The sequence below is a fragment of the Streptomyces sp. NPDC002935 genome, assembly GCF_040611295.1.
GTDB lineage: Bacteria > Actinomycetota > Actinomycetes > Streptomycetales > Streptomycetaceae > Streptomyces.
On the sequence record NZ_JBEXNW010000007.1, the window covers coordinates 236,125 to 342,415 of the forward strand.

At 71.8% G+C, this 106,291-nt stretch carries 80 protein-coding genes (1 of these 80 cut by a window edge); 54 read left to right on the top strand and 26 right to left on the bottom strand.

The genetic code is table 11. The features are described 5' to 3' along the window. On the bottom strand, nucleotides 1-11 hold the beginning of the coding sequence (locus ABZX90_RS12225; RefSeq protein ID WP_351119932.1) for a LuxR C-terminal-related transcriptional regulator. 997 nt of this gene lie to the left of the window's left edge; 11 of the gene's 1,008 nt are visible here — the first part of the coding sequence; its start codon is at nucleotides 9-11; its stop codon lies off the left edge, out of view. Nucleotides 12-260: 249 nt separating this feature from the next. On the opposite strand from ABZX90_RS12225, the gene ABZX90_RS12230 reads away from it, so the two are divergent. Genes ABZX90_RS12230 through ABZX90_RS12240 form a run of 3 tightly spaced genes read left to right on the top strand, consistent with a single transcriptional unit; the run spans nucleotide 261 to nucleotide 2,445 of the window. Then, entirely contained in the window at nucleotides 261-704 is a 444-nt protein-coding gene (locus tag ABZX90_RS12230; RefSeq protein WP_351119934.1) for a helix-turn-helix domain-containing protein, read from the top strand. Next, nucleotides 701-1,258: a regulator component gene (locus ABZX90_RS12235; RefSeq protein ID WP_351119936.1), complete on the top strand. Its 558-nt coding sequence runs from the start codon at nucleotides 701-703 to the stop codon at nucleotides 1,256-1,258. The genes ABZX90_RS12230 and ABZX90_RS12235 overlap by 4 nt, the downstream gene beginning before the upstream one ends. Next, nucleotides 1,255-2,445: an MAB_1171c family putative transporter gene (locus ABZX90_RS12240; RefSeq protein WP_355203999.1), complete on the top strand. Its 1,191-nt coding sequence runs from the start codon at nucleotides 1,255-1,257 to the stop codon at nucleotides 2,443-2,445. Before ABZX90_RS12235 ends, ABZX90_RS12240 begins: the two co-directional genes overlap by 4 nt. Before the next feature lie 17 nt (nucleotides 2,446-2,462). Here ABZX90_RS12240 and ABZX90_RS12245 read toward each other — a convergent pair whose 3' ends face one another. Beyond that, on the bottom strand, nucleotides 2,463-3,404 hold the full coding sequence (locus tag ABZX90_RS12245) for a TauD/TfdA family dioxygenase (protein ID WP_351119940.1): 942 nt from the start codon (nucleotides 3,402-3,404) through the stop codon (nucleotides 2,463-2,465). A gap of 182 nt (nucleotides 3,405-3,586) precedes the next feature. Between ABZX90_RS12245 and ABZX90_RS12250 the strand changes: the two genes are divergently transcribed. Genes ABZX90_RS12250 through ABZX90_RS12260 form a run of 3 tightly spaced genes read left to right on the top strand, consistent with a single transcriptional unit; the run spans nucleotide 3,587 to nucleotide 5,525 of the window. Beyond that, entirely contained in the window at nucleotides 3,587-3,805 is a 219-nt protein-coding gene (locus ABZX90_RS12250) for an MbtH family NRPS accessory protein (RefSeq protein WP_355204003.1), read from the top strand. Then, nucleotides 3,802-4,917, top strand: coding sequence for a hypothetical protein (locus tag ABZX90_RS12255; protein ID WP_355204006.1), 1,116 nt, complete (start codon nucleotides 3,802-3,804; stop codon nucleotides 4,915-4,917). The genes ABZX90_RS12250 and ABZX90_RS12255 overlap by 4 nt, the downstream gene beginning before the upstream one ends. Before the next feature lie 2 nt (nucleotides 4,918-4,919). Then, nucleotides 4,920-5,525 carry a hypothetical protein gene (locus ABZX90_RS12260; RefSeq protein WP_355204009.1) on the top strand — a complete coding sequence of 202 codons (606 nt, stop codon included), beginning with the start codon at nucleotides 4,920-4,922 and terminating at the stop codon, nucleotides 5,523-5,525. A 64-nt stretch (nucleotides 5,526-5,589) separates the two neighbouring features. Here the strand turns inward: ABZX90_RS12260 and ABZX90_RS12265 are convergent, their stop codons facing one another. Genes ABZX90_RS12265 through ABZX90_RS12285 form a run of 5 tightly spaced genes read right to left on the bottom strand, consistent with a single transcriptional unit; the run spans nucleotide 5,590 to nucleotide 26,195 of the window. Then, nucleotides 5,590-6,741, bottom strand: coding sequence for a sensor histidine kinase (locus ABZX90_RS12265; protein ID WP_351119949.1), 1,152 nt, complete (start codon nucleotides 6,739-6,741; stop codon nucleotides 5,590-5,592). Between the two features lie 39 nt (nucleotides 6,742-6,780). Next, the gene (locus ABZX90_RS12270; protein WP_355204012.1) at nucleotides 6,781-8,079 is read right to left on the bottom strand and encodes an MFS transporter; all 1,299 of its coding nucleotides are present in this window, start codon (nucleotides 8,077-8,079) and stop codon (nucleotides 6,781-6,783) included. After that, on the bottom strand, nucleotides 8,076-19,283 hold the full coding sequence (locus tag ABZX90_RS12275; protein WP_355204015.1) for an amino acid adenylation domain-containing protein: 11,208 nt from the start codon (nucleotides 19,281-19,283) through the stop codon (nucleotides 8,076-8,078). Before ABZX90_RS12275 ends, ABZX90_RS12270 begins: the two co-directional genes overlap by 4 nt. Then, nucleotides 19,280-21,586: an amino acid adenylation domain-containing protein gene (locus ABZX90_RS12280; RefSeq protein WP_355204018.1), complete on the bottom strand. Its 2,307-nt coding sequence runs from the start codon at nucleotides 21,584-21,586 to the stop codon at nucleotides 19,280-19,282. Before ABZX90_RS12280 ends, ABZX90_RS12275 begins: the two co-directional genes overlap by 4 nt. Continuing rightward, nucleotides 21,579-26,195 (bottom strand): amino acid adenylation domain-containing protein, encoded by a 4,617-nt coding sequence (locus tag ABZX90_RS12285; RefSeq protein WP_355204021.1) that lies wholly within the window; start codon nucleotides 26,193-26,195, stop codon nucleotides 21,579-21,581. Before ABZX90_RS12285 ends, ABZX90_RS12280 begins: the two co-directional genes overlap by 8 nt. 243 nt (nucleotides 26,196-26,438) lie before the next feature. On the opposite strand from ABZX90_RS12285, the gene ABZX90_RS12290 reads away from it, so the two are divergent. The 9 genes from ABZX90_RS12290 to ABZX90_RS12330 all read left to right on the top strand — a co-directional run bounded on the left by ABZX90_RS12290 (nucleotide 26,439) and on the right by ABZX90_RS12330 (nucleotide 36,807). Further along, nucleotides 26,439-27,836 carry a hypothetical protein gene (locus ABZX90_RS12290; RefSeq protein ID WP_355204024.1) on the top strand — a complete coding sequence of 466 codons (1,398 nt, stop codon included), beginning with the start codon at nucleotides 26,439-26,441 and terminating at the stop codon, nucleotides 27,834-27,836. A gap of 1 nt (nucleotide 27,837) precedes the next feature. Continuing rightward, nucleotides 27,838-28,266: a hypothetical protein gene (locus ABZX90_RS12295; RefSeq protein ID WP_355204027.1), complete on the top strand. Its 429-nt coding sequence runs from the start codon at nucleotides 27,838-27,840 to the stop codon at nucleotides 28,264-28,266. A 173-nt stretch (nucleotides 28,267-28,439) separates the two neighbouring features. Further along, a complete protein-coding gene (locus ABZX90_RS12300; RefSeq protein ID WP_351119961.1) occupies nucleotides 28,440-28,622 on the top strand; it encodes a hypothetical protein in 183 nt (60 codons plus the stop codon). A 206-nt stretch (nucleotides 28,623-28,828) separates the two neighbouring features. Continuing rightward, nucleotides 28,829-29,617: a thioesterase domain-containing protein gene (locus tag ABZX90_RS12305; protein ID WP_355204030.1), complete on the top strand. Its 789-nt coding sequence runs from the start codon at nucleotides 28,829-28,831 to the stop codon at nucleotides 29,615-29,617. Beyond that, the gene (locus tag ABZX90_RS12310) at nucleotides 29,610-31,019 is read left to right on the top strand and encodes a condensation domain-containing protein (RefSeq protein WP_355204033.1); all 1,410 of its coding nucleotides are present in this window, start codon (nucleotides 29,610-29,612) and stop codon (nucleotides 31,017-31,019) included. The genes ABZX90_RS12305 and ABZX90_RS12310 overlap by 8 nt, the downstream gene beginning before the upstream one ends. An 11-nt stretch (nucleotides 31,020-31,030) precedes the next feature. Then, the gene (locus ABZX90_RS12315) at nucleotides 31,031-32,794 is read left to right on the top strand and encodes a fatty acyl-AMP ligase (RefSeq protein WP_355204036.1); all 1,764 of its coding nucleotides are present in this window, start codon (nucleotides 31,031-31,033) and stop codon (nucleotides 32,792-32,794) included. 86 nt (nucleotides 32,795-32,880) lie between these two features. Further along, nucleotides 32,881-34,743 (top strand): acyl-CoA dehydrogenase family protein, encoded by a 1,863-nt coding sequence (locus ABZX90_RS12320; protein WP_355204039.1) that lies wholly within the window; start codon nucleotides 32,881-32,883, stop codon nucleotides 34,741-34,743. Next, nucleotides 34,740-36,455 (top strand): acyl-CoA dehydrogenase, encoded by a 1,716-nt coding sequence (locus ABZX90_RS12325; RefSeq protein ID WP_355204041.1) that lies wholly within the window; start codon nucleotides 34,740-34,742, stop codon nucleotides 36,453-36,455. Before ABZX90_RS12320 ends, ABZX90_RS12325 begins: the two co-directional genes overlap by 4 nt. 70 nt (nucleotides 36,456-36,525) lie before the next feature. Continuing rightward, nucleotides 36,526-36,807, top strand: coding sequence for an acyl carrier protein (locus tag ABZX90_RS12330; protein WP_355204044.1), 282 nt, complete (start codon nucleotides 36,526-36,528; stop codon nucleotides 36,805-36,807). Nucleotides 36,808-36,866: 59 nt separating this feature from the next. Here ABZX90_RS12330 and ABZX90_RS12335 read toward each other — a convergent pair whose 3' ends face one another. Together ABZX90_RS12335 and ABZX90_RS12340 are read right to left on the bottom strand one after the other, a co-directional pair. Further along, the gene (locus ABZX90_RS12335; RefSeq protein WP_355204047.1) at nucleotides 36,867-37,640 is read right to left on the bottom strand and encodes an AfsR/SARP family transcriptional regulator; all 774 of its coding nucleotides are present in this window, start codon (nucleotides 37,638-37,640) and stop codon (nucleotides 36,867-36,869) included. 118 nt (nucleotides 37,641-37,758) lie between these two features. Next, entirely contained in the window at nucleotides 37,759-38,205 is a 447-nt protein-coding gene (locus ABZX90_RS12340) for a hypothetical protein (RefSeq protein WP_351119977.1), read from the bottom strand. 219 nt (nucleotides 38,206-38,424) lie between these two features. On the opposite strand from ABZX90_RS12340, the gene ABZX90_RS12345 reads away from it, so the two are divergent. Further along, a complete protein-coding gene (locus tag ABZX90_RS12345) occupies nucleotides 38,425-39,408 on the top strand; it encodes a TauD/TfdA family dioxygenase (protein WP_351119979.1) in 984 nt (327 codons plus the stop codon). Between the two features lie 60 nt (nucleotides 39,409-39,468). Here the strand turns inward: ABZX90_RS12345 and ABZX90_RS12350 are convergent, their stop codons facing one another. Next, on the bottom strand, nucleotides 39,469-40,116 hold the full coding sequence (locus ABZX90_RS12350) for a response regulator transcription factor (protein WP_351119981.1): 648 nt from the start codon (nucleotides 40,114-40,116) through the stop codon (nucleotides 39,469-39,471). 224 nt (nucleotides 40,117-40,340) lie between these two features. On the opposite strand from ABZX90_RS12350, the gene ABZX90_RS12355 reads away from it, so the two are divergent. The 4 genes from ABZX90_RS12355 to ABZX90_RS12370 all read left to right on the top strand — a co-directional run bounded on the left by ABZX90_RS12355 (nucleotide 40,341) and on the right by ABZX90_RS12370 (nucleotide 42,549). Then, nucleotides 40,341-40,769, top strand: a complete 429-nt coding sequence (locus ABZX90_RS12355) for a hypothetical protein (RefSeq protein WP_351119983.1) — start codon at nucleotides 40,341-40,343, stop codon at nucleotides 40,767-40,769. Between the two features lie 291 nt (nucleotides 40,770-41,060). After that, on the top strand, nucleotides 41,061-41,480 hold the full coding sequence (panD, locus tag ABZX90_RS12360) for an aspartate 1-decarboxylase (protein ID WP_351119985.1): 420 nt from the start codon (nucleotides 41,061-41,063) through the stop codon (nucleotides 41,478-41,480). Nucleotides 41,481-41,530: 50 nt separating this feature from the next. Then, a complete protein-coding gene (locus ABZX90_RS12365) occupies nucleotides 41,531-41,875 on the top strand; it encodes a GNAT family N-acetyltransferase (RefSeq protein ID WP_351119987.1) in 345 nt (114 codons plus the stop codon). Next, nucleotides 41,875-42,549: an aspartate/glutamate racemase family protein gene (locus ABZX90_RS12370; protein ID WP_355204052.1), complete on the top strand. Its 675-nt coding sequence runs from the start codon at nucleotides 41,875-41,877 to the stop codon at nucleotides 42,547-42,549. Before ABZX90_RS12365 ends, ABZX90_RS12370 begins: the two co-directional genes overlap by 1 nt. Nucleotides 42,550-43,440: 891 nt before the next feature. On the opposite strand, the gene gndA is transcribed toward ABZX90_RS12370, so the two are convergent. Continuing rightward, nucleotides 43,441-44,880, bottom strand: coding sequence for an NADP-dependent phosphogluconate dehydrogenase (gene gndA / locus ABZX90_RS12375; protein WP_355204055.1), 1,440 nt, complete (start codon nucleotides 44,878-44,880; stop codon nucleotides 43,441-43,443). Nucleotides 44,881-45,384: 504 nt separating this feature from the next. On the opposite strand from gndA, the gene ABZX90_RS12380 reads away from it, so the two are divergent. Then, nucleotides 45,385-46,575 carry a transglycosylase family protein gene (locus ABZX90_RS12380; protein ID WP_355204058.1) on the top strand — a complete coding sequence of 397 codons (1,191 nt, stop codon included), beginning with the start codon at nucleotides 45,385-45,387 and terminating at the stop codon, nucleotides 46,573-46,575. Here the strand turns inward: ABZX90_RS12380 and ABZX90_RS12385 are convergent. Then, on the bottom strand, nucleotides 46,565-47,923 hold the full coding sequence (locus tag ABZX90_RS12385) for a DMT family transporter (protein WP_355204061.1): 1,359 nt from the start codon (nucleotides 47,921-47,923) through the stop codon (nucleotides 46,565-46,567). The genes ABZX90_RS12380 and ABZX90_RS12385 overlap by 11 nt on opposite strands. Before the next feature lie 210 nt (nucleotides 47,924-48,133). On the opposite strand from ABZX90_RS12385, the gene ABZX90_RS12390 reads away from it, so the two are divergent. The 6 genes from ABZX90_RS12390 to ABZX90_RS12415 all read left to right on the top strand — a co-directional run bounded on the left by ABZX90_RS12390 (nucleotide 48,134) and on the right by ABZX90_RS12415 (nucleotide 57,467). Further along, nucleotides 48,134-48,883: a (2Fe-2S)-binding protein gene (locus tag ABZX90_RS12390; RefSeq protein WP_355204064.1), complete on the top strand. Its 750-nt coding sequence runs from the start codon at nucleotides 48,134-48,136 to the stop codon at nucleotides 48,881-48,883. A gap of 86 nt (nucleotides 48,884-48,969) precedes the next feature. Next, on the top strand, nucleotides 48,970-50,121 hold the full coding sequence (gene glgA, locus ABZX90_RS12395; RefSeq protein WP_351119995.1) for a glycogen synthase: 1,152 nt from the start codon (nucleotides 48,970-48,972) through the stop codon (nucleotides 50,119-50,121). A gap of 81 nt (nucleotides 50,122-50,202) precedes the next feature. Continuing rightward, nucleotides 50,203-51,423 (top strand): glucose-1-phosphate adenylyltransferase, encoded by a 1,221-nt coding sequence (gene glgC / locus ABZX90_RS12400; RefSeq protein ID WP_351119997.1) that lies wholly within the window; start codon nucleotides 50,203-50,205, stop codon nucleotides 51,421-51,423. A 602-nt stretch (nucleotides 51,424-52,025) separates the two neighbouring features. Continuing rightward, nucleotides 52,026-54,368, top strand: coding sequence for a GH92 family glycosyl hydrolase (locus ABZX90_RS12405; protein WP_355204068.1), 2,343 nt, complete (start codon nucleotides 52,026-52,028; stop codon nucleotides 54,366-54,368). Nucleotides 54,369-54,523: 155 nt separating this feature from the next. Next, nucleotides 54,524-55,852, top strand: a complete 1,329-nt coding sequence (locus ABZX90_RS12410) for a wax ester/triacylglycerol synthase family O-acyltransferase (protein WP_355204071.1) — start codon at nucleotides 54,524-54,526, stop codon at nucleotides 55,850-55,852. Between the two features lie 100 nt (nucleotides 55,853-55,952). Continuing rightward, nucleotides 55,953-57,467 (top strand): SDR family NAD(P)-dependent oxidoreductase, encoded by a 1,515-nt coding sequence (locus ABZX90_RS12415; RefSeq protein WP_351120003.1) that lies wholly within the window; start codon nucleotides 55,953-55,955, stop codon nucleotides 57,465-57,467. A 26-nt stretch (nucleotides 57,468-57,493) separates the two neighbouring features. On the opposite strand, the gene ABZX90_RS12420 is transcribed toward ABZX90_RS12415, so the two are convergent. Both ABZX90_RS12420 and ABZX90_RS12425 read right to left on the bottom strand, forming a co-directional pair. Beyond that, entirely contained in the window at nucleotides 57,494-58,300 is an 807-nt protein-coding gene (locus tag ABZX90_RS12420) for an SDR family oxidoreductase (RefSeq protein ID WP_355204074.1), read from the bottom strand. Nucleotides 58,301-58,482: 182 nt separating this feature from the next. Continuing rightward, entirely contained in the window at nucleotides 58,483-59,043 is a 561-nt protein-coding gene (locus ABZX90_RS12425; protein ID WP_355204077.1) for an inositol oxygenase family protein, read from the bottom strand. A 526-nt stretch (nucleotides 59,044-59,569) separates the two neighbouring features. Here ABZX90_RS12425 and ABZX90_RS12430 point away from each other — a divergent pair. Both ABZX90_RS12430 and ABZX90_RS12435 read left to right on the top strand, forming a co-directional pair. Continuing rightward, a complete protein-coding gene (locus ABZX90_RS12430; RefSeq protein WP_351120008.1) occupies nucleotides 59,570-59,746 on the top strand; it encodes a hypothetical protein in 177 nt (58 codons plus the stop codon). Nucleotides 59,747-59,802: 56 nt separating this feature from the next. Further along, nucleotides 59,803-59,967 (top strand): hypothetical protein, encoded by a 165-nt coding sequence (locus ABZX90_RS12435; protein ID WP_355204080.1) that lies wholly within the window; start codon nucleotides 59,803-59,805, stop codon nucleotides 59,965-59,967. A gap of 90 nt (nucleotides 59,968-60,057) precedes the next feature. On the opposite strand, the gene ABZX90_RS12440 is transcribed toward ABZX90_RS12435, so the two are convergent. Further along, nucleotides 60,058-61,398, bottom strand: a complete 1,341-nt coding sequence (locus ABZX90_RS12440; protein ID WP_351120010.1) for an amidase — start codon at nucleotides 61,396-61,398, stop codon at nucleotides 60,058-60,060. 261 nt (nucleotides 61,399-61,659) lie between these two features. Further along, complete coding sequence (locus tag ABZX90_RS12445; protein ID WP_355204083.1) at nucleotides 61,660-62,703, bottom strand: LacI family DNA-binding transcriptional regulator; 1,044 nt, start codon at nucleotides 62,701-62,703, stop codon at nucleotides 61,660-61,662. A gap of 224 nt (nucleotides 62,704-62,927) precedes the next feature. Here ABZX90_RS12445 and ABZX90_RS12450 point away from each other — a divergent pair, with 224 nt between their 5' ends. From ABZX90_RS12450 to ABZX90_RS12495, 10 genes are all read left to right on the top strand, one after another. Beyond that, the gene (locus tag ABZX90_RS12450) at nucleotides 62,928-64,217 is read left to right on the top strand and encodes a sugar ABC transporter substrate-binding protein (protein ID WP_355204086.1); all 1,290 of its coding nucleotides are present in this window, start codon (nucleotides 62,928-62,930) and stop codon (nucleotides 64,215-64,217) included. A gap of 6 nt (nucleotides 64,218-64,223) precedes the next feature. Beyond that, a complete protein-coding gene (locus ABZX90_RS12455) occupies nucleotides 64,224-65,204 on the top strand; it encodes a sugar ABC transporter permease (protein WP_355204089.1) in 981 nt (326 codons plus the stop codon). Continuing rightward, complete coding sequence (locus ABZX90_RS12460; RefSeq protein ID WP_355204092.1) at nucleotides 65,201-66,115, top strand: carbohydrate ABC transporter permease; 915 nt, start codon at nucleotides 65,201-65,203, stop codon at nucleotides 66,113-66,115. The genes ABZX90_RS12455 and ABZX90_RS12460 overlap by 4 nt, the downstream gene beginning before the upstream one ends. Nucleotides 66,116-66,250: 135 nt before the next feature. Further along, the gene (locus tag ABZX90_RS12465) at nucleotides 66,251-67,483 is read left to right on the top strand and encodes a glycosyl hydrolase (protein WP_355204095.1); all 1,233 of its coding nucleotides are present in this window, start codon (nucleotides 66,251-66,253) and stop codon (nucleotides 67,481-67,483) included. Nucleotides 67,484-67,525: 42 nt separating this feature from the next. Further along, nucleotides 67,526-69,550, top strand: a complete 2,025-nt coding sequence (locus tag ABZX90_RS12470; protein WP_355204098.1) for an endo-beta-N-acetylglucosaminidase — start codon at nucleotides 67,526-67,528, stop codon at nucleotides 69,548-69,550. Nucleotides 69,551-69,580: 30 nt separating this feature from the next. Further along, nucleotides 69,581-72,598 (top strand): glycoside hydrolase family 38 C-terminal domain-containing protein, encoded by a 3,018-nt coding sequence (locus ABZX90_RS12475; RefSeq protein ID WP_355204101.1) that lies wholly within the window; start codon nucleotides 69,581-69,583, stop codon nucleotides 72,596-72,598. Nucleotides 72,599-72,855: 257 nt separating this feature from the next. Then, a complete protein-coding gene (locus tag ABZX90_RS12480; RefSeq protein WP_355204104.1) occupies nucleotides 72,856-74,220 on the top strand; it encodes an enolase C-terminal domain-like protein in 1,365 nt (454 codons plus the stop codon). Next, entirely contained in the window at nucleotides 74,217-74,981 is a 765-nt protein-coding gene (locus ABZX90_RS12485; RefSeq protein ID WP_351120027.1) for an SDR family oxidoreductase, read from the top strand. The genes ABZX90_RS12480 and ABZX90_RS12485 overlap by 4 nt, the downstream gene beginning before the upstream one ends. Then, complete coding sequence (locus tag ABZX90_RS12490; RefSeq protein ID WP_355204108.1) at nucleotides 74,978-75,964, top strand: aldo/keto reductase; 987 nt, start codon at nucleotides 74,978-74,980, stop codon at nucleotides 75,962-75,964. The genes ABZX90_RS12485 and ABZX90_RS12490 overlap by 4 nt, the downstream gene beginning before the upstream one ends. Then, complete coding sequence (locus ABZX90_RS12495; protein WP_355204110.1) at nucleotides 75,961-76,800, top strand: amidohydrolase family protein; 840 nt, start codon at nucleotides 75,961-75,963, stop codon at nucleotides 76,798-76,800. Before ABZX90_RS12490 ends, ABZX90_RS12495 begins: the two co-directional genes overlap by 4 nt. A 90-nt stretch (nucleotides 76,801-76,890) precedes the next feature. Here the strand turns inward: ABZX90_RS12495 and ABZX90_RS12500 are convergent, their stop codons facing one another. Beyond that, nucleotides 76,891-78,321 carry a lipase maturation factor family protein gene (locus ABZX90_RS12500; RefSeq protein WP_351120033.1) on the bottom strand — a complete coding sequence of 477 codons (1,431 nt, stop codon included), beginning with the start codon at nucleotides 78,319-78,321 and terminating at the stop codon, nucleotides 76,891-76,893. Between the two features lie 79 nt (nucleotides 78,322-78,400). On the opposite strand from ABZX90_RS12500, the gene ABZX90_RS12505 reads away from it, so the two are divergent. From ABZX90_RS12505 to ABZX90_RS12515, 3 genes are all read left to right on the top strand, one after another. After that, on the top strand, nucleotides 78,401-79,807 hold the full coding sequence (locus tag ABZX90_RS12505; RefSeq protein ID WP_355204113.1) for a DUF6777 domain-containing protein: 1,407 nt from the start codon (nucleotides 78,401-78,403) through the stop codon (nucleotides 79,805-79,807). A 78-nt stretch (nucleotides 79,808-79,885) separates the two neighbouring features. Next, a complete protein-coding gene (locus ABZX90_RS12510; protein WP_351120037.1) occupies nucleotides 79,886-81,952 on the top strand; it encodes a SpoIIE family protein phosphatase in 2,067 nt (688 codons plus the stop codon). A 38-nt stretch (nucleotides 81,953-81,990) separates the two neighbouring features. Then, the gene (locus ABZX90_RS12515; protein WP_355204116.1) at nucleotides 81,991-82,851 is read left to right on the top strand and encodes a DNA-formamidopyrimidine glycosylase family protein; all 861 of its coding nucleotides are present in this window, start codon (nucleotides 81,991-81,993) and stop codon (nucleotides 82,849-82,851) included. Between the two features lie 84 nt (nucleotides 82,852-82,935). Here the strand turns inward: ABZX90_RS12515 and ABZX90_RS12520 are convergent, their stop codons facing one another. From ABZX90_RS12520 to ABZX90_RS12530, 3 genes are all read right to left on the bottom strand, one after another. Continuing rightward, on the bottom strand, nucleotides 82,936-83,616 hold the full coding sequence (locus ABZX90_RS12520; RefSeq protein ID WP_351120041.1) for a zf-HC2 domain-containing protein: 681 nt from the start codon (nucleotides 83,614-83,616) through the stop codon (nucleotides 82,936-82,938). Nucleotides 83,617-83,803: 187 nt separating this feature from the next. Continuing rightward, entirely contained in the window at nucleotides 83,804-84,319 is a 516-nt protein-coding gene (locus ABZX90_RS12525) for a hypothetical protein (RefSeq protein WP_351120042.1), read from the bottom strand. 135 nt (nucleotides 84,320-84,454) lie between these two features. Beyond that, the gene (locus ABZX90_RS12530) at nucleotides 84,455-85,003 is read right to left on the bottom strand and encodes a sigma-70 family RNA polymerase sigma factor (protein WP_351120044.1); all 549 of its coding nucleotides are present in this window, start codon (nucleotides 85,001-85,003) and stop codon (nucleotides 84,455-84,457) included. 276 nt (nucleotides 85,004-85,279) lie between these two features. On the opposite strand from ABZX90_RS12530, the gene ABZX90_RS12535 reads away from it, so the two are divergent. Then, complete coding sequence (locus ABZX90_RS12535; protein ID WP_355204121.1) at nucleotides 85,280-86,434, top strand: CapA family protein; 1,155 nt, start codon at nucleotides 85,280-85,282, stop codon at nucleotides 86,432-86,434. A 29-nt stretch (nucleotides 86,435-86,463) separates the two neighbouring features. Here ABZX90_RS12535 and ABZX90_RS12540 read toward each other — a convergent pair whose 3' ends face one another. Next, nucleotides 86,464-86,928: a universal stress protein gene (locus ABZX90_RS12540; protein WP_355204124.1), complete on the bottom strand. Its 465-nt coding sequence runs from the start codon at nucleotides 86,926-86,928 to the stop codon at nucleotides 86,464-86,466. A 101-nt stretch (nucleotides 86,929-87,029) separates the two neighbouring features. Here ABZX90_RS12540 and lysX point away from each other — a divergent pair, with 101 nt between their 5' ends. Both lysX and ABZX90_RS12550 read left to right on the top strand, forming a co-directional pair. Further along, nucleotides 87,030-90,308 carry a bifunctional lysylphosphatidylglycerol synthetase/lysine--tRNA ligase LysX gene (gene lysX, locus ABZX90_RS12545; protein WP_355204127.1) on the top strand — a complete coding sequence of 1,093 codons (3,279 nt, stop codon included), beginning with the start codon at nucleotides 87,030-87,032 and terminating at the stop codon, nucleotides 90,306-90,308. An 81-nt stretch (nucleotides 90,309-90,389) separates the two neighbouring features. Next, nucleotides 90,390-91,232, top strand: coding sequence for a polysaccharide deacetylase family protein (locus ABZX90_RS12550; RefSeq protein WP_355204130.1), 843 nt, complete (start codon nucleotides 90,390-90,392; stop codon nucleotides 91,230-91,232). Between the two features lie 112 nt (nucleotides 91,233-91,344). Here ABZX90_RS12550 and ABZX90_RS12555 read toward each other — a convergent pair whose 3' ends face one another. Beyond that, the gene (locus ABZX90_RS12555) at nucleotides 91,345-92,007 is read right to left on the bottom strand and encodes a class F sortase (protein WP_355204133.1); all 663 of its coding nucleotides are present in this window, start codon (nucleotides 92,005-92,007) and stop codon (nucleotides 91,345-91,347) included. Between the two features lie 331 nt (nucleotides 92,008-92,338). Here ABZX90_RS12555 and ABZX90_RS12560 point away from each other — a divergent pair, with 331 nt between their 5' ends. After that, nucleotides 92,339-92,830 (top strand): LPXTG cell wall anchor domain-containing protein, encoded by a 492-nt coding sequence (locus tag ABZX90_RS12560; RefSeq protein ID WP_351120055.1) that lies wholly within the window; start codon nucleotides 92,339-92,341, stop codon nucleotides 92,828-92,830. Between the two features lie 139 nt (nucleotides 92,831-92,969). Here the strand turns inward: ABZX90_RS12560 and ABZX90_RS12565 are convergent, their stop codons facing one another. The 3 genes from ABZX90_RS12565 to ABZX90_RS12575 all read right to left on the bottom strand — a co-directional run bounded on the left by ABZX90_RS12565 (nucleotide 92,970) and on the right by ABZX90_RS12575 (nucleotide 95,131). Next, on the bottom strand, nucleotides 92,970-93,500 hold the full coding sequence (locus ABZX90_RS12565; RefSeq protein WP_351120057.1) for a hypothetical protein: 531 nt from the start codon (nucleotides 93,498-93,500) through the stop codon (nucleotides 92,970-92,972). A 223-nt stretch (nucleotides 93,501-93,723) separates the two neighbouring features. Next, nucleotides 93,724-94,488, bottom strand: a complete 765-nt coding sequence (locus ABZX90_RS12570; protein WP_351120059.1) for a hypothetical protein — start codon at nucleotides 94,486-94,488, stop codon at nucleotides 93,724-93,726. Between the two features lie 16 nt (nucleotides 94,489-94,504). Beyond that, a complete protein-coding gene (locus tag ABZX90_RS12575) occupies nucleotides 94,505-95,131 on the bottom strand; it encodes a hypothetical protein (protein ID WP_355204138.1) in 627 nt (208 codons plus the stop codon). 271 nt (nucleotides 95,132-95,402) lie between these two features. Between ABZX90_RS12575 and ABZX90_RS12580 the strand changes: the two genes are divergently transcribed. The 4 genes from ABZX90_RS12580 to ABZX90_RS12595 all read left to right on the top strand — a co-directional run bounded on the left by ABZX90_RS12580 (nucleotide 95,403) and on the right by ABZX90_RS12595 (nucleotide 100,684). Next, the gene (locus tag ABZX90_RS12580) at nucleotides 95,403-96,347 is read left to right on the top strand and encodes an SCO0930 family lipoprotein (RefSeq protein WP_351120063.1); all 945 of its coding nucleotides are present in this window, start codon (nucleotides 95,403-95,405) and stop codon (nucleotides 96,345-96,347) included. Nucleotides 96,348-96,740: 393 nt separating this feature from the next. Then, nucleotides 96,741-97,553 (top strand): SAM-dependent methyltransferase, encoded by an 813-nt coding sequence (locus tag ABZX90_RS12585; protein WP_351120065.1) that lies wholly within the window; start codon nucleotides 96,741-96,743, stop codon nucleotides 97,551-97,553. Beyond that, the gene (locus tag ABZX90_RS12590; RefSeq protein ID WP_351120067.1) at nucleotides 97,550-99,685 is read left to right on the top strand and encodes an EAL domain-containing protein; all 2,136 of its coding nucleotides are present in this window, start codon (nucleotides 97,550-97,552) and stop codon (nucleotides 99,683-99,685) included. The genes ABZX90_RS12585 and ABZX90_RS12590 overlap by 4 nt, the downstream gene beginning before the upstream one ends. Nucleotides 99,686-99,904: 219 nt before the next feature. Then, complete coding sequence (locus tag ABZX90_RS12595) at nucleotides 99,905-100,684, top strand: oxidoreductase (protein WP_355204174.1); 780 nt, start codon at nucleotides 99,905-99,907, stop codon at nucleotides 100,682-100,684. A 49-nt stretch (nucleotides 100,685-100,733) separates the two neighbouring features. Here ABZX90_RS12595 and ABZX90_RS12600 read toward each other — a convergent pair whose 3' ends face one another. After that, nucleotides 100,734-101,624, bottom strand: coding sequence for a LysR substrate-binding domain-containing protein (locus ABZX90_RS12600; RefSeq protein ID WP_351120071.1), 891 nt, complete (start codon nucleotides 101,622-101,624; stop codon nucleotides 100,734-100,736). Nucleotides 101,625-101,744: 120 nt separating this feature from the next. On the opposite strand from ABZX90_RS12600, the gene ABZX90_RS12605 reads away from it, so the two are divergent. The 4 genes from ABZX90_RS12605 (at nucleotide 101,745) to ABZX90_RS12620 (ending at nucleotide 106,153) form a co-directional block, all read left to right on the top strand. Beyond that, entirely contained in the window at nucleotides 101,745-102,416 is a 672-nt protein-coding gene (locus ABZX90_RS12605) for a succinate dehydrogenase (protein WP_351120073.1), read from the top strand. Nucleotides 102,417-102,418: 2 nt separating this feature from the next. Further along, entirely contained in the window at nucleotides 102,419-104,371 is a 1,953-nt protein-coding gene (locus ABZX90_RS12610; RefSeq protein WP_355204151.1) for a fumarate reductase/succinate dehydrogenase flavoprotein subunit, read from the top strand. Continuing rightward, nucleotides 104,368-105,117, top strand: a complete 750-nt coding sequence (locus tag ABZX90_RS12615; RefSeq protein WP_351120076.1) for a succinate dehydrogenase/fumarate reductase iron-sulfur subunit — start codon at nucleotides 104,368-104,370, stop codon at nucleotides 105,115-105,117. The genes ABZX90_RS12610 and ABZX90_RS12615 overlap by 4 nt, the downstream gene beginning before the upstream one ends. A gap of 265 nt (nucleotides 105,118-105,382) precedes the next feature. Continuing rightward, complete coding sequence (locus ABZX90_RS12620) at nucleotides 105,383-106,153, top strand: GNAT family N-acyltransferase (protein WP_351120078.1); 771 nt, start codon at nucleotides 105,383-105,385, stop codon at nucleotides 106,151-106,153. The last annotated feature ends 138 nt before the right edge of the window (nucleotides 106,154-106,291 follow it).

Consider the following 106,291-nt stretch of genomic DNA (forward strand, 5'->3'; position numbering starts at 1 on the left):
AAGTCGAACACTGCGCCCTCCCCAGAAGCACATGGCGACCGCATGTCCCACCGCACGATCACCCCCGCAGGGACGACATCAGTCCTGGTCTCGACTGAGGAATGTCATCCCGATACCGCACCTGCTACATGAGTTGTGGACTCTACCCAAGGAATCGACCGGCGGCGGAGTGAGAAGATCAACGCGGGGCAAAGACTTGATCTTCCCGCCGGGAGCGATCACCCGACGTAGAATCCGACCACCAGTTTGGAGGTGTCCACGTGGACGAACCTGGCGCGACGGTCGGACTGCGTCTCGCCGACAAGCTCAACCACCTGTTCCACACTGTGACTCCAGGAGGCCGGCGCCCGTACAGCACGGAGGAGGTCGCCCGGAGCATCACCCTCAGCGGGGTGCCCATCTCGGCGAGCTACATCTGGCTGCTGCGCAAGGGGCACCGGGACAACCCGACGCTGCGTCACGTCGAGGCACTCGCCCAGTTCTTCGGTGTTCCGCCGACCTACTTCTTCGACAACGGCGCCGATGACAAGGTGGCGGGGGACCTGCGGCTCATGGCCGCGCTCAAGGACGCCGGGGTGCAGGCCATCGCCCTGCGCGCCTCCGGCCTGTCCGCGAAGAGCCTGGACTCCATCACCGAAGTGATCCAGCGGGTACGGGAGTTGGAAGGGCTGTCGGAATGCCCGGACGAGCCGTGCGAGGGATGACGACGCGCAGGCGGCGGGCACGCTGCGCGGCTCTTGTCCGCGGACTCGGCCTGCCGTCCTCCTACGGCATCCCCGATGTGTGCCGACGGGTCACGCAGCGGACGGGACGGGCCATCCATCTGGAGGCGATGCCCTTCCCCGCCGACGGCCACTGCGGGGTGTGGGTCCGTACGTCCCAGGCCGACTACATCTTCTACGAGCAGCTGACCAGCCCGGTCCACCAGCAGCACATCATCGGACACGAGCTGGGGCACCTGCTGTGCCATGACGAGGAACGGCCGCGGGAGCCGACCGTGAGCGAGGACATGGCGCGGCTGCTGCTGCCCGGTCTCGACCCGCGGACGATCACCGACATGCGGCGGCGGACCGCCTATACGCAGGACGAGGAGCAGGAGGCCGAGCTGATCGGCACGCTGCTCCTCCAGGGCGCCAACCACCGGCCCCTGGACCCGGTCTGGGCGCCCATGGCCGAGAGCGCCGTGCTCGTCGACAGGCTGGAACGCACGCTGCTGCCCCAGCACCCGGACATCCCTGGGCCGGCCGGTCCCACGTGACGACTCTGCTGCACCCGTTGTGTGCCCTGGTCGCGGTGGCGGCTCTGCTCTACAAGATCGGTCCGCTGCGGCGTGCCCCGCGCGACCCCGCGCTGTGGGCCCTGTGCGCCGTGCACGGCTTCTCGGCGCTCAGCTTCACCCTGTCCACCCCAGTGGTCTGGATCGCTGTCGACAGGCTCACGGGGATTGCCAACAGCGCGGCACTGCTGGCCCAGAGTTGTGTGATGGGCCTGATCGTGGCGCAGTGCGCCCTGTTCGACCGGATGCTCCTCCCGCCCGGACGGGCCCGGCGGAACATGCTTCGCCATCTCCTCGTCCTCTGCGGGGTGGTGGCCGCGCTGGCCGTGCTCTTCGTCCGGCTGAGCTCCTCGGGCGAACATCCCCGGGACTTCACCGTCCACTACGCGGGTGACGCCGACTACCGGCGCTATCTGCTGCTGTACAGCGCCGTGTTCATGGTCGGTGAGGTGCTGGTATCGGTCCTGTGCCTGCGTTGCGCGCGGCGGGTGAACCGGTTGTGGCTGCGTCGCGGACTGCGTGTCACGGCGGTGGGATCCGCGCTCTCGCTCGGGTACGGGGCGGTCCGCTTCGCCAACGGGGTGTGCGGGTGCGTCGCGCAGAACCCCTCCTGGGTGGAGCGTGCCGCGTGGCTCTGCGGCGGCATCGGGGGACTGCTCGCCCAGACGGGGTGGACGCTGCCGGGCTGGGGGCCGCTGCTGACCCAGGCCCGCCGTGCGGCGCGCGGCTACATGCAGTACCAGCGGCTCCATCCGCTGTGGCTGGCGCTGGTACGGAGCAGGCCGGACATCGCCCTGGAGGAGGGGCGGTTCTCCCGGCTCTGGTCCCTGCTGACCATACGGAAGATAGAGTTCCGGTTGTACCGCAGGGCCATCGAGATCCGGGACGGACAACTGGCCCTGCGGGAGAGTCTCGACGCGGAGGTCGCCGAGCGGGCCGCCCGGCTCGGCAAAGCCACCGGTCTCGTCGGCGAGGAACTGGCGGCCAGCGTCACGGCCACCCAGCTCAAGGCCGCCCTGCACGCCCAGCGGCTGGGTCTGCGGCCGGCGGTGCCCGACACGCTGCGGGCCGCAGACGGGCCGTCGGCGGCTGATCTGAGCGCGGAGATCACTTGGCTGGTCCGGGTCGCGCGTGCCTACCGGGCGTGCCCCCTGCTCACCTCCGGATGAGACCGGGGGTGGCGCGGTCAGTTGGACATGGCCACCAGCACACGGCGCGCTCCGGAGTACGCCCGGCGGCCGTGGCCGACCAGGACGTTGTCGATGAGCAGCAGGTCGCCCTGGCGCCAGTCGACGTCGACGGCCGCCGCGAGCCCACGGTCACGGATCTGGTGGACGTGAGCGGCCGGGATCGGGCTGCCGTCGATGTAACTGACGGATTGCGGCAGTTCGTCGGCCGGCAGGACCTTGGCCAGCTCGGCGGCGGTCTCGTCGCCCAGTCCCGCGGGGTGCCACTGGTCGGCCTGGTTGAACCAGACCTCCTCGCCGGTGAGCGGATGCCGCAGGGTCGAAGCCCGGTCCTGGGTCACCCGGAGCGCGTCACCGCGCAGCCACTGCCAGCTCGCCCGCGTACCGGCGAGGAACTCCTCGACCTCGTCCTTGCTGCCGGTCTCGAAGGTGTCCTGCCAGCTCTTGCCGAGTCCGCGGCCGCCGTGCAGGTTCTGGGTGTACCGGACACCGCCCGCGAAGGCCTCGCGGACGTCGTCGTCGAGGGAGTCCAGCCACAGCCGGCCGTCGACCACGGGAGTGGCGCCACCGGTCGCCGGGGCGACGGCGCAGTAGAAGAGCAGCCGGGCCGGCCACTGGTGGGCATAGGACATTTCGTTGTGCATGGAGATCACATACTCGGCCGGGTACTCGGTCGAGGTGTATATGTTCTTGCCGACCTTCGTGCGCGGGGAGTTGCCGTGCACGTACGCGAGCCGGTTGGGCAGCAGTCGGTCCATGACGGCGTCGAGCGCGCCCTCGGGCACCTGGAAGCCCCGGAAAACCAGTGCCTTCTCCTTGGCGAGAAGCTGCTCCAGATCGGTGAGCGAATCCAGATGGGCGACGAGGCCGTCGGCGTCCGCGGTGACCCCCGCGTCGGCCGGTCCGATCTCCAGCGGTTTCCATCCCTGACGGTGCTGCATTGAGACCGTGACCTCCCGGTGTGGCGGATCGTGCGCTCCTGTCCCGGTCATCCTGCGGAGGGCAGCTATATTCCGGCCATACTCGCCGGTTCCCGGCATCAGCCCCTTGGTATAGAGGCGGTATAGGACAGCGGCTGAGCATTCCCCGGAATCCCTTTCCGGAAAATGCCGAGGAGCATGTCATGGCCGAAGAATTCTCCGACGACGCCCTCTACCGCGTCGTCCTCAACGACGAGGAGCAGTACTCCATCTGGTGGCTGGATCGTGAACTGCCGGACGGCTGGAGTGCCGAGGGCACCGAGGGCACGCGCGAGCAGTGCCTGTCCCGCATCGAGGAGGTGTGGACGGACATGCGGCCGTTGAGTCTGCGCCTGAGCATGGAGCAGTCCGCCCTCGCATGAGCACTTCCACGACATCGGGCCGCCCCGACCGCGCCGAACTGGTCGGGTGCTGGCTGCTGTCGGTCGCCCTGCTCGCGACCAGTTTCGGCGTGGTCTGGGACGTGCAGTGGCACGACGACGTCGGCCCGGACACCTTCTTCACCGCCCCCCACATGCTCATCTACGCCGCACCCACCCTGGCCGGCCTGACCGGCGTGGTGATGGTGCTGATGCGCACCGGCGTCTGGCGCGCCGACCCGGACAGCGTGGCCGCCACCGGCCGCTCGGTCACCGTGCTGCGCGTCTTCCGGGCCCCGATCGGATTCTTCGTCGCCGGCGTCGGCGCGGCGGTCGAGCTGATCTACGGAATGATCGATCTGTGGTGGCACACCGTGTACGGATTCGATGTCACCCTCAATTCACCGCCCCATGTGGGCCTTTCTCTCGGCGGACTGACCATCTGCGTCGGCACGGTGCTGGCGTTCACCGCGCTCGGGGACCGGGCGGTCAGCCGCTGGGGGGTCGCCCTGTCCGTGGCCACCTCCCTTACCTCGATGATGTTCGCGCTCTTCTGGGCGCAGCCCTTCGAGGTGTCGATGACCGCGGTCGCGCTGTTCGCCCTGTTGATGGTGGCCGGCGTGACGCGTGCCACCGGCTGGGTCACGTTCACCGGACTGGTCTTCGGGGCGCTCCATGCGATCGACTGGTTCTTCGCCCCCTGGATCACCCGGGTCTACGCCGAGAGCCTGGGCATGTCGCTGCGGGACAACATCTCGGGCGAGCCCACCCTGGCGTCGCTCTACCCCATGGTGCTGCCGCTGATCGCGGTCCTGGTGGAAGTGGCCCTGGTGATCCTGCGGCGCCGTGGACTGACCCCGAGGACCGCCGTTCCCGCGGTCAGCGCGGTCGCCGCCCTGGCGATGGTGCTGCTCTACACCCCACAGCTGGGCAACGGCTTCTCGCCGCTCGCGATCGTGCTGGCGACGGTCCTGGGCACGGCCGCCGGCCCGCTGGGTTGGTCCGCGGCGATCGCCCTGCGCAGGCTGGGTCCGGGTGCGGGCGTCTCGTCCCCGGCTTCGGCGGCGCCGGCTCCGGCGCCCGAATCAGGGCTGCGGCCCGCGATGGAGGTGTGAGCATGCGAGGACACACCGCGCGGCCGGGCGGCCGTGCGCGGAACCTGCGGCGCTCGCTCGCGGCGGTCCTTCTCGCGGTCCTGGCGGGAGCCCTCGCGGCTCCGGTCGCTTCGGCCGCCGACGCCGGTGCGCCTGCGGTGGTGCACTCCGAGCTGCTGCGGGCGGGCCCGTACGACATCGAGGTGTCCTTCACCGACTGGCCGCTGTACGCCGGCCGTTCCCTGGACATGACGTTCCAGGCCGAGCGGGGCATCAAGGGACGCACCGCGCGGCTGCACCTCATCGGGCCGTCGGGCGAGGACTACGGCAAGCGGGGCGCAGGCCTCGGGCGGGCGCTGCCCCGGTACACCCGCTCCCACGACCGCTGGGGGCTGGACGGCACGTTGCTGCCGGACGAGGGCACCTGGCGGTTCGAGCTGGCGGTCGAGGGGCCCGAGGGCGCGGGGCGGGGCAGCCTGAGCGTCCCGGTGGGACCGCGGCCGGGACCGCCCATCGAGGCCAGCTGGGCCGTGGGACTGCTGCCGGCCATCGCCGCGGTCCCGATCTGCCTCGCCCTGTGGTGGCGTGGTCGTGGCAGGCGTACGGCCGCGGTCTGGACGTGGGACTGAGCCGGCCGACGGGCCGAGAGCCGGCCCGGGTGGATCGAAGATCCCCCGGGCCGGCTCTTCGCCGTCACGAGCCGCAGGGCAGCGTCACCGTCAGTACGGTCGGCCCGTCGGCCGGGCTGCTGAGGCCGAACGTACCGTCGGCGGACGCGACCCGCTTGGCGAGGCCGCTGAGCCCGGTCCCGCCGGCGGAATCCGCGCCGCCGACCCCGTCGTCCGAGACCAGGACCAGCAAGGTGTCGCCGACCCGGCCGACCGTGACGTCGACGCGGGACGCCTCGGCGTGCTTGATCACATTGGTGAGGGCCTCGGAGACGACGAAATAGGCGACCGCCTCGACGGTCGGCGAGGGCCGTTCGGCCAGCTCGACGTTGAGCCGCACGGGCAGCGGAACGCGCTCGGCGATGCCGGACAGCGCCGCGTCGAGCCCCCGGTCCTCCAGCACGGCCGGATGCAGACCGCGTACCAGATCGCCCAGTTCGGAAATGGCTTCCTTCGCCTCGCGGTGCGCGTCCTCGATCACCTTGCGGGCGTCCTCCGGGAGTTCGCCGAGCGTGGCCTTGGCCAGGCCGAGGTGCACGGCCATGGCGACCAGCCGCTGCTGAGCGCCGTCGTGCAGGTCCCGCTCGATGCGGCGGCGCTCGGCGTCGGCGGCCTCCACCATGCCCGCCCGACTCTCGGTGAGGTTCTCCACCCGCCGCTCCAGGAGCTCGGCCCGGGTGGGGCCGAGCAGCCCGGTGGCGGCGAAGACGTCCAGCCGGGCCAGGCCGTGGCACACCCAGGTGGCGAGGGCGAGTACGGCAAGGCCGGCGGCCATGACATAGGCAGCCGTGACCGAGTAGCCGTGATGCGCCAGACGCCACTCCAGCGGGAGCTGCCACACCCAGATGTACACCGTGGCGGCCACGAACCCCAGGACCCACAGGGCCAGACCGATCAATGCTCCCAGCGCCACCGCAGGCCCGGCCAGAAGGTGGTATTTCGCCTGGCGCCGGCTCGTTCTCGGGTCGTCGGCCGAGGCGCGCGCGATCTCCACGCCGAGCATGGCCTGAAAGCGATATTGCTGCACCAGCGTCATGGCCGGTCTCATGACGGGAACCAGCGCGCAGAAAAGGGCGACGAGTTGAAGCGGAACACCGACGGTCAGGAAAGTGAGTGTCTGCCATATCTTCCATAAGGGGTGACGCAGCCACTGGATCAGTCGGTGGAGGGATTGCATGAACAAAAGCATAGCCTCAGCTGGAAGTTCGGCCGGAAATCACGAAAGGTCCGCCGCGGGTTCGGCCAGAGTCCGACGCCCGGACACCACCACGGTCGTCACCAGCAGCAGCACACCGCAGACGACGAGCCCGGTCGGTGCGGCGCCGGCCCTGTCCAGCAGATAGCCGCCGCACAGCGCGCCCAGGGAGTTCGCTCCGGAGGCCAGGAAGCGCGCCGTGCCGTTCACCCGGCCCTGGAGCTCGTCGGGGGTGTGCTGGACCTGGAATACCCAGGCGGTGACGCTCAGTACGCCGACGATCGACGTCGTGGCGGTCAGCAGGACGGCCAGCCCCGCGGGGTGGCGGACCCACGCGACCAGCGGCGTGATCAGGACCCACAGCACACAACCGGCGAGAAAGACGGCACGCAGACTGAAACGCCGACGCAGCCGGGGCGCGGCCAGCGCCCCGGCGAGACCGCCGAGGCCGCCGCAGCCGGTGACCAGGGCGACGAACACGGGGGAACGGCCGCTCTGCTGAATGATCACCATGACGGTGAGCATCAGGATCTGGAAGGCGAAGTTGCAGCCCGCGAAGAGCGAGACCAGCAGGCGGGCGACCCGGTGCCGCCACAGCCAGAGCACGCCCTCCTTGATGTCGGTGTGCAGCGGCTGCGCGCGGGCGGCGGTATGGACGCCCCGGCTTTTGCGCATCAGCGCGACGCACACTGCGGCCACTGAACTCGCCAGTGCCGTCGCGGCGAAGGGCAGCCAGCCCGCGACGGCGAGCAGACCGCCGCTGCCGGGCTGGCCGAGCAGGCCCATGGCCTGCCCTCGTGCCTCGTTCTGGGCGAGCGCGGCAGGGAGCTGGCCGGGGGCGACCACCTGCCGCACACTCGCCCGCTCGCCCAGATCGACGACGATGCCGCGGGCGCCTTCGAGGAACGCGGCCGCCATCAGGTGGGGCAACCAGATCTGTCCCAGGAACACGGCGACGGCCACGGCCGCGATCGAGAAGGCGCCGATGATGTCGCACCAGAGCATCAGCCGACGCCGGTCCCAGCGGTCGACCAGGGCGCCGGCGGGCAGTTGGACGACGAAGTTCGGCAGGGAGGCGGCGAACCCGACCAGACCGGCGTCCACCGCCGAACCCGTGTGATACAGCGTCAGCAACGGGAAGGCCGTCATGCCGACCCGGGTACCGAACTGCGAGACGCCGGCCCCGGCCCACAAGCGGATGAACTCGGTGTTCCTGCGCAGCGGGACCGGTGGACGGCCGGACGCGCCGGCCGTCCCGAGGGCGCCCCCGGACTCCGGGGAGCCTGCGGAGTCCGAGGGACTTCGGGTGTCCTCGCTCATCGCGGCTGCACGGCCGTCTCCGCCGCCGCGCTCTGCCAGAAGCCGGTCAGACGGCCCTTGTCCGACCAGCCCGTCGACATCAGATGGGTGACCAGCTCCCTTCCGGAGGCGGCGTTGGTGAGCACCACGGCACCCGACCCGGCATGGGCGCGCATACCGAACATCGCCTGGTATCCGGCCGCCTGACCCCCGTGACCGAATTCGAGATCGACGCCGCTGTGGTCGACGATCGTGCCCCAGCCGTACGGACGGTCGGACTGCGGCGTGAGCATCTCCCGTACCGCCTCCTGCGGCACCAGCGCGCCCGGCCGGCCCAACCGGCTGTCCCTGACGCCCAGGACGAGCCTGGCCAGATCTCCGGCGGTCGTCCACAGACCGCGCGCCGCCGACTCCGGATAGACCTCGTGGCCGCCGGGCAGAGGCACGCCCTCCAGGTCGTGACCGCGCGCCACCGGGAGGCCCGAGGTCTCCGGGAAGGCCGGGTCGAAGCCGCTGTGCTCCATGCCCAGCGGTTCGAGCACGAGCCGCCGCATCAGCTCCGGGAACGGTTCGCCGGAGAGATCGGTCATCGCCTGCTGGAGTACGCAGTAGTGGGCGTTGTTGAGCCGGAAGACCTCGCCGGGAGCGAACTCCCGCCCGACCGGAACCGGTTCGGCGGGCGACCGTCCGTGCAGGAGGTCGAGGACGGAGGGAACCGGTTCGCCGATCCGGTAGCCCGCGCGGCGCGGCGGCTCGGCGAGTCCCGCCAGATTCGCCACCAGGTGCCGCAGAGTGACGGGCGGAGCGTCCCCGGCGTCGGGGGCCGGCAGTTGCCAGGAGCTGAGGCAGCGGTTGACGTCGAGGTCGAGGTCGAGGCCCTGCTCCTGGGCCAGTCGCAGCAGGCCGAAGGTCGTCACGTGCTTGCTGATGGACGCGGCGGCGAAGAGCGTGTTCTCGCCGACCGGTTCCTCGCCGTCCGCACCGAGATGGCCATGGGTCTCCACCGAGGCCAGTTCGCCGCCCTCGATCAGTGCGATCGCCGCTCCCGGGATGTGGTGGCGGGCCATCACCTCGGGCACCGAACGGGTCGCGACCCGGTGGGTGGCGCGGGTCGTCCGGGTGGCCCTGGCACCGGCATCGGACGTGCCGCCCGTGCCGCCCTCGTCGGCCGGCGAGGGCGTCGTGGCGAGGGCGGTCAGCGCGTTCAGTTCGACGAGGTGCTCATCGGCCAGCCGCTGTACCGTCGCGGCGTCGTACAGCCGGGAGCCGTACGTCCAGCGCAGATACAGCTGCCCCTCGTCGAACACGGCCGCGACATCGAGGAGATGGTCCCGTTCGGCGCCGGGGTTCGTCTGCGCGGAGGGCGCGGCGAGCAGGGCGAAGCCCAGTCGCGGACGTTCGGCGGAGCGGAGCTCCGCCGCCAGCTCCGGGTCGGGCGCCAGGTCGCGCAGCACTCCGTACACATGGCGCGGCACGGGCAGCTCGGCGAGCTGCCGGCCGACGGAGCGCAGCAGGGCGGGCAGTTCGCGTGTCCGGGGCAGCCACAGAGTGAGCGGGACGCTGTCGGCGAGCGGCCCCACCGTCCGCGAGAGATCGGTCCCCGCGGCGGAGCCGTCGCGGGGGTCGGTACGCAGATCGAGGGCGAGCCGGTCGCGGCCCGTCCAGCGGGTCACGACCCTGCCCAGGGTCGTCAGCAGCGCCTGCTCCGGCTCGTACCCGGCGAGCAGGGCACGGGTCCGCTCCGGTGAGAGCACCGTGGTGACCGTCCGGGCCGAGCCATGGGAGTTGTCACCGCCCGGGTGGTCCACCGGCAGCCCGCCCGCGCGTTCCTGGCCGATCCACTGGTGGGCCTGGTCCGCGGTCTCGGGCCGCGCGGCCAGCTCGGCGGTCCTGCTCGCCCACTGCCGCAGGGGTGTGGGCACGGACGGCAACCGCACCGGGGAGCCCTGTGCGCACATGCGGTAGGCGGTCTCGACGTCCTCGGCCACGAGGGCGAGGGAGGCCGCGTCGGCGGCCAGCTCGTGCACGGTGATCCACATCTCGGAGGCGACGTCGGAGGCCAGCAGCCGTTCCTCGCCGACATCGCACAGCGTGGCCTGGAGGACCGGCCCCGACGCGGGGTCGAGCCGGTCGCGGGCCGCGTCGAGCGCACGCGCGACGGCGTCGGCCCGGTCGGCCACGGCCGTCCCGCGCAGGTCGACGACCTCGAGCAGCCGAGCGGACTCCGCCGGGGCGATGAGCCCTTCGGCGCTACCGGGCGTGAGCCGCAGGCGCAGGGCCTCGTGATGGGCGACCACGGCGGCCAGCGCCTGCTCCAGGAGCGCCGGGTCGGGACGGCGCAGGGTGAGGCCGACCGAGCGATGGGCACCGGTGCCGGCGTCGGCCCGTGCTTGGGCGGGCAGGCGGGGCACCCGGGTGCCGTCGCTCCCCGCTCCGGCCCCGGCGCCGCCGACGGCGCCGTCCGGCCCTTGCTCCGCGTCCACGAGTTCGGCGAGTTCGGCGAGCGTACCGGCCTGGTAGATCATCCATACGGCGAGCGGCAGCCCGGCCTCGCGTCCCGTGGCGAGCATCCGCACGGCGAGGATGGAGTGTCCGCCGAGATCGAAGAAGCTGTCGTCCGCACCTACCCTCTCCAGACCCAGGACCTCGCGCCAGACGGCGGCGATCGCCTGCTCGGTGGGGGTGGTTGGGGCCACGTACGGCCGGCTGTCCTGATCGGGCGCGGGCAGCGCCCGGCGGTCCAGTTTGCCGTTGGGCGTGAGCGGAATGCTCTCCACCGGCGTGAACACGACCGGGACCATGTAGTCGGGCAGTGTCGCCGCGAGATGCGCGCGCAGCGCGGTCCGGTCGGGCGCGAGCCCGTCGGAGGCCACCACGTACGCGGCGAGCTCCGGACCCCGGTCCGCGGTCTGATGGACCACGACCGCGGCGTCCTTCACACCCGGGTACTCGGTGAGCCGGTGCTGCACCTCGCCCAGTTCGACGCGGTAGCCGCGGATCTTGACCTGGTTGTCGATCCGGCCGAGGAAGTCCAGGGTGCCGTCCGGCAGATGGCGGGCGAGATCCCCGGTCCGGTAGAGCCGCGACCCGGGCGGACCGTACGGGTCGGGCACGAAGCGCTCGGCCGTGAGCCCGGGGCAGTTGCGATAGCCGCGAGCCAGGCCCTCGCCGCCGATGTGGAGCTCGCCGGGCACCCCGACCGGGACCGGGCGCAGCCGCGCGTCGAGAACGTACGCGGTCGTGTTGGGCAGCGGACCGCCGAGCGGGACGGCGCTGTTCTGCGCGCCGGTGACCGGGTGGGCGGTGGCGCCGATGGAGGTCTCGGTGGGTCCGTACTCGTTGACCAGCCGGCCGGGCCCGACCAGACCGAGCCAATGGTTGGCCAGCCGGGGCGGCAGGGCCTCCCCGGCGACGAGCACGGTCCCCGCCAGCCGCGCCAGCTCGCCGGGCGGCAACTGGTGGGTGAGGACTTCGAGATGGCCGGGCGTCAGCTTGATGAAGCCGTACGGTGCCCCGCCCGCCAGCGCCTCGCCGAGCGAGGCGGTGTCCAGGTCGGCCGGAAGGATGTGCACGGAACGGCCGGTGATCAGGGGGACGTACAGATTGGTGGCCGGCAGATCGAAGGCGACGGAGGAGAACAGTGGCGCGCCGCCCTCGTCGCCCGTGAGGTCCCGGGCGGCCCAGCGCAGGTGATTGGCCAGACCGCGCTGCGTGATCATCACCCCCTTGGGGGTGCCGGTGGATCCCGAGGTGTAGATGACGTACGCGAGCAGTCCGGGATCGCTCTCGCGCGCCGGAGGCGTCGCGGGCGCCGCCGCCAGGACGGCGCGGTCGGCGTCGAGGTCGAGGCGCGGACCCCGGTGGCCCTCGGTGGCGTGGGCCGACGCGCTGTCGGTCACGAGGACGGCGGCCTCACTGTCGGTGAGGACATGGGCCAGGCGCTCGGCGGGGTTGGAGGGGTCGAGCGGCACGTACGCGGCGCCAGCCTTCCACACTCCCAGCAGGGCGGCGACCAGCTCGGGGCCGCGGTTCAGGCAGACGCCCACGAGCGTGTCAGGACCGGCGCCGAGCGAGCGCAGCTGGTGGGCGATGCGGTTGGCCCGCTCGTCGAGCTCCCGGTAGGAGAGCCTGCGCTCGCCCGCGACGACGGCCACCGCCTCGGGGACGCGGGCCGCGGTCTCCTCGAACAGGTCCAGGACGGAGCCGGCGGGCCACTCCACGTCCGTGGCGTTCCACTCGCCGAACAGCAGGTGCCGCTCCTGGGCGGGCAGCAGGGCGATGGCGGCGTCGCCGTCCGGGTTCTCCGCCATCGCGGTGAGCACCTGCCGGTACATGTCCGCCAGCCGCTCGGCGTTGTCCCGGCTCATGACATCGGTGAAGGAACCGAGGCTCAGATGGCCGCGGGCGGCGATCACGTCCAGGGCGAACTCGTTGCCGCCCACCCCGAATCCCGCCTCGACGTCCACCGCGTCCGTGTCGACCTGATGGAAGTCGAGGTAGCTGAACAGGACGGTGATCAGCCGGTCGGCGCTGTCGGCGGCGCGCTGGATCGCGGGCAGCGGATAGCGCCGGTGCCCCCAGATCCGGGTCTCCTGCGTGAAGGTGCGGCGCACCAGCTCACGCCAGGTGGTGCCGCCCACCGCCGGGAAGGGCACGGTGTTGAGGTGCATGCCCAGGACCCGGTCGCCGCCGGGTGCCTCCAGACGGCCGTGGGCCACCAGACCGCTGTGGAAGGCGCGTTCGGGCGTCAGCCGGGAGAGCACCGTCAGGTGCGCGGCGAGCAGCACGCTCTTGAGCGACCCGCCGGCCGCGGCGGCCAGCCGCCGCAGGCCCTCCTCCAGATCGTGGAAGGGGACGAGCCGGTGATAGGGCTCGCTGGGACCCTCCTGCCCCCAGCCCTCGGGCAGAGTGAACGGCGCGCTCGTGTCCACGACCGCCTGCCAGAAGGCCCGCTGCTCCTCGCTGGCCAGCGCCTCGGTCTCGGCCGCGATGAAGTCGGCGTAGCGCACCGACGGGGTCTCGTAAGCCGGCAGGGGCTGTCCGTCGCGCACCGCGCGGTACGCGGCCAGCAGCTCCATCAGCAGGGTGTGGTAGCTCCATCCCTCGGTGATGGCGTGGCTCTGGGTGAACGTCAGCCGCCAGGCCTCGTCGGACTCCAGGTGCACACTCACCCGGAACAGCGGCGCCACGTGCAGATCGAAGAGGTTCGCCTTTTCCTCGGCGATGAAGGCGAGCGCCGCCGCGCGCTGCCGCTCCTCGCCGAGGCCGCGCAGGTCGTGCACGGCGAGGGCGATGTCGGCGTGGGAGTGGACCAGCTGAAGCGGTTGGGAGTAGCCCTCCAGCGCCATCGACGTCCGCAGGATGTCGTGCCGCGCCGTGACCACGGCCAGCGCCTCGCGCAGCGCGAGCAGGGAGAACGGCTCGCGGTCCCTGATACGGAAGTTGTTGACGTGGTGGTAGGTGTTGCGGTCGCGGTGCGTGAGCATCTCGACGAGCATGCCGGTCTGGATCTGCGAGAGCGGATAGGCGTCGACGACGCCCTCCGGCAGCCGCTCCCGGTCCTCCGGTGCCAGCTGCGCGAACGGTTCCACCGCCCGTACCAGCGAATCGGTGCCGTCCTTGCCCGCCGCCGCGACGGCGAGCGCGGCCACGGTCCCGTGCTCGAAAACATCGCCGATGCTGAGGTCGAAACCGGCCTCGCGCAGAGCACCCGCCAGGCGCACGGCGCGCATCGAGTCGCCGCCGAGCGCGAAGAAGCCGTCCTCCGCACCGACCCGGTCCACGCCGAGCACCTCGCGCCAGACGGCGGCGATGCGCTCCTCCACGGGGGTACGCGGAGCGATGTGGGCGGTGCCGGCGAACGCCTCGCGGTCCGGCGCCGGCAGAGCCCGCCGGTCCACCTTGCCGTTCGCGGTCAGCGGGATGCGGTCGACGGCCATGAAGGCGGCCGGAACCATGTACTCGGGCAGCCGCGCCGACAGATGGGCGCGCAGGCCGGCCAGGTCCGCCGCGTCCTGCCCCGGGGTGCTGGTGCCGACGACATAGGCGACCAGGCTCTTCTCCCCGTTGCCGTTCTCCCTCAGCAACAGGACGGCGTCCTCGACGTCCGGGTGCGCGGTGAGATGGTGCTGCACCTCGCCGAGTTCGACGCGGTAGCCGCGGATCTTGACCTGGTTGTCGATCCGGCCGAGGAAGTCCAGGGTGCCGTCCGCGAGATAGCGGGCGAGGTCACCGGTGCGGTACAGACGCGAGCCGGGCGGACCGTACGGGTCGGGCAGGAAGCGCTCGGCGGTGAGCCCGGGGCGCCGCTGATAGCCGCGGGCCAGCCCGATCCCGCCGATGTACACCTCGCCCGGCACGCCGACCGGTACCGGCCGCATGCGCTCGTCCAGGACGTACATGCTGGTGTTCGGGACGGGCGCGCCGAGCGGCACCAGCTCGGTGGTGACGGTGTCGGCCACGGGGGAGCCCGAGTTGCCGATCGAGGTCTCGGTGGGTCCGTACTCCGCGGCCAGCGCGGTGCCCTGCGGGCCCGCCAGTTCGCGCCAGCGGGCGACGAGAGCCGCCGAGAAGCTGTCGCCGGCCGCGATGACGAGCCCCGCGAGGCCGTGGGCCTGTTCCGCCGTGAGCTGATGCGTGAGCAGATCGAGGTGGCCCGGGGTGAGCTTGATGAAGCTGTACGGGGCTCCCGCCGCCAGCTCGGCGCCGAGATCGGCGGTGCTCAGGTCCTGCGGCAGCAGATGCGTGGTCTGACCGGTGATCAGCGGGGTGAGCAGGTCCGGCAGCCCCAGGTCGAAGGAGATCGAGGAGAAGACGGGCGCGCCGCCGGAGCCCCGGGAGGCGTACGCCTCCGCGCTCCAGCCCAGGTAGTTGGCCAGGCCCGAGTGCGGGACGAGCACACCCTTCGGGGTGCCGGTCGAGCCGGAGGTGTACATCACGTACGCCAGGTTGGCGAGCGTGCCGACGGGCTCCGGGCGGGTCGCCGGCCGGGCCGCGATCGCCCGGGCGTCCGCCGCGCGGTCGAGAACGACCGTGTCGCGGTCGTGGAGGCCGGCGAGAGCGGGCAGCAGATCGCCGGTCGTGACGATCAGGCGCGGACCGGCGTCCTCCAGCATGGTGGCCATCCGGGTCCGCTGCAGCGAGGGGTCCAGGGGCAGGCAGCCCGCCCCGCTCTTCCAGATGCCGAGCATGGCCGGGAGCAGCTCGGGGCCGCGCGCCAGGTGCAGGCCGACGAGGGTGTCCGGACCGGCGCCGAGTGTCCGCAGGTGGTGGGCGATGCGGTTGGCCCGCTCGTCCAGCTCGGCGTAGCTCAGCAGCGAGTCGAGGTGACGCACGGCGGGGGAGTGGGGGGTCTCGGCGGCCTGGTCCTCGAAGAGGTGGTGGACCGGCAGGACGGGCAACTGCCCCGGAGTCGTGTGCCATTGGGCGAGGAGCTGGTGGCGCTCGCCGGCCGGCAGGTGGGTGGCGGTGGCGTCGCCGTCGGGGTCGGCCGCCATCGCGGTCAGGACCTGCCGGTACATGTCCGCCAGCCGCTCGGAGTCTGCGCGGCCGAGGACATCGGTGGCACTGATCAGATGGATGTGTCCGCTGTTGGCGAGGACGTTGAGGGCGAACTCGTTGACCGCCCCGCCCGTGTCGCCGATGCCGTTCGCGCCGTCCCGGTCGGCGACGAGCGCGTCGTCGACCTGGTGGAAGTCCTGGTACTCGAACAGGACGGTGATCAGCCGGTCGGTGCTGTCGGCGGCGCGCTGGATGGCCGGCAGCGGATGGCGACGGTGCCCCCACACACGGGTCTCCTGCGCGAACGTACGGCGTACCAGCTCACGCCAGGTGGCGGCACGGACGACGGGGAAGGGCACGGTGTTGAGGTGCATGCCCAGGATCCGGTCGCCGCCGGGTGCCTCCAGACGGCCGTGGACCACCAGGCCGCTGTGGAAGGAGCGTTCGGACGTGAGCTGGGAGAGCACCGTCAGGTGCGCGGCGAGCAGCACGCTCTTGAGCGAGCCGTCGGCCGCCGCGGCAAGCCGCCGCAGCCCGTGCTGAAGATCGTGGAACGGCACGGCGACGCGATAGCCCTCGACGGGACCGTCCTCGCCCCAGGCGCCGGGCAGGGCGAACGGGGCGTGCTCGTCGGTGACGCGCTGCCAGAACTCGTGGTCGGCGTCGCCGTCCAGCGAGGCGAGCTCGGCCGCGACGAAGTCCGCGTACCGCACCGAAGGCGTCTCGTGGGCGGGCAGCGGCTGCCCGTCGCGCACCGCGCGGTACACGCCGAGCAGCTCCATGAGCAGGGTGTGCTGGCTCCATCCGTCGCTGACGGCGTGGCTCTGGGTGAATGTCAGCCGCCAGGTGTCGTCCGACTCCAGATGGACGTCGACCCGCACGAGTGACGCGGCGCGCAGATCGAAGCCGGCCCGTCGCTCAGCCGTGAACGCCGCCGCTTGGGCGCGCCGCTGCTCCTCGTCGAAACCGCGCAGATCGTGGACGTCCAGGGGGAGTTCCACCTGGCCGTGCACCAGCTGGAGCGGCCGGGAGTAGCCGTCCAGTGCCACCGACGTCCGCAGCACGTCGTGCCGCGCCGCGACCATGTCCAGCGCCGCGCGCAGCGCGGCCGGGTCGAACGCTTCGTCGTCCGGCACCCGGAAGCTGCTGATGTTCACATAGGCACCTTGGCCGGGCCGGGTGAGCGTCTCCACGAGCATGCCGGTCTGGATCTGCGAGAGCGGATAGGCGTCGACGACACCCTCCGGGATCCGCTCCCGGTCCTGCGGCTCCAGCAGTGCGAACGGTTCCACCGCCCGGACGAGTCCGGTCTGCGTGGCCGTGCCCTCCTGCCACTCGACAGCGGCGGCCAGGCGGGAGATCGTGCCGTGCTGGAACACGCCCCGGATGGTGACGTCGAATCCGGCGGCGCGCATGGCGCCGGCCAGGCGGACCGCGCGCAAGGAGTCGCCGCCGAGGGCGAAGAAGTTGTCGTCGACCCCCACCTCGTCCACGCCGAGCACCTCGCGCCACAGGGCGACGAGCCGCTCCTCCGCGGGCGTACGGGGCGCGGTGCGCGCGGCTGCCCCGTCCGCGGCCGCCCGCGGATCGGGCAGGGCGTCGAGGTCGGGGACCCCCTCGGCGGTCACCGGCAGCGCGGCCAGGACCGTGAAGGAGTCGGGGACGAGAGGCTCCGGCAGCCGCTCCGCGAGGTGCGCGCGCAGCCCGGCCGTGTCCAGGGCGTCCGGTCCGGTCGCGACGGTGTAGGCGGCCAGGCCCGAGGGCTCCGCCCCGCTGTCGCGGACCACGACGAGCGCCTCACGCACGCCCGCGAACGAGGTGAGCGCCGAGCGGATCTGCCCGAGGTCCACCCGGCGGCCTCGCACGCAGACCTGCTCCTCGATCAGCCCGAGGAGGTCGAGGGTGCCGTCGGCCAGCCATCGTGCGAGCCGTCCGGTGCGGTGGAGCAGGGCCCCGGAGGGCCCCGACGGGTCGGGCAGGGAGCCTTCGAAGGAGGCCGGGGCCTGCGCGCCCGCCACCGCACCGACGCACAGCTCGCCCGCCACCCCGACCGGGAGCGGACGGCCGTGGGCGTCCACCACACGAACCGGCAGGCCGGTTCCGGCGGTGGCGGCCTCCGGGCCGATCAGCCCCTCCTCGACGAGGCAGTCGCGGAGGGGCTCCGGCAGTTCCGCCGTGGTGTACGGCCGCGCGAGCAGCGCGCGGTCGTCGTCGGTGAGGAGGTCCGCGCCGGAGAGCGGGGCATCGGGGCGCGCGGTCGCCGCGTCGAGGAGGCGGATGAAGCGCTCGGCGGTCCGCGCGACGGTGGCCCGCTCGAAGAGCGCGGTCGGATAGGCGAGCCGTGCGTCGAGGCCGCCGGTCTCCGCGTGGTCCACGTTCAGGGTGAGGTCGAACTTGGCGACCCGGTCGGCCATGACCGACTCGACGGAGAGACCGGGCATGTCGAAGGCGCTGCCCCGGTCCTCGTGGAGGATGAAGTCCACCTGGAACAGCGGGGTGCGGGCCAGATCACGGTCCGGCTGGAGCTCGTCGACCAGCCGGGCGAAGGGCACCGACTGGTGGTCGAAGGCGTCCAGGACCATGTCCCGTACCTGGGTGAGCACCTGCCCGAAGGACGGGTCTCCATCCCAACGAGCCCTGGCCACCAGGGTGTTGATGCCATAGCCGAAGAGATGCTGCAGTTCGGGACGGCCGCGCCCCGAGACCGTGATGCCGACGGGGATGTCGGCGCCCGCTCCGGGCAGGCTGCCGGGGGCGGCGGTGTGGCGGGCGAGCAGGGCCTGGTAGGCCGCGAGGAGCACGTTGAACAGAGTGGTGTCGTACCGACGGGCCAGCGCCCGCGCACGGTCGGCCGTCGCGGCGGGGATCCGGAAGGGCACCGAGTCGCCGGCCCAGTCGCGCACCGCGGGCCGGGGCCGGTCGATCGGGGTGTCCAAGGGCTGGATGCCGTCCAGCTGGCTTCGCCAGTAGGCCAGTTGGCGCTCCAGGGTGTCGCCGGTCAGATGGCGGCGCTGCCAGGAGGCGAAGTCGGCGTACTGCAGGGGGAGGTCGGGAAGGGCGGCGGGGGTGCCCGTCACGGCGGCGGTGTAGAGGGCGCTGAGTTCGCCGGCGAAGATCCGTACGGACCAGGCGTCGCAGGCGATGTGATGGAAGGTCACCGCCAGGACGTGGTCGTGCGCGTCGAGCCGGAACAGCTTCGCGCGGACCGGCCACTGCCGCTCCACGTCGATCGGCCGGTCGATCTCCTCCTCCACCAGACGCCGGACGCGCGCCTCGCGCCCGGCGGAGTCGGCGCCCGTCGGGGCGGCGGCTTCGGCATCGGTTCCGGCTTGTGAGAGAGAACCGGTGACGTCCACGACGGGCAGCTCGGTGTCCCCGGCGGGGTCCACCAGCTGCACCGGGTCGCCCTCGGTCGGCGCGTAGCGCGTCCGCAGGATTTCGTGCCGCTCCAGCACCCGCTGCCACGCGCCGCGGAGCGCGTCCGTGTCGAGCGTGCCGCGCAGCCGCAGGACGAGCGGCACCAGATATTCGTGGCTGTCGGGATCGAGGCGGTTGAGGAACCACATCTGCTGCTGCCCGAAGGAGAGCGGCAGTGGACCGCTGCGGTCCACCCGTTCGATGGCGGTCCTGCGGTGGCCGCGTGCGCCCGCCAGCCGGCGGCGCAGCAGCTCTTCGCGCAACGCCGCCGTGTCCTGCTGTGCGTTCGGCGTGTCGTCGACGCTCATGCCTGGTACTCCCTCACCGGGTCGGTGTTGTCGGATGTCGCCGGCGATGCCGGCCGGTGCTGCTGGGGATCGCTCTCGGGTCCGGGCGCCGGCAGGGCGGCACGGTCGACCTTGCCGCTGATGCTCAGCGGGATGTGCTGCAGGGCGACGAAGCTCGCGGGGATCATGTACGCCGGGAGCAGCGCGGCCAGATGGCGGCGGAGCCGGGATTCCTCGATCCGGCCGGCCGGTACGACGTAGGCGACGATCCGCTTGTTGCCGGGGGTCGGCTCGCGCACCACCACGACGGCGTCGCGTACCAGCGGGTGGGCGGTGAGCGCGGCCTGGATCTCGCCGAGCTCGATGCGGTAGCCGCTGACCTTCACCTGGGTGTCGATCCGGCCGAGGAACTCGAGTGTGCCGTCCGGCAGTCGGCGCGCCAGGTCGCCGGTGCGGTAGAGGCGCGTGCCCGGTGGCCCGTACGGGTCCGGTACGAACCGCTCGGCCGTCAGGGCGGGCCGGCCGAAGTAGCCGCGCGCCAGTCCGTCTCCGCCGATGTGCAGCTCACCCGGCACTCCGGGTGGCACGGGCTGCGCCGAGCGGTCCAGGACGTGCAGGCGGGTGTTGGCGACGGGCTGCCCGAGGGCGACCCGGTCGACGCCGTGCGGTACGGGCCAGGCGGCCGACCAGATCGTGGTCTCCGTGGGCCCGTACACGTTGACCAGCGCGGCGAGCCGGCCGCGCAACTCCGCGGCGACCCGGGCGGGGAGTTCCTCTCCGCCGGCCAGGCCGGTGATGTGCGGGCGGGCGAAGCCGGCGGCGAGCAGCAGCCGCCAGCCGGACGGAGTGGACTGCACATGGGTGACACCGCGGGTGTCGATGAGCGCCAGGAGGGCCGTGGGGTCCTTGGCCTCGTCGTCGTCGGCGAGGACCACCCGGCCGCCGTGGATCAGCGGCAGGTACAGCTCGAGGGCCGAGATGTCGAAGGAGACCGAGGTCGAGGCCAGCCAGGTGCTGGGGCCGGTGTCCTGACCGGTGCCGTGTCCGCCGGCGAGGCTCTGGCGGAAGGACCACAGCAGGTTGGTCAGGGCGTCGTGTTCGATCACCACGCCCTTGGGGGTGCCGGTGGAACCGGAGGTGTAGATGACATAGGCCGGCGACCGGCCTTCGGCGGCCTGCTGGGGGGCCGTCTTTGGCAGTGCGGCGAGGGCGGCCCGCTCGTTCTCGTCGTCGAGGACCACGGTGGCGCCGGGGTGCTTCGCGGGTATCCGGGCGGCGAGGGCCGCATGGGTGAGCACCAGGGGCGCCCGTGTCTCGCCGAGGATGTGCGCGAGGCGGCGGCCGGGGACGGCCGGGTCGAGCGGAACGTAGGCCGCTCCCGACCGCAGCACGCCGAGCAGCGCCGGGAGGAGATCCTCGCCGCGGTGCAGGAGCACACCCACGACACTGCCGGGGCCGACTCCCAGGTCCTGAAGCCGGTGGGCGATGCGGGCGGAGCGGGCGTCGAGCTCCTGGTAGGTCGTCGACCTGGACCCGGCGAGTACGGCGACCGCGTCCGGCGTGGCGACGGCCTGTCGTGCGAAGAGTTCGGCCACCGTCGCGGCGGGCCGGTCGGTGCCCGGGGCGCGTCCGGCATCGAGGACGGCCTGCCGGACATGGCCGGGCAGCGGGCTTTCGGTGGCGTCGCCGCGCGGGTCCTCGGCCATCGCGCCCAGCACGGACCGGTACAGCGTGGCGAGCAGATCCGCCCACACGGGTGCGACGGCGTCCGTCCGGCAGTTCAGGTCGAGGTGACGGTCATGGGCCCGGACGACGAGGGCATGGTCGCCGACGGCGGGGCCCGCTGCCGCGGGGGCGAACAGGACGGTGGCGTCGGGGACGCACCCCGGCGGCTGGGGCGCGTGGTCATGGGCTTCGCTGACGTGCCGGGCGGTCGCCCGGACCAGAGCGAGCCAGTCGCCGGTGGGCCGGGCGTGCGGGACCGGCAGAACGCTTCCGTACCCGCCGGGGTCCGGACCGTCGTCCCACAGGCCGGTGTGGAAGGCGGGGTCGGAAGTCAGCGCCCCCATCACCGCGAGGTGGGCGGCGAAGAGGGTGTCGGCGAGCCGGACGCCCGCGCGCTCGGAGAGGGCGTCCAGCGCGCCCCGCAGATCGTCGAACGGGACCGTGACCCGGCAGCGCTCGCCCGGCCGGTGCGGGTCTCCCCAGACGTCGGGGAGGGCGAGCGGGGCGTGGGTGTCGGCGATCCGGTGCCAGAACTCCTGGTGCGCGGTGCGTGTGTCGACCGCCGTGGCGTTGTCGGTCATGGTGGCGTGGTCACTCATTTCCGGGCCCTTCCGCCGCGGTGGACGTCAGTTCGGCGTCGGACAGCTGATCGATCTCGGCCCTGATGGCGGACTCGACCGCCTTGGCGAGCAGTCCGACCGTGGGCTGTTCGAAGACCGTCCGTACGGACAGGTCGATGTCGAAGGTGTCCTGGAGCCTGGCCGCCATCCGGATGGCGAGGATCGAATGCCCGCCCACCTCGAAGAAGTTGTCGTCCGAGCCGATCCGCTCCCGGCCGAGGAGCTCGGCCCACAGTGCGGCGATCAGCTCCTCGGTCGGGCCCTCCGGAGCGGTGTGGGTGGCGGCGGCCGTGGTGGCGGCCGGCAGCGCGGCCCGGTCCAGCTTGCCGTTGGTGGTCAGCGGCACGGCGTCGATGACGGTCAGGGTCGCGGGCACCATGTACTCCGGCAGCTCCTCCGCCAGGAGTTCGCGCAGTCGCCGAGTGTCGGTGGCGCCCCCCGGCCCGTCCTCGGGCACCAGATAGCCGCTCAGTGACTTCTCGCCCGTGGAGCTCTCGGTGACCACCACGACGGCGTCGCGGACACCGGGGAGGGCGGCGAGACGGGTCTGGACCTCGCCCAGTTCGATGCGATATCCGCGGAGCTTGACCTGGTGGTCCGTCCGGCCGCGGAAGACGATGCTGCCGTCCGGGCGCCGCAGCGCCAGGTCGCCGGTGCGGTACAGCCGTGCGCCGGGCAACCCGTAGGGGTCGGGCACGAAGCGCTCGGCCGTGAGCCGGGGCCGGTCGAGGTAGCCACGGGCCACACCGGCGCCGCCGACGAAGAGTTCCCCGATCACGCCGAGGGGCACCGGCTCGCCCGCGCCGTCCAGGACATGAGCGGTCGTGTTCGGCAGGGGGAGGCCGAGCGGTACGGGTGCGGAGTGCGGGGCGTCGACCGGGTGGACCGTGCTGCCGATGGACGCTTCCGTCGGACCGTACTCGTTGATCAGCCGGCCCGGGCCGAGGAGGCCGAGCCAGTGGTCGGCGGTGCGTGCCGGCAGTTCCTCGCCCGCCACCAGGATGATCTCGGCGAGCCCCGTGGCCTGCTCGCGGGTGAGCTGATGGCTGAGCAGTTCCAGATGGCCGGGGGTGAGCTTGATGAAGCTGTACGGGCCTTCGGCCACCAGGGCGGGGCCGAGCGTTGCGGCGTCCGCGTCGTGCGGCAGCACATGCACCGGGCGGCCGGTGATCAGGGGCGCGTACACATTGGTCGCGGGCAGGTCGAAGGCGATCGAGGAGAACAGAGGGGCGCCGCCGGCACCGCCGATCAGCTCCCGGGCGGCCCAGGTCAGGTGGTTGGCGAGACCGCGCTGGGTGACCACGACTCCCTTGGGGGTGCCGGTCGAACCGGAGGTGTAGATGACGTACGCGGGCTGCTGCGGGTCGGCCGGGCGTGGCACGCGCGTGACCGGGCGGGCGGCGATGTCCGCCCGCTCCCGGTCGAGGAGGATCCGTGTCCCGTCGAACGCTGCGGTCGGGCCGTCCAGGGCGGAGACGGTGAGGAGGATCCGAGCGCCGCTGTCCCGCAGCAGCCGGACCAGGCGGTCGCCGGGGTTGGCCGGGTCCAGCGGGAGATAGGCCGCGCCGGCCTTCCACACGCCGAGCAGGGCGGGGATCAGATCGGGTCCGCGGTGCAGACAGACCCCGACGAGTCCGCCCGGGCCCGCGCCGGCCGCCACGAGACGGTGGGCGACGCGGGTGGCCTGTGCGTCCAGTTCCCGGAAGGTCATGCGCTGTTCGCCCACGACGACGGCGACGGCATCGCCGTCGGCCGCCGCACGCTCCTCGATGAGGTCGAGCACAGAGGCGTCGGAGAGGGCGGTGGCCGTGTCGTTCCAGCGCGTCAGCAGCCCGGCGCGCTCGTCGGCGGGAAGGATGTCGAGCGCGGTGACGGGGCGCCCGGGCTGTGTCGTCACGGACTCCAGCAGCGTGACGAAGTGGCGGGCCAGCCGCTCCACGGTCTCCGCCTCGAACAGCGCGGTGGCGTATTCGAGGACACCGGTCAGCTCGCCGCCGGGTTCCCGGCGCAGATAGAGCGTCAGATCGGTCTTGGCCACCTGCCGGGCGCGCAGCAGCATGGCGCCGTCGCTCAGGTCCGGCATGCCGCCGCCGACCTCGTCGTCGTTGAAGTTGAAGGCGACCTGGTAGAGCGGGGTGCGCGACAGGTCGCGCTCCGGCCGCAGTTCCTCGACGAGATGCTCGAAGGACACCTCCTGGTGCGCGAAGGCGGCGAGAGCCGTGGCCCGCACGTCCCGCAGCGCCTCGGCGAAGGGACGGTCCGCGGCCGGACGGCAGCGCAGGACCAGCGAGTTGAGGAAGAAGCCCACCACGTCCTCCACCCCCGAGGCCGTGCGTCCCGCCACCGGCACTCCGATGGGCACGTCCCACTGGCCGCTGTAGCGGGCCAGCAGCGTGGAGAAGGCCGTCAGCCAGGTCATGAAGGGCGTGGCCTGCTGCGACCGCCCGAGGGCGGCCACCGGCTCAGCCACCTGTGCGGGAACGGTGAAGTGCACCAGCCCGCCGCGTGGGTCGCGCTCCGCCGGACGGACGTGGTCGGCCGGAAGCTCCAGCGGAGTCAGGTCCGCCAGTTCCGCGCGCCAGAAGTCCAGATCGGGGCCGAGCCGCTCCTTTCCGCGCCAGGCGCGCTGCCAGGAGGCGTAGTCCGCGTACTGGACGGCGGCCGGCGTGAACGAGGGGGTCCGCCCCGCGTGCAGATCCGCGCAGAGCGTACGGAACTCCCGCTCCAGGACGGTGGAGGACCATCCGTCGCAGGCGATGTGGTGGATCGTGACCAGAAGGGTCTGGGCCTCGCCGGGCCGCCTGACGAGCAGGGCGCGCCACAGCGTTCCGGAGGCGAGATCGAAGCCGGTCTCGAACGCGCGGCGTACCTCGGGCTCCGGGTCCTGCTCCGGAGCGTCCACGACCCGCAGCTCGACCGGCCGCGGCTTCTCGATCACCTGGACCGGCTCGTCGCCCTGGGCCTCGTACCGGGTGCGGAGCGACTCATGGCGTACAGCGAGGGCGTCGAGCGCCTGACGCACCGTCCCGGCGGTGACCTCCTCGGGCACCCTCAGCAGCATCGGCACCACCCACTCCGGGCTGTGCGCGTGCATCCGGTCGAGGAACCACAGCCTGCGCTGCCCGAAGGACAGGGGCAGCCGGTCGCCGCGGGGCACCGGGGTGACCGGGGGCGTCCGGTCGCCGCCGGCGTCCAGCAGCGTGGCCTGGCCCCGTACCGTCACCGCGATGTACAGCTCGCTCAGCGCCAGCCGGATGCCGGAGGCGTTCTGGAGCCGCTCGGCGAGCAGCGGCATCTGCAGGGAGTACCCGCCGAGCTGGAAGAAGTCGTCGTCGACGCCGATGCCGTCGGTCTCCAGGATCTCGGCCCAGACCGCGGCCACCAGGCGCTCGCTGGGCGTGTCCGGGGCGACGTGCGCGGGGCGTGCGGAGGCGAGGAGCAGACCGCCCGTCGCGCCGCCGTACGGGGCTGGATCCTCCCCGTCCCCGTCCCCGTCCCCGTACCGTCCGTTCTCGTCCGGTCCGGGTGCGCCGTGACCGGTCCGGCCGAGGTGGTCCAGGCTGCCGTCGTTGCGCTGCCGGACCGGCTCGCCGGTGGCGATGCCGTCGACGAGCAGGTCGCCCGGCACACCGGGCGGGACCGGCTCGCCGAACTCGTCCACCACCGTCACCCGTCGGCCGGGCAACGGACGGCCCAGCGGCAGTACGGCGAGGTCGCGCTCGGGGTCGTAGAGGTGAGCCGCGGCCGTCGTCCCCAGGGTGGCAGATCCGAAGGTGTGCCAGAGCGTGGCCGTGCCTCCGAGGGTCATTTCGTAGGCCGTCGCCGCGTCCAGGCCGGGGCCCTCGGCCAGAACGAGCCGCACGGCGGTGCAGTCCTGCAGACCGGGCTCCTCCGCGAGCCGTCGTGCCGTCGCGCCGGGCAGCACGAGCACCGTGATCCGCCGCTCGGCGACGGCGCGTGCCAGTGCGGCGGTGTCGGACGAAGCCGTGCGGTCCATGGCGACCAGGGTCGCGCCGCTCACCAGCGCGGCGAGGCATTCCCAGATCGGACCGGGGAGCGCCGAGGTGGGAGGGAGCGCCAGGCGGTCCGAGCCGGAGATCCCCGGGCCGTCGTCGAGGAGCCAGCGGACGTGAGCGGCTGCCGCGGCATGGCTGATCACGGTGTCGGGGGCGCCGTCGCGGTGCTGGACGACGAGTGCCGGGTCGTCACCGGTGATGCCGGACTCAGCTCGGTCCCGGGCCTCGGTGCCCGCGTCCGGGGCGGGGGAGGGCGGGGCGGCCACGTCCTCGGGGGTCAGCAGGAGGTCCGGGCCGTGCGCGTCTGTTCCGTCGCCGCGGAGCACGACCGCCGCCCCGGCCGACCAGACGGCGAGCAGCGAGGCCAGCAGACCGGAGCCCGCGGGCATGCTCAGTCCCACGCGGCTGCCCCGGCCGATCCCACGAGCGTGCAGGCTGCGGCTCAACTGCTCGGCAGTACGGGCGAGTCGGGCGTATCCCGTTTCCTCGTGGCCCTCCAGGACCGCCACCGCGTTCGGTTCCTGGGCGGCGCGGCCGACGAAGAGGTCTGGCAGAAGCGGGGGCCGGGTCACTGGTACTCCTCGCGAGTTCGACGGTAGCGGTGCCTGGCTGCGGAGTCATCGAGCCGACGGCGCCGGTCAGCCTGCGAGGGCCCCCTATACAAGGGCTATACGGGCCGCCGTTATCGAAGCCGTATAGGCGTACCCCGCAGGGTGTCGCGGGTGTGGAACCTCACGAGAAGCCCGACCAGGCCGTTTGCGGCGCCGATCGTCGTCCTCCTGGGTCTCCTGGGACTCCTCGGAACCCTGGGTCTCATGCGGGCGGATCCCGCCGCCGCCCATGGCATCAGCGACACCGCCGACGTCGAGTTCGCGCAGACCTTCGAGGGGAACGAGCTCACGTTCGTGGTGCGCCGCGCCCCCGAAGTCCCCGGTCCGCTGCGGGTGGACGTGATCGCGCACCAGCCCGTACGAGCCGTTGTCTTGAGGATCAGCGCCCGGCCTGTGGAGGGGACCACCTCCGCGGCGCCCGCACCCGATGAGGCGACCGCACGGCTGGAGCAGGGGCGCCCGGGGACGTACTCCACGGTCCTGCGGGTCGACCGAACCGGGCGCTGGGAACTGACCGTTCAGGGCGGTGAGGAGCGCGCTGTGCTGCCCTTCCGGGTGATGACGCCGCGTGCCGCCGCCTGGGAGCTGACCCTCTATCCAGCCCTGGCCGTCGCCGGAGTGCTCATCGTCGGCACACTCCTCGCGGCCGTCCGGCGCCGGCGCGTTCTCAGTGCCGTGCTGTCCGCCACGACAGCGGTCTCCCTGGTGGTGGCGGCCACCGCGGCCTCGCTCTCCCCCTTTGTCCCGGCGGCGCTTCCCCAAGGGGCGGCGCCGACCGTGGCCGACGATCCGGCACAGGGCTTCTCGGCGAACGGCCGGCCGTTCGCCGCCGCGGTGATCACGACCGAGCCGGCCACGCCCGTGACGGGGCGCGTGTTCGTGGTGCGGACGCGGGTCCTCGACGGCTCCACCGGCCGACCGGTCGACGATCTGACGGTCCACCACGGAGCCCTGGCCCACATGGTGGTGACCAGCGCGGACCTGCGATTCTTCCGGCACGTCCACCCCGTGCTCACCGGCCCCGGCACTCTGGAGATCCGGCTGGTGGTGGACCGGCCGGGCCGCTATCTCGTCCACACGGAGTTCGAGCGGGCCGACAGCGGCGGCCAGCAGGTGTCGGGCGCGTTCCGGGTGGGTGGCTCCGCGCTCCGTGCGCCACGGGACACGTCACGGGACACGTCACGGGACACGGCGTCGGGCACGGCGAGTCCGCATGCCGGGGCCGACGGGGAGCGGGCCCGGGCCACCGTCAACCCGTCCCGGCCGGTTGCGGGCGAGCCCACGGCCTTCGACCTGCGCGTGGACACCGACGCGGGGCCGGTGCGCGACCTTCAGCCCTGGCTGGGAATGGCCGGGCACATGTTCGTCCGCGATCCGCGCAGTGACTTCTTCGCCCACATCCACGAGCTGGACTCCATGGCGCAGTCGAGCGTGGCCGGTGCCGTCCCGCGCGACGAGACGGTCGGGCGGTTCGGGCCGGTGCTCCGCTTCACCTACAGCTTTCCCGCACCCGGTCGCTATGTGGTCTGGCTGCAGTACTGCAGGAACTTCACCCTCCGCACCACCCGCGTGACGATCGACGTCGCAGCCGAAGGGAATTGACATGACGAAGCGCAGGCTGTGGACCGTGACAGGAGGCGTCGTGACCGCGGTCGTGGCGCTCTGCGCCCTGTTGATCGCCGGGTCCGGAGAGGAGGAGCCGGGGACCGTGCTGACGGGCAGCTCGGACCACTACGACGTACGCGTGCGTCTTGACCTCCTCACCACCGCCACCACCACGGCCGACATCGAAGTCACCGGACGGGGCCGCGATCCGGGAGACCTGGGCGGGGTGTCGGTGGAGGCAGTGATGGAGCGGATGGGCCACGCGATGCCGCCGCTGGCCGCCGAGGCGCTGGGCGACGGGCGGTTCCGGGCGCGCGGACAACTGTTCGTGATGGCCGGCGAGTGGGAGCTCGGTGTGCGACTGCGCACGGCGCACGGTGCCTCGGAACTCGCGACCGTGACGGTCGTCGTCCCGTCCGGCGCGTAACCGGCGACAGCGAGCTGCCATGACCGGATCATGACACCGATATGGGCGGAAAAACGCTCCCGCGCGGGCGACAATCTACTTCAAGAGCAAATGGGACGGCACTTCATGAGAGTGCCGGACCGCCGTTGATCGTCGGTGTCACCCGCACTCGCCGACAAGAATGGGAACCCCACATGCCCGTGCACGATTCGCCTTTCCGCTCAGTTCACCGCAATGTCCTCGCGAGCCTGTGCGCGGCCGCGGCCCTCGCGGCGTCCGCCCTCGTGGCGGCGTCGGCGTTCGCCGATTCCGACGCCACACCTGTGACGCCGCCTCAGATGGTCGTCGACCACCGCGACAACAACGGATGGGACTGAGCGCCCCCACACACGCCTCGTACGACGAGGCCGTCCACCGACACCCCGCCACCGGCCCGCCGGTGGCGGGGTGTCGGCGTGTACACGCCCACCTCCACGGCCGAGGGGGCAGCCGCCGGTATGGGGCAAATATAGCCACGCTTCCTAACGTGACTCCGCGGATTCTCCCCTGCCTTCGCGGGCTGTCACGGCTGTAAAGGAAGAACATGACCGACACCGGCGGTGCCTGGTTTCACCACAGTGGCCAGACCCTGAATCCGGACCTCCGTCTGGTGTGCTTTCCCCATGCGGGGGGCACACCGAATTCCTTCCGAGGCTGGGCCTCCCGGCTGCCGGTCGGCACGGGCGTGCTCGCCGTCTGCTACCCCGGACGTCACCAGCGCCTCGCGGATCCGCTGGTGCGCACCATGGAGGTCATGGCCGACCAGCTGGCCGAGGCGCTGCTGCCGTACACGGACACGCCGTTGGCCTTCTTCGGGCACAGCATGGGAGCCGGTGTCGCCTACGAGGTCGCCCTGCGGCTGGAGCGGCGCGCGGGAGTACGTCCCCTGCGGCTCTTCGCCTCCGCCTTCCGCGCCCCGCACCTGCGCGAGCCCGTCGACCCGCCCGCCGACGACGCCTCGCTCCTCGACGAGCTCCGCCGTCTCGGCAGCGCCTCCACGAGCGCGCTCGACCACCCGGACCTGCTCCGGATGGTGCTCCCCACCCTGCGGGCGGACATCGAGCTGGTTGCCGCGTACGGCGCGCGCCGCCCCGAGCGCGTCGGCTGCCCCCTGGTCGCCTACGCGGGGGACCAGGACCCCGGCTGCGGCCCCGACACCATGCGTGGCTGGTCCGAGCTGACCGGGTCCCGCTTCGAGCAACGCTCTTTCCCGGGCGGCCACTTCTATCTGGAACACCGCGAGGCGGAGCTGCTCGCCGATCTGTCCGGCCATCTCGGCGACGATCTGCGGCTGCGGCACGCCGTCGCGGCGCTCGGCGGTCGCCGTGACTGACGTCCGGCCCCTCTCGCACGGGCAGGAAGCACAGTGGTTCCTGCACCGGCTGGTCCCCGGCGCCACCGCGTACCTCACCGGAGTCGCGGTCAGGATCCGCGACGCCGTGGACGTCGCCGCGTTCGGACGGGCCGTGGACCTGCTCGCCGTACGGCACGAGATGCTGCGCTCGACCTTCACCACGGACGGCGGTCGGCCGGTGCGCCTGGTCCGGGCGGCGAGCCGACTGCGGCTCGAACACCACGCACTCGGCGCCGTGGGCGAGGAGGAGCTGCGCAGCCGGGTCGCCGGCGCACTCGCCGCGCCCTACCGCCTGGACGAGAACGGCGCGTTCAGGATCGTGCTGTGGACCCGGCCGGACGGTGACGCGGTCCTGCTCGTCGGCGGCCATCACCTTGCCACCGACGCGGCATCCGATGCCGTGCTCCTGCGCGACCTGCTGCGGCTGTACGCGTCCTGTGTCACCGGCACCGATGCCCGGCTGCCCGTCCTGCGGGGCGGCTTCGACGAGGAAGTGGCCAAGGAGCGGGCGTTGCTCGCCTCGCCCCGCGGCGCCGAGCTGGGACGGTACTGGCAGCGGATCTGCCACGGCTCGGCAGCCGCCGAACTGCCCACGGACCTGCCCCGCCCCGCCATGCCGTCCCTGTCCGGAGCGACCTGCCGGGTGGCCGTGCCCGCCGCCACGGCCGCCAGGCTGCGCGAGGTCGCACGGGCCGCCGGGGTCACCCCCTTCGCCCTGCTGCTGGGCGCCTTCCAGGGCCTGCTGTACCGCTCCACACGGCAGCGCGACTTCCTTGTCGGCTGCCCGGTCACCACCCGGATGAGCTCCAACAGCCTTCACCTGGTCGGCAATTTCATCAACACGATCGTCCTCCGGGCCGAGATCGCGCCATCGACGTCCTTCCACGACCTCGCCGTCGCGGTCGCGGAGCAGGTCAGGACCGGCGTCGACGCCATCCGCTACCCGTTCTCGCTGGTGGCCCGGGACCTGGGCCGCCGCGCTCCGGCGGCCGGAAGGGCCCGGGCGTACGCGATCTCGTTCAACATGCTGAGCACCGCCCACCTTGAACCCCGGCTCCGCCCGGTCTTCGAGACCGGCCGTCCCGACACCACGACCGACTACGCGGGGCTCGCGCTCCGCCCGTACCCCCTGCCCCAGCAGGAGGGCCAGCTCGACCTCGGGGTCGACGTGGTGCAGGGCGCGGACACCCTGACGTTCGACTTCCGCTACGACGGGGCGCTGTTCGAGCGGGAGACGGTGGAACGCCTGGCCCAGCACTACGTCCGCGCCGTTGAGATCGCCACCACCGAACCGGCGACGCAGGTCGCGAGAGCACCGCTGTGGGCAGCCGCACCCGTCGTGCCGGCCACACCCGCCGCGCCCCAGACCACCGACATCTAAGGAGTTTCCGCATGCCCGCGCTGCCTCTCGACACCATCGTGACGCGCCTCGAACGCAACGCACGCGAACTGCCGGACAAGGACGCCGTCGTCTTCGTTCGACCGAAGGGGGACGAACGCGTCGAGGAGCGGCTGACGTTCGGGCGGCTGCGCGAGGAGGCCCGGGCGCTCGCCCGGTGGCTGCGCGGCCACTGCGCCGCCGACGACCGCGTCCTGTTGCTCTACCCCTCCGGCACGGACTTCGTGAAGGTGCTTATCGGCTGCCTGTACGCGGGAGTGGTGGCCGTCCCGGCCCCCGCGCCGAGCGGTGGCGGACGGCGTGCCGCGCGCATGGCGGGAGTGGCGCGGGACGCGGATGTGACGATGGTCCTGACCGACTCCGCACATCTGGCCGCCGCCCAGGACTTCCTCCAGGACGCGGGTCTCGGTGCGCTGCCCTGCGTGGCCACGGACACCGTCGAGCTCGGCACGGAGGGAGAGCTGCCGGAGCCGCGGTACGACGGCGACAAGGTGGCCATCCTGCAGTACACCTCGGGATCCACCAGCGACCCCAAGGGAGTTCTCCTCACCCACGGAGCCCTCGCGCACAATCTGTGGCTGATCGAGACGGCACTCGGCCCCGACCGGGAGACCCGGGCGTGCAGTTGGCTGCCGCCGTACCACGACATGGGCCTGATCGGCATGCTCCTGTCACCACTGTATCTGGGCGCCGGCGTCGTCCTGATCTCTCCGATGGACTTCCTGCGTCGCCCCCGGCTGTGGTTCGAGCTGATCCAGGAGCACCGGAGCACCTTCACAACCGCCCCGAACTTCGCGTACGACCTGCTCGCCAAGCACATCACGGACGAGCAGCTCGCCGGCCTCGACCTCTCCAGCCTGCGCTGGGCCCTCAACGGCTCGGAGCCCATCGACGCCAGGACCCTGGAACGCTTCAGCACGCGCTTCGCGGCCGCCGGCTTCGATCCCCGCGCGCTCAAGCCGTGCTACGGCATGGCCGAGACCGCCCTCTTCGTCGCGGGCACGCCCTCGGCCAGCGGCCCGGTCATCACCTCGGTCGATGTCGCGGACCTGGAGAAGAACCACTTCACGCCGTCCCCGGCGGGCCCGGCCGCCCGCCAACTGGTCAGCAGCGGCCGGGTGGTCGACCTCGACGTACGGATCGTCGACCCGGAATCGGCCGCCGAACTGCCGGACGGCTCGGTCGGCGAGATCTGGGTCCGCGGCGGGAGCGTCACCCCGGGCTACTGGCGCAACCCCGAGCAGACAGCCCGTGCCTTCGACGCGACAACCGCGGCCGGCGAGCGCGGATTCGTGCGCACCGGTGACCTCGGGGCCCGGCACGACGGCGAGCTGTACGTGACGGGCCGCATCAAGGACGTCCTCATCGTCCGGGGCCGCAACCTCTACCCCCACGACATCGAACGCGAGGTCGTCACTCTCCACGAGGCCTTCCAGGGACTGCAGACCTGTGTGTGCGCGGTGCCCGCCGCCCGGGAGGAGATCGTGGTCCTGCAGGAGTTCCGGGCGCCCTCCGGCATGGACGCCGATCCCGCCGACGTCACCCGCACGGTGCGCGGCGAGCTCGGTGAACTGCTCGGCGTACGGGTCTCGAACGTCGTCCTGCTGCGCCCCGGCCATGTGCGCCGCACGAGCAGCGGCAAGGTGCAGCGGTCGCTGATGCGCGACCTCTTCATGGCCGGTGAGCTCAAGCCCCTGCACGAGGACCTCGACGCCGAGATCGTCCGCCGTTACCGCACGCAGGGCGCCGCCGTATGACCTCGACACGGACTGAGGCACCGGCAGCGGGCGAGGCAGTGGAGGCCCCCGCACCGGCAGGGGAGCGGGCGGCGTCCGGTGCGAGCGTGCCCCCGGCGCCCCTCGGGCTCCCGGCGTCGTACGCCGCGGCCCTCCGGCTCGACGAGCGGCTCGGCGACCCGGACGATCCCGGCCGGCTCTTCTCGTACGCCCGCAGCGGCGCCCTGGACGACGCCGAGGTGTTCCCCCTGGAGATCTGCCGGGAGCTCGATGTCCTGGGGCTGCCGCGCGCCTATGTGCCGACGGCCCACGGCGGCACCCTGGAGGGATACGACGAGGCGATTCAGCTCATGCGCGCCGTCGCCCGGCGGGACATGACCGTCGCCGTCGCGCACGGCAAGACCTTTCTGGGCGCCGTCTGCCTCTGGGTCGGCGGCGATCGGGAGCAGGCCGCCCGCCTCGGCGAGCGGATCAGCATCGGGGCGGTCGTCTCGTGGGGTCTGACCGAACGCGACCACGGCAGCGACCTGCTGGCGAGCGAGGTGACCGCCGACCGGACACCGGGCGGCTATCGCCTCACCGGCGAGAAATGGCTGATCAACAACGCCACGCGAGGCCACCTCGTCTGTGTGCTCGCCCGCACATCGCAAGGCGGCGGGCCGCGTGGCCTCAGCCTGCTCCTCGTGGACAAACAGGCCCTGCGCCCCGGCTCGTTCCGCCCGCTGCCCGCCGTGAAGCTCCACGGAATCCGCGGCGCCGACATCAGCGGTATCGCCTTCACCGGCGCCGAGGTGCCGCACTCCGCGCTGATCGGACGGGAGGGCGACGGCGTGGAGACCGTCGTCAAGAGCCTGCAACTGACGCGCACGCTGTGCAGTTCGCTGTCGCTGGGCGCCGCCGACCAGGCACTCGGCATGAGTCTCACGTACGCCCATGAGCGGACCAACTACGGCCGTCTGCTGATCGATCTGCCGCAGACCCGGCGCCTGATCAGCGAGTCCTACGCCGATCTCCTCCTCGCGGAGGCGGTCTCGCTCGTGGCGGGGCGCGGCATCCACACGCTGACGGGGGAGCTCGCGGTCGCCTCGGCCGCTGTGAAGTTCTTCGTGCCGACGCTGGTGGAGGGACTGGTCTCGAAGCTGACGCGGGTCATGGGCTCGCGTTCGCTGCTGGTCGGCGACGCCTACCGGCACGGCCGCTTCCAGAAGGTGCAGCGCGACCATCGCATCGTCGGCATCTTCGACGGCAACACCATCGTGAATCTGCACTCGTTGATCAACCAGTTCCCCCAGCTGGTACGGGGATACAGGCGAGGCCGCGTGGACAGCGCCGGTCTGTACGCCGCCACCGCGCTGCGCGAGCCGCTGCCCGACTTCGACCCGGGCCGTCTCGAACTGCTCACCCGCTCCGGATGCAGCCCTGTCCAGGCGCTGCCCGCCGCCTGCGATGCGCTGAGCGAGCTGGCCGACCAGCGGAAGGTGCCCGCTTCCCTCGGCCGGCTGGCCGCGCGGACGCGAGCCGTCGCGGACGAGCTCCACGAGCGGCTGGCCGAGCACCGCCCGACCCCGATCGAGGTCCCGGCCGGGGCCTTCGTCCTGGCCGAGCGGTACGCCCTGTGCTTCGCGGCCTCGGCCGCGATCCATCTGTGGCTGCACAACCGCGCCGACGTCGACGATCCGGTGACGGCAAGTCTGTGGGAGTCCGGTCTGTGGCTGGAGGCCTGTCTGACGAATCTGCTGCGGCGGATGGGGCCGGGGCTCCCCGGTCCGCACGACGGCGACGGCGTCGTCCCGACCGGAGACAGGCCGGCGGACAGCCGCTCCGTCGGCGACGGTTCGGCCGACGACCCTCCGACCGTTGACGGTTCGGCCGACGTCTTCGAGCGGCTCGCGGTGCCGCTCCTCGCACAGCATGCCGAAGGCCGGCTGCCTTCCCTCCTGCCCTACCCGCACCTCGAGGACCGCCGATGACCACCTTGCCCGGCCCGCCTCCGGCGCTCGCCGACCCGGACCTGCCCCACCCCCTGGAGCAGCTGCTCGGAGACCCGCTCGATCCGGACAACCCGCTGAGCTACGACGCCTTCCTCGCCGCGGACGAACGGGGCGACCTGCTGCCGGCGGGCCGCGCCCTGCTGGACGCGTTCGGACTCGGCGCCGAATTCGTCCCACGCGCGCTGGGCGGCCGGCTGCGCCAAGCCGACGAGCTGGCGCGGGTGCTCCGGCCGCTCTTCCGCAGGGACGGATCCCTGGGGCTCGGCCACGGGGCCATCAACCTCATCGCGAGCGCCCCGGTGTGGTCCGCGGGATCCCCCGGACAGCGCGGCCTGCTCGCGGACCTGCTGCTCGCGGGCGGCCAGACGGCAGGGGCATACACCGAACTGGCCAGCGGCCACGATCTGGTCGCCTCGAAAGTGAAGGCCGCCCGGCAGGGGAGGGGCTGGTCCCTCTCCGGCCGTAAGGAGGTCATCAACAATGTGACCCGGGCCCACGCCGTGACCGTCCTCGCCCGCACCGGCGAGCAGCCCGGAAGCCGCAGCCACTCGCTGTTCCTGCTCGACATGGACTCCGTGCCGCGCGAGAGGCTGCGTTTCCTCCCTCGGTTCCGCACCTCGGGACTGCGGGCGATCCACCTCGGCGGCGTGGAGTTCGACGGCTGTCCGCTCCCCGAGTCCGCGCTGATCGGTGACGAGGGCGGAGCACTGGAGTCCGTACTTCGGGCCTTCCAGGTCACCAAGGCCGTCCTGTCCGGTGCGACGCTCGGCTCGCTCGACACCCAACTGCGCACGGTCACGGCGTTCGCGACCGAGCGCCGGCTCTACGGCCGGCCGGTGAGCGAACTCCCGCATGCCCGTGCGGCGCTGACCGGGGCGTTCATCGATCTGCTCATCGCCGACTGCCTGTCCACGACGGTGTGCCGGGCGCTGCATGTGCTGCCCCGGATGACGAGCCTGTACGCACCGGCGGTGAAGTACCTCGTTCCGCTGCTGACCCAGGAGGCCATGGACAGCCTGGCCGTCGTCCTCGGCGCCCGCTCCTTCCTGCGGGAGGGCGCCCAGGGAATTTTCCAGAAGCATCTGCGCGACCTGCCGGTCGGCTCCCTGGCCCATTCCGGGGCGACCGTCTGCCAGGCGACGATCATTCCCCAGCTGCCCCGGCCGGCCCGCCGGAGCTGGTTCGTGACCCCGCCCGCGCCGTCCGAACTGTTCCGGATCGATGCGCCGCTGGACGACCTGGACTTCCAGCGTCTGGCGATCACCGCGGCCGCCGACGACGGACTGCTCGCGGTCCTGCCGGACGCCGCCGAGCAGCTGCGTTCCGATCCGGTACTGGGCCCGCTGTGCGGCCGGTTGACCGACTCCCTGCGGGTGCTGCGCGACGACTGCCTGGCCCTCACCCCGCGCAGCGCGACGCCGCTGGCCGAGCCCTGGGGCTTCGAACTGGCCGAGCGGTACGCGCTACTGGCCGCGGCCGCCGCCTGTCTGGGCGTCTGGCAGCACAACCGTGACCGGCCGGATCCCTTCCTGCGCGACACGGCGTGGCTGGCGGCCGCCCTGCGGCGGCTGACCGTCCGTCTCGGACACGCACCGGGACCGGACGTGGACACCCGTGCCGTCTTCCAGGAGCTCACCGAACGCTGCGAGCGGAACACCGCCTTCGACCTGATCGGCCGCCGGCTTGCCTGACACCGGCCGGCGCACCGTGCTCGCCCCACCCCATCTTTTCGTCCGTCCCCTTCCCCGAAGGAGCCAAGCCATGACCTCCACCGCCCCCGAACACGACCGCCTGACGCCCCCCGACCCGCAGGAGCTGAGCGACTGGCTGCGGGAGCGGGTGGCGTACTTCGTCGAATGCCCGGTGACCGACATCGCCACGGACGTCAAGCTCGTCGAGTACGGACTGGACTCGCTGTACGCACTGACGCTCTGCGGCGACATCGAGGACACGTTCGGCATCCCCGTATCGGCGACGCTGGCCTGGGACTACCCGACCATCGACGCCATCGTGGGACTGCTGGCCGCCCCGCGGCAGAGCTGAACGCCGCGGGCCCCCTCCCCGGACGGGGGAGGGGGCCCGCGGCGTGTGTGCGCCGGACCTCAGGCCGACGCCAACTGCAGGTACCGCAGATCGTCGGCATACCGGAGGCTGCCTTCGAGGACGGCCTGGTGCGCCTGTGTCAGCGCGGGGCCCGGGTCGATGCCGAGTTCCTCCGCGAGGACCCGGCAGCCGGTGCGATAGACCGCTAGCGCGTCGGCCTGCCGGTCACAGCGGTACAGCGCGATCATCAGATACGACCGCAGCCTCTCGTGCACGGGATACTCCTGTACGAGACCGGTCAGTTCGGGCACGAGCGCGCTGTGCCGGCCGAGTTCCAGATCCGCCTCGATCCGCTGTTCCAGAACGGTCGCCCAGGCCTCTTCGAGACGTGGCCGTTCGGCGTCCGCGAGGAAGTCGGTCACATCGGCGAGAGGCGAGCCCCGATGCAGGTCGAGCGCCGACCTGGCCAGGCCGGCGGCCTCCCCGTAGCGCCCCCTGGCCTGGGCCTTGCGCCCGAGGTCGGCCAGCCGCTCGAACTCCAGGAGATCCAGGCGTGCCCGCCCGGTGCGGATGAGGTAGCCGGGAGTCCGTCTCACCAGCTCGATGTCGGGGCCGAGTTGTTTGCGCAGCCTGGACACGTAGGTGCAGATCTGCGCGTTCCTGGTGGTGGGGGGCTCCCATCCCCACAGCAGGGCGCTCATACGGTCGTCGGACACGGTCCGGCCGCGCGCCAGCAGCAGAGCCGCCAGGACGGTCTGCATCTTCGTACCGGCCAGGGCTATCCGCCTCTGGCCGTCCCGTACCTCGACCGGGCCGAGAATCCGGAATTCCACTCTTCCCCCTGCTCTCCGCAACCACTGCCGAATCAGTCCGGCAATCAACATCCTGTGCGAGAACATGGCCGGAACGAGTGGTTCCGATATGGCAGGACCCTGCCCGTACAGCAGGCTGTCAACCTCTGGCCACGACCCTTCCCCGGTCCACCCGGCAGCGCTCGACGGTTCCGTCGGCTCGGGTCACGGCGACGGTGCGTCCGCGGCCTTCCGCGACGCACAGCCAGAAAGCACCCGCCACCACGGTCGCCTGGGCGTCCCTGCTCGCCGTCCGCAGCACGCCCCTGGTGAAGGTCACCACAGCGGGTGGCCCGGCCGCCCTGCCCTCGCCGAGCACGCCCCAGGCGAGGGTGAGTTCACGGCCGTCGCTCACGTGTGAGTGGGCGCCGCGCAGGACGGCGGGGTGCAGCGCGCTCGCGACGACCACGTCCAGCACCGCGTCCCCGCCGTAGACCTCCAGGGCTGTACGTCCCCGTGAAGCGTGGCCGAGACGGATCGACCAGGGTGTGCCGAGGAGGGGGAACCTGCCGGTTCCCGGCACCTCTTGCTCCGACAGGGTGTACACGGCGCGCAGCCTCCTTCCGTACCCGACGTCCGGGTACGCGAACGAGTCTGGTCGGGCGCGTGGACCGGGTCTTCAACGCCAGCATCCGAGTCCATGGTGGTGCTGGCTTCACCCTCGTTCGCCGACCTCGTCCTTCCTCGCCCGCCCTCGTATCGAACAAATATGGGGACACGGGGGAGCGTGGCGTTCCGGGATCACGAGAGGAAGTGGACGACGACGATGGCTACGACGGCGCAGGCTCCCACGACGCGGCTCCTCGACATCACGCTCGGCGAGACCGAGCGAGAGGCGTTCGCACGACTTGCGGCGGCGCTGGCCGCCACCGGCTCCCGGCAGGTCGACGACCTCGCCTGGCTGGAACACGCACGCACCCTGTCGAGCAGCATTCCGGCCGCGGTGCGGGAGGCGATCCGCCGGTTCCGCCACGACCCGGGCCCCGGCGGACTGATGACGGTGGGGAACCTGCCGTTGCCCGGTGCGGAGCTGCCCGCCACACCCGCGGAGAAGGGCTCGGTGGAGCGTACGGCCACGGTGCCGGCCGCCGTGGCCGTTCTGCTCAGCCTGCACCTGGGGGAGATCGCGGCCTTCCGCGAGGAGAAGTACGGCGCGCTGGTGCAGAACGTGGTGCCCGTGCCCGGACAGGAGGCGGAACAGAGCAACGCCGGCTCCATCCCGCTCGACCTGCACGTGGAGAACGCCTTCCATCCCAACAGGCCTGACTATGTAGGTCTGTTGTGCTTGCGAGGGGACCACTCGGGACGGGCCGGCACCCTGGTCTCGTCGATCCGGGAGGCGGTGCGGCTGATCTCCGGCGAGGTGCTGGAGGAGCTCCGGCGCCCGGTGTTCGTCACGGAGCCGCCTCCCTCGTTCGGGGGCGGTGACAATACCCCGGTGCACGCGGTCCTTGAGGGAGACCCCGAGGACCCCAACGTCCGTGTGGACTTCCACGCGACCCACGCGCTCGACGACACGGGCAAGCTCGCTCTGGAGCGACTGCGTGACGCGTTCCTGGACGTCGCCTCCGAACTGGTGCTGCAGCCCGGCGAGATGGCCTTCGTGGACAATCGTGTGGCGATCCACGGGCGTACGGCGTTCACCCCGCGGTACGACGGCCGCGACCGCTGGCTGCACCGCACCTTCGTCCACCTGGACCACCGCCGCACCCGAATCCACCGTCCCGGCGGCGGCCCCGTGCTCAGCTGAGCCCCGGGCTCCCGCCGCCCGTATGGCCCGCCCCCGCAGAGGGAGGCGGGCCGAGTGTTGTCACGCCCCGTCCAGGAAACGCAGGACCGCCAGGACCCGGCGGTGGTCGCCCTCGGCCTGTCCGAGGTCGAGCTTGGCGAAGATGTTGTTGATGTGCTTGGCGACGGCGCTCTCACCGACCACCAGTCGCTCGGCGATTCCGGCGTTGGAACGGCCCTCCGCCATCAGCGACAGCACCTCGCGCTCGCGCGGCGTCAGCCGCTCCAGCGGATCCCTTCCACCGCGCCGCGTCAGCAACTGGCCGACGACCTGCGGGTCGAGGGCCGTGCCGCCCGCCGCGACCCGCCGCAGCGCGTCGATGAACTCCTCGACGTCGGCGACCCGTTGCTTCAGCAGATAGCCGAAGCCGCCCGCGTTGTTGGTCAGCAGATCGGCGGCATAGCGCTCCTCCACGTACTGGGACAGCAGGAGCACCGCGGTGTCCGGCCACCGCTCGCGGATCGTGAGGGCGGCGCGCACGCCCTCGTCGGTGAATCCGGGCGGCATACGGACGTCGACAAGCGCGAGCTGCGGCCGGTGCGCGTCGACCGCCGCCAACAGTGCCTCGGCGTCGCCGGTTTCGGCCGTGACCTCGAAGCCGGCCAGCTCCAGAACCTTGACCAGCCCGATCTTCAGCAGGACCGAGTCCTCGGCGATGACCGCTCGCACAGCACACTCCAGAGTGAGGGGGGAATACGTCGTACGCTATCGCCTCCCTGGCCCGGAGCGGCGATAAAAGGCCAGGTCGGGGCCGCTCTGTGAAGGGAGGACCCGGGCCGGAGGTGTAGCTGGCACCACCACAGGACGGATTCCTGCGTTACTGATTCCCGCAGGCCCCGCGGCCAGGCTGGAGAACGTGCCCGAAACCCGGGTACGGAAGGAGTTCCCGCCCCATGGTCACCCTCGCGCCGCCCGCCCGGCGTACCTCCCGTGGTCTGTTCCGGATGCCGAGGCCGACGCTGTCGACCGCTTTCGTCGTCGCGGGCACGGTGCTGGTTCCCTGGATGTTCGTGCTCGCGGCGACGCTGCCGGGCACGGCGGAGGCGCACCACTGGACGGCGGCCTGGGTGGGTCTGGACGCGGCCCTCGCGGCGGGCCTGGCCGGTACGGGGCTGCTGCGCGCGCGGCGCGATCCCCGCCATGTCCTCACGGCCGCCGCCACCTCGGCGCTGCTGTTGATGGACGCCTGGTTCGACACCATGACCGCGGCGCCGGGCACCGAGACGGTCACCGCCCTCGCCCTCGCCCTCTGTGTGGAGGTTCCCCTGGCTCTGGGGTGTGCACGGCTCGCGGTACGAGGGGTGGGGCGCGGGCGGCCGTGAGCGGCCGGGACCGGGCGTTCCGAAGTCCGCCGGCAGGTCTGCCGCCGACGTGAGAGGGCTCTCGATGCGGGCCCGACGCCATGTTCCGTACTCTGGTTCCGCGTCTTGGAGGATGACTGCCCGCAGGGGCATTCACGTCTGACGGCCGAGGCGTCGAAAAGGGCTCAGCCATCTGTCGGTGTCCACACAGAACGACGGTGTGGAAGGCGGTGGGAAGCCGGGCCGTTGTAGAGTGAAACCGCCCTTGACCTGCACAAGCAGGCAGGGAGCCGACATTCCGGAGTTGCCTCGATGCTGCGCACCATGTTCAAGTCCAAGATCCACCGTGCCACGGTCACCCAGGCCGACCTGCACTACGTCGGATCCGTCACCATCGACGCCGATCTGCTCGACGCCGCCGATCTGCTGCCCGGTGAGCTCGTCCACATCGTCGACATCACCAACGGCGCCCGCCTGGAGACGTACGTCATCGAGGGGGAGCGCGGGTCGGGGGTCGTCGGGATCAACGGAGCGGCGGCCCATCTCGTGCATCCCGGTGACCTGGTGATCATCATCAGTTACGCTCAGGTCAGCGACGCCGAGGCGCGGGCGCTGCGGCCGCGGGTCGTGCACGTGGACGGCGACAACCGGATCGTGTCCCTCGGCGCCGACCCGTCCGAGCCGGTACCGGGCTCGGACCAGCAGCGCAGCCCGCAGGCCGTCACCGTCTGAGTCGCGGCGGCATCGCAGGACCCCTGGACCCGAGGACCCGAGGAGTGCCCGTGAGTGACATCGAGATCCGCGACGACCGGCCGGGCGGCCGCCTGGAGGCGTTCGCCGGTGACCAAGTGGTCGGGCACATCGAGTACTTCGTCCTGGAGGAGCCCGCGCGGGCCCTCGTCCCCGTCCACACCATCGTGGAACCCGAGCATGAGGGCCAGGGCATCGCCGGCTCCCTCGCGCGTGAGCTGTACGTCATCGCCGCACGCGAGGGTGTCGTCGTCGCGCCGCTCTGCCCGTACGTCGTGAAGTGGGCGGCGCGGCATCCCGAGGAGGCTCCGGCGGCCGACCCGGAGCTGCTGACCGCCGCGATGGAGTGGCTCACGGCGCATCCGGGACGCTTCTGATGGCAGGGGCGCCGCTCCCGCCCCGGTTCGGACCGCTCGCCCTGCTGCACACCTCGCCGACGCATGTCCCCGTCTTCGACGCGCTGCGCGACGAGGACCACCAGGGCCTGGAACTGCGGCACTTGGTCGACGAGGAACTGCTGGCGAGGGCCCGGCGCGAAGGGCCCGCGGCGGTGACCGACGAGGTGCGGGCGCTGCTCGCCAGGGCTGTCGCCGACGGCGCGCGAGTCGTGCTCTGCACCTGCTCGACCATCGGCGCGGTCGCGGAGCGGGCCGACGCCGGGGTGCCCGTGCTCCGCGTGGACCGCCCGATGGCCGCCGCCGCGGTGGCCGCGGGCTCGCGGGTCGTCGTCCTCGCGACGGTGGCGAGCACCCTGGAACCGACGGTCGCCCTCGTCGAGGAGGAGGCCCGCCGCGCGGGCCGCCCCGTCGACGTCCGTACCGCCCTGGTCGCGGGCGCGTGGGCGCTGTTCGACGCCGGCGACGTGGACGGCTGCGCCCGCGCGGTGGCCGACGCCGCCGACGCGGTCACCGACGCCGATGTGATCGTCCTCGCCCAGGCGTCCATGACGGCGGCCCAGCGGCTGACCACCACCCCGGTGCCGGTGCTGTCGAGCCCGCGCCCCGGCCTCGCCGCGGCGGCACACGCGACCCGCGCGACACACTCCGCGTAGGCCCACCAGCGGTCCGGGCGGGGCGCCCGGGTGGGCGGAGGGACGGTTCGAGCGGCGCTCCCCGGTGGCCCATCCCACCCCGGGCAGACTCATGGATGGTCCGGGCTTGCACCCTGCGCAAGCCCGCCAACCTTCCGTGCCGCTCATCCTGGTGGGTCCACCCGTCCCGGGCAGGCCCACTCGCGGTCCGGGCAGTGCACCCCAGCGCAGGTCGAACCCGTACGTACGCACCGCTTCCAAGGACGCGATCCCGCCTGCGCAGGGCACCGCGGTGGGCCCACCTGGTCGCCATGCCTCGCGCGACGGGGTGAGTGGGTGCGCCAGGGCCGGGTACGCGTGGGACAAGTCCAGAGCCGACGCATCGACTGGCTGGAGGACACCATGACGCATCCGTTCCCCGACCCCGTGAAACCGGGACCCACCCCCGGGCCGGGTCCCGACCGCCCGGAGCCCTTCCCGGACCCGACGCCGAACCCCGGCGGCCCCGATCCCGTCCCCGGCCCGGAGCCCGTACCGTCCCCCTCCCCGATCCCGCAACCGCCGGGCCCCGACCCCCAGCCCCAGCCCGGGCCGTTGTTCTGACGGCGGTCCGGCGCCCCGCCTCGACGGGTACCCGGCCGGAAGCGCGAGCGACCGAGGCTCGCGCGCCCGGCCGGGGCGGGAGGGGATGGGTCGACCCCGCCGGCAGACCGATGCCTGTCGTCTCGTCGTCCTACGTGTGCGCACCTGGAAGTGCTCGCCGCACAGCGGGACCGAGCCGCCCCGGCACCCCGACCGCCCCGGCATCCCGAGCACGGCGAAGCCGCCACGGTCCCGGCTCCGGGAACATGACGGCTTCGGCGAAGGTGCGGTGGCGGGCGTCGCGCGGCGGGGGTGATCCCGGCGACAGGCCTACGCCTCGACCTCCGACCGGTCGCCGCCCCACAGCGTGTGGAACGACCCCTCGCGGTCCGTCCTGCGGTACGTGTGAGCCCCGAAGAAGTCCCGCTGCCCCTGGGTGAGGGCGGCCGGCAGACGCTCGGCGCGCAGGGCGTCGTAGTAGGCGAGGGCCGCCGAGAAACCGGGGGTGGGCACGCCCTGGCGGGTCGCGGCGACGAGGACCTCGCGCCAGTCGTCCTGGGCCGCCGCGATCTCCTGGGCGAACGTCTCGTCCGACAGCAGGCTGGGCAGGTCGGGCCGGGCGTCGTAGGCGGCACGGATGCGGTCGAGGAAGGCCGCCCGGATGATGCAGCCACCGCGCCAGATCGAGGCGACGGAACCGAGGTCGATGTTCCAGTCGTACTCGTCGCTGCCCGCGATGATCTCGTGGAAGCCCTGCGTGTACGAGACGATCTTCGACGCGTACAGCGCCTGTTCCACCCGGTCGGCGAAGGCCCCGGCCTCGGACTCGTCGAGCTGCTGCGCCGTCGGACCGGCGAGTCCGCGCGAGGCGGCGCGCAGGTCGGCGTGTCCGGACAGGGAGCGGGCGAAGACCGCCTCGGCGATACCGGACACCGGCACACCCAGGTCCAGCGCGATCTGCACGGTCCAGCGGCCCGTGCCCTTCTGCTCGGCGCGGTCCTGGACCACGTCCACGAACGGCTTGCCCGTCGCCGCGTCCACGTGCGACAGCACCTCGGCGGTGATCTCGATCAGATACGAGTCGAGTCGGCCGGTGTTCCAGGTGCGGAAGATGTCCGCGATCTGCGCGGGGGAGTACCCGGCGACATCACGGAGCAGCTGGTAGGCCTCGCCGATGAGCTGCATGTCGGCGTACTCGATGCCGTTGTGGACCATCTTCACGAAGTGCCCGGCGCCGTCGGGGCCCACGTGCGTGACGCACGGCGACCCGTCGGTGGCCTTCGCGGAGATCTTCTCCAGCATCGGGCCGAGCGAGGCGTACGACTCGGTCGAACCGCCCGGCATGATGCTCGGCCCGTGCAGCGCGCCCTCCTCGCCGCCGGAGACGCCCGTGCCGACGAAGTGGATGCCCTGCTCGCGCAGCGCGCGCTCACGGCGCCGGGTGTCCGCGAAATGAGCGTTGCCACCGTCGATGATCATGTCGCCGGGCTCCAGGAGCGGGGCGAACTCCTGGATCACCGCGTCGGTCGGTTCGCCCGCCTTCACCATGATCACCAGACGTCGGGGCCGCTCCAGCGCCGACACGAACTCCTTCGCGGTCTCGGCCGCCACGAACGTGCCCTCGTGGCCGAACTCCTCCACCAGCGCGTTCGTCTTCGACACGGTGCGGTTGTGCAGGGCGACCGCGTAACCGTTGCGCGCGAAGTTGCGGGCGAGATTGCGCCCCATGACCGCGAGACCCGTGACGCCGATCTGGGCTGAAGTGCTCATTCGGATGGCTCCTATGAAGTCCGGTAAGAAGTCCGGTGACGGATACAGGCGGAAGATCCTGGTATCGGTGCCGCCGGTCGTGCTCGGCCGTGCTGCTCGTCAGTATTGCCCCAGGCCATCCTGACGTGTCGGAGGTGTCCACGCAGCAGACCGCCCCGGCGTCGCGAGGGCGGATTTCGGACAGGCCTTACGCCGCCGGTCGCGGGCGACGGGGCCTTCCGGCGGCCCGCACGGCATCCCCGCTGCCCCGCAGCCCGCCCCGGCAGCCGTGCCCACCGGCCGTCGCCGGACGCGGGAATCCGATGTCGGCAGCCACCGAGCGGCCGGGCGACGCATCCCGGTTCGGCGCCGGCCCGGTCACCCACCGTGCGGAGCGCGTTCGGGCCGACGGCCGCCCGGCGGCCGGTCAACCGCCTTTTCGGAGCGACCGATTGCCACCTTGTCCTGGCCTGTTCCCAGCGCTTACTTTTGCCGCTCCTGACGCATGTCTAGGGGGGCTCCCTCATGGCCGTACGCGGTCGGCACCGCCGGTATCAGCCGAACAGGATCAACCGCGCCTCACTCACCGTCACGGTGGGCGGCGCCGGGATCGCGCTCCCGCTCGTCGGAACCGGAGTCGCCCACGCGGCCGATGTCGGCACCTGGAACAAGGTCGCCGCCTGCGAGTCCAGCGGCAATTGGAGCATCAACACCGGCAACGGCTATTACGGCGGACTGCAGTTCACCCAGTCCACCTGGGAGGCCTACGGCGGCAAGGCCTACGCGCGACGCGCGGACCAGGCCACGAAGGACCAGCAGATAGCCATCGCCGAGAAGGTGCTCAAGGGGCAGGGGCCCGGCGCCTGGCCGGTGTGCTCGGTCCGCGGCGGGCTGACCAGCGGCGGTGCCACCCCCGACATCAGCCCGGCAGGGACGTCGCCGCAGACGGCGAAGCAGCGCTCGGTGCGGGACGTGAAGCCGCAGACCACGCCGCAGTCGCAGGCCGGGACCGCCGAGATGTACACCGTGGTGCACGGCGACACGCTGTCCGGCATCGCCGGCTCCCGGCATGTCCAGGGCGGCTGGGAGGGGCTGTACGCCGCGAACCGTACGACCGTCGGTTCCGACCCGGACCTGATCCTGCCGGGCCAGCGGCTGACCCTGCGCGGCAAGGCCCAGGCCCCCGCTCGCACCGCGGACGCGCCGGCGAAGGCGCCCGCCAGGACGCCCACGAGGACGCCGGCGAAGAAGACCCCGGCCGGCACGACGTCCCCGCACAGGACCACCCCCCACAAGGCGGCCGGGACGACGCACTCCCTCGTCGCCCCGGTGAGCGCGGCGACCGGCACGCCCTACCGTGCCGCCGGCTCCTCCTGGTCGAAGGGCTACCACACGGGCGTCGACTTCCCCGTGCCGACCGGCACCGCCGTCGAGGCGGTCGCCGCCGGCCATGTGGTCAGCTCGGGCTGGGGCGGATCCTTCGGCTACCAGGTGGTGATCCGGCACGCCGACGGCCGCTACACGCAGTACGCCCACCTTTCCGCGATCTCCGTGAAGGCGGGGCAGAGCGTGGTGGGCGGCCAGCGCATCGGCCGCTCCGGGTCCACGGGCAACAGCACGGGCCCGCATCTGCACTTCGAGGTGCGGACGGGGCCCGGCTTCGGTTCGGACATCGACCCGGTGGCGTACCTCCGGGCCGGCGGCGTCAGGATTTGACTCGGGTGCGGTGGTGGTTGACGAACGGCATCGGCACGTAGGGCACACCGAGCATGGCGGTCAGGAAGGGCAGCTCGTCCCTGGCCGCCGGGGCGGCCTGCGGGGCGACGGCCTCCATCGCCGCCACGGGATCCTTGAACGGGGTCGGTACGAGCACGCCCCCGGCACGGGCGGGCTGCGGAGCAGGCAGGAACACGCTCCCGCCGGCCGGTGGGGGAGCTGCCGCGAACACGCTCGCCCCGCCCGGCTGGGGAGCCGGTGCGAACACGCCGTCGCCCCCGGAGGGCTGCTCGGGCAGTCCGGCCAGCAGTTGCTCCACGGTCGCCTCGGTGACGGTGAGAGCGCCGAGGCCGGAGACGACCGGGCCGACCGGCTCGGGGAACCGGGGGTCCGAGGGAGCCGGGACGGCCACCGGAGCCGGCTCGTCGGCCGGCCGGTGGGCGCCGTCAGGCTGCCCGGCGTCGGTCTCCGGCGCGGCCGCGAGCCTCGCGGGAGCGGTCGCCGTTCGGTCGGCGCTGCCGATCCGCTCGATCGTGAGCAGGATCAGACCGCCGGCCGCGACGACGCCACAGCCCAGCGCGAGCGCGGTGCCGGTCGCGCCGTAGCGGAAGGTCTCGCCGAACATCGTGATGCCGACCGCGGCCGCCACGACCGGGTTCACGACCGTCAGCGTGGCGAGCGGCGCCTCCAGGCCGGCGCCCCGGTAGGAGGCCTGCGAGATCAGCATGCCGGCCGTCGCGAAGACACCGATGGCGCCGAGGCTCGACAGGTTGGCGAGCGAGACGTGCTGCGACCAGTCCACCGTGACGGACTTGGTGAACACGGAGGACATGCTGAAGGCGATGCCCGCCGCGACCGCCAGCAGCACACTGCGCACGGCCGGGTGCCGGTGCGCCGCGCGCCCCGCCATCATGAGGGCGGCGACCGCGCCGCCCGCCACCACGCCCAGCGCCAGGCGCTGCGCGCCGCTCAGGGACTGCGTGTCGGACGCGCCGACCAGGGCCAGCAGACCGGCGAGACCTACCGTGGCCATGATCGCGCCGCGCCAGGCGGTCGCTCCGGCCCTGCGGCCGACGAAGAGAGCCGCCATGGGAAGCGCGAAGACGATCGTGAGCGCGCCGAGCGGCTGTACGAGGCTCAGCGGGCCGAACGCGAGGGCGACCACGTGCAGCAGCCCGCCCAGGCCGGTCAGTGCGACGGCGCCCCACCAGCCCGGCCTGCGCAGCGGTGCGTAGGTCTGGCCCGGAGAGGTCGAGGTGACCGCGACCTGCTCCTGAATGATCGCGCCGCCCGCATACGCGACGGCCGAGACGAACGAGAGCACTACGGACAAAGCGAGCGCACTCATGAGTCCCTCCTCTGCGTACGGCGCGGAGCAGCTGCCCGGCGCGACGAACGGTCGGCTTCCATGCAAACAACGATGCCCCGCGATTTAGTTCTCGTCGTCGTCCCTGAGCAGTCATTGGGTCCTACTGCCGATGGAGTACGAATCGCCCCTTGTCCTCCCCAGGGTGGGCGACACCACGGACCGATCCACTGGTGGTTACCCCTAGGGGGCTTGGTACTACTGCTCTTCGTGGACCTCGACCCCCAACTCGCGGCGCTCGGCGCCCTCGGCGGATTCTTCGTACTACGCACCGGCGTACCGCCGCGCGGCTCCCTGCCCACCCTCGCGAGCGCCTGTGCGAACCCGCGATTCGGGACGCCCGATGAGGTTTACGGGGATCCGGTAACTTTTCGCGTCCAGAAGGTCGCACAGAGTATTCGGGCGCCGGAGCCGAGGGTGGCGGTGTCGGTGGCGCAGCAGGGTCTCGCGGCCCGGTTCTGGTCGATCGCGCTCGGCGCCGCCGCGCTCTGCGGCCGGCTGCCCGACCTCGACCCGGAGCTGCTGAGCTGGGACCCGGACGCCGGCGCGCCGGACGACCTGTGGCTCTCCGAGGTCCGCGCCCGGCCCGTGACCGACCTCGACGCGGTCGTACGCGGCGGACTTCTCGTCCCGCTGAGCGCGGCCCTGCGCTCGCGCTACCGCGTCTCACCGGGCCTGCTGTGGGGCAACGCGGGCTCCGCCCTGGCCGGGACCGTCCGTCAGCTGGACCGCTGGGCGCTCACCCACGGACGCCCGGACGTGGGGGAGCGGGCCAGAACACTGGCCGGCCGGCTCTTCGAGCACCCCGACCTCTCCGGCACCCTCGACCCCAGGACGCTCCGCCGCCGCAGTTGCTGTCTCTATTACCGGGTGCCCGGTGGCGGAGTCTGCGGCGACTGCTGCTTCGACCGGCCCCCGCGCCCGACGCCCGGCCGGACCTGACGGCGGGGCCTCCCGCGTGGTCTTCCGTATCGGCTTCAACTGAGTGACCATGAGGGGCACCAGCCGGGCTACGACGGGGGTTCTGTGTGCGCGTGGGACTGCTGACCCGGGAGTACCCGCCGGATGTGTACGGCGGTGCGGGCGTCCATGTCGAGTTCCTTGCACGGGAGTTGCGGGCGCTCACCGAACTCGACGTGCACTGCTGGGGCGAGGGCGGCGCCGGCGGAGTCGTCCGTCACCGGCCCTGGACCGCACTCGACGGCGCCAACGACGCGCTCCGCACCTTCTCCGTGGACCTCTCCATCGCCGCCGCCCTCGAAGGCCGCGAACTCGTCCACTCCCACACCTGGTACGCCAACCTCGCGGGGCACTTCGGAAAGCTCCTGCACGGCATCCCGCATGTGGTGACCGCCCACTCCCTCGAACCGCTGCGCCCCTGGAAGGCCGAGCAGCTCGGCGGCGGCTACGCCCTGTCGAGCTGGGCCGAGCGCACCGCCATCGAGGCCGCGGACGCCGTGATCGCCGTCTCCGGGGCCATGCGCGAGGACATTCTCGGCTGCTACCCGGCGCTGGACCCGGCCAAGGTGCGGGTCGTGCACAACGGCATCGACACCGCGCTCTACCGGCCCGACCCCGGCACCGACGTCCTGGAGCGGATCGGCCTGGACACCGGCCGCCCGTACATCCTGTTCGTCGGCCGCATCACCCGGCAGAAGGGCGTGCCCCATCTCCTGCGCGCGGTACGGGACATCGACCCGGCCGCGCAGGTGGTGCTGTGCGCGGGTGCCCCCGACACCCCTGAGATCGACCGGGAGTTCCGCGAGCTGTACCGGGAACTGAGCGGTGTGCGCGACGGCGTGCACTGGATCCCGCAGATGCTGCCCCGTCCGGAGGTCATCCAACTCCTCACGCACGCCGCCGTGTTCGTCTGTCCCTCGGTGTACGAGCCGCTCGGCATCGTCAACCTGGAGGCGATGGCCTGCGGGACGGCGGTGGTGGCCTCGCGCGTCGGCGGCATTCCCGAGGTGGTCGAGGACGGCGAGACCGGCCTTCTGGTGCCGCTCCAGGGCGACTTCGAGGCCGGTCTGGCGGCGGCCCTGGACTCCGTGCTCGCCGAGCCCGACACGGCCCGTCGCATGGGCGAGGCCGGACGGCGGCGCGCGGTGGGGGAGTTCGGCTGGGACGCGGTGGCCCGAAGGACCGTCCAGTTGTACGAGGAAGTCCTCAAAGCGGGGTAACCATCGGACAGGCGAACTTCAGAACATGGGGCGGGTCCGGGCGGCCGGGCTTGGCCCGACCGGGCGTAGAGGGGCGGCGGCATGCGGCGCGGAGGACCTTCGGTTCTGGGAATCGTACTGGCGGGCGGTGAGGGCAAGCGGCTGATGCCGCTCACGGCGGACCGGGCGAAACCCGCGGTGACCTTCGGCGGCACGTACCGCCTCGTGGACTTCGTCCTCTCCAATCTCGTCAACGCCGACATCCTGCGCATCTGCGTGCTCACGCAGTACAAGTCGCACTCGCTGGACCGGCACGTCACCACCACCTGGCGGATGTCGAGCCTGCTCGGCAACTATGTGACGCCGGTCCCGGCCCAGCAGCGTCTCGGGCCCCGCTGGTATCTGGGCAGCGCGGACGCGATCCTCCAGTCGCTCAACCTGATCCACGACGAACAGCCCGAGTACGTAGCGGTGTTCGGCGCCGACCACGTCTACCGGATGGACCCCCGGCAGATGCTCGCCCAGCACATCGAGGGCGGCGCGGGTGTGACCGTGGCCGGAATACGGGTGCCGCGCGCCGAGTCGTCGTCCTTCGGCGTCATCAGTCCCGGTTCCGACGGCCAGAGCGTGCGGGGCTTCCTGGAGAAGCCCGCCGACCCGCCGGGCCTCGACGACGACCCGGAGTGCGTGTTCGCCTCGATGGGCAACTACATCTTCACCACCAAGGCGCTGATCGAGGCGCTCCAGCGGGACGCCGAGGACGGGCACTCCGTGCACGACATGGGCGGTTCTATCCTCCCCGCGCTCACCGGCCGGGGCGAGGCGCAGCTCTACGACTTCAGCGACAACCACGTGCCCGGCGAGACCACCCGCGACCAGGGCTACTGGCGTGACGTGGGAACCCTCGACGCCTACTACGACGCCCACATGGATCTGATCGCCGAGCGTCCCGCCTTCAACCTGTTCAACCGCAGCTGGCCCATCTACACGAGCTCCGGGCAGCTCTCGCCGGCACGCTTCAACGCCGGGGGCATCGCGAGCGAGTCCATCATCAGCGCGGGGTGCCTGATCCGGGGGCAGGTCACGCGGTCGGTGCTGTCGCCGGGTGTGCTCGTCGACCCGGGAGCGGTGGTGCAGGGCTCGATCCTGCACGACAACGTCAAGATAGGGCGGGGTGCCGTGGTGCGCGGCGCGGTGCTCGACAAGAACGTCGAGGTACCCCCGGGCGCGACGATCGGCGTCAATCCGGAGCGTGACTCCGACCTCTACACGGTCTCGAAGGGCGGCGTGATAGCCCTGGGCAAAGGCCAGCGCGTGCCCTAGGACCTGTCCGGTCGATCACGGCGGAGACGCGGGGTGTGGCACGCACTCCCCCAAGCTCTTCGAGCAGGGGGGACCCCCAGCCGCGTTGTCGTCGGTCGACGACTCCCCCGCTCTCGGCTCCGCTCGATTGGGGGGACCCCCATCGCGTCGCCTCCCTCCTCCGCCTTGCAGCTGCACGCACCACACCCCGCTCACCGGCACCGACCAGGCACCGTTGCCATCCTCCACCGTGACCGACCGGACAGGTCCTAGCCGCATCGGACGCCCTGGGCCCCGGCCGCCGTCCTCGGGCGACGGCCCGAGGGCTCCGGTCGCCGTGCCTGGACAACGGCCCCGGACACCGGGCTCACCGAGCCCGGCACGCCGGGGCCGTTTGTCATGTCCCTGGACAGGGGGCGGGGGCGCGTGTTGTCATGCCAAATGCCGTCGATGACAACGTTGTACAGCTCTGACAACGATGTCATCGCTGGGTCGGTCCGGGACGCGTCATGCCCGGACGCGACGCGTCCCGCGGGATCCCCGCCGGTTGCCCGGAAAGCCGGCCCCCCGCCCCGACCATGCATGAGGACAACGATGTCGATCACCCACCGGAGGTCTCCCGCATGAGATGGACCCGGCGCCTGCGCCTGTGCACGGCCGGGCTGGTGACAGCGTCCGCGCTGTTCGCCCTGCCCACTGCACAGGCCGCCGAGCCGCGCGACGGCCAACTCACCGATCTGGTCAACCCGTTCATCGGAACGGAGAACGAGGGCAACACCTATCCCGGCGCCGCCGTGCCCTTCGGCATGGTGCAGTTCTCGCCGGACACCGGCCACAACACCGGCTACGACCACTCCCAGAACCACATCCGCGGCTTCTCCCTCGTCCACCTCTCGGGCGTCGGCTGTGGTCTCGGCGGCGACCTGCCCGTGCTGCCCACCACCGGGGACGTCACGCAGACCGACTACGCGAAGTACGAGGCCGAGTTCGGCCACGACACCGAGGAGGCGCACCCCGGCTTCTACAAGGTCGGCCTGAAGACCGGGATCGAGGCCGAACTGACGGCCACCGCGCGCACCGGCGTGCAGCGCTACACCTTCCCGGCCACCGACAAGGCCAACGTGCTGCTGAACGCGGGCCAGTCGCTGCACAGGACGGTGGCGACGAAGGTCGAGATCCTGGACAGCCGGACCGTCCGTACGGCGATCACCGGCAGTGGCTTCTGCCAGGGCACGAAGCCGTACACGGTCTACACGATCACCCGCTTCGACCGCCCGTTCACCACCTCGGGCACCTGGAACGGCGACACCGTCACCGAGGGCTCCCAGGAGACGGCCGGCGCCACCGGACGCTCCGGCGCCTTCGTGCGCTTCGACACCACCAAGGACCGTACGGTCGAGGCGACCACCGCGCTCTCGTACGTGGATGCCCGCGGCGCGGCCGTCAACCTCCGCTCCGAGGGCGGCCGTTCCTTCGACGCGGTCCGCGGCGCCGCGCACCGCGCCTGGGAGGACCGGCTCGACGACGTACGCGCGAAGGGCGGCACCGACACCCTGCGCCGTACGTTCTACTCGTCGCTCTACCGGTCCTTCCTCGCGCCCAACATCGGCAGCGACGCCGACGGCCGCTACACCGGCTGGGACCGGCGGATCCACCGCACGAAGGGCTTCACGTACTACCAGAACTGGTCGCTGTGGGACACCTACCGCACCCAGTCGCAGCTGCTGGCCCTGCTCGCGCCGCGCGAGGCGCGTGACATGGCGATCTCCGTGATCAGGATCGACGAGGAGAGCGGCTGGCTGCCCAAATGGGGCTACGGCACGGTCGAGACGAACATCATGACCGGCGACCCGGTCACCCCGTTCCTCACCAACGCCTACCAGCAGGGGCTGCTCAAGGGGGCCGGCGGGTACGCCGAGCGCGCCTACCGCGCGCTGAAGAAGAACGCCGACGGCGTGCCGCCCGCAGACTCTCCGGCGGTGGGGCGCGAGGCGAACAGGGAGTACATCGCGAACGGCTTCGCGCCGTACGTCAAGGGCCGCCCGCACGCGAAGCCCGGCGACTCGGACTACGACCACGGCGCGTCCACCACCCTGGAGTACGCTCTGTCGGACGCCATGCTCGGCGCGATGGCCCGGGATCTGGGCCACGACGCGGACGCCGCGCGCTATCTGGCGCGGTCCCAGAACTACCGCGCGATCCACGACCCTTCGACCGGCTTCTTCCGCGCGCGGGACGCCTCCGGAGCCTTCACCGGACCCGCGGACCCGGCCCTGAGCGAGGGCTTCCACGAGGGCACGTCCTGGCAGTACCAGTGGCTCGTGCCGCAGGACCTGCCGGGCATGGTCGATCTGATCGGCGGCAAGCAGGCGGCGAACGACCGGCTCGACTCGTTCTTCGCCTACGGGCAGTTGCTGAAGGACCCCGTGAAGACCGCCCGCGAGGTGTGGGTCAACGGCCCGTACGCCTACTACAACGCGGACAAGTACAACCCGCAGAACGAACCCGACCTGATCGCCCCGTACACCTACCTCTCGACCGGCCAGCCGTGGAAGACGACCGACGTCGTGCACGCGGCGCTGACCCTGTTCACGGACGCGCCGACCGGGATGACCGGCAACGACGACCTCGGCACGATGTCCGCCTGGAACGTCCTGTCGTCCATCGGGATCTTCCCGGTGCAGCCCGGCTACGACACCTGGGGCCTGTCCACGCCCGTGTTCGAGCGGGTCGACCTCACGCTCGACCGGCGCTACTACCCGCTGCGCGCCCTGACGGTGACGACGCCGGGCACCTCGGACACCGACCGGTACATCCAGTCGGCCCGCGTGGACGGATCGTCGTACGACCGTACGTATCTGACGACTGGCACGCTGCGGGGTGTCCGCTCCCTCGAATTCACGGTCGGCTCGGAGCCGTCCGAGTGGGGAACGGCGGCCTCGGCGGCGCCCCCGGTCCTGAAATGACACCCGGCGTGTCCTGAGCTGAGCGAGTCCCGTCCCTCCTCCGAGGGGCGGGACTTAATCCGCTGTTAACTGTGCGTAACTTGATCGTACTTGACCGTAATCACCAGTCCGGGTTTGACTGCAAGTTCACCCGTCGTCGACGCGAGAGCAAGCCTTTGATCTCCGACCTCCTCGCACCACTCGACCTGGCCTTCTGGAACATCGAGTCCGACCGGCATCCGATGCATCTCGGAGCCCTCGGCGTCTTCGCCGCGCACTCGCCCACCGCCGGCGCCCACGCGGCCGACCTGCTCGCGGCCCGCGCCGCCGCCGTCCCCGGGCTGCGCATGAGGATCCGTGACGTGTGGCAGCCGCTGGCACCCCTCGCCTTCGGCAGTGCGGCCCGCGAGCCCGCACCCGACTTCGAGCCGCTGGACCACGTCCTGCTGCACGCCCCGACCGCCGACTTCCACGCCGAGGCCGGCCGGTTGATGGAGCGCCCGCTGGAGCGCGGCCGCCCACCGTGGGAGGCGCATGTGCTGCCCGGCGAGGACGGCGTGTCCTTCGCGGTGCTCTTCAAGTTCCACCACGCCCTCGCCGACGGGCTCAGGGCGCTGATGCTCGCCGCCGCCATCATGGACCCGATGGACCTGCCGGAGCCCCGCCCGCGCCCCGCTGAGCCGCCCCGCGGGCTCTTCCCGGACGTCCGCAAGCTGCCCGGCCTCGTCCGCGGCACCCTCTCCGACGTGGGCCGCGCCCTCGACATCGGCACCTCGGTGGCCCGCGCCACACTCGGCGTGCAGTCCTCGCCCGCCCTCACCTCCGAGCCCACCGGCACCCGGCGCACCGCCGGTGTGATCATCGACCTCGACGAGGTGCACGTCGTCCGCAAGACCGTCGGCGGCACCGTCAACGACGTCCTGATCGCCGTCGTCGCGGGCGCCCTGCGCCGCTGGCTCGACGAACGCGGTGACGGCAGCGAGGGGGTCTCCCCGCGCGCCCTGATCCCCGTCTCCAGGCGCCGCCCGCGTACCGCGCACCCTCAGGGCAACCGGCTCTCCGGCTACCTGATACGGCTTCCCGTCGACGACCCGGACCCGCTCGGCCGGCTGCGTGCCGTGCGGACGGCCATGGACCGGAACAAGGACGCGGGACCCAACCGGGGCGCGGGCGCCGTCGCCCTGCTCGCCGACCACGTTCCACCGCTCGGGCACCGGCTCGGCGGCCCGGTCGTGGGCCAGGCCGCCCGGCTGCTGTTCGACATCCTCGTCACCAGCGTGCCCCTGCCCAGCCTCGGCCTGAAGCTCGGCGGCTGCCCGCTCACCGAGGTCTATCCGTTCGCCCCGCTGGCCCGCGGCCAGGCCCTCGCGGTGGCCGTCTCGACCTACCGGGGAAGCGTTCACTACGGGCTCGTGGCCGACGCGGAAGCCGTGCCGGACCTCGATCTGCTGGCCTGTTCCCTGACCGAGGAGGTGCGCGCGCTGATCATCGCCTGCACGCCATGATCACCACGGGTTTGGTGCCGCGCGCGATTGGTCCGTAAAATTCCGCCTTCGAAAGCGAGCGCGGTTTCGAACGCGGCGCACAACCCGAGGAACGGCAGCGATGACGGTGACAGAGGACGGCCGGGCGACCCCCGCCGTGGACACGACAGATGTGGCGGCCGTCGCGTTCGGTCCCGGTATCGACCCCGAGCGGCTGGCCGTCTGCCTCAGCGTGCTCGACGAACTCGAGAAGATCGACGTCGACCACCCCGACGCCATCGCCGTGCGCCGCGCCACCGCGGGCGTCTACCGGACGGTGAAGCAGCGCCGCCGCCAGGAGCGCCGCGCCGCCAAGACGGCCCACGACAAGCAGGTCACCGAGTCCACCGCGACCGGCTCCGCCCAGCGCATCGACGACGAGACCGAGGGCCTCCTGCCGTCGTCGGTGACGGAGGAGGGCAAGATCGCGGGGATACTCCAGCGCCCGCGCTCCTGCTACACCTGCAAGGCGCGGTACGTCGAGGTCGACTACTTCTACCACCAGCTCTGCCAGGACTGCGCCGCCCTGAACCGCTCCCGCCGCGACGCCCGCGCCGACCTCACCGGCAAGCGGGCGCTGCTCACCGGCGGCCGCGCCAAGATCGGCATGTACATCGCGCTGCGCCTGCTGCGTGACGGTGCCCACACCACCATCACCACCCGCTTCCCGAAGGACGCCATCCGCCGCTTCAAGGCCATGGACGACTCGGCGGACTGGATGCACCGCCTGGAGGTCGTCGGCATCGACCTGCGCGACCCGGCCCAGGCCGTGGCCCTGGCCGACCGGGTCGCCGAGCAGGGCCCGCTCGACATCCTGATCAACAACGCGACACAGACCGTGCGCCGGCTGCCCTCCGCCTACGCCGCGCTCGTCGAGGGCGAGAGCGCCCCGCTGCCGGCCGGTGAACTGCCCGCCCACGACGTCATCGGAGCCTTCAACTCCGGCGCGGTCGACGGTCTGACCGCGCTGCCCGTCGGCGTCAGCGGACTGGACGCCCAGAAGGTGGCCGACCTCGCCCTCGTCGCCGGCAACGCCAGTGTGGTCCGGCACCGTGACGGCACGGCCATCGACGCGGGCGGCCTGGTCCCCGACGTCGTCGACAGCAACACCTGGGTGCAGACCATCGAGCAGATCTCCCCGGTGGAGCTGCTCGAGACCCAGCTGTGCAACTACACCGCGCCGTTCATCCTGATCAGCAAGTTGCGGACGCTGATGGCCGAGGCCGCGAGCAAGGCGCCCGCCAAGCGCGCGTACGTCGTCAACGTCTCGGCGATGGAGGGCGTGTTCAGCCGCGGCTACAAGGGCGCGGGCCACCCGAACACGAACGCGGCCAAGGCCGCCATCAACATGGTGACGCGCACCAGCGCCCAGGAGATGTTCGAGACCGACGGCATCCTGATGACCTCGGTCGACACCGGCTGGATCACCGACGAGCGCCCGCACTACGACAAGCTGCGCCTCGCCGACGCCGGCTTCCACGCCCCGCTCGACCTGGTCGACGGAGCGGCCCGTGTGTACGACCCGATCGTTCGCGGTGAACAGGGCGAGGACCTGTACGGCGTCTTCATGAAGGACTACGCGCCCGGCAAGTGGTGACGAGGACCGGGGTTGCGGGGAGGCGGTCAGCCGTCGGGTGTCCGTGTCCGGAGGCGTTCGTGGACGGCGTGGGCGGGGGAGCCCGCGTACGCCGCCCGCACCCGCGTTCCCCCGTCGACCAGCAGGTCGGCACCGGTGATCCACTCCGCCGCGTCGGACGCCAGCCAGGTCACGGCGCGGGCGACGTCCTCGGGCCGCCCGATGCGGCCGAGCGGGAGCCCGGCGCCCAGCTCGTCCTCGGAGTCCTCCCACACGAAGCGGGCCATCTCAGTGCGGACGAGACCGGGGGAGACCGAGTTGACCCGCACCTTCGGGGCCAGCTCCCCGGCCAGCTGCCGGGTCAGATGGAGCAGGGCGGCCTTGCTGGTGCCGTACGCGCCGACCCGCGGCCCGACGTGTCCCGCGCCCTCCGTGCAGACGTTCACCACGGCCCCGCCGTGCTCGCCCATCCAGGCCCGCCAGGCGCACTGCACCAGCCGCAGTGGCGCCTCGACGTTGACGGTGAACGCGTCGCGCCAGCGCTCCGGGTCGGCGTCCATGAGGGGGCCGTAGGGCTGGTTGGTCGCCGCGTTGTTGACCACGATGTCGACGCGCCCGAACGTGCGGAGCGTCAGCGCGGTCAGCTCCGTCAGATGCGCCGCGTCGGCGACGGAACCCGCGAGCCCGATGCCGCCGACCTGTTCGGCGGCGCTCCGTACCGCGTCCGGATCCCGCGCCGTCACGCACACCCGTGCGCCCGCTCCGGCGAGCGCCTCGGCTACGGCGAGGCCTATCCCGCGCGAGGCCCCGGTGACGATGGCGGCCCTGCCCTCGATCCCGTACGGCGACATCATCCGCGTACCGTCTCATGACGGACCGTCAGCCGACAGGCCTCGGCGGCGACCGCAGGCACCCGAAGGACACGACGACGAGCGCCGTGGCGCGATTCTCCCGCGCGACTCTCCTGATCGGCTGCCCTCGCGAGCGAGACGGCGGAGGTCGGTGAGCGGGCGAGCGATCCGGGGCGCGGCTGCCGTCAGTCCACGGCCCCGAGGCGCGCGTGTCGTTCCGCCACCAGCTCCAGCACCGTGCGCCAGTCCTCCATGACCCCGGCGTGCAGGCCGACCACCTTGCCCGCGTCGTCCGCCTGCCGCAGGGTCACCGCGTCCTCGGCCAGCGGGTCGTGCTCGAACGCGGCCAGCTCGCGCGGGGCCATCACGCCGCCCTGCGCGTCCAGGGTGAGCGCGCTCTGCGGGGACAGGCCGCGGCCCGGCGACGTGGTGGCCAGATAGCGCTTCGCCGCCACATGCAGGCGTACGAGGCGGGAGACCCGCTCGCCGAGCAGCGGCCGTACGGCGTCGGCCGCGTGGTCGGCGTGCCCGGCGTCGTCACCCGGCCTGAGCAGATGCCCGATGTCGTGCACCAGGCCCGCGACCTGGAGTTCCTTGTCGCTGGGATGGCCGCGGCGCAGCAGCGCGGCGGTCTGCAGCGCATGATCGTGCAGGTCTACGGGGTCGCCGCTGCAGTCCGGGGTGTCCCACGCGCCCCGGCAGGCGTGCAGCAGATCCATCAGCTCCTCGACGCTGCGCAGCTCCATGCGTCAGTCCTCCCGCGAGAAAAGCCGTTGCCGGGCGCCAGCAGATCATGGCCTCCTTGCGAACCGGCCAACGGGACCTGAACTGCGTGCCGCCTTCCTGGCGGATGCGCGCGACGTCCGTCGGCCGGCAGTGACTTCAGGCATACCCGTGGCCGGTCCCGATGGCCCGCCCAGGGGCGATATTGAGCCGAATGGGTGGTGGCGAACAGGGCATCATGTTTCAAATCGCCGCAGATCGGGGCCTGATGAGTCCTGGATGACGTGTGACAGTAACCTCAAGTTTTCAGCCCCATCGAGCAGGGGTCCGCTCATTTGGGTACTCTGTAGCCGACGGGCAGCCTTACTGGGTTCCACCCACACCCACGGTCCGTCCCGGGACAAGCCGGTCACCACGGCCTGCTCTCACACGAGTTACCGGCGCCACCGCGTCCCTAACTGCTTCGACTCAGACCCGAGCGGACGTCAGGTGAACGGCGCGTACCGTGCCGTATGTCCCGAGGGTTACCCGACACATAAGGAGTGCGCGGTGACACCAGAGAAGACGAATCGCGATCAGCGCCCCAAGGAACACACGGAGCGCTCGGGCGGTGGGTCCGACACCAAGCTCGGCAGCCTGGACGTGTGGGCCAGGTCCGCCCCCATCCGCCTCGCGGGCTACGAGGACGACCTCGCCGAACCGCACATCCTGCCCAGCGTCGACTGACCGGCGCCAGGATCCATCGCGACAGCTGACGGCATGGGCGTGCCGGAACCGCGCCCATGCTGATCGGAGAAGCCGCGGCCGACGACCGGCCGCGGCTCCGGCCTTTCCGGCACCGGATCGACCCCGCCCGGGAGACCCGTGCTCCGCGCGCCTCCACCATCCTCGGCAATGTGCCGGACGTCCGTGAGCACGCCCGTGAGCGCGCCCGCACGGTCGGCTGATCCGCACGTCATGTGCCGCGCGCCGTGGGCGAGTTGGGCTTCAGCCCCGGACCGGGACCCCGCGTTCGCGCCATGATCCGAACGGCGGTCCTACCCGAGCGGAGCGGTGCGCCGCCACGGGTGCAGAACCTCCAACTGCCCGGCCACATCGAGCAGCGCCGCCTCGGAGCCGGGCAGGCCGACGAGCTGGACGGCGCAGGGGGTGCCGTTCGGCAGCGTCCCGAACGGGACCGACATCGCGGGCCAGCCGGTGAGGTTCCACGGCGGAGTCATCGGCGAGTAGTTGGTGTTGGCCAGAACATTGCGCAGCCAGCCCCGCTTGTGCCAGTCGACGGAGGCGGGACTGCGCCGGGCGAGCGCCGGGGTGAGCAGCACGTCGTGCTCCGCGAAGAACGGCGCCAGGCGGCCGCGCAACTGTTCGCGGCGTGTCCCCTTGCGTACCCCGGCCACGAAACGGCGTCCGACCGTGGCGTGCACCCGGGTGCGCCGGGCCAGTCGGCGCGGGTCGAGATCCTCGGCGTCCACCGCGGTGCCCGCCGTCCAGTGCGCGAGCGAGGTCGTGCTCAGCCAGAGCGGGTACGGCGGGTTCGCGGACCGCACCTGGTGACCGGCTTCGGCCAGCAGGGCGGCGGCCTCCCGGGCCGCGCTCGTATACGGCCGGGTGACGTGGATGCCGGCCAGGGGGCTGCGTACCGAGAGGGCGATCCTGCGGGTGACGGGCTCCGCCGGCGGTGCCGGCTCGATGTCCGCGAGGAGGGAGAACATCAGCCGGGCATCCTCGACCGTCGTGGCGAGCGGGCCGTTCTCCGACATGCCGAACCAGTCGCCGTGACCGATCCCCGCGGGGACCACGCCATGGCCGGGCTTCAGGGTGACCAGGCCGCAGTTGGCGGCGGGGATGCGCAGCGAGCCCATCCCGTCGTTGCCGAGCGCGATCGGCACCATTGCGGCCGCGACCGCCGCCGCGCTGCCGCCCGAGGAGCCGCCCGCCGTGCGGGTCAGGTCCCAGGGGTTGCGGGCGTTGCCGTGCACGCCCTCCGTGGTGCCGAAGACGCACAGCTCGGGCACGTTCGTCAGGCCCACCACGATGGCGCCCGCGGCACGCAGCCGGGCCACGGTGACGTGGTCCTCGCCGGCGGGCGTGTCCGGGGTCGCTGCGGAGCCGTTGCGGTTCGACTCGCCGCGCACCGCGAGGTTGTCCTTGACCGCCACGGGCACACCCGCGAGGGGGAGTTGGGTCAGATCCCTCGTCGCCAGCTCGTCGGCCTCCGCGAGGGCGGCCGCGGCGCGGACCGTACGGAAGGCGCCGACGCGGCCGTCGTGCCGTTCGATCCGCGCGAGGTGTTCGGCCACCACCTCGCGGGGCGTGACCCGCTTCTCGCGTACGGCTGCGGCGATCTCGGTGGCGGTCCGGCCGACCCAGGTGGTCACGGGCGCTCCTCACTGCTGTCGTACTGGCGAGTAGTTACGAGGAGCACTCTGCCCGGAGGTGGGGCGCCGCGTCGAGAGCCGTCGGCCCCGGACATGCGGTCCGCTCGTCCCGGACTTTCACACGGGCGCCGGCCGATGCCCCGCACCGGCCCGCGCGACACGGGAAGTCATCCGATGGCTTGGTCGAATACCGGCGCCATGTGCCCCATTAGTGGCGTTTGGTGGACCGGCGATCCACCAGGCACCCGATGAAAGCCTTCGTCACACCCCGTACGGCCCGGTGCTCTCCCGTTCGATCAGCCGTGGCACCGGGACCCGGACAGTCCGCGCCGGGCCGCCGTCCAGGAGCGCGGTCAGTTCCTGGGCCGCCGTGCGGCCGAACTCGACGGTGTCCCGGGAGAGCGCGGACAGCCACGGCCTGACCATGCGGCACAGCGGGGAGTCCTCCCAGGCGACGACGGACACGTCACCCGGGACGGTGAAGCCCAGCTCCGTCGCGGCGGCGACACCGGCGAGGGCCATCATGTCGTTGTCGTAGACGAGGGCGCTCGGCGGGCCGGCGCCCTCCAGTACGCGGCGGGTGACCGCGGCGCCCTCGGCGTCCGAGTAGTCCGTGGTCACCGAGCGGACCTCGGCCAGACCCCGCCGCTCCGCCTCCGCCCGCAGTGTCACGATGCGGCGCTCGGTGTGGGCGAGCCCCGGCAGGCCGGCGATGTGCACGATCCGGCGGTGGCCCAGGGCGTACAGCTCGTCGACGACCGCGGCCATCGCGCCCGCGTCGTCCGCCCAGACCGTGGACAGTCCGGGATGCCGGGCGTCCGGCGCCCCGCCGATGACCACGGCGGGCAGCCCCAGCTCGTCGAGGAGACCCGGACGCGGATCGTCGACGCGGGGGTCGACGACCAGCACACCGTCCACGCGGTGCTCGGCCCACCAGCGCCGGTAGACCGCGCACTCGGCGTCCACGTCCTCGACCACCTGGAAGAGCAGCCCGAGATGACGCTCCGCCAGCACCTCCTGGATGCCCGAGATCAGCTGGAGGAAGAACGAGTCCACACCCAGGGTGTCGGCGGGGCGCGCCACCACCAGACCGACGGTGGCCGCGCCTTCGCCGGACAGCTGGCGCGCCGCCGTACTGGGCCGCCAGCCGAGCTGTTCCGCGACCCGGCGCACCCGGTCGCGGGTGACCTCGGAGACCCCGGGCCGGTCGTTGAGCGCGAAGGAGACCGCGCTCTCGGAGACCCCGGCGCGCCGCGCGATGTCCTTCATCGTCGGCCGGCGCGCGGGGGACCGTCTGGCTGGCACGTCGTGGCTCCTCAATTTCTCCAGGCCGCGCACTAATGCGCTTGAGTGGTGGAAGCCTAAAGCGCATTAGTGATCCTGTGCAAGTACGTGTTGATGATGCTCTGACCTGTACTAATGTTGCGCGGATTCCTTTAGTAGGTACGAATGCATTGACTTCCCCGAAGCTCGCCGGGCAAGGTCGCTGGCGCCACCATCTGCCGACGCAGCAAGGGAGCCGTGTCACCGTGCCCATACCCCGCAGAGCACTTGTCGCCGCCGCCGTCGCCCTCGTCCTGCCGCTGAGCGCCTGCGGCTCCGGTGACGACGGTGGCGGATCGACGGACGCCTCCGGCAAGGTCGAGGGCGACATCACCTTCCAGACCTGGAACCTGAGGGCCAACTTCAAGCCGTACTTCGAGGGGGTGATCGCCGACTTCGAGAAGAAGTACCCCGGCACCCACGTGAAGTGGATCGACCAGCCCGCCGAGGGCTACGCCGACAAGATCAGCGCGGACGCGGCGGGCGGCACCCTGCCCGACGTCGTGAACGTCTCGCCCGACCTCGTCGCACCGCTCGCCAAGGCGGGTCTCGCCCTCGACCTCGACAAGTCGGCCGCCCAGTACAAGAAGGAGTACCTGGACGGCGCCTGGGCCAGCCACCAGATCCCCGGCATGACCGGCACGTACGCCTTCCCCTGGTACCTCAACACCGGGCCGCTGTTCTACAACAAGTCGCTCTTCGCGAAGGCCGGCCTCGACCCCGCCGAGCCGCCGACGACGTATGACGAACTCTTCACGGACGCACTCCGGTTGGCGACGAAGAGCGACGGCAAGGTCGCCACCCTCGCCAACGTGCCCACCGTCGAGGACTTCGGCCGCTACGGCGTCGAGCTGATGAACAAGGAGGGCACCGCGTTCTCCTTCAACGACGCCAAGGGGGTCGAACTCCTCACCGAGTACAAGGAGTTGTACGACGCCAAGGCGCTCGACGCGCAGGCGCTGACCGCCACCCCGGAGTCGTCCGGCAAGAAGTTCCTGACCGGCGCCGTCGCCATGAACCCGGGTAGCGCGCTGGACCTCGGCAACTTCAAGAAGCAGGCGCCGAACCTCTACAAGAACATCGGCATCACGGACCAGATCACCAGCACCGGCAAGGTGAACATGTACGTGATGGGCGTGATGGTCAACTCACGCACCAAGCACACGCCGGCCGCGGTCGCCTTCGCGCACTTCGTGACCGACGCGCGGAACCAGATGTCCTTCGCCAAGAAGGTCGCGATCTTCCCGAGCACCGCGGGCTCCCTGGACGACCCGTACTTCACCGACGAGGACGGCACCGACGTGACGCGGGTACGGATCGCCGCCGCCAAGTCGCTGAAGAACGCGGTCAATTACACGCCGGTCCTGTTCAGCGAGCAGATGAAGACCGCGCTGCGCAACGAGGTGGCCAAGGCGCTCCAGGGCAAGGAGAGCCCCAAATCGGCTCTTGACAACGCTGTCAAGGCCTGCGACACCCTCCTTCGGCAGCAGGGCTGAGCGGACATGGCGAGCTCTTCCAGCACCGTGCGGGAACCCCGGCCTCCCACCCGCGGGCGGCCACCCGGAGGCCGGGGGCGGGGAGAAGGTGCCCGGGGGCGGCGGCCCGTCACCCGGGTGCGACGTCAACTGGTCACCAGCCCATGGCTCTTCGCCGCCCCAGGACTCCTGGTCGTGGGCGTCTTCATCCTGTATCCGTTCGTCTCGACGGTGATCAACGCCTTCACCGACCGCCGCACCCTGATCCCCGGCGAGTTCGTGGGCCTGGCCAACTTCCGGGAACTGCTGCACGACGAGATGTTCTGGACCGGACTGCGCAACAGCACGCTGTACGTCCTCGGGGTCGTCCCCGCCCTCGTCGTGCTGCCGCTGCTGCTCGCACTCCTCGTCCAGAAGAACATCCCCGGCATCACCTTCTTCAGGTCGGCCTTCTACACCCCGGTCGTCGCCTCGATCGTCGTGGTCGGACTCATCTGGGTGTGGCTCCTCGACGAGCGCGGGGTGGTGAACGCGCTGCTGGAGGCGATCGGGGTCGGCAAGGTCGGCTTCCTCAGCGACCAGTGGCTGCTCCTGCTCAGCGCCATGGCCGTCACGGTCTGGAAGGGCCTCGGCTATTACATGATCATTTACCTGGCCGCGCTCGCCCATGTGCCCCGCGAACTGCACGAGGCCGCGTCGGTCGACGGCGCGGGCGCGGTACGCCGCTTCCTCACGGTCACGGTGCCCGCCGTCCGCTCCACCATGGTGCTGGTCGGCGCACTCTCCTCGGTCGCCGCCTTCAAGGTGTTCTCCGAGGTGTACCTGATGGCGGGCCCGGACGGCGGTCCGGCGGGCGAGGACACCACCCTCGTCATGCTCGTCCAGCGCACCGGCACCGGACTGACCGGCCGGGTCGGCTACGCGTCCGCCATCTCGGTCGTCGTCTTCGTCGTCACCGTCGCGCTCATGCTGCTCGTGCTGCGCGCCGACCGGAAGGAGGGAGCGTGAGCGTGCTGGAGAAGGTGCGTTCCGCCGAGCGGCGACCGGCGGCGGAGCGCCCGCCCCGCCGCCGTGTCACCGACGAACACGGACACCGTGTCCGCGCCTGGGAACTCGCCCTGCGCTACCTGCTGTTGGTCGCCGTCCTCGCCCTCACCGTCGGCCCCTTCCTGTGGCAGCTGTCCACCTCGCTCAAGGGGCCGACCGAGGACATCTTCAGTTCGCCGCCGACATTCCTCCCCGGCCACCCGACCCTGCACAACTACCGGCGGGTCGCCGACACCATCCCGGTCTGGGACTACGCCCTCAACTCGCTCAAGGTCGCCGGCGCCAACGTCGTCATCAACTGCGTCGGCTCGGCACTCGCGGGCTACGCCCTGGCACGGCTGCGCTACCGGGGCCGACGCGTGGCCACCCTGGTCTTCGTCCTCGCCATGCTGGTGCCCGTCGAAGGCATCATCATCGCGCAGTTCACGACCATGCGGGAGCTCGGCCTGAACAACACGCTCATCGGGGTCGTCCTGCCCGGCTGCATCGGGGCGATGAACGTGCTGCTGATGCGCAACGCCTTCCTCAACCTCCCCTACGAGATCGAGGAGGCCGCCTTCGTCGACGGCGCCAACGTCTGGCAGCGGTTCCTGCGGATCGCGCTGCCCTCGGTGAAGGGCACCCTCGCCGTCGTCGCGATCTTCGCCTTCATGGGCGCCTGGGACGACTTCCTGTGGCCGCTCATCGTGCTCAGTGATCCGTCGAAGTTCACCCTGACCATCGGGCTCAACTATCTGCACGGCACCTTCGCCAACGACGAACGGCTCGTCGCCGCGGGCACGATCATCGCCGTGGCGCCGCTGATCGCCCTCTTCGCCTGTCTTCAGCGGTACTTCTTCCGCGGTGTGGGCGAGGGAGCCGTGAAGGGCTGACGCCCACCTGCGAACTTCGCACCTCCGAACTTCCCACTTCCGTACTTCGCACCTCCGTACTTGGCACCTCCGTACTTGGCACCCCTGTACTCCGCGCCTCCGCACTCCCGTACTTCCGATTCGCGAGGATCCCGCATGCCTCCTGCCGTGCGCTTCGGCGTCAACTACACCCCGAGTGCCGGGTGGTTCCACCACTGGCTCGACTTCGACCTGGACTCCGTACGCGCCGATCTCGACTCCATCGCCGCGCTCGGCCTGGACCACATCCGGGTCTTCCCGCTGTGGCCCTACTTCCAGCCCAACCGGACGCTGATCCGCCCGAGGGCCGTCGAGCAGCTCGTCGCGCTCGCCGACGCGGCCGGTGAGCGGGGCCTCGACGTCGACGTGGACGGTCTGCAAGGACACCTGTCGAGCTTCGACTTCCTGCCGGCCTGGACACAGACCTGGCACCGCCGGAACATCTTCACCGATCCGGACGTGGTCGGGGCGGAGGCCAGGTACCTGCGGACCCTGGCCGGAGCCCTCGCCGACCGGCCGAACTTCATCGGGATGACGATCGGCAACGAGGTCAACCAGTTCGCGGCCGGACCGCACCCCGACCCCGACCGCATCACGGCCGGCCAGGCCGAGGAGTGGCTGTGCCGCCTGCTGGCCGCCTGCGAGGAGGGCGCCCCGGGCAGGACCCATCTGCACGCCTCCTACGACGCCGCCTGGTACCAGGACGACCAGCCGTTCACGCCCGAGCACTCCGCCCGGCTCGGCGCCATGACCGCCGTGCACTCGTGGGTGTTCAACGGGACGGCACAGCGTCACGGCCGTACCGGCGTCGCCACCGAGCACCACGCCGCCTACCTGATCGAACTGTCCAAGGCCTGGGCGGACGACCCGCACCGGCCGGTCTGGCTCCAGGAGGTCGGCGCTCCGGCCCCGCTGATCCCCGCCGAGCACGCGGCCGCCTTCACCGAGGCGACCATCGCGAACGCCCTGGACTGCCCGGACCTGTGGGGCGTGACCTGGTGGTGCTCGCACGACGTCAGCCGCGACCTCGCCGACTTCCCCGAACTCGAATACGGTCTCGGCCTGTTGACCAACGACCGGCAGACCAAGCCCGCCGGGGAGAGCATCGCGAAGATCGTCCGACAGGGCCGCCCCGGCGCACCCGCCGCGCGGACCACCGCCCTGGTCGTCGACACCGCGCCGGGCCGATCGGTCTGCGCCCCGGGCGGCCCCGTCTTCGAGGCCTTCGCCCGGCTCACCGCCGACGGGGTCCGTCCCACCACTGTCCTCGCGAGCCGCGCCGCCGACAAGGAACACCTCGTCGCACGCGGCATCACCGAGGTCGTCACACCGGGTCAGGCCACCGCGTGACCCCAGCACCGTAGTCCGTCCCCCAACGATACGGAGCACACAGTGAACCTCAGCAGACGAACGGTCCTGCTCGCCGGAGCCGGCGCCGCCGCGGGACTCGTCCCCGGCCTGCCGGGCACGGCCACGGCCGCCGCCCGCGACCTCCAGCCGTACGCCTCCTACTGGTACCCCGACTCGCTGCCCTCGGGCACCCCGGGCACCGGCATCACCTGGCGCAGCCTGAAGGCGTGGAGCGCCGACGGCGACGCCGACCTGGCCTTCAACGCCGCCACCGTGCCGCTCGCCCCGCGCTTCACCCCGGTCCCCGCGAACACCACGGCCCGCACCGGCCAGGCCCGCGTCCAGTCCCTGGTCTCCTTCGGTCCGACATCGGGCAACCCCGCGCAGGGCTCGGGCACCGCCGACTACTACGCGCTCACCCACTGGTCGTACATCGACGAACTCGTCTTCTGGGGAGGCTCGTCGGGCGAGGGACTGATCCTCGCGCCCAACGCGCCGATCGTGGACGCCGCCCACCGCCACGGCGTCCCCGTCCTCGGCAATGTGTTCCTGCCGCCCGTCGCCTACGGCGGCCAGTTGCAGTGGACCCGCGACCTGGTGCAGAAGGACTCCGCCGGGCACTTCCCGCTCGCCGCGCGACTCGTCGCGGTCGCCGCCGCGTACGGCTTCGACGGCTGGTTCGTCAACGCCGAGACCGGCGGCGGGAACGCCGCGCTCGCCACGGACATGCTCGGCTTCCTGCGCGAACTGAAGGCGCTCGGCACGGCCGAGGGGCAGCGCGTCACCTGGTACGACGCGATGACCGTGAACGGCACGGTGAGCTGGCAGGGGGCGCTGAACAACCAGAACAAGACGTTCTTCCAGGCCGCCGACTCCCTGTTCCTCGACTTCCGCTGGTCCCGGAGCAGCCTCGCCTCCTCCGGGACGACCGCCCGGCAACTCGGCCGCGACCGCTACGAGTTGTGGGCCGGTGTCGACGTCGAGGCGAACGGCACGAACGCCTCCGTGAACTGGGACGCCATCGTGCCGGCCGGCACGGCTCACATCACCTCCATCGGCTTCTACCGGCCGGAGTGGACCCGCAACCACCTCCCCGCGAGCCGCACACCCGGCGACTTCCACGCCGCCGACGACGCGTTCTGGACCGGCGCGACGCTCGACCCCTCGCGACCCGACCCGACGGCGCGGTGGCGCGCGCCCGCCGTCTCCGTCGCCGACCGCTCCACCGTCACCTCCCTCCCGTTCGGATGCGTCTTCAACACCGGCCACGGCCTGAAGTGGTACGAGGACGGCACCGCGACCTCCGGCGCCGCCTGGAACCACCTCGGCCTCCAGGACCGGCTGCCCTCCCGCCGCTGGGTCGTTCGCACCACCGGCCGACGACCCTCGGTCACCTTCGACTTCGCGGACGCCTGGCGCGGCGGCAGCAGCCTCCTGGTCTCCGGCGACCTCGACGCACCGGCCACCCTGGACCTGTACGCGACGCGGCTCCCGCTCGGCCCGGACACGGTCGTCGAGCTGACCCACCGCACCGACGCGGGCGACGCGTCCCTGGAACTCGCCGTCGCCACGGCCGACCCGGACGCGGCCGGCGGGGCGCCCCCGTACACCTACTTCCCGCTGACGTCGGGCAACGGCTGGGAGACCTCGACCGTGCCGCTCACCGGGCTGTCGGGGACCGTACGGGCCCTCGGCGTCCGGCTGACCGGCGCCGGAGCCCCGGTGCGCTGGCGGCTCGGGGGTCTCGCCGTCCGGGACGCGGTCGAGACCCCCGCCGCGCCCACCGACCTGCGGGTCACCGACGCCGAGGGCGGCAACCTGCGCCTCGCCTGGCAGGCCGCCCCCGGCCCGGACGACGACGCGACGGCGGGCGCCACCCGCCACTACGAGCTGTACCGGATCCTCCCCGACGGCACCCGCCGCTTCCTCGGCGGAACCTGCCAGCGCGCCGTCTACGTCGGCGGTCTCGTCCCCGAGCAGGGCGAATCGGCCACCCGGTTCGAACTGCGGTCGGTGGGGGAGCTGTTCACCGTTTCCGCCCCCGCGACGACCACCCACACCTGGTAGCCCGCACCCCTCACCCCACGGAGCACTCATATGCATGACGACCGCACCCTGGTCGAGGCCCGCCTCAAGCGCGTCCTGGACGAACGCATCCGTCCGGCCGTGTATCCCGAGTCCGTACCGCTGGAGGTGGCGGTGTGGAACGCGCCGGGCGAGCCCGTCCCGGTCGCCGAAGGGCTCGCCTCCGCGCCGGAACCGATCGAGGTGGGCGCGCGCTGGGGTGCTCCGTGGGGCACCAGCTGGTTCCGGGTGACCGGGACCGTTCCCGAGGCGTGGGCCGGCCGGACGGTCGAGGCCCTGCTCGACCTCGGCTTCGACGAGAACATGCCCGGCTTCCAGTGCGAGGGCCTCGTCTACCGGCCCGACGGCACTCCCGTGAAGGGCCTCAACCCGCGCAACCAGTGGGTGCGGATCGGCGCCCCGGTCGAGGGCGGCGAGCGGGTCCACCTGCACATCGAGGCCGCCTCCAACCCGGTGATCCTCGACTACCACCCCTTCCTGCCCACCCGGTTGGGCGACAAGGAGACGGCGGGCAGCGAGCCGCAGTACCGACTGGAGCGGATGGACCTCGCCGTCTTCGACGAGACGGTGTGGCAGCTCGTCAACGACCTGGAGGTCCTCGGCGAGCTGATGGCGGAGCTTCCGGTGGAGTCCGCGCGGCGCTGGGACCTCCTGCGCGCGGTGGAGCGAGCCCTGGACGCGGTGGACCTCCAGGACGTCAACAGCACAGCGGACGCGGCGCGTTCGCGGCTCCGGGACGTCCTGGCGGCGCCCGCCGTGCCGTCGGCCCACCGGATCAGCGCCGTCGGGCACGCGCACATCGACTCGGCGTGGCTGTGGCCGCTGCGCGAGACCGTCCGCAAGGTGGCGCGCACGACCTCCAACATGACCGCGCTCCTCGAGGACGAGCCCGACTTCGTCTTCGCCATGTCCCAGGCCCAGCAATGGGCGTGGGTGCGGGACCACCGGCCCGAGGTCTGGGCCCGGGTGAAGAAGGCGGTGGCCGACGGGCGGTTCGTGCCCGCCGGAGGCATGTGGGTCGAGTCGGACACCAACATGCCCGGCTCGGAGGCGATGGCCCGTCAGTTCGTGCACGGCAAGCGGTTCTTCCTCGACGAGTTCGGCGTAGAGAACGACGAGGCCTGGCTGCCCGACACCTTCGGCTTCGCCGCCGGACTCCCGCAGATCATCAAGGCGGCCGGCTCCAAGTGGCTGCTGACACAGAAGATCTCCTGGTCGCAGACCAACAAGTTCCCCCACCACACCTTCCGGTGGGAAGGCATCGACGGCACCCGGATCTTCACGCACTTCCCGCCCGTCGACACCTACAACTGCTCGATGAAGGGCAGCGAGATCGCCCACGCGGCGAACAACTTCAAGGACAAGGGCGTCGCCCGGCACTCCCTCGCCCCCACCGGCTGGGGCGACGGAGGCGGCGGCACCACCCGCGAGATGATCGCCAAGGCGGCCCGGCTGCGCGACCTCGAAGGCTCCGCGACCGTGGTGTGGGAGACCCCCGAGGAGTTCTTCCAGAAGGCCGAGGCCGAATACCCCGACGCCCCCGTGTGGGTCGGCGAGCTGTACCTGGAGCTGCACCGCGCCACGCTCACCAGCCAGGCGAGGACGAAACAGGGCAACCGGCGCAGCGAGCACCTGCTGCGGGAGGCCGAACTCTGGGCGGCGACCGCCGCCGTACGGACCGGATTCCCCTACCCGTACGAGGAGTTGGACCGGCTGTGGAAGACGGTTCTGCTCCACCAGTTCCACGACATCCTGCCCGGTTCGTCCATCGCCTGGGTCCACCGGGAGGCCCGCCGCACCTACGAACGGGTCGCCGAGGAGCTGGGCGCCGTCATCGCCGCCGCCCAGCGCGCACTGGCCGGGGACGGCTCGACGGCGCTCGTGTTCAACTCGGCGCCGCACACCAGGGACGGGGTCCCGGCGGGCGGCGCCGCCGTGCCGCGCGTCGACGGAGAGGTGGGACTCGCTCCGCGCCTCGGCGGCGGCCACGTCCTCGACAACGGCCTGCTGCGCGTCGAGATCGACGCGCGGGGGCTCGTGGTCTCGGCGTACGACCGCGAAGCGGAGCGCGAGACGATCGCGCCCGGCCGGGCCGCCAACCTGCTCCAGATCCACCCCGACTTCCCGAACATGTGGGACGCCTGGGACGTCGACGAGTTCTACCGCAACACGGTCACCGACCTGGTCGACGTGGACGAGATGGTGCCCGCCGAGGACGGCGTGTCCGTCCGGATCGTACGGTCGTTCGGGGCGTCGCGGGTCACCCAGGTGCTGTCGCTGAGCCCGGGGGAGCGGTGCCTCGGCATCGACACCGAGGTGGACTGGCACGAGACCGAGAAGTTCCTGAAGCTCGCCTTCCCGCTCGACGTGCACGCCGAACGGTACGCGTCCGAGACCCAGTTCGGGCATTTCCACCGGCCCACCCACACCAACACCTCATGGGAGGCAGCCAAGTTCGAGGCGTGCAACCACCGCTTCGTACACATCGAGGAACCCGGCTGGGGCGTCGCCCTGGTCAACGACTCGACGTACGGCCACGACATCACCCGCACCGTGCGGGACAGCGACTCCGGGACGACCACCACCGTGCGCGTCTCGCTGCTGCGCGCCCCGCGTTTCCCCGACCCCGAGACCGACCAGGGACTGCACCGCTTCCGGCACGCGCTGGTGCCGGGCGCGGCCATCGGCGACGCGGTGCGCGAGGGCTGGCGGATCAACCTGCCCGAGCGGCGGGTGACCGGCGCGCGGGAGGTCGCGCCGCTGGTCACGGTCGACCAGGACGCGGTCGTCGTGACGGCGGTCAAACTGGCCGACGACGGCAGCGGCGATGTGGTCGTCCGCTTCCACGAGTCCCGCGGCGGCCGTACGAAGGCCACGCTGACGGCCGGGTTCGCGCTCGGGGAGGTCACCGTGACGGACCTGCTGGAGCGGCCGCTCGCCGACGCGACCGAGCCCGAGCGGGACGGCGACCGGATCAGCCTGCGGCTGCGCCCGTTCGAGCTGGTGACGCTCCGACTCACGCGCGGCTGACCGACGCCCCTGCGTCGTGGGGGCCGACCCCACGACGCAGGCCGGTCGGGCCGGGCCCCGCGAGGGCAAGCCTCTGCTCGGCCGGTCGCGTCCGGCCCCGCGGGCCAGATCCCATGGGGCCGGGTCCGCGGAACCGGCCTCATGGCGCCTGTCGGAGCCTCAAGCGGTCTGATAGACATTCGTCCCGGTCGGTAGCGGGACCTCCGGCCACGCGTCCTGTTCGACGACGCCCGACGAGGACCGACGAAAGGCCTTCCGTGTCCCCGACGTTCCCGACCCCCGCTCGTGTCATCGCGGTCGACACCTACGACATCCGCTTCCCCACCTCGCGCGAGCTCGACGGCTCGGACGCGATGAATCCGGACCCCGACTACTCGGCCGCGTACGTCGTCCTGCGCACCGACGCCGCCGACGGAGCCGAGGGGCACGGCTTCACCTTCACCATCGGGCGGGGCAACGAGGTCCAGGTCGCCGCGATCGACGCGCTGCGGGGGCACGTGACCGGCCGGTCCGTCGACGAGCTGTGCGCCGACCCCGGCTCCCTCTCCCGGGACCTGATCGGCGACAGCCAACTACGCTGGCTCGGACCCGAGAAGGGCGTGATGCACATGGCGATCGGCGCCGTCGTCAACGCCGTGTGGGATCTGGCCGCCAAGCGCGCCCGCAAGCCACTGTGGCGCCTGCTCGCGGAGTCCGATCCCGCCTGGCTCGTCGGACAGATCGACTTCCGGTACATCACGGACGCGCTGACCCCCGAGGAGGCGCTGGACCTGCTGCGCCGGGGCCGGGAAGGGTCCGAGGGGCGCGCCGCGACCCTGCGCTCACAGGGCTTCCCCGCGTACACCACCTCGCCCGGCTGGCTCGGCTACAGCGACGAGAAGCTCAGCCGTCTCGCCGCCGAGGCGGTCGCCGGGGGATTCCGGCAGATCAAGCTCAAGGTGGGAGCGGATCTGGCGGACGACGTACGCCGCTGCCGCGTCGCCCGCGCGGCGGTGGGCCCGGACATCCGCATCGCGATCGACGCCAACCAGCGCTGGAACGTGGACGAGGCGATCGCCTGGACCCGGGCGCTCACCGAGTGCCGGCCGTACTGGATCGAGGAGCCGACCAGCCCCGACGACATCCTCGGCCACGCCGTCGTGCGCGCGGCGGTCGCGCCCGTCAAGGTGGCCACCGGCGAACACGCGCAGAATCGCGTCGTCTTCAAGCAGCTCCTCCAGGCGGGCTCCATCGACGTCCTCCAGATCGACGCCGCCCGCGTCGGCGGCGTCAACGAGAACCTCGCCATCCTGCTCCTCGCTGCCAAATTCGGCGTGCCCGTCTGCCCGCACGCCGGGGGCGTGGGCCTGTGCGAACTCGTCCAGCACCTCTCGATGTTCGACTTCGTCGCCCTGTCCGGCACCACCGTCGACCGCGTCATCGAGTACGTCGACCATCTGCACGAGCACTTCACCGAACCGGTGGTGATCCGCGACGGCCACTACACGGCACCCACCGCGCCGGGCTTCTCCGCCACCATGCGGCCGGAGTCCATCGCGGAGTTCACCTACCCGGGCGGCGCCTTCTGGGCCGCCGACCTCGCCCAGCCGAAAGCCAACGACCGGAAGGGACATGCCGTATGACGGACCCTCAGGAGTTCGACGGACTCAGGGCACTGGTGACCGGAGGAGCTTCCGGGATCGGCAGGGCCACCGCCGACCTCCTCGCCGCCCGCGGCGCCCGGGTCGCCGTCCTCGACCTCGATCCGTCGTCCGTCGACAAGCCGCTGACCGGCCACCGCGCCGATGTCACCGACGACGCCTCCGTGCGACAGGCCGTGGCCGCCGCCGTCGCGGAGCTGGGCGGCCTCGACGTCCTGGTCAACAACGCGGGCATCGGAGCCCGCGGAACCGTCGAGGACAACGACGACGAGGAGTGGCACCGGGTCCTGGACGTCAACCTCCTCGGCATCGTGCGGACGACCCGCGCCGCCCTGCCCCACCTGCGCGAATCCGCGCACGCGGCGATCGTGAACACCTGCTCCGTCGCCGCCACCGCGGGCCTGCCGCAGCGGGCGCTGTACTCGGCGTCGAAGGGCGCCGTCCTCTCCCTCACCCTCGCCATGGCCGCCGACCACATCCGCGAAGGCATCCGCGTCAACTGCGTCAACCCCGGCACGGTGGACACCCCGTGGGTCGGCCGGCTCCTGGACGCCGCCCCCGATCCGGCCGTCGAGCGCGCCGCACTGGAGGCCCGCCAGCCCACCGGCCGCCTGGTGACGGCACCGGAGGTCGCGGGCGCCATCGCCTATCTGGCGAGCCCGCTGTCCGGCTCCACCACCGGCACCGCGCTCGCGGTGGACGGCGGCATGCAAGGGCTGCGGGCGCGCCCGGCGGGCCGGTGAACTCCCTCGGCCGCAGCGGCGTCCCCGTCAGCGGGCTGTCCTTCGGCGCCGCCGGCATCGGCAACCTGTTCACCGAGGTCACCGACGAGCAGGCGAACGAGGCCGTCGACGCCGCCTGGACGAGCGGCATCCGCTACTTCGACACCGCCCCGCACTACGGGCTCGGCCTCTCCGAGCGGCGTCTGGGCGCGGCCCTGCGCGACAGGCCCCGCGCCGAGTACACCGTCTCGACCAAGGTGGGCCGCCTCCTGGAGCCCGTGGACGCGGGCGGCGACGACCTGGCCGACGGCTTCGCCGTGCCCGCCACGCACCGCCGCGTCTGGGACTTCAGCGCCGACGGGGTACGCCGGAGCCTGGACGCCGGCCTCGAACGGCTCGGTCTCGACCGCGTCGACGTCGTCTACCTGCACGACCCCGACGACCACGCCGAGCAGGCCTTCCGTGAGGGCTACCCCGCGCTGGAGAAGCTGCGCTCGGAAGGCGTGGTCGGCGCGATCGGCGCGGGCATGAACCAGACGGAGATGCTCACCCGGTTCGTCCGCGAGACGGACGTCGACGTGGTGCTGTGCGCGGGCCGGTACACCCTCCTGGACCAGCGCGCGCTCACCGGGCTGCTGCCGGCCGCCGATGACCGCGGAACCTCCGTGGTCATCGGCGGCGCCTTCAACTCGGGCCTGCTGGCGGACCCGGGACCGGGAGCGACGTACAACTACGCCGCCGCGCCCCGGGAGTTGCTGCACCGAGCCCTGCGGCTGAAGGCGATCGCCGAACGGCACGGCTCCACGCTGCGGGCCGCCGCTCTGGCCCTCCCGGCAGCCCACCCGGCCGTGGCGAGCGTCCTGGTGGGCGCCCGCTCGGCGGCGGAAGTCCGGGACTGCGCGGAGCAGTTCGCGACGCCGGTGCCCCCGGACTTCTGGCGGGAACTGCGCGCGGAGGGCCTGCTGTCCGACGCCGTACCCCTCCCCGTACGGGAACTGCCGTGACCGTCGACGCACACCACCATGTCTGGGACCTGTCGGTCCGGGACCAGGACTGGATCACCGGCCCCGAACTCCAGCCCCTGCGACGCGACTTCGGAATCTCCGACCTCGAACCGCTCGCCGGGGCCGCCGGTGTGGACCGCACCGTTCTCGTGCAGACGGTCACCGTGGCCGAAGAGACCCCGGAACTCCTCGCCCTCGCGGAGGAGAGCCCGCTGGTGGCGGGCGTGGTCGGCTGGACGGACCTGACCCGGCCGGACGTCGCCGACGAACTCGCGCGGCTGCGGGAGATGCGCGGCGGCCGTCATCTCAGAGGCGTCCGCCATCAGGTCCAGGGCGAGAGCGACCCCGGATGGCTGCTCCGCCCGGACGTGCGGCGCGGACTCGCCGCCGTCGCGGAGGCGGGCCTCGTCCACGACCTGGTCGTCCTGCCGCACCAACTGCCCGCCTGTGCCCGCTCGGCCGCGCAACACCCCGGACTTACCTTCGTGCTGGACCACTTGGGCAAGCCGCCGATCGCCACCGGCGCCCTGGACCCCTGGGTGAGCGCCGTCCGTGAACTGGCCGCGCTGCCCAACACGGTGTGCAAGCTCTCCGGGATGGTCACCGAGGCGGACCCCGTGCGCTGGACGCCCGACGACCTGCGGCCCTACGCCGACACGGTCCTGGAGGCGTTCGGCCCCGACCGGATCATGTTCGGCTCCGACTGGCCGGTGTGCACGCTCGTCGCGACCTACGGCCAGGTACTCCGCACGGCGGAGGAGGTGACGGCGGGCCTGGACGAGAGCGAGCGCCAGGCGGTCTTCGCCGGGACCGCCACCCGCGTCTACCGCGTCTGATCCACCGGCCCACCGACTCACCGGCCCACCGACTCACCGGCCCGCCGATCGGGCGCGGGACATCGGGGAAACAGCGTCGACCGGCCCGGCCTAGTACGGAATCCGCCGCTCGGCGATGCCCTCCAACCGGGTCGGCGGCAGGAAGTCGCGCACATAGGTCCGGTGCCAGCACGCGCCCGTCTCCCGCAGTTCGCGCCAGGTCGTGTAGCGGTAGCGGAAGAGGCGGGCGCGGACGAAGCGGGGTGGCGCGTCGGCGGGGAACGGGGAGCGGCGCAGCAGCCGCAGCGTGTCACGGTCGTTCTCCAGGAGCCGCTCCACCAGACCCGGGAACCACGCGCCGGCGTACCCGGGCGAGAGCGCCGCGAACCACATCAGCCAGTCGAGCCGCAGATGGTACGGCGCGAACTGGCGCGGCCAGTAACGCGGATCGCCCGGCTTGCCCTTGAACTCGTACTCCCGCCACCGCGCGTCCTCCCGCGGCACCTCGTCCGCCGTGCCCTCGACGATCACCTCGTGACGCACCCGGCTGACGCTGCCGAACGCCCCGTAGGTGTTGACCAGATGGAGCGGGTCGAAGGAGCGGTTCATGACCTGCCGCCGGGAGAGCAGATTGCGCGCCGGACGGTAGCTGAGAGCCAGCAGGCCGGCGGCGACGGCGAGGACGACCACCTCGTACCAGAGCGGTGCCGTGGTGGCCCGTGACGCGGTGTTCGGGATCTCGACCACACTCAGGGCCAGCACGATCGTCGTCCAGTTGAGCCAGGAGAAGTTGCCGGACAGGACCAGCCACAGCTGGGTCAGGATCATCAGCGCCGCCGCGGCCGACGCGATCGGCTGCGGGGTGAACAGCAGCACGGGCAGCACGAGTTGGGTGAAATGGTTCGCGGCCACCTCGATACGGTGGAACGGCTGGGGAAGATGGTGGAAGAACCAGCTCAGCGGACCCGGCATCGGCTGGGTCTCGTGGTGGTAGTAGAGGCAGGTCAGCTTCCGCCAGCAGGCATCGCCCCGCATCTTGATCAGCCCCGCGCCGAACTCGACGCGGAACAGCACCCAGCGCATCAGGAACAGCACCACGACCGGCGGCGCCACCTCGTCGTTGCCGAGGAAGACCGCGAGGAAGCCCACCTCCAGGAGCAGGGACTCCCAGCCGAACGCGTACCAGGTCTGGCCGACGTTGACGATCGACAGATACAGGGCCCACGGGACCAGCCACAGCAGCATCGCGCCCCAGAGCGGCAGCTGCCCGTCGAGGCCCGCGATCAGTGCCACCGACACCGCGCAGCCCGTCCAGGACCAGGCGGCGAAGAAGCGGTCCGAGTAGCGGAGATGGAAGACGCTCGGGGCGTCACGGAAGGCGACCCGCCGCACGAAGCGGGGCACCGGCAGCATCCCGCGCTCCCCGATCAGCGCACGGAACTGCAGGGCCGCGCCCAGGAACGCGACGAGGTACAGGACGGCCAGCGCCCGCTGGAAGACCAGTCGGCTCAGCCCGTAGTCGGGTGCGACGAACCACTCCATGGCGCGTGCTCCTCTCCCCTCCATTGTGACGTTGGGTGACCGATCTCCGCTTGCGTGCGCCAAGAGGGTGACGCAGAGAATGGTCCACGGATGGCCCGGGACGGCCCGGGACGGACGGGAGAACGTGGTGCACATACCCACCAGGACCCTCGTCGCGGCCTGCGCGCTCGCGGCGGCACTCCTCGTCGTCGCCGGCTGTGGCGGCTCCGGCAGGGACAGGGCGACGAGCGGCTCGAACGGCGGTGAGGTTTTCCTCCAGCCCGTCGCGGCCCAGGGACCCGACCCCTTCACGGCGTCCACCGACACCTCCACCGTGCCCAGGCCACCCGTCACCCGAACGCCGCAATCCTCACCGACCGGCACGCAGTCGGTCCGTTCGCTCTCGGGTGCCACACCGGGCCTCTACGGAGGCACCCGGAACGTCGGCAGCTGCGACGTCGAGAAGCAGATCCGGTTCCTCGGCGCCGACCGGGTCAGGGCAGACGCCTTCGCCCAGGCCTCCGGTATCTCCCCGGGGTCCGTCCCGGTCTATCTGCGCGGCCTGACCCCGGTCGAGCTGAGCGCCGACACCCGGGTCACGAACCACGGATTCGGCAACGGACGGGCGCGCGGCTTCCAGGCCGTGCTCCAGGTCGGCACGGCCGTCCTCATCGACAACCGGGGCGTACCCAGGGTCCGCTGCGCCTGTGGGAACCCGCTCGGCCGGCCCACCGCGCTCGACGGGAACCCCGGCACCCGGGGCAGGCCCTGGAGCGGGTACCGGCCCGAACAGGTCGTCGTGGTCACCCCCGCGCCCGTCGTGATCACCGACATCACGATCATCGACGTGGCCGACAACACCTGGATCGAACGGCCCATCGGCCACGACGGCCACCATCACGACCATGTCGTACCGCCGCCCGACGGCTGGGCCCCGAGCCCGAGGCCGCACGATTCCTCCCCGCACCCGCACGCCCCTTCCTCCAGCGACCCGCCCGGCGACAGAAGCCCGTCCCCGGACACCTCCGCGTCCGACTGCGTCTCCGCGACGACGACAGCGACCGCGACGGTGACCGCGACACCGGAACCCGGGGAGAAAGCCCCGGGCGAGACCGGTGGGCCCGGTACCGGGCGCACCGGCAGGCCGACGGACGGCGCCGCCAGGGACGTATCCCGGCCGGACCGGCCCGCACCCCCGCGTGACGAGCCCTCGCGCTGCCCCACGGCCACCGTCACGGCACCCCCGACGACGCGGCCGGGGACCACCCCGGCCCCCTCGGGCGGGAACACCGCCCCGCGGACGGCCCAGCCCGACCCCGACCGTTCCGGCTCCCCGGAGCCCACCTCACAGCGGGTCCCGCCCACCGAGCCGGGCACGCCCACCGAGGACGCCGGTCCGGACACCGTCCCGGACAGCCCCGACGTACCCGACGGCGGCCTGATCCCCGAGGAGACGACCGGTTCGGACAGCGTCTTCGACGCCTCGGCCGACAACTTCGACAGGTGAGCGACTGCTCGCCCGGGGAGCCCGAACGCGGGTTCCCCAGGAGTCGAATAATCGGGCAAATGCTGGCAAGGTGGCCCCATGGTTGATCGGGGAGCGAGCGCCCTGTCACTCCCGGACGACTGGCCCGCCCACCCGGCTCCGATCCTGGCGCTCAACCAGATGGGCAGCTTCGACTGGGACCTGGACACCGGTCTGATGCAGATGGACGCCCAGGCCCACGAGGTCTTCGACGTGCGCCCGGACGAGTACGACGGGAACCCGGCCACCCTGGGCATGCGCGTCCCGCCGGCCGAGTCGCTGCGCCTCGACACGATGGTGTCCCACGCCCTCAAGGACGGCAGCGAGAACTACGGCGCCTACTTCCGTATCCGCCGCCGCGACGGCTCCCTGCGATGGACCCACACCCAGGGCTACATCCGCCGTGACGAGACCGGCCGGCCGCGCCGGATCATCGGTATCGTCCGCGACGCCACCGAGGAACTCAGCGAAGGCGCGCCCGGCCGTGAACAGGCCGGGGCGCGGCGCCAGCAGACGAGCGTCGTCCAGCTCACCACGGCCGCGCTCGCCCACGCCGTCACCGTCCAGGACGTCATCGACGTCCTGCAGGACACTCACGGCCTAATCCACCTCGGAGCGACCAGCCTGGTCATGGGCCTGGTCGAGGCCGGCCGTATCCGCATGGTCGCCACGGGCCCCGAGCGCAGCTACGTCCCCGGCACCCGGGTGACGCGCCTGGACGCGCAGTACCCGATGAACGAGGTCGTGCGGACCCTCGCGCCGCACTTCATCGAGTCGCCCGAGGAGTTCGCCGAGTCGTACCCGCTCCTGTGGCCGAACATCACCGATCTGAAGATCACCTCGGCCGCCTATCTGCCGCTCATCGTGCAGGCCCGCCCCATCGGTGCGATCGGCCTGCTCTACAACGACCGGTACGGCTTCTCGGAGGACGAGCGCAACGTCCTCGTCGCGCTCGGCAGCAGCATCGCCCAGAGCCTCCAGCGGGCCATGTTCTTCGAGCAGGAGAAGGACCTCGCCCAGGGCCTCCAGCAGGCCATGCTGCCGCGCTCCATCCCCAGCGTGGCGGGCGCCGACGTCGCCGTCCGCTACCGCTCCGCCTCCCTCGGCCGGGACATCGGCGGCGACTGGTACGACCTGATCCCACTGCCGGGCGGCCGCGTCGGGGCCGTCATCGGCGACGTCCAGGGCCATGACACCCACGCCGCCGCGGTCATGGGCCAGCTGCGCATCGTGCTGCGCGCCTACGCCGCCGAGGGCCACACCCCGGCCACCGTGATGGCCCGAGCCTCGGTCTTCCTGCACGAGCTCGACACCGACCGCTTCGCGACCTGCTTGTACGCCGAGGTCGACCTGTCCACCGGAGTGACCCAGCTGGTGCGGGCGGGCCACATAGACCCGCTGGTCCGTTACACCGACGGAAGGTGCCGCCGGCTGCCCGTGGAAGGGGGCCTGCCGCTCGGCCTGTCCGCCGAGTTCGGGCGCCTCGAATACCCCGTCGCCACCATCGAACTCGACCCCGGCCAGACCCTGCTGCTGTGCACCGACGGGCTGGTCGAGGAGCCGGGCGTCGACCTCGACGACGGCATGCACGCCCTCAGGGAGCGCATCCGTGTCGGCCCGGCCGACGTCAGCGACCTCGCCGACCGGCTCATCGACATGGCCGAGGAACGTGGCGGGGACGACGACGTCGCGCTGCTGATCCTGCGCCGCCGCGGTGTCTCCGACCAGCGCTCGGGCGGACGTCTCCAGCAGCATGTGGCCCCCGGCGACCCGGAGGCGCTGGTGGAGGCCCGCCATATGATCCGGGCCGCCGTCCGTGCCTGGGGAGCCCGTGAGCGGGCCGACGAGATCGAGCTGGTCGCCGACGAACTGATCACCAACGCCCTCATGCACACCGAGGGCGCGGCCATCGTCACCCTGCGCGTCCTGACCGGTTCCGACCGCAGACTGCGCGTCGAGGTCGAGGACTCCTCCAGCGCGCTGCCCCGCCGCCGTGAGGCCGGCGAGTCCGGTGTCTCCGGCCGCGGCCTGCTTCTCGTCGACCGCCTCACCGACGTGTGGGGCGTCGAGGCCCGCGGCGGCGGCAAGGTCGTGTGGTGCGAGTTCCTCGTCCGGGAGCGGAACTGATCCCTGGCGCCGTCGGCGCCGGATGGCACTCTGGACGTATGCCGGAACTGCCCGAGGTCGAAGCGCTCAAGGACTTCCTGGCCGATCATCTGGTCGGCCGCAGGGTCGTGCGCGTGCTGCCCGTCGCCATCAGCGTCCTGAAGACGTACGACCCCCCGGTCTCCGCCCTGGAGGGACGCGAGGTGACGGCCGTCCACCGGTTCGGCAAGTTCCTCGACATCGACGCGGACGGCCTGCACTTCGTCACGCATCTGGCCCGCGCGGGCTGGCTGCACTGGAAGGACACGCTCCCCGACGGCCGGCCCCGGCCCGGCAAGGGACCGCTCGCGCTGCGCGTCGCGCTGGAGACCGGCGAGGGCTTCGACCTCACCGAGGCGGGCACCCAGAAGCGGCTCGCCGTGTACGTCGTGCGGGACCCGGGGGAGATTCCCGGAGTGGCCCGGCTCGGCCCGGACCCGCTCGCCGGCGACTTCGACGAGACGCGGTTCGCCGGGCTCCTCCAGGGCGAGCGGCGCCGGCTGAAGGGCGCGCTGCGCGACCAGAGTCTGATCGCGGGCGTGGGCAACGCGTACAGCGACGAGATCCTGCACGCCGCCAGGATGTCGCCCTTCAAGATCGCCTCCTCGCTGACCCCCGAGGAGACCCGGCGGTTGTACGAGGCGCTGCGCGGCACGCTCGCCGAGGCGGTGGAGCGCTCCCACGGGCTGGCGGCCGGGCGGCTGAAGGCGGAGAAGAAGAGCGGTCTGCGGGTGCACGGGAGAACGGGGGAGGCCTGCCCGGTGTGCGGCGACACCATCCGCGAGGTCTCCTTCAGCGACTCCTCGTTGCAGTACTGCCCGACCTGCCAGACCGGCGGCAAGCCGCTGGCGGACCGGCGGATGTCCCGGCTGCTCAAGTAGGCGGTCCCGCGGCCGACCCGGTGCTGCCGTGATGCCTCGGCGAGGGCCGCCACGCGGTCGCCCCGGCGATGGGACGGGCGTCGCTCAGGGGGAGTTGAGCGTCACGAGGTGTTTGCCGGCCGCCGTGCGCACCTCGTACCGGACGATCTCTTTGCTCCGCATCGACGAGCCGCCCTGCATGGTGATGGCGGCACCGTTGTGCGGGGGCTCCATCCAGCTCGTCACCGTCTGCTCCGAGCCGTCCTCGCCGATGGCGACGAGCTCGCAGGAGCGGGGGCCCTCGGCGTCCTTGACCGCGACCTCGATGTCACTGCCCCAGACCCGGTCGCGGGTCGTCACCTGGGCCCAGACCCCGGTCTCCGCGTCGGTCCTGGCCATCTGGTTCGACGGGGGGTCCGCCGCGGCGATCCGGTCCGACGAGGAGTCGTGCGCGGTGACGACGGCGATCGCCGGCCCGCCCGCCGCGAGCACCACGGAGGCCGCCACGGCGTACAGGAAGCGCCGGCGCCCGGCCCGGTTGCGCGAGGCCACCTCGCCGAGCAGCCTTTCGAGCAGCCGCGGCCCGGGCGCCGCGAAGGGGTGCACGGTGCGCGGCGTCGACCGGCGGTACAGCATCAACTGCCGTGCGGCGGGGCGGAATTCACTGACATACGCCGTGCACCGAGGGCACTCCGAGAGGTGGTCCTCGAAGCGGAAGGCTTCCGCCTCGCCGAGTACGCCGAGCGCATAGGCGCCGACGTCGCGATGCCGTTCCAGGGACCTCATACCGAATACCGAATCCTCGTGGCGTTGATGCGGACTGTGAGTGGTGTTGCTGTTGCCCACGGGTACGCACCAGACCGTCGAATCACTCAAGACTCGTCCGGAATCGCGGCCAAGACATTCGGAGCACCGGCGCTCGCGGATTGGTGAGAGCTCGAAAAAATTGTTCCCGGCGTGTTCGCGGCCACCGTCAGAAGAGGTGGATGGCCAGATGCCCGAGCGGCAGCCCCAGCTGCCACGCGGGTGTCCACACCTGCGGACCGTCGTCCTCACCAGGCACGGGACCGCCGCCGGGCACCGCGTCGAGGTCCGGAGCGAGCAGTTCCGTCTCCTCCAGCCACCGCCAGGCCGCCGACGCGAGCTCCAAGTCCGGGTCGGGGGAGGCGGATCCGGCGGCCTCGGCCGCGCGCAGAGCCAGCTGCTCGCGCACCCACTCCTGCCAGGGCTGGTCGTACGCCGTCAGCGAAAGCCACGTCTCCAGCTGGGTGATGACCCGGATTCCGGAGAGTTCGCCCCCGCTGTCGGACAGGAAGACGGTCAGCGCGAGGGCGTCGCGCCCGGCGCGGAACTCGAAAGAGGTGGGCGGCATCAGGTCGCCCGTCCGCAGCAGTTCGTCGGCGATGTACTCGGCGTACAACCATGCCATGGGGACGGTGAGTTCGCCTCCGCCGGTGCCGTCCGTGCTCTCTTGACCTCTGTGCAGCATCCCTTCCCGCCTTCCTCCGGTGCGTGCGCGTCGCCCGACCCCGGGCCCCAGTCCGGAACACGGATGAGGCAAGCTGAGTGCTCAACCATGGTCCTCAGCAAGGGGCTTTACGGAGGTTTGACTCAGCCTTCGGTTTCACCGCAGGTCGGCCGCGTATCCCGGAAGAACCCGGCGCAGGGCGCGCAGCGCGTAGTACGCGCGAGACTTCACGGTACCGGGCGGAATGCCGAGTGCCGCGGCGGCCTCCGCCACACTCGCCCCGTGGAAGTACACCAGCACCAGGACTTCACGGTGCTCGGGAGTGAGTGTCTTCACAGCCTCCCGCACATCGAGCGTCGCCGCCGACCGTTCGGCGTGATCGGCACAGATCCGAGCGCTTTCGAGGACCGCGTCCCCGACCTCCGGAGGCCGTGCCTGACGGGCCCGCCGCGCGTCGATCGCCAGCCGCCTGCCCACGGTCAGCAGCCAGGGGCGTACGGAGTCGAAGTCGTCGGTACGCAGGGCCTCGGGATGCTGCCAGGCCCGTACGAACGTCTCCTGCACCAGATCCTCGGCGCGCTGCCGGTCGCCGTCGGACAGGCGCAACAGCAGGGCGAAGAGAGGGCGGCCGTGCTCGCGCTGCAGCTCGGCCAGCTCGTGCTCGGCGGTCGTCCCGCGGGTGATGGTGGTGGTTCCGGCCGTCATGGCCTGTATGCCAGCGCGCCCCGCCCCGCGCGGACAGGCCGGGAGCACGGTTGTGCGGTGGGCGGTCGAAGCCGTCGGTGAACGGTGCGCCGAACGGTCCCGCCGGGGTGGAGCCCCGGATTCCGTGGGCGTCGCGCCCGGACCGCCGTTCGCCCCCACGGGCATGCCCCTCAGCGCCGAACGGGCTAGCGGCGGTGGTGTCTCCTTGACTGCCGGCTGCCCGTATACGTGGATTCACATCCATTGGTAAGTAAATACGACTGGATGGGGCTCGGCATGATCACACGCACGCGGCAGATCAATCTGGCCGTCGCGGCCGCCCTCATCGCGGCCGCGGCGGCCTGCCAGGCCCACGACTCGGCCGGGCACTACCGCGGCGGGCGGCCCGCCCCCGCCGCCGCTCGCGGCTTCACCCTCGTCGCCACCGGCGATGTCCTGCCGCACAGCTCGATCATCGAGCGGGCGAACTCCGACGCGGGAGGCGACGGGTACGACTTCCGTCCGATGCTCGCGGGCGTCCGGCCCATCGTGTCCGGGGCCGACCTGGCGATCTGTCATATGGAGACCGTGTACGGCGCCGACGGCGACTACACCGGCTATCCCACCTTCAAGTCCCCGCCCCAGGTGGCCGAGGGCCTCGCAGCGACGGGCTACGACGCCTGTTCCACCGCCTCGAACCACAGCCTGGACGACGGCGCCGACGGCATCCGGCGCACCCTGGACGCGCTGGACCGCGCGGGCGTGCGGCACGCCGGATCGGCGCGCACGGCGCAGGAGGCGAACGGCGCCACCATGCTGCGGGCGGGCAGCGCCCAGGTCGCCCATCTCGCGTACACCTACGACACGAACGGATTCCCGCTCCCGCAGGGGCAGCCCTGGGCGGTCGGCCTGATCGACCCCGACCGGATCGTCGCGGACGCCCGCGCCGCCCGGAAGGCGGGCGCCGACGTGGTCGTCGTCTCCCTGCACTGGGGCACCGAATGGCAGGACGAGCCGGACGAGCAGCAACTGCGGCTGAGCAAGCAGCTGACCGCGTCCCGCACCGGCGGGCGGCCCGACATCGACCTGATCCTCGGCACCCACGCACACATCCCGCAGGCGTACGAGAAGGTCAACGGCACCTGGGTCGTCTACGGCATGGGCGACCAGATCGCCGGCGAGATGTTCAACTACCAGGGCGTCCAGGACCCGCGCGGCAACGAGAGCACCATCGGACGCTTCACCTTCGCCCCGCCCGCGCGTCCGGGAGAGCGGTGGGAGGTCACGAAGGCCGAGTTCATCCCGCAGGCCTTCGACCTCGACGCGGGCCGGGTCGTCGATCTCAACGCCGCACTGGAACAGGGCGCCACGGTCGGCGCCGTACGCGACCGGATCCGGGACGTCGTCCTGAGCCGGGGCGCGGCCCAGGCCGGCCTCGTCATGGGCAGGTGACGCCGGGCGGGCCCTGGCGCGGACACGCCCTACGGCACGACCGTGACCGGCCAGCGGCCCGCCTTCACCAGGCGGATCGCCACCGAACCGATGATCCGGTGCCCGGCCTGCTCGGAGGCCCCGACCACCACGGCGTCCGCCTTGAGTTCGTCCGCCGCCGTCACCAGACCGTTGTAGGGGTCGCCACGGAAGGTGTGGAACTGCCAGCGCACATCGAATATGTCCTTCACCCGCTCGGCCGCCTCGCGGATGTACCGCACCAGGTCCTCGGCGATCTCGTCGGTCGTCTCCGCGACCGGCACCCCGAGCGCCGCCCCCGCCGCCATCACCGGCTGGACGTAGACGAGCGCGAGCAGCGCCCGCTGCCGCCTCGCCAAGCCGCCCGCGTACGCCGCGGCACGCAGCGAGGAGTCGGAGCCGTCCACCCCGACGACGATGACCTTGGGACCGTCCGTGCCCCGCTCGAACCGATGCGCGTGCTGCTCTTCCGTCACGGCTCCGAGGCTATCGGAATCCGCAGGTCCCACGGTCGCGGGGGAGCGGGGAGGAATCGCTCGACGGGCGGGGCGCCGCCGCTCTTCCTACAGTCGGAACCATGAGTGCCACCGTGGAGGCCCGCCCGCCGAAGGACACCGCAGGCTGGACACGCCCGTCCCGGGGCGGCTTCCTCAGCAAAGTGCCCGAGGGCTTCGCGACCTTCTTCGGCGCCATCGGACTGCTCTGCACCCTGCTCGCCTTCATCCCCCCGCTGCGCAGACTGCTGCGCCCGGTGGTGCGCTTTCTCGACCTGCTGATCATCCCGGTCAGCGCCAACCTCGCGTACGCCGTCTTCCTCTTCCTGCTCGCCGCCGCGACGGCCGCCCGCAAGAAGATCGCCTGGTGGCTGGTGGTCGTCTACCTCGGCCTGCTGGTCCTGGTCGACGCCCTCGGCGTCGTCGCAGGCCTCTACGCCGCCTCGATCCCCTCGCTCGTCGTCTGCGGACTCCTGCTGGCGCTGCTGATCGTGGCCCGCCACGAGTTCTACGCCGACTCGCGCCGCGCCGCCGTACGCCGGGCCCTGCTCGTCCTGTTCGCAGGGCTCGTCGTGGCGATCCTGGTCGGCTGGGGCCTCGTCGAGCTGTTCCCCGGCACGCTGCCGCGCGGCCAGCGGCTGCTGTGGGCGGCCAACCGGGTCTGCGGCGGACTGGTCTCCGGGCGTTCGTTCGACGGCCGCCCGCCCCGCTGGCTGTTCTTCGTCCTCGGCCTGTTCGGCGCCCTCGCCCTGCTCAACGCCGCCGCCACCCTCTTCCGTTCCCAGCGTCTCGTGGCGGCCCTGCACGGCGACGAGGAGTCCCGCATCCGCGCCCTGCTGCAGGCGTACGGCGGCGACGACTCCCTCGGCTACTTCGCCACCCGCCGCGACAAGGCCGTCGTCTTCTCGCCCAGCGGCAAGGCGGCCGTCACGTACCGCGTCGAGGCCGGAGTGTGCCTCGCCAGCGGTGACCCCGTCGGCGACCGGGAGGCCTGGCCGCACGCGATCGCCGCCTGGCTGGACATCGCCCGCCGCTACGCCTGGGCACCCGCCGCGATGGGCGCCTCCGAAGAGGGCGCCAAGGCGTTCGCGCGCTCCGGACTCGGCGCCCTCCAGCTCGGCGACGAGGCGATCCTGCACGTCGCCGGCTTCGACCTGGGCGGGCGCGACATGCGCGGCACCCGGCAGGCCGTCAACCGCGTCAAACGCACCGGCGCCACCTGCCGGGTGCGCCGGCACTCCACCCTGACCGACGCCGAGATGGAGGAGATCGTCAGCAGGGCCGACACCTGGCGCGACACCGAGACCGAGCGCGGCTTCTCCATGGCCCTCGACCGGCTCGGCGACCCCGAGGACGGCGACTGCCTGCTCGTCGAGGCGATGGGGTCCGACGGCAAACTCCTCGCCCTGCTCTCCTTCGTGCCCTGGGGCCGCGACGGCATCTCCCTCGACCTGATGCGCCGCGACCGCAGCGCGCCCAACGGCGTCATGGAGTTCATGGTCGCGGAGGTGTGCGCGGTCGCCGGGAAGTTCGGCGTCCGGCGCATCTCGCTCAACTTCGCCGTGTTCCGCTCGGTCTTCGAGGAGGGCGCCCGCATCGGCGCGGGCCCGGTGCTCAGGCTCTGGCGCAGGATGCTGCTGTTCTTCTCCAAGTGGTGGCAGCTGGAGGCCCTGTACCGGTCCAACGCCAAGTACCATCCCGAGTGGTACCCACGCTTCATCTGCTACGGCGACACCGGCGCCCTCGCCCGTATCGGCATGGCGTCCGCCATCGCCGAGGGCTTCGTCTCCGTCCCCTCCCTGCGCACGCTGTGGGGCAAAGGGCACCCGAAGAGCGGGCCCAAGCCCGCCACGACCGCGGGACTGCCGTCGCTGTCCGCCCTCGGCCTCGCCGCGGGGGGCGGGGCCGACACCGACGATCCCACCGAGGGCCTGCCCGATCAGGTCCGCGTGCGGCACCGCAAACTCGACCGGCTGCGTGCCGACGGCACCGACCCCTACCCGGTCGGCATCCCGCCGCGCACCCACGTCCTGGCCGACGTCCGCGGCGGCGAGGACGTGACCGTCGCCGGGCGTGTGATGCTCGTACGCGACTTCGGCGGGATCATCTTCGCCGTGCTGCGCGACTGGTCCGGCGATCTCCAACTCGCCCTCACCCGCAAGGAGTCCGGCCCCGCGCTCGACCGCTTCCGGCAGACCGTCGACATCGGCGACCACATCAGCGCGGACGGTCTCGCGGGCGCCAGCGACAGGGGCGAACGCACGGTCTTCGTCACCTCCTGGCGCCTCACGGCCAAGTGCCTGCGCCCGCTGCCCGACAAACGCAAGGGCCTCGCCGACCCCGAGGCCAAGGTCCGCCGCCGCTATCTCGACCTGGTGTCCAGCACCGGCGCCCGCGACGTCGTACGGGCCCGCTCCACGGCCGTCCAGGCGCTGCGCCAGGGGCTGCTCGACCGCGGCTACCTGGAGGTCGAGACCCCGATGCTCCAGCAGATCCACGGCGGCGCCAACGCCCGGCCCTTCACCACGCACATCAACGCCTACGACCTGAACCTGTATCTGCGCATCGCCCCCGAGCTCTACCTCAAACGGCTGTGCGTCGGCGGTCTGGAGAAGGTCTTCGAGATGGGCCGCACGTTCCGCAACGAGGGCGTCTCCTACAAGCACAACCCCGAGTTCACGATGCTGGAGGCCTACCAGGCCTTCGCCGACTACGACGTGATGCTCGACCTCGTCCGCGAACTGATCCAGGGTGCCGCGACCGCCGCCTTCGGCTCACCGATCGCCCGCAAGGACGGCACCGAGTACGACATCTCGGGGGACTGGCCCGTCAAGACGGTGTACGGCGCGATCTCCGAGGCGCTGGGGGACGAGATCGACGCCGACACGTCCCTGGAGGCGCTCCTGCGGCTGTGCGACCGCGCGGGCGTGCCGTACACGGTGGACGACGGCCGCGGCGATGTCGTACTGGAGATGTACGAACGCCTGGTCGAGGAGAAGACGCGGCTGCCCACGTTCTACAAGGACTTCCCGACCGAGGTCTCCCCGCTCACCCGGCAGCACCGCACCGACCCACGGCTCGCGGAACGCTGGGACCTCGTCGCCTTCGGCACGGAACTGGGCACCGCGTACTCCGAGTTGACCGACCCGGTCGAGCAGCGCCGCCGGCTGACCGCACAGTCGCTGCTGGCCGCCGGGGGAGACCCCGAGGCGATGGAGCTGGACGAGGACTTCCTCGACGCGCTGGAGTACGCCATGCCGCCCACCGGAGGCCTCGGCATCGGCGTCGACCGGCTTGTCATGTTCCTCACCGGGCTGACGATCCGTGAGACCCTGCCGTTCCCCCTGGTGCGCCGCCGCTGAACTGGTCCAGGCGGGTGCATTCGTGAGGCCCCTTCGGTGTTGCTCGGCGTGGCGGCCCCTCCGCCGGGTGACTGATTGGTCATGAAAACGGATCAGCTGATTACCCGGCGCCGGGCGTTGATCGCCGGCGCCGCCGTCCTGGGGGCGGCCGGTGCGGCGGGCACAGCCCGTGTCCTGACCTCCGACCAGGCGGCGAAGCCGGCCCGGAGCCTCCCCCTCTCCGGCCCGCGGGCGTCCCGCGCCCTCAAGCCGTCCGCCTACCGCCTCCAGCCGATCGCCGGATACGGCCCGCCGCGGAGCGCGCGCGCACGGACCCTCGTCCGGCACGAGCCCTTCCGGCGCATGTCCGGGCGCGGCCGCAGTATGGTGCTGACCTTCGACGACGGCCCCGACCCGCGCTACACCCCCGAGATCCTGCGCACCCTGCGCGAGTACGACGTGCGCGCGATGTTCTTCGTGTGCGGGGGGACGGCCGCCGACAACAAGGACCTGCTGAGCGAGATGGCCGACGACGGGCACATCGTCGGCAACCACACCTGGAGCCATCCGCTGCTGACCAAGCTCTCGCGCTCCGCGATCCGCTCCGAGATCGAGCGCACGAGCGAGGTCATCGACGACGCCTACGGCGAGCCGCCCGTCTGGTTCCGCGCGCCCTACGGGGCCTGGAACCGGGCGACCTTCCAGATCGGCGCCGAACTCGGCATGGAGCCCCTGGCCTGGACGGTCGACACGCTCGACTGGATGACGCCGGGCACTCGCTCGATCGTCGGCCGGGTCGAGAAGGAGGCCGCGCCGGGCGTCGTCGTCCTCTCGCACGACGCGGGCGGCGACCGCTCGCAGAGCGTGCGGGCGCTGCGCGTCTATCTCCCGCACCTGCTGGACTCCGGCTACCACATCACGGTGCCGCGCCGGAAATACGCCTAGAGCGGTCGGCGGATCCCCGCGCATCTCGCGTCGCGGGGATTTCGGCGAAAGCCGGTCGACGGGAGGTGAAGAACCTCGCCGACCGGCTTTCGCCCGCCCGGCCGGGAAACGCTCAGCGCACCTCGGCCAGGCGGGCGAAGACGACCACGTTTCCGTCGTAACCGTGCTGCTTGGAGAAACCGCCTCCGCAGGTGATGACGCGCAATTCCGGGGTGCCCTTGCTGTTGTACACACGGTCGCCGGGGAAATCGCTCTTCGCGAACACCTCGATGCCGTAGATGTCGAACACCGCGGTCTTCCCGTCCTTGCGCAGGACCTCGATCCGGTTTCCCTTCTTGAGCGCGCCGAGCCCGTAGAAGACGGCGGGGCCCCGCAGGTTGTCGACATGGCCCACGACCACCGCCGTGCCCTTCTCACCGGGCGAGACGGCGCCGGTGAACCAGCCCGCGAGATTCGGGTCGTCGGGCGGCGGCGCGTCGACCCAGCCGTCGGTGTCGAGGCCCACCGGCATCACCGGCGCGTCGACCCGGATGGCCGGGATCCGCACCCGGTCGACCACGGAGTACGGCAGCGGGTCGGGTGTGTTCGAGAAGGTGCCACCGGAGGTGCGGTTGTCCGCCGCGGCCGCCGAAGCGGGTTGCGGGGGGCCCACGTCGAACTCACCGGAACCATTCCGAATGAGTGCGAGGCCGGTCAGCAGAACAAGCGCTATCACGCCCCAAGGAGCGCGCTTCCTCTGCCGCTCCTCCTCTTCGGCCAGCTCGGACGCAGACATTCGCAATCCCCTCTCGACGCGGCCGTCGCCTCGTCATTCGCGCATATGAGCACGCTAATGGCAGCGGGGCCGCCGGGCGACGGGGAGCGGGCGAACGGGTGGCGGGACACAGGCCCCGTGCGCCATCCGAGTTGCCGTGACCAGGAATTTTCTGACAGTCCGTGACCTGCGGCAATATCCGATTGTGTGGAATTCTTTCGGCGTGTCTTCTCACCAGGACGGACCATTCCCGAAATGCGGGCCCGTGCACGGCATCTGAGGGTCTGTCTGGGAGGCGCTTTCTCGCCGATCCACCGGGGACGGTTCCCGGGGCGCCCCCGCGGAGGATCACATGCGAACTACTCGTGCCCTGGCGGTGTCTGCCGCCGCGGTCGCCGCCGTGGGGCTCGCCGCCCCGATGGCCGCGGCATGGAACACCCCGAGCAACATCGTCGCGATGCCCAGCGTCATCGCCCGCGGCGGCCAGCTGACCGTGACGGTCGACGGGTGCCCGAGAGGGGGCACCATGACCTCGCCCGCGTTCCGTGAGGCGAGGCTCTCGCCGCTCGTGGGCAGCCACAACGAGTCGTCGAGCGGAACGGCCACCATCAACCAGGACGCCCGTCCCGGCTCGTACGACATCACTGTCAACTGCGAGGGGACGGGCCCGCTGACCCGCCCGGCCGCCTTCACCGTCATCGGCGGTGTGCGCGGTGGTCTCGGCGGCAGCAGCTCCACCGGTGCCACGTCCACCGACATGGCGATCGGCGGCGGTCTGGTGGCCGCGGCGGCCGCCGGTGCCGGGGTGTTCTGGCTGCGCCGCAAGTCGGAGAAGCGCGTCTGACCATTCCGCGGGCGGAACGGCCGGCCCGACCCCTTCCGGGACCGGCCGTCCGCCGCGCGGAAGGCGCGCGGAACGCACGTGACAGCCCTTCGCCCCGGACCACCTGACAGGGTCCGGGGCGAAGGGCTGTGGCGCTCCGTCAGGAGTCGTCGGAGGCGGTGCGCCGGCGGGACATGTACCAGGCCGCGCCGACGGAACCGGCGATGAGCGCGGCTCCCAACCCGATCTCCTTCAGGTCGAAGCCGCCGACACTGCCGCCGACACCGGCCCGCACGCCCCGCTGCAGGGGGACCGGGGTCGGACTGGTCGGACGGCCACTGGCGATGGTGAGACCGGTACTGCCGCTCGCTCCGCCGCACGAGAACGTCACGTCGTACACGGCGCCGGGTCTGGCGTCCCAGTCGACCATGGCGGTGGCCGAGGACTGCCCCGGCGGGATGGTGACGGTGTCGAAGACCCCGGAGGTGACCGTGGCGCTTCCCTTGCACCCGCCCTCCCGCTTCAGGAGCAGCGACACCTGACCGCCCGCGGCGACCGTCGACGGCTGCACGCTGAAGGCGAACGGGGTGATGCCGTGGTCGTCCCGGTCACCGGCGAGGGCGGCGGGTGCGGTGAAGGTCAGGGCGGTCACGCCCAGCAGTGCGGCCGAAGCGACGCGTATCGCGAGCATGGTGAGTCTCCAGGTCCCCGAGGAGCCTTGCTGCGGACCTTTTCCGCTTGCGCCAGAAATGCACCTCGATGATCGAAACGCTAGGAAAGGGTGTGCGCGGGCGCGATCTCAGTCGCGCGAACGGGTCAATCGTGTGGGCCGTCCGGGGGACGGGATGCGGGCAACCGGGGGACTGACGCGGCGTGGCGTCCGTCCCCCGGCGGCTCGGCCCGGCAGGGATCCGTTACCCGGGAAGGTGCGGGAACAGCGCCGTGAAGGGTTCCGCCGACGCCGTGATCCCACGGCTGTAGGGCGCGTCGAAGTCCCAGATCAGGAAGAGCAGGAAGGCGATCAGGGCGGAGAACAGCCCGGCCAGGATCAACTCCCGGGCGGTGCGCCGGATCTGCAGCGCGAAGATCATCCCGACCGTGACCACGGCGCCCGTGATGAGCCCGAACCACACCACCCCCGGCATGGTCGCCCCCGTCGAGTCGGACCGGGCGCTGCGCGCCGCGTCGGCCGCCGTCACCTGGTCGACGAGCGGCTGGTAGGCCTGCGCCTCGAAGTCCGACTTCGGCTCGTAGTCGGTGACGTCGTGCCGGACGCGGTCGAGGAGCCGGCCGCCCTCGGCGGTCACCTCGCCGTGCTCGGCCATGGCCTTCCACTCGGTGGTGACCACGTGCTGGACGTACGCGTCGACATCGCCGCGGATGCGGTCACGCACGTCGGGCGGGTAGACCCGGACCCGCTCGGAGATCTCGTGCAGGGCCTGGGCCTCCGCCTGCACATGGTCCTGGGCGCCGCCGCGGGCCTCCCAGACACCGGCGATGGCCAGACCGAGGACGATGGCGTACACCACGCCGATCATCATCGTCATGTACTCGATGACGTCCGGGGTCTCGGTGGGGTCCTCGTCCTCGCTGGCCCTGCGATGGCGTACGAGGGTCACGATGAGAACCACGAGGCACGCGGCCGCCATCGCGAGGGCGAGAACAAGCCAATCCGACAAGGTTTGCCTCCAGGGGTCAGCGCGGGCGCAGCGCCGCGACGGCGAGCACTGCGGGCGCGGTGATGAGCAGGGTGAACGAGACCAGCGACGGGCCGTCGCGGGGCGGGTGCTTGTGCGGCGGGGTGCGGTACGCCGGATAGCTGACGGGCACCGGTGCGGGCGCGGGGCGCGCGCTCGGCGTGGGCTTGGGCTTCGGCGTGGGTCTCGGTGCCGCGACCGGCGCCGGCCGTGGCGGAACGGGCTTCGGCTTCGGCGCCGGTGGTGGCGGAGGCGGTGGGGGCGGCGGTGGTTCGGGCTTCGGCGCGTGGGTGGGCGGAGGGGGTGGCGTCGGCTTCGGCGGCGGAGGGGGTTTCGGGGGCGGCGGCGGGGTCGGTGTGGGGGTCGGCGGGCAGGGCGGTGGTGGGGTCGGGGCCGGGCACCGGGTGGTGGTCCCGGCGACCGCGACCGCCCCGCTGCCCGCGACCGCCCCGCTGCCCGCGACGGCCACCGCGGTGGTCCCGTCGCCGTCCGGGCCCGTCGAGGCGTACGCACAGGCGTCGGCCGCGGCCGTTCCACTCGGCGCGCCGACGAGGAGCCAGGTGAGCGCCGTCAGCGCCAATACCCGTATGACGAGGGCGGATCGGGTCCGTTGGGGTGCATGCACGACGAAGATCATGGGGCGCGGAGGACCAGGCCACGCCGGAGTGTCCGGGAATGCCCCCGAAGGGGGTACGTCCAACTCCCGGTGGTTTGACCGCAGAGCGGGAAGCGCGGGCGACGATCGAACGCGCGGGCGGACCGTGCCGCTCGCCGTCACAGCTTTCCGAAAGAAATTTGAGGCGTGTTTGAACACTCCTGCCCCTCCCGCCCGTACCTAGGGCCATGCGCGGCGCAGCAGGGCGCTGCACCATTTATGCGAACAGCGGGAGTTACCAATGAAGACCTCCTGGCGGAGCGCCTCACTCGTAGCGTCAGCTGCGGCCGTGCTGGCGCTCACGACGGCGTGTGGTCAGGAACAGGGCACCCCTTCGACGGGCAGCCAGAACGTGGGTGCTACCGCGGCCGCGGGTGGTTACGGGACGAGCACCACCGCGGGCAATGGCTACGACGCCGATTCCAAGGACCAGGCGACCGCCGGTGCCAAGGCGGAAGCCGCGGGCCAGCTCGCCGTGACGGAAAGCGCGAAGCTCGGCAAGGTGCTGACCGACGGCGCCGGATTCACTCTTTACCGCTTCGACAAGGACACCGCCGAGCCGCCGAAGTCGAGTTGTGACGGCGCCTGCGCCACCGCCTGGCCGCCCGTGCCCGCCGACGGTGCCGAGGCCGCCACCGGCGTCGACAAGTCGCTGCTCGGCGAGGTCACCCGGGCGGACGGCACGAAGCAGCTGACCATAGCCGGCTGGCCCATGTACCGGTACGCCAAGGACACCAAGGCCGGGGACGCCAACGGCCAGGGTGTGGGCGGCACTTGGTTCGCCTCGGCGCCCAATGGCAAGAAGGCGACGCTGGCCGACCTGCCGGGCCTGTCGGTCCGCAAGGACCCGAAGCTCGGCGAGATCATCGTCGACAAGAACGGCATGACCGTCTACCGCTTCATGAAGGACCAGGCCTGGCCCGTCTCGAAGTCGGCCTGCACGGGCGCCTGCCTGGAGAAGTGGCCCGCCGTCGCGCCGGTCTCCGAGGACGACACCAAGGGTGTGAAGAAGAAGGGCCTGATGCCCTTCACCCGCCCGGACGGTGTGAAGCAGATGTCGGTCAACTGCTGGCCGATCTACACCTTCTCCGGTGACACCGCCCCCGGGGACACCAACGGCCAGGGTGTGGGCGGCACGTGGTACGCCGTCTCGCCCGAAGGAAAGCCGGTCGGCGCGTCCGAGTAGTTGATCTCCTCCCCAGGATCCGCCCCCTCCGCACCGTACGGAGGGGGCGGACCCTTGCCGTGTCCGGGCGCGAGTGAAATATCGCCGCGGCCGCCGGGACGTGAAAGGTCCCGGCGAGATGGCCGGAATGTGAAAGCACGAGGCGGCCCTCCCGGCCGCGTGGCCACGCTTCGTGACACCGTGGAACTTTTTGGAATGCTTCGGAGCGATTTCGCAGGGGCGGTGAGTGGTGTGCGCGGGTGACGTTCGCAGGCGCAATTCGGCACGTGCCCGAGGCAGTGACCGGGAACGGACGGTCAATTTCCGTTTTGACTCGCTCCTTTGGCGGGCGATCAGTAGCCTCTGCTCGAACACCGGATCGCCTTCGCCGTCGCCTACGCCTTGGAGAGATAGATGGAGCGTCCCGCCTGGGCCCCCCGCAGCATTGACATCTCAGTGCCGAGCGTGTCCCGTATCTACGACTACTACCTGGGCGGTTCGCACAACTTCGAGGTAGACCGGGAAGCGGCACGCAAGGCGATGGAGTTCATGCCGGGACTTCCCAAGGTCATGCAGGCGAACCGGGCGTTCATGCGCCGGGCCGTTCGCTTCGCGGCGGGCGAGGGCATCGACCAGTTCCTCGACATCGGCTCCGGCATCCCGACGTTCGGCAACGTCCACGAGATCGCCCAGCGCACCCGGCCCGGCGCCCGGGTCGTGTACGTCGACCACGATCCGGTTGCCGTCGCACACAGTCAGGCCGTGCTGCGGGACAACGAGGACGCGGACGTCGTCGCCGCAGATCTGCTGAAGCCCCAGGAAATCCTGGCGAGCGCCCAGGTTCAGCAACTGATCGACCTGAACCGGCCGGTCGCCCTCCTTCTCGTTGCCATACTTCACTTCGTGGAAGACGCGGACGACCCGTACCGGGCGGTGGCCGAACTGCGCGACGCCCTCGCGCCGGGAAGCATGCTCGTCGTCACGCATGCCGCGTTCGAGGGAATTCCGCTCCCCCGGGAGCAGGCCGAGGGCGCGGTCGACGTCTACAAGAACATCCGCAACCCGCTGATCATGCGCACGCGCGAGGAGATCGCGCGGTTCTTCGAGGGGTACGACATGGTGGAACCCGGACTGGTGCCGATGCCGAACTGGCGGCCCGACACGGCACCCGAGGACGAGGATCCTTATTCGTTCTCCGCGTTCGGCGGCGTGGGACGCACGGCGTGACCGCCGAGCCGGACGGGCCGGAGGACAGACTGCGCCGGTTCGCGACGATCTGGAGCCGCGCGGTCTTCCCGGTCACCTCCACCTCGCTGACCCGGCCCGAGTTCGAGGAACAACTGCTGCCGCTCGCCCGGCGGTTGAGTGAGGCCCTGCGGGCCAGGAACTTCGAGGCGGCCGCGGGACGGACCGTCGGCGCCGCACTCGTCGCCGCCCACTGCACCGACCCCGAGGCGCTCAGCCGAGCCCTCGACTGCGTCGACGCCTACCTGGTGCTCTACTGCGGCGAGGACGGGCCCCAGGAGGCGCTGCGGACGCGGTCCGCGCGGCTCCAGCACGCCATGGCCGCCGGGTACGCGCAGGCGCTGCGGGAGCGGACGCTCGCCGAGCAGCAGGCCATCTCCCAGGCGGCGTTGACCGCGCGCAGCGCGGTCGCCGAGGCGCTCCACGACAGCGAGGCCCGCTTCCGCGCGGTTTTCGAGGGCGCCGCCATAGGAATCGGCATCGCCGATCTCGAAGGCAACATCCTCCAGGTCAACGGGGCCCTGCTGCGCATGTTCGGCGGCTCCGAGCAGTCCATGCGCGGCCGCAGGGTCACCGAGTGGACGCACGCCGAGGACGCTCCCCAGGTCTGGCGGCTGTACGAGGAGTTGGTGAGCGGCGAGCGCGAGCACTACCACGTCGAGAAGGCCTTCTACCGCCCTGACGGCACCGCCCTGTGGACCAACCTGACGGTCTCGCTGCTGCGCGACGCGGACGGCGAACCCCAGTACCAGCTGGCGCTGATGGAGGACACGACCGAGCGGCGGCTGCTCAATCTGCGGCTGCGCTACGAGGCGACGCACGACGCGCTCACCGGACTGCCCAACCGGACCCTGTTCTTCGAGCGCCTGGAGAAGGCGCTGGCCGCGGGCGACGGGCAGCGCTTCGGGCTGTGCTACCTCGACCTCGACGGCTTCAAGACCATCAACGACAGCCTCGGGCACGCGGCCGGCGACCGGCTGCTCGTCGAGGTCGCCGACCGCCTCCAGTCCTGCGCGACCGCCCCCGGCGAGATGGTCGCCCGGCTCGGCGGCGACGAGTTCGTGGCCCTCACCACCGGCCCGAACACCGAGCGCGAGGTCGACGAGCTGGCCGGGCGCATCATGAACGCGCTCGTCACCCCGATCAGCATCGACGGCCGTGACCTGACCGTGCGGGGCAGCGTCGGCGTCGTCGAGGGCCCCGCCGGGGAGCGCGGCGCCGCCGAGGTGCTGCGCAGCGCCGACATCACGATGTACCGGGCCAAGTCCGCGGGCGGCAACCGCTTCGAACTGGCCGACCCCGAGGCCGACGCCCGCGCCATCACCCGCAACGGCCTCACCACCGCGCTGCCCGCCGCCCTGGACCGGGGCGAGTTCTTCATCGAGTACCAGCCGCTGGTGCACCTCGGCGACGGCAGTGTGCGCGGCGCGGAGGCCCTGGTGCGCTGGCTGCACCCGCAGCACGGTGTCCTCGGCCCCGACCGGTTCATCCCGCTCGCCGAGCACACCGGACTGATCGTGCCGCTCGGCCGCTGGGTGCTGGAGCAGTCGGTGCGCCAGGCCCGCACCTGGCAGGAACGGCACTCCGGCGCGGTCCCGCTCCGCGTCAACGTCAACCTCTCGCCGTGCCAGCTGACCCATCCGGGACTGGTCCAGGACACGGTCGACATCCTGGAACGCGAAGGCCTCGACGCCCGGGCGCTGTGCCTGGAGGTCACCGAGTCCGCGCTGATCGGCGCCGACGACGACCTGCTCAAACCGCTGCGCCGACTGGCCGAGATGGGCGTCGACATCGCCCTCGACGACTTCGGCACCGGCTACTCGAATCTCGCGAACCTCCGTCGCCTGCCGGTCAGCATTCTCAAGCTGGACCGCTCCTTCACCCAGGGCATGCAGCAGTTCCCGGCGGATCCGGTCGACCTGAAGATCGTCGAGGGCATCGTCTCCCTCGCCCACAGCCTCGACCTCACGGTCACGGTCGAGGGTGTGGAGACCGGCGCCCAGGCCGAACAACTGCGGATACTGGGCTGCGACACCGCCCAGGGCTGGTACTACGCCCGGCCGGGGCCGCCGGAGCGGCTGCACGAGCTGGCGCTGGTGGACGCGACCGCCTGAGGGATCCCACGCGGCGTGGTCTCCTGGAACGGAGGCCACGCCGCGCTGTCGTACGACGGAGGCCGCGCCGGGCTGTCGTACGAGGGCGGCCCGCCGGCCCTGCCGGACGTCGTGACCGGCACGGCGGCCGGGGCGTCCGTCGTGCGGGACGCCTCGCGCGCCCGGCCCTTCGTGTGCCTCACTGACAGAACGCACCTCCCACAGATGGAGCCGAGACGGATGAGCACGGAACTTCAGGGCAGGACCGCGGTCGTCACCGGAGCCAGCAAGGGCATCGGACTCGCCGTCACCGAGGCGCTGACCGGCGCGGGCGCGACGGTGGTCGCCGGCTCCCGCGGCACATCCCCGGGCCTCGACGCGCTGGTCGACAAGGGCCACGTCACCTGGGTGCCGGTCGACCTCGCCGAACCCGACGCCGCCGGGCGGCTCGTCGAGGCGGCCGGCGGGCGGATCGACGTCCTGGTCAACAATGTGGGCTCGGCCCCCGCCCGCACCGGTGGCTTCCTGTCGGTGACCGACGAGGAGTGGCGGCGCACCGTCGATCTGAACCTGCTCACGGCCGTCCGGGTCACCCGTGCGGCCCTGCCGTCGATGCTGGCCGCCGGGCACGGCTCGATCGTGACGATCGGCTCGGTCAACGCGACCCTGCCCGACCCCCTGGTGATCGACTACAGCGCGGGCAAGGCCGCCCTGGTCGCGTTCTCCAAGGCGCTGTCGAAGGAGGTCGGCCCGAAGGGCATCCGGGTCAACACCGTGAGCCCCGGCCCGGTCGAGACCGAGCTGTGGCTGGGCGGCGGGGGAGTGGCCGCGACGGTCTCGGCCGCCGCCGGGCTGACCCCCGACGACGTGGTCGCCCAGGCGTCCCGCGCGACCGTCACCGGCCGCTTCTCCTCGCCGTCCGAGGTCGCCGACCTGGTTCTCTTCCTCGCCGGGGACCGCGCGGACAACATCACCGGCAGCGACTTCGTCATCGACGGCGGCCTGATCCCGACGTGGTGAACCGGGCCGGGCCCGCCGTCCTTCGCCGGGCGCCCGGCTCCGCCCGCCGTCAGCGTTCCAGCAGCATCCGCTGAAGCTCCCGGGCCGCCCGCGGCGGCGCCACGTCGCTGCGGTGCGCCAGCGCGATCGTCCGGTGGAGACCGGGCCGGGCCAGCGGCGTCACCCGCAGACCGCGCCCGGACCGGGTGGCGACCATACGCGGGACGACGGCCACGCCGAGGCCGGCCCGGACGAAGCCGAGGACCGCGTCCATCTCGCCGCCCTCGACCGCGAAGTCGGGCTCGAAGCCCTCGGCGCGACAGGCCGCGACGGTCAGTTCCCGCAGGTCGTAGCCGTGCCGGAACATCACAAGCCGCTCGCCCTCCAGATCGGCGACGCGCACCGTGCGGCGGCTGCCGCCACCGCCGGGCGCCGGGGCCTCCGGCGACGACACCACCACCAGGTCCTCGCGCAGCAGCTCCACCGTGGTCAGCGCGGGGGACGGGGTGGGCAGCGGGAGGACGACCAGGGCGAGGTCCAGGGCGCCGCGCGCGAGCTCCCGTACGAGATCGTGCGAGCCGCCCTCCTCGATCAGCAGACGGATGCCCGGATAGCGGTCGTGGAAGGCGCGCAGCACGTCGGGCAGCAGGCCGGTGCACAGACTCGGGGTCGCTCCGAGCCGCACCCGGCCGCTGCGCAACTGGGCCAGCTCCTGCACCTCGTGCCGGGCCGTGTCCGCGTCGGCGAGGATGCGCCGGGCCAGCGGCAGCAGCGCCTCGCCCGCGTCGGTGAGTGTGATGTTCCCGCGCGCCCGCAGGAACAGATCCGCCCCCAACTCCCGCTCCAGCGACTTGATCTGCTGGGACAGCGAGGGCTGCGCGACATGCACCAGGTCGGCGGCCCGGGTGAAATGCCGGGTCTCCGCCACGGCCACGAAGTACTGGAGCTGCTGGAACTGCATCCCCCGACGATAGTCCATGCCTATGGAATCCAGCCGGACCATGTCTTGGACTGATCGGTTCACCGAGGCCTAGCGTTCTGTCCCATGGCTCTGGCAACACGGACGGACCGACGGCCGTCCATGGCACGCACCGTGTGGGACAGCTCCGTCGGCAAGAAGACCGTGATGGCCGTCAGCGGCCTGATCATGCTGCTCTACCTGGTCGCCCACATGATCGGGAATCTGAAGATCTACTTCGGCGCGGGCGAGTTCGACCACTACGCGCACTGGCTGCGCACCGTCGGCGAACCCTTCATGCACTACGAGTGGACGCTGTGGCTCATCCGTGTGGTGCTGGTCCTCGCCGTGGTCGCGCACGCCGTCTCCGCGTACCAGCTCAGCCGCCGCGACATCAGGGCGCGCCCCAGCAAGTACGTCCACCGGAAGCGGCGGGCGAGCTACGCCACGCGCACCATGCGCTGGGGCGGGATCATCCTCGGCCTGTTCATCGTCTGGCACATCCTCGACCTGACGACCGGCACGGTGCACTCCGGCGGCTTCCAGGAGGGCCACCCGTACCAGAACGTCGTGGACACCTTCTCCACCTGGTACGGCAACGTCATCTACATCGTCGCGATGCTCGCGCTCGGCCTGCACGTGCGACACGGCTTCTGGAGCGCCGCCCAGACCCTCGGGGCCGGCAGCCGCACCCGTGACCGTGCCCTGAAGACCATCGCGAATGCCCTCGCGCTGCTGCTCACGGCGGGCTTCATCGCCGTACCCGTGGGCGTCATGACCGGAGTGGTGAGCTGAACATGACCGCTGAATACGCCCACTTCACGACCGGGGAGCCGGTCGCCGACACCAAGGCACCCGCCGGCCCGGTCGACGAGCGCTGGGACAAGCGCCGCTTCGAGGCCAAGCTGGTCAACCCGGCCAACCGCCGCAAGCACACCGTGATCGTCGTCGGCACCGGCCTCGCGGGCGGCTCCGCGGGCGCCACGCTCGCCGAACAGGGCTACCACGTCGTCCAGTTCTGCTACCAGGACTCCCCGCGCCGCGCCCACTCGATCGCCGCGCAGGGCGGCATCAACGCCGCGAAGAACTACCGCAACGACGGCGACTCGGTCCACCGGCTCTTCTACGACACCGTCAAGGGCGGCGACTTCAGGGCGCGCGAGTCCAACGTCCACCGCCTGGCGCAGATCTCGGTCGAGATCATCGACCAGTGCGTCGCCCAGGGCGTGCCGTTCGCGCGCGAGTACGGCGGCCTGCTCGACACCCGCTCCTTCGGCGGCGTCCAGGTCTCCCGCACCTTCTACGCCCGCGGGCAGACCGGCCAGCAACTCCTGCTCGGCGCCTACCAGGCGCTGTCCCGGCAGATCGCCGCCGGGAACGTGGAGATGCACCCGCGCACCGAGATGCTCGACCTGATCGTCGTCGACGGACGGGCCCGCGGCATCGTGGCCCGTGACCTGATCACCGGCAGGATCGACACGTACTACGCGGACGCCGTCGTCCTGGCGAGCGGCGGCTACGGCAACGTCTTCTACCTCTCGACGAACGCCATGAACTCCAACGCCACCGCCGTCTGGCGGGCCCACCGGCGCGGCGCGTACTTCGCCAACCCCTGCTTCACCCAGATCCACCCCACCTGCATCCCGCGTACCGGCGACCACCAGTCGAAGCTGACCCTGATGAGCGAGTCGCTGCGCAACGACGGCCGCATCTGGGTGCCGAAGGCCAAGGGCGACACCCGCCCGCCGAACGAGATCCCCGAGGACGAGCGCGACTACTACCTGGAGCGGATCTACCCGTCCTTCGGCAACCTCGTACCCCGCGACATCGCCTCCCGCGCCGCCAAGAACGTCTGCGACGAGGGCAGGGGAGTGGGCCCCGGCGGCCAGGGCGTCTACCTGGACTTCGCCGACGCCGTCCGCCGGATGGGCCGGTCCGCGGTCGAGGAGAAGTACGGCAACCTCTTCGACATGTACGCCCGGATCACCGCCGAGGACCCGTACACCGTGCCGATGCGGATCTACCCCGCCGTGCACTACACGATGGGCGGACTGTGGGTCGACTACGACCTCCAGACCACCGTCCCCGGCCTGTTCGCCATCGGCGAGGCCAACTTCTCCGACCACGGCGCGAACCGGCTCGGCGCCTCGGCCCTCATGCAGGGACTCGCGGACGGCTACTTCGTCCTGCCGTCGACCATCAACGACTACCTCGCCCGCAACCCGCACCATGAAGAGGTGGGCGACGAACACCCTGCCGTCCAGGAGGTGCTGGCCGAGACGGAGGACCGGCTGCGGCTGCTCCTCGCCGTCGACGGAGACCGCACCCCCGACTCCTTCCACCGCGAACTCGGCGAACTCATGTGGGAGTTCTGCGGCATGGCCCGCACGGAGAGCGGGCTGCGCAAGGCACTGGAACGCATCCCGCAGATCCGCGAGGAGTTCTGGCGGCGCATCAAGGTGCCCGGCACCGGAGAAGAGTTCAACCAGTCTCTGGAGAAGGCCAACCGGATCGTCGACTACCTCGAACTCGCCGAGCTGATGTGCCTGGACGCGCTGCACCGCGCCGAGTCCTGCGGCGGCCACTTCCGCGAGGAGTCCCAGACCCCGGACGGCGAAGCGGCCCGCCGGGACGAGGACTTCTCGTACGCCGCGGCCTGGGAGTTCACCGACACCGGCGCCGCACCCGTCCTGCACAAGGAAGACCTCGTCTTCGAGTACGTCCACCCCACCCAGCGGAGCTACGCATGAAGCTCACCCTGCGCGTCTGGCGGCAGAAGAACGCCGACGCCGACGGAGCGATGTCCACGTACGAGGTGGACGGCATCTCGGCCGACATGTCCTTCCTGGAGATGCTCGACACCCTCAACGAGGAGCTCATCCTCAAGGGCGACGACCCCGTCGCTTTCGACCACGACTGCCGCGAGGGCATCTGCGGCGCCTGCAGCCTGGTCATCAACGGCGACGCGCACGGCCCCGAGCGCACCACCACCTGCCAGCTCCACATGCGGTCCTTCCACGACGGCGACACGATCGACATCGAGCCGTGGCGTGCCTCCGCCTTCCCGGTCGTGAAGGACCTCGTGGTCGACCGCTCCGCCTTCGACCGCATCATCCAGGCCGGCGGCTACATCACCGCCCCGACCGGCGCCGCTCCCGAGGCGCACGCCACGCCCGTACCCAAACCCGACGCCGACTTCGCCTTCGAGCACGCCGAGTGCATCGGCTGCGGCGCTTGTGTCGCGGCCTGCCCGAACGGCGCCGCGATGCTGTTCACCTCCGCCAAGATCAACCACCTGAACGTGCTGCCGCAGGGCGCGCCCGAGCGGGAGACCCGGGTGCTCGACATGGTGGCGCGGATGGACGACGAGGGCTTCGGCGGCTGCACCCTCACCGGGGAGTGCGCGACCGCCTGCCCGAAGGGCATCCCGCTGTTCTCCATCACCAGCATGAACAAGGAGTGGCTGCGAGCCACCCGCAAGGCGGGCAAGCGTTAGGTACAAAGTCGTTCGCCGTACGGTGCGGACGGGCGGGACCGGGTGTGGTGCTCACGCCCCGGTCCCGTCTCGCTTTCCGGGGCACCCCTGGCATTCAACATCCTCACATCCGCCCTCCTGGCACTGGTCACGCGCACGCCAACCGGCATCGGAAGAACAGGAGCGCGCAGACCGTTCGGATCCGGCCTGCCTCCCCCAAGCTCTCAAATCCGTTCGAGCAGGGGGTACCCCCTCCGCCGAACCGGCCCGTGACCAGGAGAGTGCCATGACCGGCGTTTCCACCCTCGACAGCCCGCCCCAGCCCGTCACCCCCACCCGCTACACCGTCACCCTGGCCCGCGACGAGGCCGATGTCCGGGCCGCGCAGCGACTGCGCCACGACGTCTTCGCCGGGGAGATGGGCGCCCTCCTGAACACCCCGCAGCCCGGCCTCGACATCGACGCCTTCGACGCGTACTGCGACCACCTGCTCGTCCGCGACACGGAGACCGGCCAGGTCGTCGGCACCTACCGGCTGCTGCCGCCCGAGCGCGCCGCGATCGCCGGACGGCTCTACTCGGAGAGCGAGTTCGACCTCGGGCCGCTGGCCGAAATCCGCTCCGGGCTGGTCGAGGTCGGCCGCTCCTGCGTCCACCCCGACCACCGCGACGGCGCGGTCATCGGCCTGATCTGGGCCGGGATAGCCCGCTACATGGTGGACGGCGGCCACGAGTGGCTCGCCGGGTGCTGCTCCATACCGCTCGCCGACGGCGGCACGCTCGCCGCCGGCACCTGGGACCGGGTGCAGGCCAAGCACCTGGCGCCGGAGGAGTTCCGCGTCCGTCCGCTGCTGCCCTGGAGCGCGGAGGGCATCGCCCGCCCCGAGCGCACCGAACTGCCCCCGCTGCTGCGCGGCTATCTGCGCCTGGGCGCCTGGGTGTGCGGCGAGCCGTCGCACGACGCGGACTTCGGTGTCGCCGACATGTATGTGCTGCTGTCGATGCGCCGGGTCAACCCGCGCTACCTCCGGCACTTCCTCTCGCTCGTTCCCGCCTGATGAGCACGCCCCGCACCGGAGCGCCGCGTCTCACGGTCGTCCGCCGTCCACGGTTCGGCGGAGGGCCGGGAGCGGCGCTGCTCCCCGGAACCGCCCCGGCGCCGCGGCCGGCCGCCGGTACCGTCCCCGCGCCGCGGC

Coding starts and splice junctions, on each gene's coding strand:
- panD (WP_351119985.1), top strand. CDS start 41,061: ATGCTGCGCACCATGTTCAAGTCCAAGATCCACCGTGCCACGGTCACC.
- ABZX90_RS12605 (WP_351120073.1), top strand. CDS start 101,745: ATGGCACGCACCGTGTGGGACAGCTCCGTCGGCAAGAAGACCGTGATG.
- ABZX90_RS12290 (WP_355204024.1), top strand. CDS start 26,439: ATGCGGGCGGATCCCGCCGCCGCCCATGGCATCAGCGACACCGCCGAC.
- ABZX90_RS12265 (WP_351119949.1), bottom strand. CDS start 6,741: ATGCAATCCCTCCACCGACTGATCCAGTGGCTGCGTCACCCCTTATGG.
- gndA (WP_355204055.1), bottom strand. CDS start 44,880: ATGAGCACTTCAGCCCAGATCGGCGTCACGGGTCTCGCGGTCATGGGG.
- ABZX90_RS12615 (WP_351120076.1), top strand. CDS start 104,368: ATGAAGCTCACCCTGCGCGTCTGGCGGCAGAAGAACGCCGACGCCGAC.
- ABZX90_RS12355 (WP_351119983.1), top strand. CDS start 40,341: ATGGTCACCCTCGCGCCGCCCGCCCGGCGTACCTCCCGTGGTCTGTTC.
- ABZX90_RS12500 (WP_351120033.1), bottom strand. CDS start 78,321: ATGGAGTGGTTCGTCGCACCCGACTACGGGCTGAGCCGACTGGTCTTC.
- ABZX90_RS12525 (WP_351120042.1), bottom strand. CDS start 84,319: ATGCTGCACAGAGGTCAAGAGAGCACGGACGGCACCGGCGGAGGCGAA.
- ABZX90_RS12405 (WP_355204068.1), top strand. CDS start 52,026: ATGAGATGGACCCGGCGCCTGCGCCTGTGCACGGCCGGGCTGGTGACA.
- ABZX90_RS12295 (WP_355204027.1), top strand. CDS start 27,838: ATGACGAAGCGCAGGCTGTGGACCGTGACAGGAGGCGTCGTGACCGCG.
- ABZX90_RS12535 (WP_355204121.1), top strand. CDS start 85,280: ATGATCACACGCACGCGGCAGATCAATCTGGCCGTCGCGGCCGCCCTC.
- ABZX90_RS12485 (WP_351120027.1), top strand. CDS start 74,217: ATGACGGACCCTCAGGAGTTCGACGGACTCAGGGCACTGGTGACCGGA.
- ABZX90_RS12280 (WP_355204018.1), bottom strand. CDS start 21,586: ATGAGTGACCACGCCACCATGACCGACAACGCCACGGCGGTCGACACA.
- ABZX90_RS12370 (WP_355204052.1), top strand. CDS start 41,875: ATGGCAGGGGCGCCGCTCCCGCCCCGGTTCGGACCGCTCGCCCTGCTG.
- ABZX90_RS12560 (WP_351120055.1), top strand. CDS start 92,339: ATGCGAACTACTCGTGCCCTGGCGGTGTCTGCCGCCGCGGTCGCCGCC.
- ABZX90_RS12435 (WP_355204080.1), top strand. CDS start 59,803: ATGCTGATCGGAGAAGCCGCGGCCGACGACCGGCCGCGGCTCCGGCCT.
- ABZX90_RS12600 (WP_351120071.1), bottom strand. CDS start 101,624: ATGCAGTTCCAGCAGCTCCAGTACTTCGTGGCCGTGGCGGAGACCCGG.
- ABZX90_RS12565 (WP_351120057.1), bottom strand. CDS start 93,500: ATGCTCGCGATACGCGTCGCTTCGGCCGCACTGCTGGGCGTGACCGCC.
- ABZX90_RS12300 (WP_351119961.1), top strand. CDS start 28,440: ATGCCCGTGCACGATTCGCCTTTCCGCTCAGTTCACCGCAATGTCCTC.
- ABZX90_RS12610 (WP_355204151.1), top strand. CDS start 102,419: ATGACCGCTGAATACGCCCACTTCACGACCGGGGAGCCGGTCGCCGAC.
- ABZX90_RS12275 (WP_355204015.1), bottom strand. CDS start 19,283: ATGAGCGTCGACGACACGCCGAACGCACAGCAGGACACGGCGGCGTTG.
- ABZX90_RS12515 (WP_355204116.1), top strand. CDS start 81,991: ATGCCGGAACTGCCCGAGGTCGAAGCGCTCAAGGACTTCCTGGCCGAT.
- ABZX90_RS12235 (WP_351119936.1), top strand. CDS start 701: ATGACGACGCGCAGGCGGCGGGCACGCTGCGCGGCTCTTGTCCGCGGA.
- ABZX90_RS12530 (WP_351120044.1), bottom strand. CDS start 85,003: ATGACGGCCGGAACCACCACCATCACCCGCGGGACGACCGCCGAGCAC.
- ABZX90_RS12505 (WP_355204113.1), top strand. CDS start 78,401: ATGGTCCACGGATGGCCCGGGACGGCCCGGGACGGACGGGAGAACGTG.
- ABZX90_RS12330 (WP_355204044.1), top strand. CDS start 36,526: ATGACCTCCACCGCCCCCGAACACGACCGCCTGACGCCCCCCGACCCG.
- ABZX90_RS12245 (WP_351119940.1), bottom strand. CDS start 3,404: ATGCAGCACCGTCAGGGATGGAAACCGCTGGAGATCGGACCGGCCGAC.
- ABZX90_RS12475 (WP_355204101.1), top strand. CDS start 69,581: ATGCATGACGACCGCACCCTGGTCGAGGCCCGCCTCAAGCGCGTCCTG.
- ABZX90_RS12550 (WP_355204130.1), top strand. CDS start 90,390: ATGAAAACGGATCAGCTGATTACCCGGCGCCGGGCGTTGATCGCCGGC.
- ABZX90_RS12465 (WP_355204095.1), top strand. CDS start 66,251: ATGCCTCCTGCCGTGCGCTTCGGCGTCAACTACACCCCGAGTGCCGGG.
- ABZX90_RS12425 (WP_355204077.1), bottom strand. CDS start 59,043: ATGGAGCTGCGCAGCGTCGAGGAGCTGATGGATCTGCTGCACGCCTGC.
- ABZX90_RS12585 (WP_351120065.1), top strand. CDS start 96,741: ATGGAGCGTCCCGCCTGGGCCCCCCGCAGCATTGACATCTCAGTGCCG.
- ABZX90_RS12270 (WP_355204012.1), bottom strand. CDS start 8,079: ATGAGCGAGGACACCCGAAGTCCCTCGGACTCCGCAGGCTCCCCGGAG.
- ABZX90_RS12620 (WP_351120078.1), top strand. CDS start 105,383: ATGACCGGCGTTTCCACCCTCGACAGCCCGCCCCAGCCCGTCACCCCC.
- ABZX90_RS12555 (WP_355204133.1), bottom strand. CDS start 92,007: ATGTCTGCGTCCGAGCTGGCCGAAGAGGAGGAGCGGCAGAGGAAGCGC.
- ABZX90_RS12385 (WP_355204061.1), bottom strand. CDS start 47,923: ATGAGTGCGCTCGCTTTGTCCGTAGTGCTCTCGTTCGTCTCGGCCGTC.
- ABZX90_RS12345 (WP_351119979.1), top strand. CDS start 38,425: ATGGCTACGACGGCGCAGGCTCCCACGACGCGGCTCCTCGACATCACG.
- ABZX90_RS12305 (WP_355204030.1), top strand. CDS start 28,829: ATGACCGACACCGGCGGTGCCTGGTTTCACCACAGTGGCCAGACCCTG.
- ABZX90_RS12520 (WP_351120041.1), bottom strand. CDS start 83,616: ATGAGGTCCCTGGAACGGCATCGCGACGTCGGCGCCTATGCGCTCGGC.
- ABZX90_RS12455 (WP_355204089.1), top strand. CDS start 64,224: ATGGCGAGCTCTTCCAGCACCGTGCGGGAACCCCGGCCTCCCACCCGC.
- glgC (WP_351119997.1), top strand. CDS start 50,203: ATGCGGCGCGGAGGACCTTCGGTTCTGGGAATCGTACTGGCGGGCGGT.
- ABZX90_RS12255 (WP_355204006.1), top strand. CDS start 3,802: ATGAGCACTTCCACGACATCGGGCCGCCCCGACCGCGCCGAACTGGTC.
- lysX (WP_355204127.1), top strand. CDS start 87,030: ATGAGTGCCACCGTGGAGGCCCGCCCGCCGAAGGACACCGCAGGCTGG.
- ABZX90_RS12260 (WP_355204009.1), top strand. CDS start 4,920: ATGCGAGGACACACCGCGCGGCCGGGCGGCCGTGCGCGGAACCTGCGG.
- ABZX90_RS12325 (WP_355204041.1), top strand. CDS start 34,740: ATGACCACCTTGCCCGGCCCGCCTCCGGCGCTCGCCGACCCGGACCTG.
- ABZX90_RS12580 (WP_351120063.1), top strand. CDS start 95,403: ATGAAGACCTCCTGGCGGAGCGCCTCACTCGTAGCGTCAGCTGCGGCC.
- ABZX90_RS12510 (WP_351120037.1), top strand. CDS start 79,886: ATGGTTGATCGGGGAGCGAGCGCCCTGTCACTCCCGGACGACTGGCCC.
- ABZX90_RS12250 (WP_355204003.1), top strand. CDS start 3,587: ATGGCCGAAGAATTCTCCGACGACGCCCTCTACCGCGTCGTCCTCAAC.
- ABZX90_RS12415 (WP_351120003.1), top strand. CDS start 55,953: ATGACGGTGACAGAGGACGGCCGGGCGACCCCCGCCGTGGACACGACA.
- ABZX90_RS12380 (WP_355204058.1), top strand. CDS start 45,385: ATGGCCGTACGCGGTCGGCACCGCCGGTATCAGCCGAACAGGATCAAC.
- ABZX90_RS12595 (WP_355204174.1), top strand. CDS start 99,905: ATGAGCACGGAACTTCAGGGCAGGACCGCGGTCGTCACCGGAGCCAGC.
- ABZX90_RS12420 (WP_355204074.1), bottom strand. CDS start 58,300: ATGATGTCGCCGTACGGGATCGAGGGCAGGGCCGCCATCGTCACCGGG.
- ABZX90_RS12315 (WP_355204036.1), top strand. CDS start 31,031: ATGCCCGCGCTGCCTCTCGACACCATCGTGACGCGCCTCGAACGCAAC.